The 114403-nt window shown below is 71.1% G+C and carries 109 protein-coding genes, 1 tRNA gene and 1 riboswitch (2 of these 111 cut by a window edge); of the genes, 42 read left to right on the top strand and 68 right to left on the bottom strand.

The window, feature by feature from the left end:
- Positions 1-362: the beginning of a 1-deoxy-D-xylulose-5-phosphate reductoisomerase gene (dxr, locus tag Microterr_RS04195; protein ID WP_263795957.1), read on the bottom strand. It extends 721 nt beyond the left edge of the window; 362 of the gene's 1083 nt are visible here — the first part of the coding sequence; it begins with the start codon at positions 360-362; the stop codon falls past the left edge of the window.
- A 46-nt stretch (positions 363-408) separates the two neighbouring features.
- Positions 409-1377 carry an FKBP-type peptidyl-prolyl cis-trans isomerase gene (locus tag Microterr_RS04190; protein WP_263795958.1) on the bottom strand — a complete coding sequence of 323 codons (969 nt, stop codon included), beginning with the start codon at positions 1375-1377 and terminating at the stop codon, positions 409-411.
- A 116-nt stretch (positions 1378-1493) separates the two neighbouring features.
- Between Microterr_RS04190 and Microterr_RS04185 the strand changes: the two genes are divergently transcribed.
- From Microterr_RS04185 to glpK, 3 genes are all read left to right on the top strand, one after another.
- Positions 1494-2318: a lysophospholipid acyltransferase family protein gene (locus Microterr_RS04185; RefSeq protein ID WP_404810165.1), complete on the top strand. Its 825-nt coding sequence runs from the start codon at positions 1494-1496 to the stop codon at positions 2316-2318.
- A 72-nt stretch (positions 2319-2390) separates the two neighbouring features.
- Positions 2391-4097 (top strand): glycerol-3-phosphate dehydrogenase/oxidase, encoded by a 1707-nt coding sequence (locus tag Microterr_RS04180; RefSeq protein WP_263795959.1) that lies wholly within the window; start codon positions 2391-2393, stop codon positions 4095-4097.
- The gene (gene glpK, locus Microterr_RS04175; RefSeq protein WP_263795960.1) at positions 4082-5596 is read left to right on the top strand and encodes a glycerol kinase GlpK; all 1515 of its coding nucleotides are present in this window, start codon (positions 4082-4084) and stop codon (positions 5594-5596) included. The genes Microterr_RS04180 and glpK overlap by 16 nt, the downstream gene beginning before the upstream one ends.
- A gap of 31 nt (positions 5597-5627) precedes the next feature.
- Here the strand turns inward: glpK and Microterr_RS04170 are convergent, their stop codons facing one another.
- Positions 5628-6101: an OsmC family protein gene (locus Microterr_RS04170; RefSeq protein ID WP_263795961.1), complete on the bottom strand. Its 474-nt coding sequence runs from the start codon at positions 6099-6101 to the stop codon at positions 5628-5630.
- A 55-nt stretch (positions 6102-6156) separates the two neighbouring features.
- Here Microterr_RS04170 and Microterr_RS04165 point away from each other — a divergent pair, with 55 nt between their 5' ends.
- A complete protein-coding gene (locus Microterr_RS04165; protein WP_263795962.1) occupies positions 6157-7146 on the top strand; it encodes an asparaginase in 990 nt (329 codons plus the stop codon).
- Positions 7147-7190: 44 nt separating this feature from the next.
- The gene (gene ald / locus Microterr_RS04160) at positions 7191-8306 is read left to right on the top strand and encodes an alanine dehydrogenase (RefSeq protein ID WP_263795964.1); all 1116 of its coding nucleotides are present in this window, start codon (positions 7191-7193) and stop codon (positions 8304-8306) included.
- Positions 8307-8405: 99 nt separating this feature from the next.
- On the opposite strand, the gene Microterr_RS04155 is transcribed toward ald, so the two are convergent.
- The 20 genes from Microterr_RS04155 to prmC form a co-directional block, all read right to left on the bottom strand.
- Positions 8406-9971, bottom strand: a complete 1566-nt coding sequence (locus Microterr_RS04155) for an APC family permease (protein WP_263795965.1) — start codon at positions 9969-9971, stop codon at positions 8406-8408.
- A 40-nt stretch (positions 9972-10011) separates the two neighbouring features.
- A complete protein-coding gene (locus Microterr_RS04150) occupies positions 10012-12819 on the bottom strand; it encodes an FtsK/SpoIIIE domain-containing protein (RefSeq protein ID WP_263795966.1) in 2808 nt (935 codons plus the stop codon).
- Between the two features lie 66 nt (positions 12820-12885).
- Positions 12886-13668 (bottom strand): PP2C family protein-serine/threonine phosphatase, encoded by a 783-nt coding sequence (locus tag Microterr_RS04145; RefSeq protein WP_263795967.1) that lies wholly within the window; start codon positions 13666-13668, stop codon positions 12886-12888.
- Positions 13669-13745: 77 nt separating this feature from the next.
- A complete protein-coding gene (locus tag Microterr_RS04140) occupies positions 13746-15731 on the bottom strand; it encodes an ABC transporter ATP-binding protein (RefSeq protein WP_281974255.1) in 1986 nt (661 codons plus the stop codon).
- Positions 15728-17461: an ABC transporter ATP-binding protein gene (locus Microterr_RS04135; protein ID WP_263795969.1), complete on the bottom strand. Its 1734-nt coding sequence runs from the start codon at positions 17459-17461 to the stop codon at positions 15728-15730. Before Microterr_RS04135 ends, Microterr_RS04140 begins: the two co-directional genes overlap by 4 nt.
- A gap of 128 nt (positions 17462-17589) precedes the next feature.
- Positions 17590-18579 (bottom strand): aldo/keto reductase, encoded by a 990-nt coding sequence (locus Microterr_RS04130; RefSeq protein WP_263795970.1) that lies wholly within the window; start codon positions 18577-18579, stop codon positions 17590-17592.
- A gap of 19 nt (positions 18580-18598) precedes the next feature.
- On the bottom strand, positions 18599-19480 hold the full coding sequence (locus Microterr_RS04125; protein WP_263795972.1) for a large exoprotein: 882 nt from the start codon (positions 19478-19480) through the stop codon (positions 18599-18601).
- Between the two features lie 90 nt (positions 19481-19570).
- Positions 19571-20320, bottom strand: coding sequence for a YaaA family protein (locus tag Microterr_RS04120; protein ID WP_263795973.1), 750 nt, complete (start codon positions 20318-20320; stop codon positions 19571-19573).
- Positions 20321-20410: 90 nt separating this feature from the next.
- Entirely contained in the window at positions 20411-20671 is a 261-nt protein-coding gene (locus Microterr_RS04115; protein WP_263795975.1) for a F0F1 ATP synthase subunit epsilon, read from the bottom strand.
- Between the two features lie 2 nt (positions 20672-20673).
- Positions 20674-22128: a F0F1 ATP synthase subunit beta gene (gene atpD, locus Microterr_RS04110; RefSeq protein ID WP_263795976.1), complete on the bottom strand. Its 1455-nt coding sequence runs from the start codon at positions 22126-22128 to the stop codon at positions 20674-20676.
- Positions 22129-22154: 26 nt separating this feature from the next.
- Complete coding sequence (locus Microterr_RS04105) at positions 22155-23051, bottom strand: F0F1 ATP synthase subunit gamma (protein WP_263795977.1); 897 nt, start codon at positions 23049-23051, stop codon at positions 22155-22157.
- Between the two features lie 21 nt (positions 23052-23072).
- Positions 23073-24710: a F0F1 ATP synthase subunit alpha gene (gene atpA, locus Microterr_RS04100; protein ID WP_263795978.1), complete on the bottom strand. Its 1638-nt coding sequence runs from the start codon at positions 24708-24710 to the stop codon at positions 23073-23075.
- Positions 24711-24787: 77 nt separating this feature from the next.
- Complete coding sequence (locus tag Microterr_RS04095; protein WP_263795979.1) at positions 24788-25576, bottom strand: F0F1 ATP synthase subunit delta; 789 nt, start codon at positions 25574-25576, stop codon at positions 24788-24790.
- The gene (locus Microterr_RS04090; RefSeq protein ID WP_263795980.1) at positions 25576-26133 is read right to left on the bottom strand and encodes a F0F1 ATP synthase subunit B; all 558 of its coding nucleotides are present in this window, start codon (positions 26131-26133) and stop codon (positions 25576-25578) included. The genes Microterr_RS04095 and Microterr_RS04090 overlap by 1 nt, the downstream gene beginning before the upstream one ends.
- A 28-nt stretch (positions 26134-26161) precedes the next feature.
- Complete coding sequence (gene atpE, locus Microterr_RS04085) at positions 26162-26395, bottom strand: ATP synthase F0 subunit C (RefSeq protein WP_281974253.1); 234 nt, start codon at positions 26393-26395, stop codon at positions 26162-26164.
- Positions 26396-26437: 42 nt separating this feature from the next.
- The gene (gene atpB / locus Microterr_RS04080; RefSeq protein WP_263795981.1) at positions 26438-27229 is read right to left on the bottom strand and encodes a F0F1 ATP synthase subunit A; all 792 of its coding nucleotides are present in this window, start codon (positions 27227-27229) and stop codon (positions 26438-26440) included.
- A 132-nt stretch (positions 27230-27361) separates the two neighbouring features.
- On the bottom strand, positions 27362-27856 hold the full coding sequence (locus tag Microterr_RS04075) for a Cg1360 family ATP-synthase-associated protein (protein ID WP_263795982.1): 495 nt from the start codon (positions 27854-27856) through the stop codon (positions 27362-27364).
- The gene (locus tag Microterr_RS04070; RefSeq protein WP_263795983.1) at positions 27853-29004 is read right to left on the bottom strand and encodes an MraY family glycosyltransferase; all 1152 of its coding nucleotides are present in this window, start codon (positions 29002-29004) and stop codon (positions 27853-27855) included. The genes Microterr_RS04075 and Microterr_RS04070 overlap by 4 nt, the downstream gene beginning before the upstream one ends.
- Entirely contained in the window at positions 29001-29678 is a 678-nt protein-coding gene (locus Microterr_RS04065; protein WP_263795984.1) for an L-threonylcarbamoyladenylate synthase, read from the bottom strand. Before Microterr_RS04065 ends, Microterr_RS04070 begins: the two co-directional genes overlap by 4 nt.
- Positions 29679-29718: 40 nt before the next feature.
- Entirely contained in the window at positions 29719-30597 is an 879-nt protein-coding gene (prmC, locus tag Microterr_RS04060; protein WP_263795986.1) for a peptide chain release factor N(5)-glutamine methyltransferase, read from the bottom strand.
- A 119-nt stretch (positions 30598-30716) separates the two neighbouring features.
- Between prmC and cysK the strand changes: the two genes are divergently transcribed.
- Together cysK and epsC are read left to right on the top strand one after the other, a co-directional pair.
- On the top strand, positions 30717-31655 hold the full coding sequence (gene cysK / locus Microterr_RS04055; protein WP_263795987.1) for a cysteine synthase A: 939 nt from the start codon (positions 30717-30719) through the stop codon (positions 31653-31655).
- A 1-nt stretch (position 31656) separates the two neighbouring features.
- On the top strand, positions 31657-32226 hold the full coding sequence (gene epsC, locus Microterr_RS04050; protein WP_263795988.1) for a serine O-acetyltransferase EpsC: 570 nt from the start codon (positions 31657-31659) through the stop codon (positions 32224-32226).
- A 32-nt stretch (positions 32227-32258) separates the two neighbouring features.
- Here the strand turns inward: epsC and Microterr_RS04045 are convergent, their stop codons facing one another.
- The 10 genes from Microterr_RS04045 to Microterr_RS04000 all read right to left on the bottom strand — a co-directional run bounded on the left by Microterr_RS04045 (position 32259) and on the right by Microterr_RS04000 (position 44384).
- Complete coding sequence (locus Microterr_RS04045; RefSeq protein ID WP_263795989.1) at positions 32259-32669, bottom strand: hypothetical protein; 411 nt, start codon at positions 32667-32669, stop codon at positions 32259-32261.
- Positions 32670-32731: 62 nt separating this feature from the next.
- On the bottom strand, positions 32732-33808 hold the full coding sequence (gene prfA, locus Microterr_RS04040; RefSeq protein WP_263798836.1) for a peptide chain release factor 1: 1077 nt from the start codon (positions 33806-33808) through the stop codon (positions 32732-32734).
- Between the two features lie 36 nt (positions 33809-33844).
- Positions 33845-35869, bottom strand: a complete 2025-nt coding sequence (gene rho, locus Microterr_RS04035) for a transcription termination factor Rho (RefSeq protein ID WP_281974252.1) — start codon at positions 35867-35869, stop codon at positions 33845-33847.
- A gap of 177 nt (positions 35870-36046) precedes the next feature.
- Positions 36047-37006: a homoserine kinase gene (thrB, locus tag Microterr_RS04030; RefSeq protein WP_263795991.1), complete on the bottom strand. Its 960-nt coding sequence runs from the start codon at positions 37004-37006 to the stop codon at positions 36047-36049.
- Complete coding sequence (gene thrC, locus Microterr_RS04025; RefSeq protein WP_263795992.1) at positions 37003-38091, bottom strand: threonine synthase; 1089 nt, start codon at positions 38089-38091, stop codon at positions 37003-37005. Before thrC ends, thrB begins: the two co-directional genes overlap by 4 nt.
- Positions 38092-38093: 2 nt before the next feature.
- Positions 38094-39410: a homoserine dehydrogenase gene (locus Microterr_RS04020; RefSeq protein ID WP_263795994.1), complete on the bottom strand. Its 1317-nt coding sequence runs from the start codon at positions 39408-39410 to the stop codon at positions 38094-38096.
- The gene (gene lysA, locus Microterr_RS04015; protein WP_263795995.1) at positions 39407-40822 is read right to left on the bottom strand and encodes a diaminopimelate decarboxylase; all 1416 of its coding nucleotides are present in this window, start codon (positions 40820-40822) and stop codon (positions 39407-39409) included. The genes Microterr_RS04020 and lysA overlap by 4 nt, the downstream gene beginning before the upstream one ends.
- Before the next feature lie 144 nt (positions 40823-40966).
- On the bottom strand, positions 40967-41737 hold the full coding sequence (locus Microterr_RS04010; protein ID WP_263795997.1) for an LmeA family phospholipid-binding protein: 771 nt from the start codon (positions 41735-41737) through the stop codon (positions 40967-40969).
- 2 nt (positions 41738-41739) lie between these two features.
- On the bottom strand, positions 41740-43407 hold the full coding sequence (locus Microterr_RS04005; protein ID WP_263795998.1) for an arginine--tRNA ligase: 1668 nt from the start codon (positions 43405-43407) through the stop codon (positions 41740-41742).
- Between the two features lie 152 nt (positions 43408-43559).
- Positions 43560-44384, bottom strand: a complete 825-nt coding sequence (locus Microterr_RS04000) for a transglutaminase-like domain-containing protein (RefSeq protein WP_263795999.1) — start codon at positions 44382-44384, stop codon at positions 43560-43562.
- A 101-nt stretch (positions 44385-44485) separates the two neighbouring features.
- Here Microterr_RS04000 and Microterr_RS03995 point away from each other — a divergent pair, with 101 nt between their 5' ends.
- Positions 44486-45277: an SGNH/GDSL hydrolase family protein gene (locus Microterr_RS03995; protein ID WP_263796000.1), complete on the top strand. Its 792-nt coding sequence runs from the start codon at positions 44486-44488 to the stop codon at positions 45275-45277.
- A gap of 43 nt (positions 45278-45320) precedes the next feature.
- Positions 45321-45393 (top strand) — tRNA-Arg (locus Microterr_RS03990).
- A gap of 62 nt (positions 45394-45455) precedes the next feature.
- Here Microterr_RS03990 and Microterr_RS03985 read toward each other — a convergent pair.
- Positions 45456-46124 carry a hypothetical protein gene (locus tag Microterr_RS03985; protein WP_263796001.1) on the bottom strand — a complete coding sequence of 223 codons (669 nt, stop codon included), beginning with the start codon at positions 46122-46124 and terminating at the stop codon, positions 45456-45458.
- Between the two features lie 89 nt (positions 46125-46213).
- On the opposite strand from Microterr_RS03985, the gene Microterr_RS03980 reads away from it, so the two are divergent.
- The 4 genes from Microterr_RS03980 to Microterr_RS03965 all read left to right on the top strand — a co-directional run bounded on the left by Microterr_RS03980 (position 46214) and on the right by Microterr_RS03965 (position 51200).
- A complete protein-coding gene (locus Microterr_RS03980) occupies positions 46214-47197 on the top strand; it encodes an FUSC family protein (RefSeq protein WP_263796003.1) in 984 nt (327 codons plus the stop codon).
- Between the two features lie 28 nt (positions 47198-47225).
- On the top strand, positions 47226-48479 hold the full coding sequence (locus Microterr_RS03975) for an MFS transporter (protein ID WP_263796005.1): 1254 nt from the start codon (positions 47226-47228) through the stop codon (positions 48477-48479).
- Positions 48480-48547: 68 nt separating this feature from the next.
- A complete protein-coding gene (gene guaD / locus Microterr_RS03970; RefSeq protein ID WP_263796006.1) occupies positions 48548-49882 on the top strand; it encodes a guanine deaminase in 1335 nt (444 codons plus the stop codon).
- A 31-nt stretch (positions 49883-49913) separates the two neighbouring features.
- The gene (locus Microterr_RS03965) at positions 49914-51200 is read left to right on the top strand and encodes an MFS transporter (RefSeq protein ID WP_263796007.1); all 1287 of its coding nucleotides are present in this window, start codon (positions 49914-49916) and stop codon (positions 51198-51200) included.
- 74 nt (positions 51201-51274) lie between these two features.
- Here the strand turns inward: Microterr_RS03965 and Microterr_RS03960 are convergent, their stop codons facing one another.
- The 5 genes from Microterr_RS03960 to Microterr_RS03940 form a co-directional block, all read right to left on the bottom strand.
- Positions 51275-52471: a sensor histidine kinase gene (locus Microterr_RS03960; RefSeq protein WP_263796008.1), complete on the bottom strand. Its 1197-nt coding sequence runs from the start codon at positions 52469-52471 to the stop codon at positions 51275-51277.
- A gap of 41 nt (positions 52472-52512) precedes the next feature.
- Complete coding sequence (locus tag Microterr_RS03955) at positions 52513-52833, bottom strand: DMT family transporter (RefSeq protein WP_263796009.1); 321 nt, start codon at positions 52831-52833, stop codon at positions 52513-52515.
- Between the two features lie 12 nt (positions 52834-52845).
- Positions 52846-52908: riboswitch (guanidine-III (ykkC-III) riboswitch) on the bottom strand.
- A gap of 53 nt (positions 52909-52961) precedes the next feature.
- Positions 52962-53813, bottom strand: a complete 852-nt coding sequence (locus Microterr_RS03950; protein ID WP_263796010.1) for a CPBP family intramembrane glutamic endopeptidase — start codon at positions 53811-53813, stop codon at positions 52962-52964.
- Position 53814: 1 nt separating this feature from the next.
- Complete coding sequence (trmB, locus tag Microterr_RS03945) at positions 53815-54480, bottom strand: tRNA (guanosine(46)-N7)-methyltransferase TrmB (protein ID WP_263798837.1); 666 nt, start codon at positions 54478-54480, stop codon at positions 53815-53817.
- Positions 54481-54578: 98 nt separating this feature from the next.
- A complete protein-coding gene (locus Microterr_RS03940; RefSeq protein ID WP_263798838.1) occupies positions 54579-55418 on the bottom strand; it encodes a DUF3097 domain-containing protein in 840 nt (279 codons plus the stop codon).
- 159 nt (positions 55419-55577) lie between these two features.
- On the opposite strand from Microterr_RS03940, the gene Microterr_RS03935 reads away from it, so the two are divergent.
- The 4 genes from Microterr_RS03935 (at position 55578) to Microterr_RS03920 (ending at position 59811) form a co-directional block, all read left to right on the top strand.
- Entirely contained in the window at positions 55578-57614 is a 2037-nt protein-coding gene (locus Microterr_RS03935; protein WP_263796011.1) for a TPM domain-containing protein, read from the top strand.
- A 68-nt stretch (positions 57615-57682) separates the two neighbouring features.
- Positions 57683-58420, top strand: a complete 738-nt coding sequence (locus tag Microterr_RS03930) for a PspA/IM30 family protein (protein ID WP_263796014.1) — start codon at positions 57683-57685, stop codon at positions 58418-58420.
- Between the two features lie 96 nt (positions 58421-58516).
- On the top strand, positions 58517-59335 hold the full coding sequence (locus Microterr_RS03925) for an arginase family protein (RefSeq protein ID WP_263796015.1): 819 nt from the start codon (positions 58517-58519) through the stop codon (positions 59333-59335).
- Complete coding sequence (locus Microterr_RS03920) at positions 59332-59811, top strand: Fe-S oxidoreductase (protein ID WP_263796017.1); 480 nt, start codon at positions 59332-59334, stop codon at positions 59809-59811. The genes Microterr_RS03925 and Microterr_RS03920 overlap by 4 nt, the downstream gene beginning before the upstream one ends.
- Here the strand turns inward: Microterr_RS03920 and Microterr_RS03915 are convergent.
- The 3 genes from Microterr_RS03915 to Microterr_RS03905 are packed head-to-tail and all read right to left on the bottom strand — an operon-like array spanning position 59795 to position 61501.
- A complete protein-coding gene (locus Microterr_RS03915; RefSeq protein WP_263796018.1) occupies positions 59795-60274 on the bottom strand; it encodes a siderophore-interacting protein in 480 nt (159 codons plus the stop codon). The genes Microterr_RS03920 and Microterr_RS03915 overlap by 17 nt on opposite strands.
- Before the next feature lie 40 nt (positions 60275-60314).
- Complete coding sequence (locus Microterr_RS03910; protein ID WP_263796020.1) at positions 60315-61040, bottom strand: tyrosine-protein phosphatase; 726 nt, start codon at positions 61038-61040, stop codon at positions 60315-60317.
- Entirely contained in the window at positions 61037-61501 is a 465-nt protein-coding gene (locus Microterr_RS03905) for a carboxymuconolactone decarboxylase family protein (protein WP_263796021.1), read from the bottom strand. The genes Microterr_RS03910 and Microterr_RS03905 overlap by 4 nt, the downstream gene beginning before the upstream one ends.
- Positions 61502-61556: 55 nt before the next feature.
- On the opposite strand from Microterr_RS03905, the gene Microterr_RS03900 reads away from it, so the two are divergent.
- The 8 genes from Microterr_RS03900 (at position 61557) to Microterr_RS03865 (ending at position 69064) form a co-directional block, all read left to right on the top strand.
- Entirely contained in the window at positions 61557-62549 is a 993-nt protein-coding gene (locus tag Microterr_RS03900) for an alpha/beta fold hydrolase (RefSeq protein WP_263796022.1), read from the top strand.
- A 135-nt stretch (positions 62550-62684) separates the two neighbouring features.
- The gene (locus tag Microterr_RS03895) at positions 62685-64196 is read left to right on the top strand and encodes an ABC transporter substrate-binding protein (protein WP_263796024.1); all 1512 of its coding nucleotides are present in this window, start codon (positions 62685-62687) and stop codon (positions 64194-64196) included.
- The gene (locus Microterr_RS03890) at positions 64193-65143 is read left to right on the top strand and encodes an ABC transporter permease (RefSeq protein ID WP_263796025.1); all 951 of its coding nucleotides are present in this window, start codon (positions 64193-64195) and stop codon (positions 65141-65143) included. Before Microterr_RS03895 ends, Microterr_RS03890 begins: the two co-directional genes overlap by 4 nt.
- Positions 65143-66018 (top strand): ABC transporter permease, encoded by an 876-nt coding sequence (locus tag Microterr_RS03885; protein ID WP_263796026.1) that lies wholly within the window; start codon positions 65143-65145, stop codon positions 66016-66018. Before Microterr_RS03890 ends, Microterr_RS03885 begins: the two co-directional genes overlap by 1 nt.
- Complete coding sequence (locus Microterr_RS03880; RefSeq protein WP_263796028.1) at positions 66015-66803, top strand: ATP-binding cassette domain-containing protein; 789 nt, start codon at positions 66015-66017, stop codon at positions 66801-66803. The genes Microterr_RS03885 and Microterr_RS03880 overlap by 4 nt, the downstream gene beginning before the upstream one ends.
- Positions 66800-67600 (top strand): ABC transporter ATP-binding protein, encoded by an 801-nt coding sequence (locus tag Microterr_RS03875; protein WP_263796029.1) that lies wholly within the window; start codon positions 66800-66802, stop codon positions 67598-67600. The genes Microterr_RS03880 and Microterr_RS03875 overlap by 4 nt, the downstream gene beginning before the upstream one ends.
- 61 nt (positions 67601-67661) lie before the next feature.
- Entirely contained in the window at positions 67662-68741 is a 1080-nt protein-coding gene (locus Microterr_RS03870; protein WP_263796030.1) for a M4 family metallopeptidase, read from the top strand.
- An 11-nt stretch (positions 68742-68752) separates the two neighbouring features.
- Entirely contained in the window at positions 68753-69064 is a 312-nt protein-coding gene (locus Microterr_RS03865; protein ID WP_263796031.1) for a protealysin inhibitor emfourin, read from the top strand.
- On the opposite strand, the gene Microterr_RS03860 is transcribed toward Microterr_RS03865, so the two are convergent.
- The 4 genes from Microterr_RS03860 to Microterr_RS03845 are packed head-to-tail and all read right to left on the bottom strand — an operon-like array spanning position 69056 to position 71653.
- Positions 69056-69673 (bottom strand): GNAT family N-acetyltransferase, encoded by a 618-nt coding sequence (locus Microterr_RS03860; protein ID WP_263796032.1) that lies wholly within the window; start codon positions 69671-69673, stop codon positions 69056-69058. The two genes, Microterr_RS03865 and Microterr_RS03860, sit on opposite strands and share 9 nt — an antisense overlap.
- A 9-nt stretch (positions 69674-69682) precedes the next feature.
- Positions 69683-70375, bottom strand: a complete 693-nt coding sequence (locus Microterr_RS03855; RefSeq protein WP_263798839.1) for a uracil-DNA glycosylase — start codon at positions 70373-70375, stop codon at positions 69683-69685.
- 2 nt (positions 70376-70377) lie between these two features.
- The gene (locus Microterr_RS03850; protein WP_263796034.1) at positions 70378-70863 is read right to left on the bottom strand and encodes a phosphoribosyltransferase; all 486 of its coding nucleotides are present in this window, start codon (positions 70861-70863) and stop codon (positions 70378-70380) included.
- 10 nt (positions 70864-70873) lie between these two features.
- On the bottom strand, positions 70874-71653 hold the full coding sequence (locus Microterr_RS03845) for an SDR family oxidoreductase (protein ID WP_263796036.1): 780 nt from the start codon (positions 71651-71653) through the stop codon (positions 70874-70876).
- Between the two features lie 132 nt (positions 71654-71785).
- On the opposite strand from Microterr_RS03845, the gene Microterr_RS03840 reads away from it, so the two are divergent.
- Entirely contained in the window at positions 71786-73108 is a 1323-nt protein-coding gene (locus Microterr_RS03840; protein ID WP_263796037.1) for a bifunctional o-acetylhomoserine/o-acetylserine sulfhydrylase, read from the top strand.
- A gap of 110 nt (positions 73109-73218) precedes the next feature.
- Positions 73219-74217 (top strand): DUF2332 domain-containing protein, encoded by a 999-nt coding sequence (locus tag Microterr_RS03835; protein ID WP_263796038.1) that lies wholly within the window; start codon positions 73219-73221, stop codon positions 74215-74217.
- A 13-nt stretch (positions 74218-74230) separates the two neighbouring features.
- Here the strand turns inward: Microterr_RS03835 and Microterr_RS03830 are convergent, their stop codons facing one another.
- Positions 74231-75175, bottom strand: a complete 945-nt coding sequence (locus Microterr_RS03830; RefSeq protein WP_263796040.1) for a hypothetical protein — start codon at positions 75173-75175, stop codon at positions 74231-74233.
- Positions 75176-75506: 331 nt separating this feature from the next.
- Between Microterr_RS03830 and metX the strand changes: the two genes are divergently transcribed.
- A complete protein-coding gene (gene metX, locus Microterr_RS03825; RefSeq protein ID WP_263796041.1) occupies positions 75507-76712 on the top strand; it encodes a homoserine O-acetyltransferase MetX in 1206 nt (401 codons plus the stop codon).
- Positions 76713-76739: 27 nt separating this feature from the next.
- On the opposite strand, the gene Microterr_RS03820 is transcribed toward metX, so the two are convergent.
- From Microterr_RS03820 to Microterr_RS03805, 4 genes are read right to left on the bottom strand one after another with little or no spacing between them, the layout of a single operon-like run.
- A complete protein-coding gene (locus Microterr_RS03820; RefSeq protein ID WP_263796043.1) occupies positions 76740-77963 on the bottom strand; it encodes an MFS transporter in 1224 nt (407 codons plus the stop codon).
- Positions 77964-78018: 55 nt separating this feature from the next.
- Entirely contained in the window at positions 78019-78336 is a 318-nt protein-coding gene (locus tag Microterr_RS03815) for a thiamine-binding protein (RefSeq protein ID WP_263796044.1), read from the bottom strand.
- 14 nt (positions 78337-78350) lie between these two features.
- Positions 78351-79571: a hypothetical protein gene (locus tag Microterr_RS03810; RefSeq protein WP_263796046.1), complete on the bottom strand. Its 1221-nt coding sequence runs from the start codon at positions 79569-79571 to the stop codon at positions 78351-78353.
- Positions 79572-79588: 17 nt separating this feature from the next.
- On the bottom strand, positions 79589-80431 hold the full coding sequence (locus Microterr_RS03805) for an ADP-dependent NAD(P)H-hydrate dehydratase (protein WP_263796048.1): 843 nt from the start codon (positions 80429-80431) through the stop codon (positions 79589-79591).
- Positions 80432-80473: 42 nt separating this feature from the next.
- On the opposite strand from Microterr_RS03805, the gene Microterr_RS03800 reads away from it, so the two are divergent.
- Positions 80474-81544 (top strand): NADH:flavin oxidoreductase/NADH oxidase, encoded by a 1071-nt coding sequence (locus Microterr_RS03800; protein ID WP_263796049.1) that lies wholly within the window; start codon positions 80474-80476, stop codon positions 81542-81544.
- 66 nt (positions 81545-81610) lie between these two features.
- On the opposite strand, the gene Microterr_RS03795 is transcribed toward Microterr_RS03800, so the two are convergent.
- A complete protein-coding gene (locus Microterr_RS03795; protein WP_263796051.1) occupies positions 81611-82666 on the bottom strand; it encodes a hemolysin family protein in 1056 nt (351 codons plus the stop codon).
- Positions 82663-83991, bottom strand: coding sequence for a hemolysin family protein (locus Microterr_RS03790; protein ID WP_263796052.1), 1329 nt, complete (start codon positions 83989-83991; stop codon positions 82663-82665). Before Microterr_RS03790 ends, Microterr_RS03795 begins: the two co-directional genes overlap by 4 nt.
- A gap of 393 nt (positions 83992-84384) precedes the next feature.
- Between Microterr_RS03790 and Microterr_RS03785 the strand changes: the two genes are divergently transcribed.
- Positions 84385-85350, top strand: a complete 966-nt coding sequence (locus tag Microterr_RS03785; RefSeq protein WP_263796053.1) for a hypothetical protein — start codon at positions 84385-84387, stop codon at positions 85348-85350.
- Positions 85351-85530: 180 nt separating this feature from the next.
- Here the strand turns inward: Microterr_RS03785 and guaB1 are convergent, their stop codons facing one another.
- The gene (guaB1, locus tag Microterr_RS03780) at positions 85531-86988 is read right to left on the bottom strand and encodes a GMP reductase (protein WP_263796054.1); all 1458 of its coding nucleotides are present in this window, start codon (positions 86986-86988) and stop codon (positions 85531-85533) included.
- A gap of 171 nt (positions 86989-87159) precedes the next feature.
- On the opposite strand from guaB1, the gene Microterr_RS03775 reads away from it, so the two are divergent.
- A complete protein-coding gene (locus Microterr_RS03775; protein ID WP_263796056.1) occupies positions 87160-90882 on the top strand; it encodes a multifunctional oxoglutarate decarboxylase/oxoglutarate dehydrogenase thiamine pyrophosphate-binding subunit/dihydrolipoyllysine-residue succinyltransferase subunit in 3723 nt (1240 codons plus the stop codon).
- A gap of 92 nt (positions 90883-90974) precedes the next feature.
- A complete protein-coding gene (locus Microterr_RS03770) occupies positions 90975-91862 on the top strand; it encodes a diacylglycerol kinase (RefSeq protein WP_263796058.1) in 888 nt (295 codons plus the stop codon).
- Positions 91863-91868: 6 nt separating this feature from the next.
- Here Microterr_RS03770 and Microterr_RS03765 read toward each other — a convergent pair whose 3' ends face one another.
- Positions 91869-92111, bottom strand: coding sequence for a zf-HC2 domain-containing protein (locus tag Microterr_RS03765; RefSeq protein WP_263796059.1), 243 nt, complete (start codon positions 92109-92111; stop codon positions 91869-91871).
- Positions 92108-92779 (bottom strand): sigma-70 family RNA polymerase sigma factor, encoded by a 672-nt coding sequence (locus Microterr_RS03760; RefSeq protein ID WP_404810166.1) that lies wholly within the window; start codon positions 92777-92779, stop codon positions 92108-92110. Before Microterr_RS03760 ends, Microterr_RS03765 begins: the two co-directional genes overlap by 4 nt.
- Before the next feature lie 36 nt (positions 92780-92815).
- On the opposite strand from Microterr_RS03760, the gene aroA reads away from it, so the two are divergent.
- From aroA to bcp, 3 genes are read left to right on the top strand one after another with little or no spacing between them, the layout of a single operon-like run.
- Complete coding sequence (gene aroA / locus Microterr_RS03755; protein ID WP_263796061.1) at positions 92816-94177, top strand: 3-phosphoshikimate 1-carboxyvinyltransferase; 1362 nt, start codon at positions 92816-92818, stop codon at positions 94175-94177.
- Between the two features lie 16 nt (positions 94178-94193).
- Positions 94194-95267: a ribosome small subunit-dependent GTPase A gene (gene rsgA, locus Microterr_RS03750; protein ID WP_263796062.1), complete on the top strand. Its 1074-nt coding sequence runs from the start codon at positions 94194-94196 to the stop codon at positions 95265-95267.
- 9 nt (positions 95268-95276) lie between these two features.
- Positions 95277-95747: a thioredoxin-dependent thiol peroxidase gene (bcp, locus tag Microterr_RS03745; RefSeq protein ID WP_263796065.1), complete on the top strand. Its 471-nt coding sequence runs from the start codon at positions 95277-95279 to the stop codon at positions 95745-95747.
- Positions 95748-95750: 3 nt separating this feature from the next.
- Here bcp and Microterr_RS03740 read toward each other — a convergent pair whose 3' ends face one another.
- A complete protein-coding gene (locus Microterr_RS03740) occupies positions 95751-96140 on the bottom strand; it encodes a histidine kinase (protein ID WP_263796066.1) in 390 nt (129 codons plus the stop codon).
- Positions 96141-96389: 249 nt separating this feature from the next.
- On the opposite strand from Microterr_RS03740, the gene Microterr_RS03735 reads away from it, so the two are divergent.
- Positions 96390-96638: a WhiB family transcriptional regulator gene (locus Microterr_RS03735; RefSeq protein ID WP_055967481.1), complete on the top strand. Its 249-nt coding sequence runs from the start codon at positions 96390-96392 to the stop codon at positions 96636-96638.
- Positions 96639-96746: 108 nt separating this feature from the next.
- Here Microterr_RS03735 and Microterr_RS03730 read toward each other — a convergent pair whose 3' ends face one another.
- The 3 genes from Microterr_RS03730 to Microterr_RS03720 are packed head-to-tail and all read right to left on the bottom strand — an operon-like array spanning position 96747 to position 100204.
- The gene (locus tag Microterr_RS03730) at positions 96747-98261 is read right to left on the bottom strand and encodes a sensor histidine kinase (RefSeq protein ID WP_263796067.1); all 1515 of its coding nucleotides are present in this window, start codon (positions 98259-98261) and stop codon (positions 96747-96749) included.
- A 27-nt stretch (positions 98262-98288) separates the two neighbouring features.
- Positions 98289-99578 carry a CpaE/TadZ family protein gene (locus Microterr_RS03725; protein WP_263796068.1) on the bottom strand — a complete coding sequence of 430 codons (1290 nt, stop codon included), beginning with the start codon at positions 99576-99578 and terminating at the stop codon, positions 98289-98291.
- Positions 99575-100204 (bottom strand): SAF domain-containing protein, encoded by a 630-nt coding sequence (locus Microterr_RS03720; RefSeq protein ID WP_263796069.1) that lies wholly within the window; start codon positions 100202-100204, stop codon positions 99575-99577. The genes Microterr_RS03725 and Microterr_RS03720 overlap by 4 nt, the downstream gene beginning before the upstream one ends.
- Before the next feature lie 98 nt (positions 100205-100302).
- Here Microterr_RS03720 and Microterr_RS03715 point away from each other — a divergent pair, with 98 nt between their 5' ends.
- Complete coding sequence (locus tag Microterr_RS03715; RefSeq protein WP_263796070.1) at positions 100303-100584, top strand: helix-turn-helix domain-containing protein; 282 nt, start codon at positions 100303-100305, stop codon at positions 100582-100584.
- A 4-nt stretch (positions 100585-100588) separates the two neighbouring features.
- On the opposite strand, the gene Microterr_RS03710 is transcribed toward Microterr_RS03715, so the two are convergent.
- The gene (locus tag Microterr_RS03710) at positions 100589-101194 is read right to left on the bottom strand and encodes a hypothetical protein (RefSeq protein ID WP_263796071.1); all 606 of its coding nucleotides are present in this window, start codon (positions 101192-101194) and stop codon (positions 100589-100591) included.
- 129 nt (positions 101195-101323) lie between these two features.
- Here Microterr_RS03710 and Microterr_RS03705 point away from each other — a divergent pair, with 129 nt between their 5' ends.
- Positions 101324-101761, top strand: a complete 438-nt coding sequence (locus tag Microterr_RS03705) for an Rv3235 family protein (RefSeq protein WP_263796072.1) — start codon at positions 101324-101326, stop codon at positions 101759-101761.
- Between the two features lie 51 nt (positions 101762-101812).
- Here the strand turns inward: Microterr_RS03705 and Microterr_RS03700 are convergent, their stop codons facing one another.
- From Microterr_RS03700 to Microterr_RS03675, 6 genes are read right to left on the bottom strand one after another with little or no spacing between them, the layout of a single operon-like run.
- The gene (locus tag Microterr_RS03700) at positions 101813-103039 is read right to left on the bottom strand and encodes a pyridoxal phosphate-dependent aminotransferase (RefSeq protein WP_263796073.1); all 1227 of its coding nucleotides are present in this window, start codon (positions 103037-103039) and stop codon (positions 101813-101815) included.
- A 52-nt stretch (positions 103040-103091) separates the two neighbouring features.
- Positions 103092-103694, bottom strand: a complete 603-nt coding sequence (locus tag Microterr_RS03695) for a PH domain-containing protein (protein ID WP_263796074.1) — start codon at positions 103692-103694, stop codon at positions 103092-103094.
- A 24-nt stretch (positions 103695-103718) separates the two neighbouring features.
- Positions 103719-104555: an ABC transporter permease gene (locus tag Microterr_RS03690; RefSeq protein ID WP_404810167.1), complete on the bottom strand. Its 837-nt coding sequence runs from the start codon at positions 104553-104555 to the stop codon at positions 103719-103721.
- Positions 104552-105472, bottom strand: coding sequence for an ABC transporter permease (locus tag Microterr_RS03685; protein WP_263796075.1), 921 nt, complete (start codon positions 105470-105472; stop codon positions 104552-104554). Before Microterr_RS03685 ends, Microterr_RS03690 begins: the two co-directional genes overlap by 4 nt.
- Positions 105473-105474: 2 nt before the next feature.
- Entirely contained in the window at positions 105475-106632 is a 1158-nt protein-coding gene (locus Microterr_RS03680; RefSeq protein ID WP_263796076.1) for an ABC transporter ATP-binding protein, read from the bottom strand.
- The gene (locus tag Microterr_RS03675; protein ID WP_263796077.1) at positions 106629-107864 is read right to left on the bottom strand and encodes an ABC transporter substrate-binding protein; all 1236 of its coding nucleotides are present in this window, start codon (positions 107862-107864) and stop codon (positions 106629-106631) included. The genes Microterr_RS03680 and Microterr_RS03675 overlap by 4 nt, the downstream gene beginning before the upstream one ends.
- Before the next feature lie 201 nt (positions 107865-108065).
- On the opposite strand from Microterr_RS03675, the gene Microterr_RS03670 reads away from it, so the two are divergent.
- Complete coding sequence (locus Microterr_RS03670) at positions 108066-108524, top strand: Lrp/AsnC family transcriptional regulator (protein ID WP_263796078.1); 459 nt, start codon at positions 108066-108068, stop codon at positions 108522-108524.
- Between the two features lie 3 nt (positions 108525-108527).
- Here Microterr_RS03670 and secA read toward each other — a convergent pair whose 3' ends face one another.
- Positions 108528-111332 carry a preprotein translocase subunit SecA gene (gene secA, locus Microterr_RS03665; RefSeq protein WP_263796079.1) on the bottom strand — a complete coding sequence of 935 codons (2805 nt, stop codon included), beginning with the start codon at positions 111330-111332 and terminating at the stop codon, positions 108528-108530.
- A 207-nt stretch (positions 111333-111539) separates the two neighbouring features.
- Between secA and Microterr_RS03660 the strand changes: the two genes are divergently transcribed.
- The 3 genes in view from Microterr_RS03660 to Microterr_RS03650 are tightly spaced (each overlapping or abutting the next) and all read left to right on the top strand, a layout consistent with a single transcriptional unit that may run on beyond the window.
- On the top strand, positions 111540-112178 hold the full coding sequence (locus Microterr_RS03660; RefSeq protein WP_263796080.1) for a PadR family transcriptional regulator: 639 nt from the start codon (positions 111540-111542) through the stop codon (positions 112176-112178).
- Positions 112175-112897, top strand: a complete 723-nt coding sequence (locus tag Microterr_RS03655; protein WP_263796081.1) for an ABC transporter ATP-binding protein — start codon at positions 112175-112177, stop codon at positions 112895-112897. Before Microterr_RS03660 ends, Microterr_RS03655 begins: the two co-directional genes overlap by 4 nt.
- Positions 112894-114403, top strand: the 5' portion of a protein-coding gene (locus tag Microterr_RS03650) for an FtsX-like permease family protein (protein ID WP_263796082.1). The gene runs 1334 nt beyond the window's last position; 1510 of the gene's 2844 nt are visible here — the first part of the coding sequence; it begins with the start codon at positions 112894-112896; its stop codon lies off the right edge, out of view. The genes Microterr_RS03655 and Microterr_RS03650 overlap by 4 nt, the downstream gene beginning before the upstream one ends.

Raw genomic sequence — 114403 nt, 5'->3', positions numbered from 1 at the left:
ACGATCTGGCCGGGGCCGGCGAGCGCCGTCACCAGGTCGCCGCCCACGATCAGCGACTCCTTGTTGGCCAGCGCGAGCGTCCGCCCCGCCGCGAGCGCGGCGAGCGTCGGCCCCAGGCCGACGGACCCGGTGATGCCGTTGAGCACGACATCGGCCTCGACGTCGTGCACGAGCTGTTCGGCCTCGGCCGCGCCGAGCGCCGTGTACTCGACGCCGAACTCCGCCGCCTGGGCGGCGAGGGCCTCCCGCTGCGAGCCGGCGGAGAGTCCGACCACCTCGAAGCGCTGCGGGTTGGCGCGGATCACATCCAGCGCCTGCGTGCCGATCGAGCCGGTGGAGCCGAGGATGAGGACGCGACGCATGGGCTCCAGCCTAGCCAGCGCCTGATCCCCGGCTCGGAGACGCGGGCTACTGGGTGACGGCCCGCTGCGTGCCGAGGATGTCGACGACGAAGACGAGGGTCTCGCCGACCAGGTCGTCCTCGTTGATCTCGCCCTCGCCGTAGCCGTCCGCCGGCGGGATCACCGCGATGACCTGCGAGCCGACGGCCTGACCCTCGAGGGCCTGCTTGAAGCCCGCGACCACGCCGGTGGTCGGGAAGGCCGTGGGGGCGCCGCGCTCCCACGAGGAGTCGAACACGGTGCCGTCCGACCACTTCACGCCGGTGTACTGCACGAAGACGGTGTCGCCCTCCTTGACGACCGCGCCGTCGCCCTTCTTCAGCTGGGCGACCTCGGTCTTGGTCGGGGCGTCGCCGCCCGGCAGCTCGATGGTGGGCGCGCCGTCCTCGGCGAGCGTCACCGTCGGCATGCCGTCCGTGGGAGCGACGTCCTCACCGGTGGCCTGCGTGGGCAGCTTCTCCACGCCCTGCGCGACGAGCGCCACCGAGCTGCCGCCCTCGCCGAAGGCGGAGCCGGGGATGGTGATGGCGGCGGTCGAGCCGAGCGGGGCGCACTCGAGCGCCGCGACGAACACCGAGTAGGCGCTGGCGTCCAGCAGGATCGGGACCAGCCCGGACTCGTCGGCCGACGTGTCGACGGAGGTCTCCAGGCGCTTGCCCGAGGCGCCGTCGTAGAACTCGTACGCGCCGGACACGAGGTCGCCCACGTGCAGCTCGTCGCCGTCGCCCTCGCTCACGATCGTGCGCTGGATGTCTTCGAAGCCGAGGTCGGCGGGAACCGTGGCGTCGAGCTCAGGAGCCTCGCCGGCCACCGTGATCGCGTCGGAGTCGGCGCCGGGCTGGGCGTCGAGCAGGCACTCGGAGTCGGTCGACGACGGCGTCGGCGACGCCTCGGGGTCGCCCGACGACGAGCAGCCGGCGAGGAGGAGCGCTGTGACGGCGACGGCGGACAGGGCGACAAGCGGACGAATGCGCACGAAGAAGACCTCAGAAGTGGGATGAAGGGATCCTCTATCTTCCCGCACATTTCCCCTGCCCGTGCTGAGAATGCCCTATGCCGACCGGGGCATGGATTCAGGAGTACCCTCAACGGGTGACATCCGAGGAGACGAGCGAGCCCGCAGAGGCCGATCACCCCGTCTCCCCCGCCCCCTCCGAGGTCTCCGCCGACATCGAGCAGGCAGCATCCCCGGTCCGGCGCGCGAGCCTCACGTACAAGCTCGGCCGCGGCGTCATCAACCCGCTCGCACGGCTGATCTACCGCCCGCGCATCGAGGGCAAGGACAACGTCCCGCGCACGGGACCGGTGATCTTCGCCAGCAACCACCTGTCGTTCATCGACTCGATCGCGATCCCGGTGGCCGCTCCGCGCCCCGTGCATTTCCTCGCGAAGGCCAGCTACTTCGACGGCACCGGCTTCTCGGGCTGGATCAGCCGCGAGTTCTTCACGTCCATCGGCGCGATCGCGGTGGAGCGCGGTGCGGGGCAGGCGGCACTGGACGCACTCGACCAGCAGCGTCAGCTGCTCGAGGAGGGCAGCGCCGTCGCGCTGTATCCCGAGGGCACCCGTTCGCTCGACGGCCGCCTCTACAAGGGCCGGACCGGCGTGGCGTTCCTCGCGCTGCAGACCGGTGCGCCGATCGTCCCCGTCGGCCTGATCGGCACGGACGCGGCCATGCCCGTCGGCGCCAAGCTCCCGTCGCTGCGCGCACGCATCACCGTCAAGTTCGGCGAGCCGATCGACGTCACCCGCCACGGCGCAGCCAACTCCGGTCGGGCGCGCCGGCTGGCCACCGACGAGATCATGGCCGCCATCCACGCCCTCTCCGGGCAGGAGCTCGCCGGCGCCTACAACGAGCCTCCCGCGCACACCCCGATCGAGCGCATCAAGCAGGTCCTTCCCCACGAACGTCTGTGACCTGGGCCTGTCGGCTTGCCTCCTGCCCTGCAATGGGTTTCGCTAGCAGACAGGACGACGCGGGGAGGCGACGTGGGGCAGGCCGAACGCGCAGAGGTCACGAGACTTCGTGAACGACCCCACGCCGATGTGCTGGTGATCGGCGGCGGGATCAACGGCATCGCGACGTTCCGCGATCTCGCGCTCCAGGGCGTGGACGTCGCCCTCGTCGAGCGCGGCGACTACGTGTCGGGGGCGTCGTCGGCGTCCAGCCACATGGTCCACGGCGGGATCCGCTATCTCGAGAACGGCGAGTTCCGTCTCGTGAAGGAGGCGGTGACCGAGCGGAACCGGATGCTGCGCACAGCGCCGCACTACGTGCAGCCGCTGGAGACCACCATCCCGATCTTCTCCACGTTCTCCGGCATCCTCTCCGCCCCGTTCCGCCTCCTGGTCACGCACGGCCGCGGCAAGCGGCGGGAGCGGGGCGCGCTCCTGATCAAGATCGGGCTGGTCATCTACGACCTGTTCTCACGCGACGGCGGCACCGTGCCGCGGCACCGCTTCCGCGGGCGCACCCGGTCGCTCGAGGAGCTTCCCGAGCTCAACCCCGGCATCCGCTACACCGCGACCTACTTCGACGCGTCGATGCGCGACCCGGAGCGCCTGGCGCTGGACGTCCTGCACGACGGGCTGGCGGACGGCGGCTCGCGGGCCCGCGCCGCGAACTACGTCGCAGCCGTCGGCCGGAACGGCGCCGCGGTGCGCCTGCGCGACGCGGAGACGGGGGCGGAGTTCGAGATGACGGCGCGGGTCGTCGTGAATGCGAGCGGCCCGTGGACCGACCTGACCGGTGGCGCGCTGGGCGCGCCGAGCCGGTACATGGGCGGCACGAAGGGGTCGCACATCGTGCTCGACTGCCCTGCCCTGCTGGAGGCGACGGGCGGCCGCGAGCTGTTCTTCGAGCATTCCGACGGCCGCATCGTGCTGATCTACCCGCTGCGCGGGAGAGTGCTGGTCGGGACAACCGACGTCGACGCCGATCCGGCCGCCCCCGTCGTCTGCACGGACGACGAGATCGCGTACTTCTTCGACCTGATCGGGCACGTCTTCCCGTCCATCCCGGTCGACGCCTCGCACATCGTGTACACGTTCGCGGGCATCCGCCCGCTCCCCCGGCACGACGACACCGCACCGGGGTTCGTGTCCCGCGACTACCGCATCGAGCAGTCGGCGGTCGCGGGGATCCCCCTCCTCAGCCTGGTGGGCGGCAAGTGGACGACGTTCCGGGCGGTCGCCGAGCACCTCAGCTCCCGCACCATGGCCGCGCTGGGCCGCGCACACGCGGTGAGCACCGCCCGTCTGCCGATCGGCGGCGGCAAGGGCTATCCGCGCACCGCGCGCGGCCGGCGCGACTGGGTCAGCGCCAACGCGCAGGGGCATGATCCGGCGATCGCCGCGGCCCTCCTCGAGCGGTACGGGACCCGCGCGAGCGACGTGCTCGCCGCGATCCCGGTCGGCGCCGCCGAGCTCGAACTCGTGCCGGGCTACTTCGCCGCCGAGATCGCGCACATCGCCCGCACCGAGCATGTCGTGCACCTCACCGACATCGTCCTGCGGCGCACCGGCATCGCGTTCGTCGGCGGCGTCACGGAGGGGATGCTGCGACAGCTCGCCGAGGCGGCGGGCGAGGCCGTCGAGTGGGATGCCGAACGGCAAGAGGCCGAGGTGGCCGACACGGTCGAGGTGCTGCGGCGCGACCACCGGGTGGAGATGGAGCATTCATGGCAGACCACGTGATCGCGATCGATCAGGGCACCACCTCGACGAGGGCGATCATCTTCGACCGGCGCGGTCGCGTGGTCTCGTCCGGCCAGAAGGAGCACGAGCAGATCCTGCCGCGGCCCGGCTGGGTCGAGCACGATCCGCAGGAGATCTGGCGCAATGTGCAGGAGGTCGTCGGCCTGGCCCTCGCGAGGGCGAACCTGACCAGGCACGACCTGGCGGCCGTCGGGATCACGAACCAGCGCGAGACGGCCGTGGTGTGGGATCGGCACACCGGCGAGCCGGTGCACAACGCCATCGTGTGGCAGGACACCCGGACCCAGCCGATCGTCGACCGCCTGGCTGCGGACGGCGGCGTCGACCGCTTCGCCGACGATGTCGGCCTGCCGCTGGCCACCTACTTCTCCGGCACCAAGGTCGCGTGGATCCTCGAGAACGTCGAAGGCGCACGCGAACGCGCGGAGGCGGGCGACCTGCTCTTCGGCACGCCCGACACCTGGGTGCTGTGGAATCTCACCGGCGGGCCCGACGGCGGCGTCCACGCGACCGACGTCACCAACGCGTCCCGGACCCTGTTCATGGACCTGCGCACCCTCGCCTGGCGCGACGACATCCTGGCAGCGTTCGGCGTGCCGCGCTCGATGATGCCCGAGATCCGCTCATCGAGCGAGGTGTACGGCGTCGCGAGGAGCTCGTCGCTGCTGCGCGAGACACCTGTCGCCGGCATCCTCGGCGACCAGCAGGCGGCGACGTTCGGGCAGGTGGCGTTCGACCAGGGCGAGAGCAAGAACACCTACGGCACCGGCAACTTCCTGATCTTCCAGACGGGCGAGGAGATCGTGCGCTCCCGCAACGGCCTGCTCACCACGGTCGGGTATCAGCTCGGCGAGGAGCCGGCCCGCTACGCCCTCGAGGGCTCGATCGCCGTCACCGGCTCGCTCATCCAGTGGCTGCGCGACCAGCTCGGCGTGATCAGGCGCTCGGAGGACGTCGAGCAGCTGGCCCTCAGTGTCGAAGACAACGGCGGCGTCTACTTCGTGCCGGCCTTCTCGGGACTGTTCGCGCCGTACTGGCGGCCGGACGCCCGCGGCGCGATCGTGGGCCTCACCCGGTTCGCGAACAAGGGCCACATCGCGCGGGCGGCCCTGGAGGCCACCGCGTTCCAGTCACGCGACGTGCTCGATGCGGTCGTGGCCGACGCCGGCGTCGAGCTCGCCGAGCTCAAGGTCGACGGCGGCATGACGGTGAACAGCGCGCTGATGCAGTTCCAGGCCGATGTGCTCGGCGTGCCGGTGGTGCGTCCGGTGGTCGCCGAGACCACGGCCCTCGGTGCCGCCTATGCCGCAGGCCTGGCGGTCGGCATGTGGTCTGGCCTGGACGAGCTGCGCGAGAACTGGCGCGAGGGCGCCCGCTGGGAGCCGACGATGGACGCGGCCGAGCGCGATCGGATGCTGCGCCTCTGGCGCAAGGCGGTCGACACCTCGATGGGCTGGGTCGACGCCGACGTGCGGTGACCGACCGGCGTCAGCCGGCGACCGCCAGTCGTCAGCCGGCGACCGCCACGGTCGGCTCGTGCCGGACCGGGAAGTTCACCGAGTTCGCGATGAAGCACCACTCCCGCGCCTGCGCGTGCGCGGCCTCGGCCGCGGGCACCATCGCCGGCTCGGCGACGGTGACGCGCGGCCGCAGCACGACCTCCTGGAACGCGCCACCCCCACGGCCGTCCTCGACCATCACTCCGGTCGCCTCGTCGCTGTAGTCGACGACCACCACGCCCGCCTGCACGCACGCGTGCAGGTACGACAGCAGGTGGCATTCGCTGAGCGACGCGAGGAGCAGGTCCTCGGGGTTCCATCGTGCGGGATCGCCGCGGAAGGGCTTGTCGGACGAGGCGAGCAGCTCCGGCTTGCCGGCGACCGCGATCGTGACCGAGCGGTCGTAGTCGCGGTAGCCGCTCGTGCCCGTCCCCCGGTTCCCGGTCCAGGTGGTCTGCAGTGCGTAGCGGTGCTGTCCCAGCATCCGACCAGTGTGGCATGACGCATGAACGGCGCACCCCCGGCGATAGGCTGGGTCCGTGTCGCAGACCTTCGCCGCCGCCGACGCCGTCGAGCTCGCCGTCGTCGAACGCAGCGGCTTCATCGAGTCCCGCCACGTCGGCTCCGCGATCGTGCTCGACCCTGAGGGCATCGCGGTCGCGCAGCTGGGCGACGTGCTCTCGCCGGTGCTCCCCCGCTCGAGCCTCAAGCCCGTCCAGGCGCTCGCCTGTGTGACCGCCGGCGCCGCCCTGGAGGGCGAGCGGCTGGGTCTCGCGACGGGCAGCCACGCCGGCACCGACCGCCACGTCGCAGTGGTACGCGACATCCTCGACTCCGCGGGACTCGACGAGAGCGCGCTGGCGTGCCCGCCGGCCTGGCCGGGCGATACCGCATCCCGCGACGCGATGGTGCGCGCCGGCGACGAGCCGCAGCGCATCCGGATGAACTGCTCCGGCAAGCACGCCGCCATGCTCGCCGCCTGCGTCGCCTCCGGCTGGGACACCACGGGCTACCTCGATTCCGCCCACCCGCTCCAGGCGCACATCCGTGAGGTCATCGAGCGGCTCATCGGCGAGAAGACCGGCCAGCCGGCGATCGACGGATGCGGTGCGCCCGTGTACGCGATGAGCCTGGCCGGCCTCGCGAAGGCGATCCAGCGGATCGGCACGTCGTCGGAGCGCTCGCCGTTCGCGCTGCACCGCAGCGCCGGCGTCCTCGTGCGCGCAGTCCGTGAGAACCCCTGGACCGTGGACGGCCCCGGCCGCGACGACACCGTCGTCATCGAGCGCCTCGGCGTCTTCGCCAAGGGCGGCGCCGAGGGCGTGCAGATCATGGTCGCCCCGAACGGCACGACCGTCGCACTCAAGATCCTCGACGGCGGGATGCGGGCACGCACCGTCGTCGCACTGCGCCTGCTCGAGCAGGCCGGCGCACTCGCCCCCGCCGACGTCGCCGCGGCTGTGCAGAGTCTTCCGCTGTCGGTCACCGGCGGCGGTCACGATGTCGGGGCGATCCGCCCCGCGTTCTGAACGGGTACACAAGCGCCCTCACGAGGGGCGGAAAGGAGCGATCGATGAGGATCAGCGTCCCCACCGAGATCAAGAACAACGAGTACCGCGTCGCCCTCACGCCTGCCGGCGTGCACGACCTGGTCGCCGCGGGGCACGAGGTGTTCGTGCAGCGCGGGGCGGGTACCGGCTCCTCGATGCCCGACGACGAGTACGCCGCTGCCGGAGGGACCCTGCTCGACGATGCCGCCGAGGTGTGGGCTCGAGCGGAGCTGCTGCTGAAGGTCAAGGAGCCCATCGAGAGCGAGTACGTGCACTTCCGCTCCGACCTCGTGCTGTTCACCTACCTGCACCTGGCCGCCGACCGCCCGCTCACCGACCGCCTCATCGCCGACGGCGTCACCGCGATCGCGTACGAGACCGTGCAGCTCGCCGGCGGCGGTCTGCCGCTGCTCGCGCCGATGAGCGAGGTCGCCGGACGCCTCGCACCCACGGTGGGAGCGGCGACGCTGATGCGCTCGGCCGGCGGGCTCGGCCTGCTCATGTCGGGCGTGCCTGGTACCCGGCCCGCACGGGTCACGGTGATCGGCGGCGGTGTCGCCGGGGCCAACGCCGCGATGATCGCGGCCGGTCTCGGATCGGACGTCACCATCTTCGACACCAACATCCAGCGCCTCCGGTTCCTCGACGACCACTTCCAGGGGCGCATCAAGACGGCTGCCTCCAACCCCCTCGACCTCGACCGCGCGGTCGTCGACTCCGACCTCGTCGTGGGGTCGGTGCTCATTCCCGGTGCGAAGGCGCCCAAGCTCGTCACGAACGACATGGTCGCCAGGATGCGGCCGGGCTCGGTGCTCGTCGACATCGCGGTCGATCAGGGCGGCTGCTTCGAGGACACCCGCCCGACGACCCACGCGGACCCGACGTTCCCGGTGCACGGCAGCGTCTTCTACTGCGTCGCGAACATGCCGGGCGCGGTGCCGAACACCTCGACCTCGGCCCTCACGAACGCGACGCTCCCCTACATCCGCCAGATCGTCCGGCACGGGTGGGCGGGCGCGCTGCGGGCCGATCCCGCGCTCGCGGCAGGTCTCAACACCGTGGGCGGCGCGGTGGTGAACGCCGGCGTGGCGGCGGCGCACGGCATCCCGCTCGCGCCGCTCGACGCCGCCCTGGCCTGAGCCCGCTTCGTTCGCCTGTCGCAATCTGCACCGAACCCCGCAGATCGCGACAGGTGAGCGGGAGAAGACGACGAGCCCGGGGGCTCCCGACGGTCCGCGTTACGCGCGGCCGCCGTCGACCGAGCGGTAGAACTCGCCGGGATCCTCCGGGACGAGGATCTGCGTCTCGCGGTTGAGGCTCTCCCCGCGGAAGAACCGCTTCGAGCGCGGGAACAGGAACCAGATCAGCATGAGCACGACCCCGAGCGCCAGCGCGCCGATGCCGAGCACGAACGTGCCGCCGATGCCGAGCAGCACCGTGTAGCCGTAGTCGACGTCGTACATGTCGATCGCGGACTGCACGAACGCGTACGTGAGCATCAGCGCGCCGAGCAGCGGCAGCAGCCCCTTGTAGAAGAAGTCCCGCGCCGACGTGAACAGGTCGCGGCGGAAGTACCAGACGCACGCGTACCCGGTGATCGCGTAGTAGAACGCGATCGCGAGGCCCAGCGACAGGATCGAGTCCTGCAGGATGTTGTCGCTGATGAGCGTCATCCCGACGTAGTAGACCGAGGCGACGATCCCCATCACGAGGGTCGAGAACGACGGCGTGCGATACCGCGGGTGCACGGTCTTGAACCGCGCAGGAAGGGCCCGGTACGCCGCCATCGCGAGGGTCCCCCGTGCCGTCGGCAGGATCGTGGTCTGCGTCGAGGAGATCGCCGAGATCATCACGGCGACCACCAGCACCCAGCCGAGCGGACCGAGCAGGCCGTCCTTGACGGCGAGGAAGAAGTCGTCGGCGTTGGCCTCGTTGCCGAGGCCGGTCCCGGTCTCGCCGAGCCCCGCGTACATCATCGCCGCGACGGTCACCGAGACGTAGGTGAAGAGCAGGATGATCGTCGTCAGCAGCGCTGCACGGCCGGGGATGCGAGTGGGATCCTTCGTCTCCTCGTTCAGGGCGAGGCAGGTGTCCCATCCCCAGTAGATGAACAGCGCCAGCAGGATCGCCTCGATGAAGCCGCTCCAGTCGGTGAAGGCGAACGGGTTGAACCACGACCAGTCGAACGGCGTCGGATCCGGCGCCGTCCCCGCGAAGAAGTGCCAGAGCGCGGCCACGACGAAGATCGCGAGGGCGAGGTACTGGATGCCGAGCAGGATGTTCTGGATGCGTTCGCCGATCTCCACGCCGCGCCAGCTCACCCAGGTCATCGCGGCGATGAACACGACGCCGGTGGCCGTGACGAGCGGCACGTTGTCGGCGAGCAGCGCGTCTTCGGGGGTGCGCGCGATGCCGTCGATGAGCGCCCAGAAGTAGATGCCGGCGATCTGCGCGAGGTTGGCGAGCACGACCATTCCGGCCACCGCGACGCCCCAGCCGCCGAGCCAGCCCACCCACGGTCCGAAGGCCTTGGTGCCCCACGTGAAGGTGGTGCCGCAGTCGGGCACGGCGTTGTTGAGCTCGCGGTACGCGAAGGCGATGAAGAGCATCGGGATGAACGCGATGACGAAGGCGATGGGCGCCTGGGCGCCGACCGCGAGGACGACGAACCCGAGGGTCGCGACGAGGGAGTAGACCGGCGCGGTGGAGGCGAGTCCGATGACGGTGGAGCCCCACAGCCCCAGCGTGCCGGCTGCCAGTCCCTTTCCGTCGGGTCGGGAGAGGATGATCGGCGTCGTTGCCATACCGCGACCGTAGAACCGCGGGACGGGCCGGTCAAGCCAGTCACTCGAGCGCCACCCGCACCGCGGAATCTCCCGGCACGTGCAGCCACGCCCGCGCACGCCCCGGCTCGCAGTACGGCGGCAGTGCACGCTCACCGGTGAGCATGCGGTAGTCGGCGAGGCAGCCGGCGTCGATGACGAGCTCGTGCTCGGCGCGCACCTCGGTCAGCAGCCGCCAGTGCCGCTGCCAGTCGTCCACGTCTCCGACGACCACCACCGGCGCGTCGTCGGCGTGCAGGTGGGCGCCGAACTCCGCGGGAGCCACGACGTGGGTGCCGTGGGATGCCCAGTCGGCCAGCACATCGCGGATCCCCGCGGGCGAGCGCACCACGACGCCGGCGAGAGGATGCTGCGGACGCCACGTCGCCGGAGTGCGCGTGCGCGGGGGACCCGCCTGCTCGGCCGTGCGGGCGACCTGCACGGCGGTGCCGTCCCAGCGGCCCCGCCCGGGCGGGCAGCGTGCGGCGAAGTGCTCAGGTTCGCCGCCGAGCGAGACGTGCTCGACCCGCGACACCGTCCCGAGGATCAGCCGCCTCGGCAGCAGGTCGGCGACCCGGGCGATCGCGCCGTTGAGTCGCTGCGCCGACGCCAGGACGAGCATGCCCGCGTCGCCGGCCAGACGTACGAGCCGCTCGATCCGGTCGTGCAGCTCGTGGGCGTAGTCGAGCGGGAGGCCGCCGCCGAGCGCGTCGAGATCGTCGATCACGATCACGGCACCGGCGCGGGGCGCCTCGACGAGCGACGTGACCGCATCCCATGCGCCCTCGCCGTGCCGCGGCACCCACACGACGGACGACGCCTGCGCCGCCAGGGTGTGCAGCGCCGTCGTCTTCCCCGCACCGGCCCTGCCCACCACGAGCACGCCGCGGTCGGCAGCCGAGATCACGAGAGGATGCTGGCGCTGCTGCTCCGGCTCATCGGCCAGCCCCAACGCGAGCCCGCCGGTCGGGACCTGCGCGGTGATCTCGGCCAGCGCCAGCTGCTCGGGAAGCGCAGGCAGCCACGGCCGGCGGAGTGGCGCACCCTGCCGCGCGGTGCGGGCGGCGGCGACGTCGGAGGGTGCCGAGAGCGCGACGCGGAAGCGCTGCGGCGCTCCGTCCGAGGCGCGCCGCAGCAGCGCGACGCCACGCCCGGCCTGGCCGCCGTCCAGGCGCGCGGCCTCGTCGCCGCCGATGACCGCGCGGCTGTCGGTCGCGTCGGTGACGCGCAGGCTGATCCGCAGCGGACAGTTGGCGAGCAGACCGTCGCGCACCACTCCCGTGATCCGCTGGGTGCCGAGGATCAGGTGGATGCCGAGCGCCCTCCCCCGTGCGGCGACGTCCGCGAACAGCGCGTGCAGCTCCGGCCGCTCGCCGAGCAGCGCGGCGAATTCGTCGACGACCACCACCAGCCGGCCGAGCCCGGCGGCCGGGTCGAGCACGTCTCGCGCACCGGCCGCCGCGAGCGCGGCCTCCCGCCGCCTGATCTCGGCCCGGAGGCTCTGGATCGCGCGCAGCGCGCCCGTTCCGTCGAGGTCGGTGATGACGCCGGCCACATGCGGCAGCCCGGCCAGCGGATCGAAGGCGGTGCCGCCCTTGAAGTCGGCGAGGAGGAAGGCGACCTCGTCCGTCGAGTGGGTCGCAGCGAGCGCGAGCACCCACGTGACGAGCAGCTCGCTCTTGCCGGCACCGGTCACGCCCGCCACCACCGCGTGCGGCCCGTCCGTGACCAGGTCGACCACGACCGGCTCCCCGCCGCGCGCACCGATGACGGCGGGGAGCCCTCCCCGCCGTGCGGGCGGTGCGTCGCGCAGCAGCGGCCCGAGCGCGACCGGCGGCTCGGCGGTCTGACCGATCCCGATCCGCGCGGCGCGGGCAGCGAGGCCGCCCGCGAGCGCCTCGGCCTGGTCGCGCCCGACCGCCTCGACGCTGATCTCGTGCGCGCTCCCGTCGTGGTCGAGCAGGGCACGCGCCGGCGAGAGCACCGTGAGCAGCGCACCGCAGCGGGGCGGGACGGGTGCGCCGGGGGCGAGATGCATGAGCACGATGTCGGCGTCGTCGGGTGCGGCGTCACCCGGACCCGTGATCGCGAGACGGACGGGCGCGGCGATCTCGCGGTGCGGCAGCATCCGCATCCAGGCACCGTCGTCGGCGGGACCCGCGACCACCCGCACCGCTCCAGGGGGCAGGGCGAGGCACAGCTGCAGGGCGAGCGCGCGGACGACGGCGGCAGCCAACGCCCCGCCGCCGCGCACGGCCAGCCCGGCGGACAGGGGGACGAGCACCGGAGCGCGGTCGAGCCGCCGCGCCCTGCGCCGCAAGTGCTCCGACTCCTCGTCGAGACCGCCCCCTGTGACCGACACGGTGCTGCCGACGGTTCCCGCCCCCACGACCCACACGCCCTCCCGGCCCGGGACGGCGCGCCACACCTCGTCGTCCCGTCGCACGTATCCGAGGACGTCGCGGTGGCGCGCCCAGAGGTCGGCCCGCTCAGCCGCCTGCCGACGATCGACCTGCGCCCCGACCCGCAGCCGCGCCGCGGCGGCGTCGGCCAGGGCACGGGCGCGTTCCCGACGCAGGGCGCGCGCCGCGTCGAGCACCGTGGCGCCGGCGATCAGCGGCCCCAGGGCGGCCAGCCAGAGCGCCGCGATCCATCCGGTCACGAGCCACAGCACCACGGCCCCGGCGATCGGGACGAGGGCGGCGATGATCGGGACCGGCGGCCGGGCGGGCGCGGTCCACGGCGGCGGGAGACTCAGCGGCTCCGCGCCGTCGACGAGCTCGTCGAACGCGGATGCGGACGCCACGGACGGCGCGGAGCGGGGAGCCATGCCCCCACCCCATCATCGGCGTGCGCGCCGGCGCCGGCCGGACGCTCGGTCGGTGGAGGGGTGCGGTCAGTCGGCTGCCGGGGAGGAGCCGGCGACGTCCAGCACGATGATCGTGATGTTGTCGCGGCCGCCGTTCTCCAGCGCCGCCTCGAGCATCGCCGAGACCGCGGCGGCGGGGTCGGCGTTCTCGGCGAGGAAGTGCTGGATGCCGTAGTCGGTGAGCTCCTTGGTGAGCCCGTCCGAGCAGACGACGAACCGGTCGCCGTCGACCACGTCGAGCCGCACGTAGTCCGGGGTGACGCCGTCGCTCGGGCCGACCGCGCGGGTGATCACGTTGCCGTAGGGGTGGTTCTCCGCCTCCTCCGGACTGAGCTTGCCCGAGGCGATGAGCTCCTGCACCACGGAGTGGTCGGTCGTGATCTGCACGATCGCGCCGTCGCGCACGAGGTACACGCGGGAGTCGCCGATGTTGAGCGTGACCCAGGTCGCCTCGTCGCCAGAGGTGTCCAGGAACACGCCGGTCACCGTCGTCCCCGTGCCGTCGTCGGTCGCCTCCGGATGGGAGGCGATGTCCTTGACGGCCTTGGCGAGGGCCTTCTCGATGGTCTTCGGCGAGACGGCGCCGGCGGCGACCACCGCCTGCAGCCGCTCGACGGTGCTGGTGCTGGCGATCTCGCCGCCGATGTGCCCGCCCATGCCGTCGGCGACGACGAAGAGCGGGTAGGTGGCGAGAACGGCGTCCTGATTGACCTCGCGGCGGCGCCCGGTGTGGGTGGCCTCCGCCCAGGACAGCGTGAGTGTGGTCCCGTGTGTGGAGACCGTGCGGGACTGGGTGGTCACCTGGGGCACGCCCTGTCCTCCCATGATTCGGCTGCCGCGTCGGGGGAGCGGACCGCACGGGGCGGATCCTGCGGCGTGTTCACATACTAGTGGACGGGCTCGGACTCCTCTTCGACCGGCGCCTCGAACTGTGCGTTGTAGAGACGCCAGTACGCTCCGCGCGCGGCGAGCAGCGCATCGTGGTCGCCCTGCTCGACGATCGCGCCGTTCTCCATCACCAGGATGAGGTCGGCGTCGCGGATCGTCGAGAGCCGGTGCGCGATCACGAACGCGGTGCGGTCCTCCCGCAGCCGCGACATGGCGCGCTGGATGAGCAGCTCGGTGCGGGTGTCGACCGAGCTGGTCGCCTCGTCGAGGATCAGGAGACGCGGGTCGGCCAGGAACGCCCTCGCGATGGTGACGAGCTGCCGCTCCCCCACGCTCAGGTTGGTGGCCTCGTCGTCGAGCATCGTGTCGTATCCGTCGGGCAGCGCGTGGACGAACCGGTCCACATAGGCGGCGGTGGCAGCGGCGAGGAGCTCCTCCTCCGTCGCGCCCGGCCGGCCGTAGGCGATGTTCTCCCTGATCGTGCCGGCGAACAGCCAGGTGTCCTGCAGCACCATGCCGGTGCGCGCGCGCAGGTCGCCCCGCGTCATCCCGCGGGTGTCGACCCCGTCCAGGGCGATGCGACCGGAGTCGACGTCGTAGAACCGCATGATGAGGTTCACGAGGGTCGTCTTGCCTGCGCCGGTCGGACCGACGATCGCGATGGTGCTGCCGGGCATGGCCTCCAGGGAGAGCCCCTCGATGAGCGGCTTGTCCGGCAGGTAGCGGAACGACACGTCGTCGAACTCGAGGTGACCCGCATCCGCCGGCGCGGTCTGCGCGTCGTCGGCATCGGGGGTCTGCTCCTCCTCGTCCAGCAGCTCGAACACGCGCTCGGCGCTGGCGATGCCCGACTGGAGCAGATTGGCCATCGATCCGAGCTGGCTCAGCGGCTGCGTGAACTGACGGGAGTACTGGATGAAGGCCTGCACGTCGCCGATCGACATCAGCCCGCCCGCCACCTGAAGGCCGCCGACCACGGCGATGGCGACGTACACCAGGTTCCCGATGAACATCATGGCCGGCATGATGATGCCGGAGATGAACTGGGCGCCGAAGCTGGCCTGGTAGACCGCGTCGTTCTCGGCGCGGAAGTCGGACTCGACCTCCCGCTGGTGCCCGAAGACCTTCACGACGGCGTGACCGGAGAAGGTCTCCTCCACACGGGCGTTGAGGACGCCGGTCGCCGCCCACTGGGCCACGAACAGCTTCTGCGACCGCTTGGCGACCACGACCGTGATGAGGATCGTGAGCGGGATCGTGACCAGCGCGATCATCGCCAGCAGCGGTGAGATCACGAACATCATGACCAGGACGCCGATCACGGTCAGCAGCGAGATGACCACCTGCGAGAGGGTCTGCTGCATGGTCTGGCCGATGTTGTCCACGTCGTTGGTGACGCGGCTGAGCAGCTCACCGCGCTGCACCTTGTCGAAGTAGGACAGCGGCAGGCGGTGGATCTTCTCCTCCACCTGGATGCGCAGCCGGTTCATAGCACGCTGCACGACGCCGTTGAGGATGCGGGCCTGCAGCCAGCCGAACAGGCTCGCGAGCAGGTAGATCACCAGCACGAGCCCGAGGATCCAGCTGAGCCGGGCGAAGTCGACGCCCGCACCCGGCGTGAAGTCCATCGCGGAGAGCATGTCGGCCTGCTGCTGGTTGCCCTGCGCGATGAGGCCGTCGATGACCTCCTGCCTGCTCATGCCCTCGGGGACCTGCAGCGAGACGAACCCGGCGAACACGATGTTCGTGCCCTCGCCGAGGATCTTCGGACCCGTCACGCTGAGCGCGACGCTCAGCACGCCGAACACGAGCACGGTGATGAGCTGCGGCATGTCGGTGCGCAGCGTGCCGAGCAGCCGCTTTGCGCTCGGGCCGAAGTTCTGCGCCTTGGCCCCGGGGGGAACCATGCCGCCCATCGGGCCGCGGGGGCCCGCGGGGCCGCGTGCGGGAGCCGCGACGGGACGGGATGCCTGCGAGCCGCTCATGCTGCCTCCTCCGCCGCGAGCTGCGAATCCACGATCTCTCGATATGTCTCGCAGGTCTCCACCAGCTCGTCGTGCGAGCCGAGGCCGACCATGCGGCCGTGGTCGAGGACGACGATCTGGTCGGCGTGTCGGATCGTCGACACCCGCTGCGCGACGACGATCCGCGTGGCATCCGGCAGGCTGCGGTCGAGCGCGCGGCGGAGCGCCGCGTCCGTGGTGAGGTCGAGCGCGGAGAACGAGTCGTCGAAGATGTACACCTCCGGCCGTTTCACCAGCGCCCTGGCGATGGCGAGCCGCTGCCGCTGGCCGCCCGAGACGTTCGTGCCGCCCTGCGCGATGGGCGCCTGCAGCTGCTCAGGCAGCGAACGGACGAAGCCGTCGGCCTGGGCGAGCCCCAGCGCGGTCCACAGCTCGTCGTCCGTGGCCTCCTCGTCGCCGTAGCGGAGGTTGGAGGCGACGGTGCCCGAGAAGAGGAAGGCGCGCTGCGGCACCAGGCCGATCCGCTCCCACAGCTCGTCGGGGTCGTAGTCGCGCACGTCCACGCCGTCGAGCGACACGGTGCCGGCCGTCACGTCGAACAGCCGGGCGACGAGCCCGATGAGCGTCGTCTTGCCCGCACCGGTCGATCCGATGATCGCGGTGGTCGTCCCCGGCTCCACCGAGAAGGTGAGATCGTGCAGCACGGCGTCGTCCGCACCGGGATAGGCGAAGTCGACGTGGTCGAAGGCGATGCGCCCCGCCGGTGCGGGCGCGTCGACCGGGGCGAGCGGCGCCTCGACCGACGGCGACGTCTCGAGCACCTCGCCGATGCGGTTCGCGCAGACCGCCGCACGCGGGATCATCACGAACATGAACGTCGCCATCATGACGCCCATGAGGATCTGCATCAGGTAGTTGAGGAACGCGAACAGGGTGCCGACCTCGACGCCGTTCTCCTGCACCTGGATGGCGCCGAACCAGATCACCGCGACCGACGACAGGTTCATGACCAGCATGACCGCGGGGAACATCAGCGCCATCAGGTTGCCGGCACGGAGGGCGGTCGACATCACGTCTTCGCTGGCCCCCGTGAACCGCGCCCGTTCCTCGCGCTCGCGGACGAAGGCCCGCACGACCCTGATGCCGGTGAGCTGCTCGCGCATGATCTGGTTGACCCGGTCGATGCGCGCCTGCATCTGCGTGAAGGCGGGGACCATCCGGACGACGATGAGCGAGACGATGACCAGCAGAACCGGCACGGCGACCGCCATCAGCCAGGACAGACCGGCATCCTGCCGCACGGCCATGATCACGCCGCCGATGGCGAGCATGGGCGCCGACACCATGACCGTCGCCGACATCTGCACGAGCATCTGCACCTGCTGCACGTCGTTGGTGTTGCGGGTGATGAGCGAGGGCGCCCCGAACTGACCCACTTCGCGCTGCGAGTAGGCGACGACCCGGTGGAAGAAGGCGGCGCGCAGGTCGCGGCCCATTCCCATCGCGAGTCGCGACCCGAAGTACACGGCGATGATCGAGCAGACGACCTGCACGAGGCTCACCAGCAGCATGACGCCGCCGGTCCGCCAGATGTAGTCGATGTCGCCCGTGACGACGCCTTCATCGATGATGTCGGCGTTCAGCGTGGGGAGCATCAGCGAGGCGACGGACTGCGCCAGCTGGAACACGATGACGGCGACGATGAGCGGCCAGGCGGGGCGAAGATATCGCACCAGGAGCTTGCCGAGCACGTTGTTCCCTTCCGGTGCGCCACCTCGTCCTGGGAGCGGACCGCGCACGAAGAATGACGCTACGCCCGGCTCGGGCCGAGGGCCAACCTCGACGCGTACGCCGTGGGCGAACCCCGCCCCGCGGCGCGTCAGACCTTCGCGCCTGGGTCCTCCGGGAGCGGCAGGAGCGCGTCGATGGCCGCCAGGTCATCGGCGTCGGGGGTCCAGGCGCTGCCCGCGGCGGCGTTGGCGCGCACCTGCTCCGGGGTCGTCGCGCCGGCGATGACGCTCGACAGGGCGGGGTGCGACAGCATCCATCCGTACGTGGCCTCGAGCATCGTGATGCCACGCGCGTCGCAGAACGACTGGAAGGCCTCGAGGGCGTCCCACGGGGCCTCCTGCCAGACGTGCTGACGCTGACGCATGATGCGCGAGTCCGCGGGTGCGTTGTCGCGGCTGAACTTGCCCGTGAGCAGCCCGTTGTGCAGCGGGAAGAACGGGAAGAAGCCGACGCCGAACCGCTCGGCGGCCGGCAGCACCTCCCGCTCGGCGGCACGGGCGAGCAGGCTGTAGTGGTTCTGCGCGGAGACGAAGCGGATGCTGTGCCGCTCGCGCGCGACGAGCTCGGCCTCGGCGATCTGCCACCCGGTGAAGTTCGAGTGCCCGACGTAGCGCACCTTGCCCTCGCGCACGAGCTCTCCGAGCGCGTCGAGCGTCTCGTCGATCGGCGTCTTCGGGTCGGGCGTGTGCAGCTGGTAGAGGTCGATCCAGTCGGTCTGCAGGCGCCGCAGCGACGCCTCGACGGCACGACGGATGTAAGTGCGCGATCCCTTCGAGGCCCCGGAGATGCCGGCGGGGAACGCCGAGTGCCCGAACTTCGTCGCCAGCACGACCTCGTCGCGGCGGCCCTTCAGCGCCTCCCCCATGAGGGTCTCGCTCAGCCCGGGCTCACGGCCGTAGATGTCGGCGGTGTCGAGGAACGTCACCCCGGCGTCGATGGCGGCGTCGAGCACCGCGCGGGTGCCGTCGAGCGTCTCGGTCTTCGTGCCGGCGCGGCCGAAGTTGTTGCAGCCGAGGCCGACGGAGGAGACGAGGAGCCCGGAGGCGCCGACGCGGCGCAGGGGAACGGCGGAGGTCATCCCCCCACGCTACCCGCGGTCAGGGGCGCGGGGCGTTCGGGTCGGCGGGCGGCTCCGGCGATGCGGGCGGGGCCGCAGGGGGCTCCGGTGCGTCGGGCGCTGCGGGAGGCTCGGGCGCTGCGGGAGGCTCGGGCGCTGCGGGCGGTGCCGGCGGCTCTGCTGCCGCGGGCGGAGCTGCGGGCGGCGGCGCGGCAGGCGATGCAGGAGGCTCGGTCGAGGCCGGCGGGGCGGCGGGCGGGGCAGCCGGCGCGGCCGGCGGCGGCGTGTACCCGGCGGGGGGAGCCGGCGGCTGGTACCCGGCGGGCGGGGCAGCCGGCGGCTGGTATCCGGCGCCCGGTGCGGGCGGCTGGGGGTAGGCCCCCGGCGTGGTCACCGGGTTCGGCGGGAAGCCGCCGGCGGGGACCTGTTCCGGGATGCCCGCCCACTGCGTCCGGTCGGCGAGGAAGCCGTTGCCGGCCCAGGGCGCGGCCGGGACGGCCGTGTTCCAGCGTGACCGGTCGAACGCGAGGATGCCGAGCCAGACGAACGGCAGGAAGAAGTACAGGATCAGCCACACGGCCTCCTTCTGCAGCTTCAGCCCGACGCGCCACGCGGCCAGCAGGGAGACGATCTGCACGAGGAGGAAGAGCACGCCGTTGAGGCCGGGCACCCACGAGAGCACGATCGCGACGCCCCAGGCGATCAGGATGAGCCACGGGCTCAGATCGCCGAGCTTGGAGAACACCATGTAGTTGTACACGGGCACCCATGCGCGCCAGCGCCCCTGCACACCGGCCTTGTCGAAGACCTTCATCAGGAACCAGGCCGACACGACGTACAGGGCGACGGCCAGCAGGAACGTGATGAATCCGAACACGGCCAGGAAGGCCAGAGCGCCGGTGTTGTCGTAGTAGCCATCCATGGCAGTCTCCTCGGGCGGGCGGTACGGGGTGCTCCCTCGTGCCGCCATGCTATCGACGGCGACGCACCGTGAACAGGGTGCGATCCTGCCTCAGGCGAACAACTCGATCTCGCCCCGTGCACCCGCACGCGCCTCGAGTCCGGCCGACGCCGCCCACCGCAGGAATCCGCGGGCGCTGCCGATCCGCGGACGATCGCTCGCGAGACGACGCACCAGCGCGCCCTTCGCGTGCTTGTTGAAGTGGTTGAGCGCGCGGACCGCGCCGTCCGCTCCCCCGCTCACGACGCGGACGTAGACGGAGGGCACGGTTCCGGCGACCGGGCCGAGGGCGACGTACGCCTCGCTGCGCAGGTCGAGCACGAACGACGGCTCGGCGCCGGCGATCGCGGTGGAGACCGCATCCGCCCAGACGGTCGTGAGTGCCGGAAGGCCGGGCAGGCGCGCTCCCGCCCCGAGGCGGTACGCCGGGATCGCGTCGAGGGCGCCGACCGGTCCGAGCGGCGCGGAGTGCACGAGGACGTGCCGCCCGAGCCAGCGCCGCGACGTCGGATCGAGGGATGCGGCGTCCAGCGCATCGAAGAGCACGCCCGTGTAGCGGTCGACGGCGGGCATGGTCGGCGCGGTGCGCAGTTCGCGGTTCACGGCGACCTGGTCGCGCTGCGTCGGGCCGAGCTTCAGCACGCGCGCGGCGAGCTCATCGTCGGCGGAGAGCGCGATGAGGGCGTCGAGCGTGGCGGCGCGCTGCGGTGCGAGTCCGGGCAGCGCGAGCGCGGAGACGTCGAGCGGTGCGCCGGAGCCGCCGGCGCGCTTCGTCTCGGACGGGGGAAGGAGGATCAGCATCTGCAACAGCGAGAAACCACATCCCGTTCGAGACACCGCGCCTGGCGGTGCGTCTCGGACGGAATGTGGTTTCTCGCGGAGTGGTGTGGCTCAGGCGACCAGCGCGGCGTTGCCGGCGACGATCATGACCTCATCGCCTTCGACGGAGAGGAACCCGTCCTGCGCGTTCGCGATGACCTTCCCGCCGGAGGTCTCGGTGATGCGCACCTGACCTTCGGCGAGGATCGCCAGCACGGGCTCGTGGCCGGGCATGAAGCCGATCTCGCCGAGGATCGTCTTGGCGACGACGAGCGACGCCTCTCCCGACCAGACCTCCGCATCCGCGGAGACGAGGCTCACTTTGAGCGGCATGATCAGCCGTTCTCCTTCTGGATCTTCGCCCACTGCTCTTCGACGTCCGAGATGCCGCCGACGTTGAAGAACGCCTGCTCGGCCACGTGGTCGAAGTCGCCCTTGACGATCGCGTCGAACGACTCGATGGTCTCCTTGATCGGGACCGTGGAGCCCTCGACGCCGGTGAACTTCTTCGCCATGTAGGTGTTCTGCGAGAGGAACTGCTGGATGCGGCGGGCGCGCGACACGACGACCTTGTCCTCTTCGGACAGCTCGTCGACACCGAGGATCGCGATGATCTCCTGCAGCTCCTTGTTCTTCTGGAGGATCTGCTTGACGGCCGTGGCCACACGGTAGTGGTCGGCGCCGATGTAGCGCGGGTCGAGGATGCGGCTGGTCGAGGTCAGCGGGTCGACGGCCGGGTAGAGGCCCTTGGACGCGATCTCGCGCGAGAGCTCCGTGGTGGCGTCGAGGTGCGCGAACGTGGTCGCCGGCGCCGGGTCGGTGTAGTCGTCGGCGGGGACGTAGATCGCCTGCAGCGAGGTGATCGAGTGACCGCGCGTGGACGTGATGCGCTCCTGGAGCACACCCATCTCGTCGGCGAGGTTGGGCTGGTAGCCCACGGCCGAGGGCATGCGGCCCAGCAGCGTGGAGACCTCGGAGCCCGCCTGCGTGAAGCGGAAGATGTTGTCGATGAACAGCAGCACGTCCTGGTTCTGCACGTCGCGGAAGTACTCCGCCATCGTGAGCGCCGAGAGGGCGACGCGCAGACGCGTCCCCGGCGGCTCGTCCATCTGGCCGAAGACGAGGGCGGTCTTGTCGAAGACGCCCGCCTCCTCCATCTCCTTGATGAGGTCGTTGCCCTCACGGGTGCGCTCGCCGACACCGGCGAACACGGACACGCCGCCGTGGTCCTGCGCGACGCGCTGGATCATCTCCTGGATGAGGACGGTCTTGCCGACACCGGCACCGCCGAACAGGCCGATCTTGCCACCCTGCACGTAGGGGGTGAGGAGGTCGATGACCTTGATGCCGGTCTCGAACATCTGGGTCTTCGACTCGAGCTGGTCGAAGGCGGGAGCCTTGCGGTGGATGCCCCAGCGCTCGGTGATCTCGACGGTCTCGCCCGGCTCCCCGTTGAGGATGTCGCCGGTGACGTTGAACACCTTGCCCTTGGTGATGTCGCCGACGGGCACCGTGATGGGGCCGCCGGTGTTGCGCACCTCCTGGCCACGGACGACGCCGTCGGTGGGCTTCAGCGAGATGGCGCGGACGAGGTCGTCACCCAGGTGCTGGGCGACCTCGAGCGTGATCTCGTGGGACTCGTCGTCGATCGTGATCGTCGTCTTGAGCGCGTTGTAGATGTCGGGGATCGCATCGTGCGGGAACTCGATGTCGACGACGGGTCCGGTGACGCGCGCGACGCGACCGACGACCGTGGTCTCCGTCTTCTCGACGCTGGCGGTGGGAGTCATTGTCTTCGTCTTCTCTTTCGTGTGGTCTACTTGCCCGACGCCAGAGCGTCGGCGCCGCCGACGATCTCGGCGATCTGCTGCGTGATCTCGGCCTGGCGCGCGTTGTTGCGCAGGCGGGTGTAGTCGGTGATGAGGTTGTCTGCGTTGTCGGAGGCGGACTTCATCGCCTTCTGCGTCGCGGCGTGCTTTGCTGCCGACGACTGCAGGAGGGCGTTGAAGACGCGGCTCTGGATGTACACAGGCAGGATCTGGTCGAGCACGACGCCCGCCTCTGGTTCGAACTCGTACAGCGGGTACACCTGGGCCGGCTCGCTCTCGTCGGCCTCCACGACCTCCAGCGGCAGCAGGCGGACCCGTTCGGGCGACTGCGTCATCATGCTGACGAAGCGGTTGTAGACGAGATTGATCTCGTCGACGCCGCCCTCGTCGCCGCCGCGGTCGTAGGCGTCGAGCAGGACGCCGGCGATCTCCTCCGCGGTGGAGAAGTGCGGGGTGTCGGTGTCGCCGACCCACTCGGCCGCGGACTCGATGCGACGGAACTGGAAGAAGCCGACGGCCTTGCGGCCGACCAGGTAGAACACCGGCTCCTTGCCCTGCTGCCGCAGCAGCTCGGCAAGCTCCAGTCCCTCACGCAGGATCTGCGAGTTGAACGCGCCGGCGAGGCCACGGTCGGACGCGAAGATCACGACCGCGGAGCGGCGGATCTGCGGACGCTCGTGCGTCAGCGGGTGCTCGATGTTCGAGTGCGTCGCCACGGCGGCGACGGCCCTGGTCACGGCTCGCGCGAAGGGGGACGACGCGCGCACACGCGCCATCGCCTTCTGGATGCGCGAAGCCGCGATGAGCTCCATCGCCTTCGTGATCTTCTTGGTCGTCTGAGCAGAGGTGATCTTCTGCTTGTAGACCCGTAGTTGTGCGCCCATTGTCGTAGTCTCGGCCCGCTGTTAGCGGCGGCCCTTGACGATCTTCTCCTGGTTGACGTCGCCCTCGGCCGCGGCAGCGACCTCTTCGTGACCGGGGTTGTCGATGGCCTGACCCTTGCCGGACTGGAACTCGAGGATGAAGGTGTCGGTGACCTTCTCGAGCTCCGCCGCGGTGTCGTCGTCCAGGACGTTCGTCTCGCGCAGCGTGTCGAGGATCGACGTGTTGCGACGGACGAAGTCCAGGAGCTCGCGCTCGAACGCGAGCACGTCCTCGACGGCGATCGAGTCGAGCTTGCCCTTGGTGCCGGCCCAGATCGAGACGACCTGCTCCTCCACCGGGTACGGCGAGTACTGCGGCTGCTTCAGCAGCTCGGTCAGACGTGCGCCGCGCGCCAGCTGGCGGCGGGACGCCGCATCCAGGTCGCTCGCGAACATCGCGAACGCCTCGAGCGAGCGGTACTGGGCGAGCTCGAGCTTGAGCGTGCCGGAGACCTTCTTGATCGACTTGACCTGGGCGTCGCCGCCGACGCGCGACACCGAGATGCCCACGTCGACCGCGGGACGCTGGTTGGCGTTGAACAGGTCGGACTGCAGGAAGATCTGGCCGTCGGTGATCGAGATCACGTTGGTCGGGATGTACGCCGAGACGTCGTTGGCCTTGGTCTCGATGATCGGCAGACCCGTCATCGAGCCGGCGCCGAGCTCGTCGGACAGCTTCGCGCAGCGCTCCAGCAGACGGGAGTGCAGGTAGAACACGTCGCCGGGGTACGCCTCGCGGCCCGGCGGGCGGCGGAGCAGCAGCGACACGGCACGGTAGGCCTCGGCCTGCTTCGACAGGTCGTCGAAGATGATCAGGACGTGCTTGCCGTCGTACATCCAGTGCTGGCCGATGGCCGAGCCGGTGTACGGGGCGAGGTACTTGAAGCCGGCCGGGTCGGATGCGGGGGCCGCGACGATGGTGGTGTACTCCATCGCGCCGGCGTCCTCGAGCGCGCCCTTCACCGAGGCGATGGTCGAGCCCTTCTGGCCGATGGCGACGTAGATGCAGCGGACCTGCTTCTCGGCGTCGCCCGACTCCCAGTTGGCCTTCTGGTTGATGATCGTGTCGATCGCGATCGCGGTCTTGCCGGTCTGGCGGTCGCCGATGATCAGCTGGCGCTGGCCGCGGCCGACCGGGATCATCGCGTCGATGGCCTTGATGCCCGTCTGCAGCGGCTCGTGCACGCTCTTGCGCTGCATGACGCCGGGCGCCTGCAGCTCGAGGGCGCGGCGGCCGTCGGTGACGATCTCGCCGAGGCCGTCGATCGGGGTGCCGAGCGGGTCGACGACGCGGCCGAGGTAGCCGTCGCCGACGGGGACCGAGAGGACCTCGCCGGTGCGGGTGACCTGCTGGCCGGCCTCGATGCCGGAGAATTCGCCGAGGACGACGACGCCGATCTCGTGCTCGTCGAGGTTCAGCGCGAGGCCGCGGGTGCCGTCGGCGAACAGGACGAGCTCGTTCGCCATGACGCCGGGCAGGCCCTCGACGTGCGCGATGCCGTCGGCCGCGTCGATGACGGTGCCGATCTCGGTCGCCGCTGCGCCGGTGGGCTCGTATGCGGCGACGAAGTCTTTCAGCGCGTCACGGATGACGTCGGGGCTGATGGACAGTTCTGCCATTGTCTTCCCTTTGTGTGTAGTACGTGTGGTGGGGCCTGAGCCCCGAAGCTTGTCCGCCGTCCGGCGGGAAGTCCAGGTCAGCCGGCCAGGCGCTGGCGCAGGTCGGCGAGACGCGAGGACACGCTCGCGTCGATGACGTCATCGGCGATCTGCACGCGCAGGCCCCCGACGACGCTCGGGTCGATGACCGGGTTGACGGCCACGGGCGAGTCGTAGCGCTTGGAGAGCGCAGCGCCCAGACGCTCGAGCTGCGCGTCGCTGAGCGCGGTCGCGGTGATCACCGTGGCGACCATGCGCCCGCGCTGATCTGCGACCAGCCCGGTCGCCCACGTCAGCAGGCGACGAGCACGGCGCCCGCGCGGCTGCTGCACGAGCGACGAGACGATGAGCGCCGTCGCCGCGCTGGCGCGGCCGTCCAGGAGCGTCGAGACCAGGACGCCCTTGGCCGCGGCGTCGCCGCCACGGCTGCCGAGCGCGAGCTCGAGCTCGGGGTTCTCGGCGATCGTGCGCGAGAACCGGAAGAGCTCGGCCTCGACGTCGGCCTCGGGTGCGGCCACGGCGGCCGCGCGGACCGCGGTCTCCTCGATCGCCTCGACGAGGTCGGCCGCGTTCGACCACCGCTGCGCGACGACCGTCTTCAGCAGCGAGACGGTCGTCGGCTGCAGCGAGCCGAACACGTCGGCGATGACCTTCTCCCGCAGGGCGGGAGCCGCTGCGGCGTCAGCCAGCGCGCCGCTCAGCTGCGACGAGCCGCCGACGACGCGAGAGGCCGCGAACAGCTCGCCGGCCACCCGGAGGTCGACGCCGGACGCATCGGCGAGTGCCGACGACGTCGTCGCGAGTGCCTGAGTGGTCGCGCTGCCCATTACTTCGCCGCCGTTTCGGACGCTTCGATCTCAGCGAGGAAGCGGTCGACGACGGCCTGAGCCTTCGCGTCGTCCGACAGGGTCTCGCCGATCACGCCGCCGGCCAGGTCGAGCGCCAGGGTGCCGACCTCGCTGCGCAGCGACACGAGCGCCGACTGGCGCTCCGCCTCGATCTGCGAGTGGGCGGATGCGGTCAGTCGCGCGGCCTCGGAGGTCGCAGCATCCTTCGCCTCGGCGACGATCTTCTTGCCGTCCTCGCGGGCGGCATCGCGGATCGCGCCTGCTTCCTTGCGGGCGTCGGCGAGCTGGGCGGTGTACTCCTCCAGCGCCGCTTCGGCCTTGCGCTGAGCCTCGTCGGCCTTCGCGATGTTGCCCTCGATCGCGGCGGAGCGCTCATCGAGCATCTTCTTGAAGCGCGGCAGAGCCACCTTCCAGAAGATGAAGAGGATGACGACGAAGCAGACCGCCGACCAGATGATGTCGTACCACGCGGGAATGAGAGGGTTGTGCGTTTCCGCACCCTCTTCCGCGGCGTACCGGACAAGAGCGTTCAGCATCCTGTCTCCTTAGGACTGGTGGTGGCGATCAGACGAAGATGTAGAAGGTGGCGATGCCGATGAAGGCGAGCGCCTCGGTGAAGGCGATACCGATCCACATGAGGACCTGCAGGCGGCCGGCCAGCTCGGGCTGACGGGCGACGCCCTCGATCGTCTTGCCGACGACGATGCCGACGCCGATGGCCGGGCCGATGGCTGCGAGGCCGTAGCCCATCGTCGCGACGTTGCCGCTGAGCTCGGCGAGAACCGTAGTTGCGTCCACGGATTTTTCCTTTCGGTTGAGGGCGGCTTCCGGCCGACCCGCTTAGTGCTCTTCCGCGACTGCGAGCTGGATGTAGACCGCGGTGAGGAGAGCGAAGACGTACGCCTGGAGGACGGCCACCAGGATCTCGAACAGGGTGAAGACGAACCCGAAGGCGAGGCTGCCTGCGGCGAGGATCGACCACCACCCGCCCAGCTCGAACAGGAAGAACTGCGTGGCCGAGAAGAACAGCACCAGCAGCAGGTGGCCGACGATCATGTTCATCAGCAGTCGCAGCGTGAGCGTGACGGGCCGGATGATGAAGGTCGAGATGAGCTCGATCGGCGTCACGATGATGTAGATCGGCCACGGCACGCCGGTCGGGAAGAGCGCGTTCTTGAAGAAGTTCTTCGGGCTCTTCTTGATGCCGGCGTAGATGAAGGTCACATAGCTGACGACGGCGAGCAGCAGAGGCACCGCGATGATGCTCGTGCCGGCGATGTTCAGGAACGGGATGATGCCCGTGATGTTCATGAACAGGACCATGAAGAAGATCGTCGTCAGGATCGGCAGGAAGCGATCGCCGTCCTTGCGGCCGAGCAGGTCGTGCGCGATGTTGTTGCGGGCGAAGCCGAGGCCCAGCTCGACGACGTTCTGGAAACGGCCGGGCACGATGCGCATGCGGCGGGTGCCGAGCCAGAAGATCAGCACGATCGCGATCGTCGCGATGAACTGGATCAGGTGGATCCGGGTGACCGGGATTCCCGCGATGTCGAAGAGGACGGCCGGGAAGAACTCATCGATCGACGGCCCGTGGAAAACGGGCGGTTCATCCACGGCAATGGGGGCGATCAAGGTCGCAGCTTGAGTAAACAGCGCTGGCTCCAGCTCGGCGGGCACCGGGGTGAGCCGGTGGACGTTGGTCGGTGAGCGTCATCCGCGATTCGCTCTGTTCGAGCGGGCGGGCGCGGATCAACCCTATCAAACTCAGCGGGGTGCTGAGTGCCCGCTGGGAGCCTCGTCGGGCCCGTCCTCCGGGTTGTGCGAGGGCAGCTCCACGTCGATCTGCGGAACGCGCATCCGCAGCAGGGTGACCACGTCGATCGCGAGCGAGGCCAGCACGCTGGTGACGAGCGAGAAGAAGAAGACGGTGTCGTTCACCCACTCCTGCCCGCGCAGCACGATCAGCACGACGATGAACACGACGAACTTGAGGATCCAGCCGCCGAGCACGATGCCGAAGAACAGCGGGACGTAGAGCGGATCGCCGTACCAGCGGTTGGCGATCAGGATGCTGAGGCCGGTGATGGCGAGGAAGACCGCGCCGACGAGCACGCCGATGAGCGCGCTCCACAGGCCGGGCGCCTGTCCGACGGCGTAGCCGATGAGCCCGCCGACCACGGCGAGCGCGGCGGTGACGATGCCCGACCAGATGAGCGTGGTCCGCAGGATCGGCGTGCTGGTGACGGGGTTCGGGGTCATCGGGTGCTCTCCGGTGCGGTGACGGCCGACCGCGTGCCGGCCGGGAGGAAGGTGACGGTGAGGCAGGCGGCGGCGCCGGCGATGCCGAAGCCGAGACCGAGGAGGTACTCCCCCGGCCAGTTCGCGGTGGTGCCGATGAACATCAGCAGGAACGACAGGCTGACCACGGAGGTCCACGCGTAGAAGATCAGCACGGCGGCACGGTCGCTGTGGCCCATGTCCAGCATCCGGTGGTGCAGGTGCTTGCGGTCGGGCGAGAAGGGCGATTTGCCCGCGCGCATGCGCCGCAGCACCGCAAGCCCGAAGTCGAGCAGCGGGAGCAGGACCACGACCACCGGCAGCAGGATCGGAATGAAGGCACCGAGCAGCTGGGACCGACCGAACTCGTCCGAGCCGAGGACGGACGGCGGCAGCAGCCCGGTGATCGCGATCGCCGAGCAGGCCATCAGCAGCCCGAGCATGAGTGCGCCCGAGTCCCCCATGAACAGCTTCGCCGGCTTCCAGTTCAACGGCAGGAACCCGGCGCACGCGCCGATGAGCGCCGCGGCCAGGAACGTCGCGAGCGAGAAGTTGCTCGTGGTGAACTCGCGCAGCAGCAGGTACGAGTACACGAAGAACACGCTGTTCGCGATGAGGCAGACGCCCGCCACGAGCCCGTCGAGACCGTCGATGAAGTTGACCGCGTTCATGACGATGACGATCGCGAAGACCGTCAGCACGATGCTGAGCGTGCTCGAGCCGACCGCGATGCCGCCGATCGGGAGCGAGAGGATCTGCAGCCCGCCGAACCAGGCGACGATCCACGCGGCCAGGAACTGGGCGGCCAGCTTGATCGTCCAGTCCAGGTCCCACAGGTCGTCGGCGACCCCGACGAGCACGATCAGGAACGTCGCCCCGAGGATCGCCCACGGGCGCTCCGGCTCGACCCAGAAGATCTGGAAGTTCTCCATCTGCGACGAGACGGCGAACGCGACCACGATGCCCAGGAACATCGCGATCCCGCCCAGACGCGGCGTCGGGGTCTTGTGCACGTCGCGCTCGCGGATGCCGGGATACAGCTTGTAGCGCATGCTGAGCCGCCACACCGCCCACGCCAGCACCAGGGTGAGCGCGGCGGTGAGCAGGATGATGAAGAGGTGGTTCCTCACTCGGAGCCGCCCGCGTACGGTTCGAGCAGGTCGCCGAGCACCTCGCCGAGGCGGTCGCGGCTGACGGCGCCCTCCCGGAGCACGCGGACGCGTCCGTCGCCGCCGACCAGGCCGGTGGCATCGATGATGGTCGAGGCGATACCCGTGTCGCTCGGGCCGTCGTCGAGGTAGACCGCGATGCTGTCGCCGAGCATGTCCTCCGCGTCGATCGCCATGATCGCGGCGGCCTTGCCCGTCAGGTTGGCGCTGGACACGGCGAGGGGGCCGGTGTCCTCGATGAGCTCGAGCACCAGCCGCTTGTCGGGCATGCGCACCGCCACCGTGCCGTGGGTCTCGCCGAGGTCCCAGGTCAACGAGGGCTGCGCGGGCAGCACGATCGTGAGGCCGCCTGGCCAGAACGCGGCGACGAGCCGCTCGACGGCCTCAGGCACCTCGGCGACCAGGGCACGCAGCATCCCCTCCCCCGACACCAGGACGGGCGGCGGCGCCTGGCGTCCGCGGCCCTTCGCGTCGAGGAGCCGCTGCACGGCGGCGGGGCTGAACGCATCGGCGGCCACCCCGTACACCGTGTCGGTGGGGACGACGATCAGCTCGCCGCGCGCGATCGCCTGGCGCGCCTGTCGCAGGCCGGGGAGCAGCTGCGCCTCATCCCGGCAGTCGAAGAGGGAGGACATGTCGGCTCCAGTCTAGGCGGGCGACCTGGGCGGCACCGGGTCAGGGATGCAGGGCGGTGGTCGCCCGGTCTCGCTGGGTCAGGTCGACGTGGGTCGCGGCAGCGCGCCAGCCGTCCGCGGTGAGGATCGCGCGGATCTGCTCACCCTGCCATTCGCCGTGCTCGATCACGATCATCCCGCCGGGGTGCGCGAGGCGCAGACCCACGCCGCTGAGCACGCGCACGACGTCGAGGCCGTCCGCCCCGCCGTACAGCGCCGCCGGCGGGTCGTACAGGCGCACCTCCGGGTCGCGCGGGATGGCCGCATCCGGGACGTAGGGCGGGTTGGACGCGACGACCGAGACGGTGCCGTCGAGCTCGGCGAACGCATGCTCGAGGTCGATGAAGTGCAGCTCGGCGTTCTCGGCACCCACCTCGGCGAAGTTCTCCTTCGTCCACACGAACGCGTCCACCGAGTTCTCTGCGGCGAACACCCGCGCATGCGGCACCTCGGTGGCCATCGCCAGTGCGATCGCGCCGCTCCCCGTCCCCAGGTCCACCGCGATCGGAGCGGGGGATGCTGCGGCCCGCAGCGCGTCGACGGCCAGCTGCGCGACCATCTCGGTCTCGGGCCGGGGCACGAAGACGCCCGGTCCGACGCGCAGGTCGAGGTGGCGGAACGGCGCACGGCCGGTGAGGTGCTGCAGCGGCTCACGGGCGGCACGGCGCTCGACCAGCTCGGCGAACGCGGCCGCCACGGCCCCGTCGAGCGCGTCGCCGCGGATCGCCGCGGCCTGGACGGCGCCGCGGCTCGTCGCGAGCGCGTGGGCGGCGAGCAGCTCCGCGTCGACCTGGGGATCGGGTACGCCGGCGCGCGCCAATGACTCGACGGCATCGCGGAGGGCGGCGGCGAGGGAGGAGTGCGGTGCGAGGTGTGCCATAGTGCGTCCTCCAGCCTAAGGTGCGACGCGGCGTCGCTCTGCGTCACAAATCGGGTGCGGGAATCGCCACCCCCGTAGTGTGGTTGCCTGTCAACGACCGACATCCCGAAAGGCCAGACATGCCCGGCATCCACTCCGACATCACGACCGCGTTCGGCAACACGCCGCTGGTCAAGCTCAACCGGATCGCGGAGGGCGTCGACGCCCAGATCCTCGCCAAGCTCGAGTTCTACAACCCCGCGTCCAGCGTGAAGGACCGTCTCGGCATCGCGATCGTGGACGCGGCGGAGGCGTCAGGCGAGCTCAAGCCGGGCGGCACCATCGTCGAGGCGACCAGCGGCAACACCGGCATCGCCCTGGCCATGGTCGGTGCGGCGCGCGGCTACAAGGTCATCCTGACGATGCCCGCGTCGATGTCGAAGGAGCGCCGCCTGCTGCTGAAGGCCTTCGGAGCCGAGCTCGTGCTGACCGACCCGACCAAGGGCATGGCTTTCGCCGTCGGCGAGGCGGAGGAGATCGCCGCGCGGACCCCGGGCGCCGTGCTGGCCAAGCAGTTCGCAAACGAGGCGAACCCCGCGATCCACCGCAAGACCACCGCCGAGGAGATCCTCCGCGACACGGACGGCAAGGTCGACTACTTCGTCGCCGGCATCGGCACCGGCGGGACGATCACCGGTGTCGGACAGGTGCTCAAGGAGCGCGTCCCCGGTGTGAAGGTCGTGGCCGTCGAGCCCAAGGATTCGCCGCTGCTGACCGAGGGCCACCCCGGGCCGCACAAGATCCAGGGCATCGGGCCGAACTTCGTCCCGTCCATCCTCGACCGGGACGTCATCGACGAGGTCATCGACGTCGAGTTCGATGACGCGATCCGCGTCGCGCGGGAGACCGCCACCTCGGACGGCATCCTCGTGGGCATGTCCAGCGGCGCGGCCATCTGGGCAGCGCTCGAGATCGCCAAGCGCCCGGAGGCGGCAGGCAAGAACATCGTCGTCATCATTCCCTCGTTCGGTGAGCGCTACCTCTCGACCGCGCTGTACGAGCACCTGCGCGAAGACTGACGTGGGCGCCTGGGCACGGATCAGAGAAGACCTCGCAGCCGCGAAGCTGCGCGACCCGGCGGCGCGCAGCGCCGTCGAGATCGCGCTGCTGTACCCGGGGCTGCACGCGATCTGGGCTCATCGCTGCACGCACTGGCTGTGGACGCACCGCCTGCGCCTCCTGGCGCGGGCGGGCTCCCAGCTGAGCCGGTGGCTCACCGGCGTCGAGATCCACCCCGGCGCCGTGATCGGGCGCCGGTTCTTCATCGACCACGGCATGGGCGTGGTCATCGGTGAGACCGCCGAGGTGGGTGACGACGTGATGCTCTATCACGGGGTCACCCTCGGCGGCCGGACGCGCGACGGCGGCAAGCGCCACCCCACGATCGGCGACGGCGTCGCGATCGGGGCGGGCGCGAAGGTGCTCGGTCCCATCACGATCGGCGCAGGCTCGGTCATCGGCGCGAACGCGGTCGTCACGAAGGACGCCCCCGCGGACAGCATCCTGGTCGGAGTGCCCGCGAAGCCCCGCGCACGGCGCGAAGGCATCGACACCCGGGCGCTGCTCACCGCGCCCGAGTACTTCATCTGACGTGCCGCCGCGCCGATCGGCAGCGGGTCTCGTCAGGCGCCGCTGCGGCGCTCGTCGACCTTCTTCTTGATGAAGATCATCGGCAGCAGCAGCGTCGCCAGCGCGGTCACCAGCCACACGATCACCGGCGCGAGGATCCAGGTGAGCAGGTACGGCTCGCCGATCGTGAGGCCCGCGCCCGGGATGAGCACGACGATCACCAGGGCGATCAGGGTCGAGAAGATGCCGATGCCGCCCAGCAGCGCCGGCGCGTTGCGCCTGGCCACGCTGGCGATCCACGGCGTCAGAACGCTCTGCAGCACGGCGAAGATCACGATGGCGAGGAGGAACCCCCACGCGTCGCTCCAGTCGATCCGGAAGCCGGGCAGGATCCAGTCGGCCACGATGAGTCCCACCGCTGCGGAGGCGAGGAAGATCAGTGCGCGGATGAGGAACATGATCATGGCGCGAGCCTAGCGGCGCCGAGTGCCGCCGCGGCCGCGCCGTGCGGGCGGCGTCCGGAACGTCAGTCGCCGGCGAGGGCGGCCAGTCGCTCCTCCTCGTCCGCGGCGATGCACGACTCGATCACGGGGGCGAGCGCCCCGTCCATCACCTGGTCGAGGTTGTAGGCCTTGTATCCGGTCCGGTGATCGGCGATGCGGTTCTCCGGGAAGTTGTACGTGCGGATCCGCTCCGAACGGTCCATCCCGCGGATCTGCGACCTGCGCGCGTCGCTGGCCGCAGCATCCCGCTCCTCCTGCTGCTTGGCGAGCAGGCGGGCGCGCAGCACGCGCATCCCGGCCTCGCGGTTCTGCAGCTGCGACTTCTCGTTCTGCATCGAGACGACGATGCCCGTGGGCACGTGGGTGATGCGCACGGCCGAGTCGGTCGTGTTCACCGACTGCCCGCCGGGCCCGGACGAGCGGAAGACGTCGATCTTCAGGTCGTTCTGATTGATCTCGACCTCGTCCGGCTCGTCGACCTCGGGGAAGACGAGGACGCCGGTGGTCGACGTGTGGATGCGCCCCTGCGACTCGGTCGCCGGCACCCGCTGGACGCGGTGCACGCCACCCTCGTACTTCAGGTGCGCCCAGACGCCCTGCGCGGGATCGGAGGACGAGCCCTTGATCGCCACCTGGACGTCCTTGTAGCCGCCCAGGTCGGACTCGGTGCGCTCGAGGAGCTCGGTCTTCCAGCCCTTGGAGGCGGCGTACTGCAGGTACATGCGCAGCAGGTCGGCGGCGAACAGCGCGCTCTCCGCACCGCCCTCACCCCCCTTGATCTCCATGATCACGTCGCGGGCGTCGTCCGGATCGCGCGGGATGAGCAGGCGCCGCAGGCGCTCCTGAGCGGAGGCGACCTTCTCCTCGAGGGCCGGCACCTCCTCGGCGAAGGCGTCGTCTTCACGGGCCAGTTCGCGCGCGGCGGCCAGGTCGTCGGATGCGGCCAGCCACCCGTCGTGCGCTGCCACGATCCGGCTGAGCTCGGCATAGCGGCGGTTGACCCGCTTGGCACGACCGGCGTCGGCGTGCACCGCGGGGTCGCTCAGCTCCTCCTGGACCGCCTTGTGCTCGTCGAGGAGCGCCTTGACGGACTCGAACATGGCGGGCTCAGACACGGTGCGGACTCCCCCGCCCGATCAGCGGATGCTGTTCTCGTGCCCGTGGCTGTGGCCGTTGCCGTCGCGCGCCGGCGCCGGGATCGACTTCTGCATCTGCACGAGGAACTCGACGTTGGACTGCGTCTCCTTGAGCTTGCCCAGCACGACCTCGAGAGCCTGCTGCTGGTCGAGGCCGGCAAGGGCGCGACGCAGCTTCCAGGTGATCTTCACCTCGTCGTTCGAGAGCAGCATCTCCTCGCGGCGGGTGCTCGACGCGTTGACGTCGACGGCCGGGAAGATGCGCTTGTCGGCGAGCGAGCGGCTCAGGCGCAGCTCGCTGTTGCCGGTGCCCTTGAACTCCTCGAAGATGACCTCGTCCATCTTGGAGCCGGTCTCGACGAGCGCGGTCGCGAGGATCGTGAGCGATCCGCCGTTCTCGATGTTGCGCGCGGCGCCGAAGAAGCGCTTCGGCGGGTACAGCGCGGAGGCGTCGACGCCGCCGGAGAGCACGCGACCGGAGGTGGGCGCCGAGATGTTGTAGGCGCGACCCAGGCGGGTGATCGAATCGAGCAGCACGACGACGTCGCGGCCGAGCTCGACGAGGCGCTTGGCGCGCTCGATGGCCAGCTCGGCGACCGTGGTGTGGTCTTCGGCCGGACGGTCGAAGGTCGAGGCGATGACCTCGCCCTTCACCGTGCGCTGCATGTCGGTGACCTCTTCCGGACGCTCGTCGACGAGCACGACCATGAGGTGGACCTCGGGGTTGTTCGTCGCGATCGCGTTGGCGATCTGCTGCAGCACGATCGTCTTGCCCGCCTTGGGCGGCGCGACGATGAGGCCGCGCTGGCCCTTGCCGATCGGGGCGACCAGGTCGATGATGCGCTGGGTCAGCTTCTCGGGCGCGGTCTCCAGGCGCAGGCGCTCCTGGGGGTACAGCGGCGTGAGCTTGCCGAATTCGACGCGGTTGGCGGCGTCCTCGACGGACAGGCCGTTGATGGCGTCGACCTTGACCAGCGCGTTGTACTTCTGACGGCTGGACTGCTCCCCCTCGCGGGGCTGCTTGATCGCGCCGACGACGGCGTCGCCCTTGCGCAGGTTGTACTTCTTCACCTGGCCGAGCGAGACGTAGACGTCGCTCGTGCCGGGGAGGTAGCCCGCCGTGCGGACGAAGGCGTAGTTGTCGAGGACGTCGAGGATGCCCGCGATCGGGATGAGGACGTCGTCCTCGCCGATCTCGGTCTCGAACTCGTCCGCGCCACCCTGGCCGCGGCGCTTGGTGTTGTTGCGCTGGTTGCGGGGATTGCGGCCGCCACGGCCCGACTCGTCGTCGTCGGCCGTCGCGGGCTGCTCCTGAGCGGCCTGACCGCCGGTGTTCTGGCCGCCGGCGTTCTGGCCGCCCTGAGCGGGCTGGCCGTTCTGGCCGCCCTGGGAGCCGTTGCGGTTGCGGTTGCGGCTCCGGCTGCGGCTGCGCGAGCGCGACGGGGTCTCGTCGCCGGCCTCGGCAGGAGCGTCGCCCTCGGCGGTCTGCTCTGCGGCCTCGGCGGCGGTGTCGCCGTCGGTCGCCTGCGCGGGCTGCTCGGCGGGAGCGGCGTCGGCGGGGGCGGTGTCGGCGGGCGCCTCGTCAGCGGGCGCGGCGGTCTCGGTCGCGTCGGCGTCGGCCGGAGCGGCGGTCTTGGCGCGGCGAGCGGGGCGCTTGGCGCGGGGCGCGGTGGCGGCGGGCGCCTCGTCCGCGGGGCCGGCCTCGGCCGCCGGCGCGGCGACGGCGGCGTCGACCTCGGCGGCGTCGATCAGCGCGGCGGGGTTCTCCGCGGCGTCGGTCTCGACCGGGGTCGCGGTGGCGGCGGTCGCGCTCTTGGCACGGCGCGGCGCGCGCTTGGCCTTCGCCGGCGCCTCGACAGGCGCGGCCTCGGCCGGAGTGTCGGTGCCGGGCGTCTCGGCGTCGGTCGCGGGGGCGACCTCGGCTGCAGCCTCGGTGGTGGTGGAAGCCGTGTTCTCGGCGACGGGCGCGTCGGTGCGCTCCTCGGCCGGGACGTCGGCGGTGTGGATCTCGGAGATGGACTCCACGAGTGCTCCCTCATGAAACGGAAATGGATGTACAGAACCGCAGATGCCGCGCAGGGCAGGAGACTGCCCTGGCCGCCTTTCGACGTGCTGCGCTGCCTGTCGGCTGCTCAGCGCTCGACGAGCGCGGGGGCTGTGCGGGGGTTTCGCAGATTTGCGACGGAGGCCAGATTCACGGGTTCACGTGGAATCCTCCGCGTACTCCTTCACTGTACCACCCTTGAAGTCGACGGCCGGCATGCGCGTCTCCCACGGGGTGTCTGTGGCGGTGTCCGCGATGGCGGCTGCTTCGAGGCGCCGACCGGGGCCGTCGGCGAGCACGAGGACGCTCGGTCCCGCCCCCGAAACGACCGCGGCGAAGCCCGCCGCGCGCAGCGCCCTGACCAGCTTGTCGGTCTCGGGCATGGCCTGTGCGCGGTAGTTCTGATGCAGCTTGTCTTCGGTGGCGGCCAGCAGCAGCTCCGGGCTCTGCGTCAGGGCCGCGATCAGCAGCGCCGATCGCGAGACGTTGAAGACGGCATCCTCCCGCGGCACCTGCAGGGGCTGCAGGCTGCGGGCCAGCGTGGTCGACATCGTGAAGCCCGGCACGAACACGAGGGGCGAGACGCCGCGGTGGACCAGCAGCTTCTTGTGCTGCGGGCCGTTCTCGTCGACCCACGCGATGGTGAGTCCGCCGAAGAGGGCGGGCGCGACGTTGTCGGGGTGCCCTTCCATCTCGGTCGCGAGGCGCAGCAGCGTGTCGTCGCCGATCTCGACGTCGCCGGCCAGCAGGCCCTTGGCGGCGAGGAGCCCCGAGACGACGGCGGCGCCGGACGAGCCGAGTCCTCGTCCGTGCGGGATGACGTTGTGCGCCTCGAGCCGGAGACCCGGCAGGGGGCGCGCCACGGCCTCGAAGGCGTAGGCGATGGCACGCACGACCAGGTTGGAGGCGTCGCGCGGCACGTCCGCGGCACCCTCGCCCTGCACGTCGACCTCGAGCTCGCCGGCCGGCAGCGCCGTCACGACGAGCTCGTCGTAGACGCTGAGGGCGAGGCCGAGCGTGTCGAAGCCCGGGCCGAGGTTGGCGCTGGTCGCCGGAACGCGCACGACCACGCGACGGCCGGCGGCCGTCGCGGAGCCGCGCGCGTCGAGTGGGCTCACGCGGTGGCCTCCACCGGCGCCAGGCCGAGCACGGAGGCCACGTCGGAGGTGGTCGCGTCGACGACCGTGGGCTCGACCTGCGAGCCGTCGGCGTTGCGCAGGGCCCACTGCGGGTCCTTCAGGCCGTGGCCGGTGACCGTGAGCACGACGCGCGCGCCCTGGGGCACGACGCCGGACTCCACACGGTCGAGCAGGCCGGCGACGCTGATCGCCGACGCGGGCTCGACGAAGATGCCGACCTCGGCGGCGAGCAGCTTCTGCGCGGCGAGGATGCGGGCGTCGTCGATCGCGCCGAACCAGCCGTCCGTGGCCGCGCGCGCCTCCAGGGCGAGCTCCCACGACGCGGGGTTGCCGATGCGGATGGCGCTGGCCACCGTCTCGGGGTTCTTCACGACCTCGCCGCGGACGAGCGGCGCAGAGCCCTCGGCCTGGAACCCGAACATGCGCGGCACGCGGGTGGCGACGCCGCGGTCGGCCTCCTCGCGGTAGCCGCGGGAGTAGGCGGTGTAGTTGCCCGCGTTGCCGACGGGGATGAAGTGGAAGTCGGGCGCGTCGCCGAGCACCTCGACGACCTCGTAGGCCGCCGTCTTCTGACCCTCGATGCGGTCGGGGTTCACGGAGTTGACCAGGTGCACCGGGTAGTGGTCGGCGAGCTCACGGGCGATCTCGAGGCAGTCGTCGAAGTTGCCGCGGATCTGGATCAGCTGACCGTTGTGCGCGACCGCCTGGCTGAGCTTGCCCATCGCGATCTTGCCCTCGGGCACGAGCACGGCGGCGGTGATGCCCGCGTGGGCCGCATAGGCGGCCGCGGATGCCGACGTGTTGCCGGTCGACGCGCAGATCACGGCCTTGGCGCCGTGCTCGACGGCGCGCGAGAGCGCGACCGTCATGCCGCGGTCCTTGAACGATCCGGTGGGGTTCATCCCCTCGAACTTGACCCAGACGTCGGTGCCGGTGCGCCGCGAGAGCGACGGGGCCGGCAGCAGCGGAGTGCCGCCCTCACCGAGGGTCACCACGGTCGAGGTGTCGGTCACACCGAGTCGATCGGCGTATTCGCGGAGGACTCCCCGCCAGACATGTGCCATTTTCATTCCCCTTCTACACGCAGCACGGAGACGACGCGCTCGACGACGCCGCTCGCCGCGAGACGGTCGACCGTCTCGCTGAGATCCTTTTCCAGGGCCCGGTGGGTCCCGATGACCAGGCGGGCGACGCCCGGCTGGCCGTTGGCTTCCGTCACGACGGTCTGCTCGACCGTGGCGATCGAGACGCGCCCCTCACTGAGGATGCCGGCGACGGTGGCGAGCACGCCCGGCTCGTCGTCGACCTCGAGGATGACCTGGTACCGGGTGGTGACCCGCCCGATCTCGACCACGGGCAGGTTCGCGCGGGTGGACTCCCCCACGCCGACGCCGCCGGCGATGTGGCGGCGGGCGGCAGAGACGACGTCGCCGAGGACGGCGGACGCGGTCTGCACCCCGCCTGCGCCCGCCCCGTAGAACATCAGGCTGCCCGCGGCCTCGGCCTCGACGAACACGGCGTTGTTCGCGCCGTGCACGCTGGCCAGGGGATGTGCGCGGGGCACGAGTGCCGGGTACACCCGCACCGAGATCGACTCCGCCCCGTCCTCGCCCGCGAGTCGTTCGCAGACGGCGAGGAGCTTGACCACGTAGCCCGCGTGGCGGGCAGCATCCATGATCGCCTTGTCGATCCGCGTGATGCCCTCGCGGTGAACCGCCTCGAGGGGCACGGAGGTGTGGAACGCGAGGCTCGCGAGGATCGCCGCCTTCTGCGCGGCGTCGTAGCCTTCGACGTCGGCGGTGGGGTCGGACTCGGCGTAGCCGAGCGCCTGCGCGTCGGCGAGCACGTCGTCGAACTCCGCACCCTCGCCGTCCATCCGGTCGAGGATGTAGTTGGTGGTGCCGTTGACGATGCCCATGATGCGCACCACACGGTCGCCGGCGAGCGAGTCGCGCAGCGGGCGGATGATCGGGATCGCACCGGCGGCGGCGGCCTCGTAGTAGACGGAGGCGCCGACCTGGTCGGCCGCGTCGAAGATCTCGGTGCCGTGGGTGGCCAGCAGCGCCTTGTTGCCCGTCACCACGTCCGCTCCGGAGTTGAGCGCCTGCAGGATGTGCGTGCGCGCCGGCTCGATGCCGCCGATCAGCTCGATCACGATGTCGGCGCCGACGATCAGGCTCTCGGCATCGGTCGTCAGCAGCTCGCGGGGAAGGTCGGTGTCGCGAGGCGCGTCGATGTCGCGCACGGCGATGCCGACCAGTTCCAGCCGGGCTTCGGCCCGATCGGCCAGTTCATCTGCGTGCTGCCGCATCAGCCCGGCGACCTGGGAGCCCACGGCTCCGGCCCCGAGCAGCGCGACGCGCAGGCGGCGATAGTCGGTCACTTGTTTCCTTCCGTCTCGGCGGCTCCGAGGTCGCGCGCGAGCAGATCGTCGATCGACTCGCCGCGCACGATGAGGCGCGCCTGTCCCCCGCGCACCGCCACGACGGGCGGCCGCGGGACGTAGTTGTAGTTCGAGGCCAGAGAGAAGCAGTACGCGCCCGTCGCGGGCACGGCGAGCAGGTCGCCGGGGGCGACGTCGCCCGGCAGGTACTCGTGGTCGACGACGATGTCGCCCGACTCGCAATGGCGCCCGACGACCCGCACGAGTGCCGGCTCCGCGTCGGAGGTGCGTGAGGCGATGCGGGCGGAGAACTGCGCGCCGTACAGCGCAGGGCGGGCATTGTCGCTCATGCCTCCGTCGACGCTCACGTAGAGCCGGGTGGCTTCCTCGCCGACGTGCACCTCCTTGGTGGTGCCCACCTCGTACAGGGTGACGCCGGCCTGGCCGACGATGGCCCGACCGGGTTCGAACGCGAGATGGGGAAGTCCGATGCCGCGCACCTCGCACTCGCGCGCGACCGCGTCGACGATGCCCGCGGCGAGGTCTTCGATCGGCGTGGGGTCGTCGGCGTTCGTGTAGGCGATCCCGAAGCCGCCCCCGAGGTTGAGCACCGGCACGTCGCCGCCCTCGAGCAGTTCGGCGTGCAGTTCGACCAGCCGCGCGGCGGACTCCTGGAAACCGGCGGTGCCGAAGATCTGCGATCCGATGTGGCAGTGCAGTCCGACGAAGCGCAGGCCGGGGAGCGAGCGGATGCGGGCGACCGCGTCGGGGGCGTCCTGCAGCGTGAAGCCGAACTTCTGGTCTTCGTGCGCGGTCGCGAGGAAGTCATGGGTCTCGGCGTGCACGCCGCTGTTGACCCGCACGAGGACGTCCTGCACCCCACCGCGTCGTGCCACGATGGCGGCGAGCCGCTCGAGCTCGATCGGGCTGTCGAGGACGATCGAGCCGATGCCCACCTCGACGGCGCGCTCGAGCTCGCGGACCGACTTGTTGCTGCCGTGGAACCCGAGGCGGGACGGGTCGGCGCCCGCGGCGATCGCGACGGCGAGCTCACCCTCGGTGCAGACGTCCACCGCCAGCCCCTCATCGGTCACCCAGCGCACCACCTCGGTGCACAGGAACGCCTTGCCCGCGTAGTACACGCGGACGTCGGCGCCGTGGGGCGCGATGGCCGTGCGGAAGGCGGCGAGGGTGCGGCGGGCGTGCGCGCGCACGTCATCTTCGTCGAGGACGTACAGCGGGGTGCCGAACTGCTCCTGGAGACGGGCGGCGGAGATGCCGCTGAGGCGCAGCATCCCGTGCTCGTCGCGGTCGGTCGATGCCGGCCAGATCTGCGGCGCCAGCTCGTTCGCGTCCGCGGGCAGGTCGAGCCACGCCGGGGCCAGAGCCTGGTCGGGTGTGGGGGCGGACACGGGTGGAACCAATCGGTGGATGCTTCGGCGCGTCGCCGGCCGGGACGGGCCCTGGTCCGGCGGATGCCGCGGCCGGTGGACCCACGCGCCGGGCAGTGGTAGCAGTCTAGGGCACCCGACGCGGGCGTCCCGTCTCGATGACGCTCACGCGCACGTGCCGTTCTCCTGCAGCGCGGGGTCGGTGATGATCGCGCCGTCGATGTCGACCAGGGCGATGATCTCGTCCCCGATGACCGACACCTCGGTGAGCGTGACACCCGCCGGAAGACTGTCCGCGATGCAGACGTGCCAGTCCTTCAGGAGGCGGTCGGCCACGCTGCCGAAGCGGCTCTCCAGATCGGCCGCGCTGATCTCGGCGGAGCCCAGGGTGAGCGACGCCGGCGTGAGCACGAGGTCTCCCTCTGCCGCGCTCGGCGTCAGCGCGATACCGAGCGGCACGGTCGCGCCGAAGAAGGTCAGCTCGGTCGCGGCGGTCACATTCGGCTCGTCGAGGCCGACGCTCTCGGCGGGGAAGCCGTCGATCGTGGAGAGCAGCGACTGCAGCTGGTCGACGTCCAGCGCGAGCGTGCCGTGGGCCTCGTCGGCGGGCGCGTCGCCGCGGATCGGGACGCCGCTCGCCTCGACGCTGATGTCGCCGGTGACCTGCCCGAGCGGCACGTCGTCCGAGACGATCGAGACCTCCGTGAGGGTCCCCGCGATGAGCTGCGGCAGCACCATCCCCTCGACCGTCACGTCGATCTGCTGGTCCTCGGGCAGCGACAGCTGCGTGATCACCTGGTCGCGGATCGTCTTCACGACGAGGTCGTGCGCGATCCGCTCGCCGATGAACCAGGCGGCGATGGCGAGCCCCACGACGATCACGACGCCGATGAGCCAGGCCCAGCCTGCCCGTGATCGGGACGTCGCCGCGTTCACCGCTACATCCGCTCCGGCGCGCTCACGCCCAGCAGGTCGAGCCCGTTGCGCAGCACCTGGCCGGTGGCGTCGTTCAGCCACAGGCGGGTGCGGTGCACCGGCTCGACGGGCGCGTCGCCGAGCGGGATGACCCGGCAGTTGTCGTACCAGCGGTGGTAGAGGCCCGCGAGCTCTTCGAGGTAGCGCGCGACCCGGTGCGGCTCGCGCACCTCGGCGGCGAAGCCGACGATGCGGGGGAACTCCTGCAGCGCACCCAGCAGCGCGGACTCGGTCTCGTGGTCGAGCAGCTCGGGCGCGAACTCCGACCGGTCGACGCCGGAGGCCTCGGCGTTGCGCGCCACGTTGTGCGTGCGCGCGTGGGCGTACTGCACATAGAAGACCGGGTTGTCGTTGGTGCGCTTGCGCAGGATCTCGGGGTCGAGCGTCAGGGGCGAGTCGGCGGGGTACCGCGCCAGCGAGTAGCGCAGGGCGTCGGTGCCGAGCCATTCGCGCAGGTCGTCGAGCTCGATGATGTTGCCCGCGCGCTTGCTCAGCCGCGCGCCGTTGATCGACACGAGCTGGCCGATCAGCACCTCGACGTCCTTCTCCGGGTCGTCGCCCGCCGCGCCGGCAAGCGCCTTCAGCCGGTGCACGTAGCCGTGGTGGTCGGCGCCGAGCAGATAGATCTTGTGCGCGAAGCCGCGGTCGCCCTTGTTCAAGTAGTACGCGGCGTCGGCGGCGAAGTACGTGTACTCGCCGTTGGAGCGGCGGATCACGCGGTCCTTGTCGTCGCCGAAGTCGGTGGTGCGCACCCAGACGGCGCCGTCGTCGTCGAAGACGTGGCCCTGGAGGCGCAGGCGGTCGACCGCCTCGTCGACCAGACTGGGCTCGCCGTTCTCGCCCTTCGCGTGCAGGATCCGCTCGCTGAAGAACACGTCGAAGTGCACGTTGAACTTCTCCAGCGAGTTCTGCAGCTCGCCGAGCTGGAACGCGTACGCCCTGTCGCGCGCCGCGACGAGCTGCGCGTCGTCGTCGAGGTCGAGCAGACCGGGCTCCGCGGCGATCACGCGCTGCGCGAGATCTCCGATGTACGCGCCGGCGTATCCGCCCTCCGGCGTCGGCTCGCCCTTGATGGCGGCGAGGATCGACCGCCCGAAGCGGTCCATCTGCGCACCGGCGTCGTTGATGTAGAACTCGCGCACGAGCGTGGCGCCGCTGGCGAGCAGCAGACGCGCCAGCGCATCGCCGAGCGCTGCCCAGCGGGTGTGTCCGATGTGCATCGGCCCGGTCGGGTTGGCGCTGACGAACTCGAGGTTGATCGTGTTGCCGCGCTGCGAGTCGTTCGTGCCGAACGCGGCGCCCGCGTCGACGATGGTCTTCGCGAGCGCACCGGCGGCGGCAGCATCCAGTCGGATGTTGATGAACCCGGGGCCGGCGACCTCGACGCTCGCGATGCCGTCGACCTCGGCGAGCGCCGTGGCGATCTCGGCCGCGAACTCACGCGGGTTCGCCCCGACCGCCTTGGCGAGCTTCAGCGCGGCGTTGGAGGCCCAGTCGCCGTGGTCCCGGTTCTTCGGACGATCCAGCGGCAGATCGGATGCGGTCAGCCCGTCCGTCGAGCCGGCGCGTCGCGCCTCAGCCAGAGGCGTGATGGCGGCGAGCAGGGCGTGGGCGAGGGCATCCGGATTCATAGCCCGTCAAGTCTACGGGCGGGTGGCTGTGCGCGAGATCGACGCGAGATGGCATCCCGACTCGCGGAGACTCCTGGCGATAAGGACGGGTCGGACCGCAGACCCTCCTGTCCTTATCCCCAGGAGTGCGGCCGAGGTGACCGACCGAGTCTTCAGGCGATCTGCACCAGCGCCAGGGGGTCGTCGGCATCGCTCGCGGCGTCGGCGAGGTCGGATGCCGCGTCCGGCATGACCCACGCATCCACGCGCATGCGCTGCAGACCGACGTGCCCGCCGTGGTAGCTCAGGAAGGCGCAGTCCGCGGCGTCGCGGCCGGTGGCGATGCGCACCAGCGAGCGCCGGTCGGCGAGGCGGGTCGCGTCGATCACGTACCAGGCCCCGTCGAAGTAGGCCTCCGCGACGGCGTGGAAGTCCATCGGCTGGAGCCCGGGCGCGTAGCAGGCGGCGTAGCGCGCCGGCATGTCCATGGCGCGCAGCAGCGCGATCACGACGTGCGCGTAGTCGCGGCAGACGCCTTGGCCGGTCATGAGTGTGGTGACGGCGCTGTCGGTGCCCTGGCTGAGACCGGGGGTATAGGTGGTGCTCGTGGCCACGAAGTCCGAGACCGCGGCGATGAGCTCGATGCCCGACAGTCCGCGGAACTGGCGGCGCGCCTGGCTGAACACCTCGTCGGACTGGCAGTACCGGCTCGGGCGCAGGTAGGTGATCGCCTCGAGGTCGCTCGTGCGGGTAGCCGGGGTCACGCCCTCGATGGTCGCCTCGTACCGCATCTGCACGCGACCGGCCTCGCCCGTGAGGCGGTGCAGGCGGGTGCCGGACTGGTCGACGATCTCGGTCGGGGTGTACACGCGGTCGCCCTGCGTGAAGGTCAGCGTCTCCGCGGAGACGGGCACATGCTGCGCTGTCGCGATCTGGAAGATGAGGTCGACGGAGGCCCCCAGTTCGAGGTCCAGTTCTGCGGTCACCACGCGTTGCACCGAAGTATCCTCGCATGCCGGAAGCCCCCGTTCTCACACCCCAGGATCAGGCTTCGCGCCGCCGGTTCGGCGGCGGCCGGATCGTGACGTACCCTCGTCGCATGACGACGCCCGATCGCCCCCGCACCGCGCGCCTGCGCTGGGTGTTCGCGGGGCTCGCGGTCGCCGTCATCGCGGTCGCCGTCGTGGCCGTCCAGCGACCGTGGGCCGTGCCCACCGAGCCGCTCGCGAACGCCGAGGATCGGGTGATCGCGGCCGCGCCGCTGTCGCTGCCCGAGGACGCGACGGTGCTCGTGTTCGGGGACTCGTGGACATACGGCTCGGCCGCCACCGTCCCGACGCTCGGGTACGCGTACCGCCTCGGCGGACTGCTCGGCTGGACCACCCTCGTCGACGGCGTCCGCGGCAGCGGATACCTCAAGCCGGGGATCGACGGTCCCGCCTTCGGCGAGCGCATCGCCGATCTCGATCCCACGCTCGACCCCGACCTCGTCATCGTGCAGGGGTCGATCAACGACCGCGTACGCTACCCCTCCGGATACGAGGATGCGGTGAACGCCGCGTGGGACGCGCTCGCGGACGTCTACCCCGCAGCATCCGTCGTCATCCTCGGCCCCGCTCCCCAGGTGCTGCCCGTCGAGGCGAACACCGCACGCATGGACAGCGACCTCGCCGCGCTCGCCGCCGCGCGCGGGTGGGCGTACATCTCCCCCATCCACGAGGAGTGGATCACGGCCGCGAACTACGCCGACGTCATCGACACGTCGGACTTCGGTCGCGACCATCCCTCCGACGCCGGGCACGCGTATCTGGCGGAGCGCCTGGCCGCCTCCCTCACCGCGCTCGTGGAGGTCGCGCCCGTCAGCGCCGGGGCGCCCGCCGACGCTCCCTGAGCGACAGGAACGCCCTCCGGGCGGTGATAACCTCGATCGGTACGCCTCCGTAGCTCAGGGGATAGAGCGTTGGTTTCCGGTACCAAAGGTCGCAGGTTCGATTCCTGTCGGGGGCACAGCAGGTACGACAAGAGATCGCGGGTCACCCGACCCGCGATCTCTTTTCGTCTCGCCGACCTCAGAGGTCGGAGAAGTCGTTCCCCGGGGTGGAGATGGCGGCGACCGCATCCGCCTCCATCTGCAGGACGATGAACAGGATCCCCACCTCGCCCGGGTTGACGAGCGACTCCGTGTCCGGCACCTCCTGGCGGCCGATCTGGAGGTACTCGGGGTCGTCGAACGGGTCGTCTGCGCCCGCGGCGAGTGCGTCCTCTCGACTGGACCCGACGGTGATCCCCTCCGGCGTGCGCACCGGGACGCCGCCGACCGTGGGGGCGACCACTCGGATCGAGGCGATGCTCTCGCTTTCCGTTCCGGCACCCCAGACGGTGACCGTCACCCCTGCCCAGTCGTACCTCGTGTCGTCGAAGACATAGCCGTCGGGGTCCTCGGGCTCGTACCCTTCCGGCATCGTGCCGGTGAGCTCCTCGAACACCGCGAGGACGCCGTCGACATCGTCGAAGTCGACGGTCCGCGTCTCGCCCTCGGCGACGAACGTCAGGTCGTCCATCGTCAGCACCACCTCGGACAGCGGGGTCGGCGTCGGGGTCGGAGTCGGTGTGGCGCTCGGCGTCTCGGCCGGCGGGGATGCAGACGTCGATGGCGCGGCACTGCCTGGGCTGCTCATGCACCCCGTGAGCAGGAGGGCGGCGACGATCGCCACCGGAGCGAGCCTTCGTGACCTCATGAGCGTGACACTATCGCGCGTCGACGCAGCAGGGCGGGACTCCTCCATCGCGGTGCGGTGGCACCGCGCGATGCGGCAGGGTGGAAGGCATGAGCCCGCGCCCGCCGATCGCCTGGTCCTGGCGGAACGCCGCGTACGGCGCAGTGCTCGCCCTCCCCGCCGCGGTGGTCTCACTCGCCGCGCCCTCCGCCGGGGTGGCACTCGCGGTCGGCGTGCTGCCCGCTGCCGCACTCGGCCTCCGCAGCACGCGTGCCGAGCGCCGTCTCGTGGTGCTCATCGGCGGTGTGGCGGGGCTCTCCCTGTTCATCGGGTCGCTCGTCGCGCCGTGGCCGGCGCTGGCCGTGCTCACGGTGTTCGCGCTGTGCGTCGGGGTCGCGCTCCTCACCGCGGACCCGGCGCGGCGCCTCGCACCGCTCGTGCTGATGCTCGGGCTCCCGCTGTTCGGCGCCGGGCTCTCCTCCTCGTCCTGGACCGGCGCGCTGTCCGGCGGACTCCTGATCCTCGCGGGCAGCGTCTACGCGTGGCTCGTCTCTCTCGCGTGGCCTCCGGCAGCATCCGTCGCCCGCCCGCCGCGGAGCGCGGCGCCACGCTCCGCGATGCTCGCCTACGGCGTGCAGATCGGTCTCGCCGGCGCCGTCGCTGCGGCCTGCGGCTTCGCCCTCGGCGTCGACCACCCAGGGTGGGCCTGCACCGCCGCGCTGCTGGTGAGCCGACCCGACCGCCGACAGCTCGACGCCCGCGGATGGGGACGCGCGTTCTCGGTCATCGGCGGCGCACTCGTGGCCTGCCTCATCGCCCTCGCGAATCCGAGCAATGCGGCCATCGCCGTGCTCGCCTTCGCCGTCATCGCGATCGGCACCGGCACCTCCGGCAGCCGCTGGTACGTCTTCCCGTTCTTCTCGACCGTGCTGGTGCTCTCGCTGCTGCTGCTCGACGACACCGAACCGGCGGCGCACTGGTTCCTCGAGCGGGTCGGGATGACGCTGCTCGGCATCGCGCTGGCGCTGCTCGCCGCGTGGGCGGTGCCCGCGGTCGCCCGGCGACACGCGGCCCGACCCGTTCCGCCTTCCTGAGCGCCACAGGGGGTGTTGGATTGCCCTCATGAGCGGATACTTCACGCCCGAGCGGCACGCCGCGACCCGCAGCCGGATCGGCGGGCCCGAGGCCTGGCTGGTCTGGGTGCTCGCGACGACCTTCGTGGTGTGGCTGTTCGCCATCCAGACCGGCTACGCCGTCGTGTCCCCGGAGATCCAGGACACGGCGGGGCTGACACTGGCTCAGATCGGGTTGGCCGCGTCGATCTACACCTGGGTGTTCGCGCTGGTGCAGTTCTTCTCCGGATCGCTCCTGGACCGCTTCGGCAGCCGTCCGCTGCTCGCGATCGCGGTCGCGATGGTGACGGTGGGTGCGTTCCTGTACGCCGGCACCACGACGTTCGCGACCCTCGCGCTCGCGCAGACCGTACTCGCCCTCGGCGCGTCGTTCGGCTTCGTGGGGGCCGGGTACATTGGCGGAAAGTGGTTCCCCGCGGCGCGGTACGGGCTGATGTTCGGGCTCGTGCAGGCAGCGGCGAGCCTCGGCTCCGCGATCGGGCAGCCGGTGATCCTCACCCTGCTCGATTCGCTGAGCTGGCAGCAGCTGCTGCTCGCCTTCGGCACGTTCGGCGTGATCCTCGCCGTGCTGTTCGTCGCCATCGTCCGCGATCCGACACTGCCCGACGCCGCGCCCCCGCCCCGCGGCAACGTCCTCGGCGAGATCCTCCGCGACCTGGGCGCCTGCTTCGCCAACCGCGACGTCGTGCTGTCGGCTGTCTTCGCCGGTGCCGCGTTCGGCACGATGCTCGCCGTCGGAACGCTCTGGGGGCCGCGGATCATGGAGGCCCGCGGTGCCTCGACCGACTTCGCGACGCTGCTCACCGCCCTCGCCTGGCTTGGCCTCGCCGTCGGCGCGCCTCTGGTGAACGTCGTCAGCGACCGCTGGCGCAGCCGGAAGGTGCCCGCTGTGGTGTGGCTCGCGCTGGAGGCAGCCGCCATCAGCCTGGTCATCTACCTGCCGACGGAGTCCAACGGCATCGCTGTGGCGCTCATGTTCGCAGTCGGGCTCTTCTCCGGCGTCCAGATGCTCGGATTCACCGTCGCGGGCGAGGCGATCGATGGCTCGCTGATCGGCAGCGCGTCGGCGGTCGTGAACGGTTTCTGCTTCCTCATCGGCGGCCTGCTCACCTCGATCCCCTCGAGCCTGATGCCCGCCGACCCCGCACTCGCGGACTATCAGGCGGCGCTGTGGCTGATGCCGGTCGTGCTCGTCATCGGCATCGTCGCGGCCTCCCTCCTGCGCCCCGCCGCCCGGTCGTGAATTGATTGCCCGGGCACCCCTCGGCCGATAGCCTCCGAACAGGAGAGAGATCGAGGAGCCCACGTCTGATGCCGTACTACCCCACTCCCGCCCACTCAGGAACGCATGCGATCCGGGGGCACATCGTCACCCTGACCGGCGACCCGTTCTTCCGCTCGGACGCCCTCGTCGAACACACCGACGGACTGATCGTGGTCGAGGGCGGGGTGGTCACCGCGGTGGGGCCGTACGCCGACCTCGCGCACACCCTCGCCGACGATGCGCACGTCGACCACTACCCCGACGGGATCATCACCTCGGGGTTCATCGACACGCACGTCCACTACGTGCAGACGGGCATCATCGCGGCGTTCGGTGCTCAGCTGATCGACTGGCTCAACACGTACACGTTCGTCGCAGAGCAGCGGTTCGCCGACAAGACGCATGCGGCGGCCGTCGCCTCCGTCTTCTTCGACCAGCTCCTCGCGAACGGCACGACCACGGCGCTCACCTTCTGCGCGGTCTACCCGGAGTCGGTCGACGCGTTCTTCGAGGAGGCGTCACGGCGCAACATGCGGATGGCGGGGGGCAAGGTCCTGATGGACCGCAACGCCCCCGACCACCTGCTGGACACCGCGCAGACCGGCTACGACGACTCGAAGGCGCTCATCGAGAAGTGGCACAGCGTCGGGCGGAACCACTACGCCGTCACCCCGCGGTTCGCGCCGACGAGCACGCAGGGACAGCTGGATGCTGCGGCCACCCTCCTCGCGGAGCACCCCACGACCCTGATGCACACGCACGTCAGCGAGAACCTCGGCGAGATCGCCTGGGTGCGCTCGCTGTTCCCCGAAGCCGACGGCTACCTGGACGTCTACGACCGCGCAGGGCTGCTGCGCCCGGGCGCCGTGCTCGCGCACGGCGTGCACCTGACCTCGCACGAGCGGCTGCGGGTGCATGAGACCGGGTCGGCGATCTCGCACTGCCCGACCTCGAACCTGTTCCTCGGCAGCGGGCTGTTCCACGTGCATCAGGCGAAGAACCACACCCACCCCGTGAAGGTGGGACTGGGCACGGACATCGGCGCAGGCACGAGCTTCTCGCTGCTGTCGACGATGAACGAGGCGTACAAGGTCGCGCAGCTCACGCAGTACCCGCTGGATGCGGTCAAGATGCTCTACCTCGCCACGCTCGCCGGCGCCGAGGCCCTCGGCCTGGAAGACCGGCTCGGGTCGATCGAGGTGGGCAAGGAGGCCGACTTCGTCGTGCTCGACACGAAGGCGACGCCGCTGCTGGAGTACCGCAGCGCGCAGGTCACCTCGCTCGAGGAGCAGCTGTTCGTCCTCGCCGTGATGGGCGACGACCGCGTCATCGAGACCACCTACATCGCCGGCGACGTCGCGTACTCCCGCGACGGCCACTGACCAGCGCTCCCCCCACAGGAAAGGCACTTCCATGTCGACAGGACACGCGGCGTACCACCACGGCGCACACAGATGGTTCACCGGCGAGCGCAAGCTCGGCGGCCCGGAGGCCTGGCTCATCTGGGTGCTCGCGACGATCTTCGTGGTCTGGCTGTTCGCCATCCAGACCGGCTACGCGGTCGTCTCGCCCGACATCCAGCAGACGGCCAGCCTCACGATCGCGCAGGTCGGGCTCGCCGCATCCATCTACACTTGGGTGTTCGCCCTGGTGCAGTTCTTCTCCGGCGCGCTGCTCGACCGCTTCGGGTCGCGGCCGCTCATGGCGATCGCCGTCGCCTTCGTCGCCGTCGGCGCGTTCCTCTACGCGGGGACGACGACCTTCGCGACCCTCGCGATCGCGCAGACGGTGCTCGCCATCGGGTCCTCCTTCGGCTTCGTCGGCGCGGGCTACCTCGGCGGCAAGTGGTTCGACGCCGCCAAGTACGGCCTGATGTTCGGACTCGTGCAGACGTTCGCGTCGCTCGGATCCGCCGTCGGGCAGCCGCTCATCCTCGCGGCGCTCGACCACATGTCGTGGCAGCAGCTGCTGGTCGCGTTCGGCGCGTTCGGCGTGCTGCTCGTCGTGCTGTTCGTCTTCTTCGTGCGCAACCCCGCACCCGAGGCCGGCCTGCCGGCGACCAAGCCGGAGGGCAACGTCTTCGGCGGCATCTTCCGCGACCTCGGCAAGTCGTTCGCGAACATCAAGGTCGTGCTCTCGTCACTGCTGGCCGGCGCCTCGTTCGGGGCGATGCTGGCGGTCGGCACCCTGTGGGGTCCGCGCATCATGGAGGCACGGGGCGCGGAGACCGACTTCGCGACGATCCTCACCGCCCTGGCGTGGCTCGGCCTGGCCGTCGGCGCACCGCTCGTCAACGTCGTCTCCGATCGCTGGCGCAGCCGGAAGTGGCCCGCCGTCGTCGGCCTGCTCCTGCAGGCGCTGGCGATCGCCCTGGTGATCTATCTGCCCGCGGAGGGCCAGGGCGCGGCCCTCGTGCTCATGTTCGCGATCGGGTTCTTCGCCGGCGCGCACATGCTCGGCTTCACCATCGCCGGCGAAGCCGTGCCGGGCAGCCTCATCGGCAGCGCGTCGGCGATCGTCAACGGCGTCTGCTTCATCATCGGCGGACTGCTCACCTCGATCCCGAGCGCACTGCTGCCGGACGACCCGGCCCTCGCCGACTTCCAGGCTGCGCTGTGGCTGCTGCCGGCCGTGGTGGTGGCGGGCGCCGTCGCTGCGGTGCTCATCCCGGAGAAGCGGACGGTCACGGCAACGGCCTAGCCCGCTGGTCACGAGCGCCCCTGGCGACGGCGAACGCCGGCCTCCAGGGGCGCTCGTCCGCTCGTAGGCCCGACTCAGGACGTGGCGGGCAGCACGACCCAGACGCGCGTCCCCCCGAGGGGCGAGTCCTCGATGCCGATCAGACCCCGGTGTGCCTCGACGATCCGCCGGCAGGTCGACAGGCCGATGCCGAGGCCGGGGACGCCGCCGGTCTGGCCGCGCTCCATCAGCTCGAACACCCGCTCCCGGTCGGCTGCGGGGATGCCTGGCCCGTTGTCGTCGACCGTCACCCGCCATCCGCCCGCGAGCTCGACCGCACCGATCGCGACACGGGGCACCACGCCGGCGGCCGAGCTGAACTTCACCGCGTTGGCGACGAGGTTCTGCAGCAGCACCCGCAGCAGGGTCGCATCCGCCGACACCTGGATCCCGGCGTCGACGTCGACCTCGGTGCCGCTCTGCACGAGCGCGGCGTCGAGGTCCTCCAGCACGGTGCGTGCGAGCTCGTCGAGCTGCACAGGCGTGTGGCGGACCTGCCCGCCGATGCGCGCGTAGTCGAGCAGGTCCGAGATCATCGAGTCCATCCGCGACGCCGCGGACTCGGCGCGCGCCAGGGCACGGGTCGCCTGGGGTGCGTCGGCGAGCTCCGGGCTGTCGGCGGCGAGCTCGATGAACCCGGTGAGCGCCGTGAGCGGATTGCGCAGGTCGTGGCTGATCTGGCCGGCGAAGGTGCGCAGCTGGTCGTTCGACTGGCCGAGTTCGCGGGTGATGCGTCGCAGCTCGAGCACGTCGACCACCTGGTGGGCGAGCAGATCGAGACCTCGGCTGTGCTGGGGGGTGAGATCGCCGGTCTCCTCGTCGAACACGCACAGGGTGCCGATGGCGACACCGGCGGGCGTGATCAGCGGACTCGAGGCGTAGAAGCGGACGTTGCCGATCTCACCGGTCACGAACGGGTTGTCGGCGAACCTCGCATCGGTGCGCGCATCGGAGACCACCACACGACGAGGGTCATCGAGCACCGCGGCGCACATGGAGTCCTCGCGTGCGCAGACCGACGGCTGGAACCCGACCGCGGCGACCTGATGCTGGGCGTGGTCGTCGATGATGTTGATGACCGCGGTCGGCACGTCGCACAGCGTTGCGGCGAGCTGCACCAGGCCCTCCAGGTCGGGCTCCGGCGGCCGGCCGATCAGTCCGTACTCCGCGATCGCGTCGCGGCGGGTGACGTCCTGCGCGGTGACGGCGCGCGGCTCTGCGGTGGGGGGCACGTCGTCAGGATAGCGATCAGGGCTGTCGGGAGCCTGCACGCTCATTCGTGTCCCACGAGCTTCAGTCCGACGACGCAGCCGACGAGACCGAGGATGAGCAGCATCCGCACGATCGAGAACGGCTCCTCTCCCGTGACCATCGCGTATCCGACGGTGAGGGCGGCGCCGATGCCGACCCACACCGCGTACGCGGTGCCGGTCGAGATGTCGCGCATGGCGAGCGCCAGCCCGCCCATGCTCAGCACCAGTGCGACGCCGAAAGTCACCGTCGGCCAGAGGCGGGTGAAACCGTCGGACTTGCCGAGCGCGGTCGCCCAGACGGCTTCGAGGATTCCGGACACGACCAGGATGACCCACGACATCAGACTCAGCTCCTTGGCCAGTCTTGTCGCTCACCGGGTACTGATCCGTCGTCCGGGGCCCTTCATCGGGTCCGCTGTCCACGGTACCCGCTTCACCTGGTCACCCCCTGTGCAGCGGCGTCTCGGGGTCAGACCAGGAAGAGGCCGTCGAGCAGCCCGGGGTTGTGGGCGTGCACCAGCACCAGGAACACCACGGCGTCGAAGAGCAGGTGCACCGTCACGACGTACGCCAGCGAACGGGTGCGCACGAAGATGTAGCCCTGGAGCAGGGCGAACGGGATGGTCAGCAGCGGCCCCCATGCCTGATAGCCCAGCTCCCACAGGAACGAGACGAAGACCACCGCCTGCAGCACGTTCGCCTGCCACATCGGGAAGTGCCGCCGCAGCAGCGCGAAGACGGTGCAGATGAAGAACAGCTCATCCCAGATGCCGACCGCCCCCACGCCGACGAACAGCCGCGCGATCAGCTCGGGGGTGTCGACGACGGGCCAGTTCAGGTACACGCCCGAGGTGATGAAGTAGAAGGGCAGGATGAGCCACCCGAGGACGAGGACCGCCACGAGCCACGCCCACTGGAAGCGGGTCCACCGTCCGCCCCCACGCCACGGGAATCGCGTCGCGTGGTCACGGTAGACATACCGCGAGATCAGGTACGGCACGGCCACGGCCCCGCCGAGTGCCGCCGCGAAGCGGACCATCGCCAGGTTGTCGAGCTCGGCCTTGAGCGGGATCGCGCTGACGATCAGCAGCCCCACGGCGATGAGCGACAGATCGCGGACCAGGCTCGGGGTCGCCGGCCGACGACGCTCGATGAGCCAGGCCAGGACCAGGGCTGCGGCTAGCAGCAGCCAGCCCACCCACGCCACCCGCAGCACGAAGAACGCCGGGGCGGCGAGGCACGCCAGCGCGGCGGGCAGGAGCGCGGCCGACCATGCAGGGAGGGTGACGGATTCTGGCGTCGACAGCCGGGCGCCGGGCATCTCAGCCCCGCGGCACGCGGCGGTACGCGAGGTCGCGGATCGCGCGGCCCTTCGCGATGCCCTTGCGCTCGAACGCCGTCATGGTGCGCCCCTCGAACCGGAGCGCCCAGTCGCCCTCGAATGCCCGCTCGAAGCCGTCGGCGGCATCGAGCACGTCGCGCATCTGCAGCGCGTAGTCCTCCCAGTCGGTCGCGAGGCGCAGCATCCCGCCGTCCGCCAGCGCCGCGGCCGCGATCGGCGGGAACTCGGGGGCCACGAGCCGCCGCTTCGTGTGCTTCTTCTTGTGCCACGGGTCGGGGAAGAACACCCACACCTCGGCGGCAGCGCCGGCGGGCAGCAGATGCTGCAGCACCTCGGGCGCGTTCGCCTCGACGAGCCGCAGATTCGTCGCGCCTGCCTTCTCCGCATCGAGCATGGTGCGGGCCAGGCCCGCGCGGAACACCTCGATCGCCAGGAAGTCCACGTCGGGACTCGTCGCGGCGGCGTGCACGATCGCGTGACCCTGGCCGGAGCCGATCTCCGCGATGAGCGGCGCGACGCGCCCCCAGACGGTGAGGGGATCGATCGCGGAGCCGGGGAGGATGCTGGTGGCCGCCGCATCCCTCGGCACGTCGATGACGTATCGCGGTGCGAGCTCGGCCCACGCCCGCTCCTGGCCATCGGACATCCGCCCGCTGCGGCGGACGAACGAGACGGGGCGGTCGCGGAAGCGACGCTCGGGCGTGGAGGCTTCGGTCACCGTCCCAGCGTACGCGGGGAGGTCGGCTACCCCTCGACCGTCACGAAGTCGATGAGCTCCTCGACCCGGCCGAGCAGCGACGGCTCCAGATCGCGATACGAGGTGACCCGCGCGAGGATCCGCTGCCATGCCCTGGCGAGGTCCGCCTGGGTGTCGGCGGGCCAGCCGAAGGCGCGGCACGTGCCCACCTTGATGTCGGTGCCGCGCGGCACGTGCGGCCACGCCTCGATGCCCATCGCCCGGGGTGTGACGCACTGCCACACGTCGATGTACGGATGCCCGACGATCTTGAGGTGACGGCCGTGGCGGCCGCGCAGGATCTGGTCGGCGATGCGCGACTCCTTCGAGCCCGCGACGAGGTGGTCGACGAGCACGCCGTCGCGACGCTCGGCCGACGGCGGCTCCTCGTCGAGCGCGGCCTCGAGCAGGTCGACGCCCTGCAGGTACTCCACGACGACGCCCTCCGCGCGCAGGTCGGCGCCCCAGACCTTCTCGACGAGCTCGGCGTCGTGCCGGCCCTCCACGAAGATGCGGCTGGCGCGGGCGACGCGGGCACGGGTGTCGGGTGCGGCGAACGAGCCGGAGGCGGTCCGCCGCGGGGATGCGGGCGCCGTCGGGGCCGGCGGGGTGAGCACGACGGCCTTCCCGTCGATCAGGAAGCCCCCGCCGAGCGGGAACAGGCGTCGGCGGCCCAGCCGGTCTTCGAGCTCGACCCGTCCTGAGGCCACGTCGACCACGGCGCCGCAGTAGCCGTCCTCGGCCACTTCCACCACGAGATCGCGGGATGCTGCCACGTGCGGCACCGCCGTGCGCGCGCGGTCGCGCCACCCGGCCGCCAGCACGTCGCCGCCGTATCGATCGTCCATCTGCACCCGGCCACCCTAGTCACCCGGCCGGCGTGCGCAGCGAAGCGACCCGCGTCCCGCGCCTCACGGGGTTCACTCAGGCGGCGCACTGTCCCCGCATGCGGCTACCTGCATAGACTCGGATCCTGGGCTGCGACCGAGCCCGTCCAAGGGGGTTCGATGCGCGCGCGATGGGCACTGGCGCTCGCTGCGGTCGCCGTGGCGCTCTCGGCGGGAACCGCCTCCGCGGCCTGGGCGACAGACCCGGTGCCCCTGGGCAGCGCGTACGTCACCGACGACGTCGATGTGATGTCCCCTGCGGAGGAGGCGACGGCGAACGATCGCCTCGGGCAGCTCTTCTCCGACACCGGCATCGACCTGTTCGTCGTCTTCGTCGACGATTTCACGAACCCGGCCGACCGTCAGCAGTGGGCTGACGCCGTGGCGCAGGAGAACGGACTCGGCCAGACCCAGTACCTCCTCGCCGTCGCGACCGACGGCCGGCAGTTCTACATCTCGGCGGATTCGACCGGTCCGCTGAGCGAGTCGGAGCTCACGGAGATCGAAGCCGACGTCAAGCCGCTGCTGAGCGAGAACGATTGGGCCGGCGCGATCGACGCGGCCGCCTACGGTTTCGAGAGTGCCGCGGACGGCGCGAGCGGGGTCACCGGCATCGTCGTGACCGTCGTGATCGTCGCGGCTGCGGCTGTCGTCATCTGGCTGTTCGTCCGCCGGCGGCGGCGCGCGGCGGGCGGCCCCGGCCCTGCGGCACAGCCGACCGGCATCGACGCCGTCGACACGAGGGAGCTCGCGCGGCGCGCGGCCACGGCCCTCGTCGAGACCGATGACGCGGTCAAGACCAGCGAGCAGGAGCTCGGCTTCGCGCGCGCCCAGTTCGGCGATGCCGCGACCGTCGAGTTCGAGGCCGCCCTCGCCGCCGCGAAGGAGAACCTGCAGCAGGCGTTCGGCATCCAGCAGCAGCTCGACGACGGCACGCCGGACACCGATCAGCAGGAACGCGCCTGGTACGCCGACATCCTCGATCTGCTGGATGCGGCCAACCGCGGCCTCGATGAGAAGGCCGCCGACTTCGACGAGCTGCGCAAGCTCGAGCAGGATGCGCCTGCGGCCCTCTCCCGGATCCGCGCGGAGCGCGACACTGCTGCCGGCGGCATCGACGCGGCCGCCGCCGCGCTGGCAGGGCTCACCGCCGCCTACGCGCCGGAGGCGCTGGCGACGGTGGCCGACAACCCGCAGCAGGCCCGCGACCGCATCGCCTTCGCCGATCAGCAGCTGGCCGCGGCCCAGGCCGCCATCGCGGCGGACAAGGGCGGCGAGGCCGCCGTCAGCATCCGCGCGGCTGAGGACGCCGTCGACCAGGCCGCCCTCCTCCAGCAGGCGATCTCGACACTGGGCGCCGATCTGGCCGAGGGCGAGCGCGCCGCGGCGGCACTCGTCGCGGAGCTCGAGGGCGACATCGCGACCGCCTCTGCCCTCCCCGATGGCGACGGGCGCATCGCGGGCGTCATCGCCGCGACCCGCCAGCGCATCGACGCTGCGACGGCCGATCTCGCCACACCGCGCAAGCGTCCGCTGGCCACGCTCCAGGCACTCCAGGCCGCCAACCAGCAGATCGACGCCGTCGTCGCCGGCGTGCGTGACGCGCAGGCGCAGGCAGAGCGCGACCGCCAGCGGATCGCCCAGCTCATGCTGCAGGCCCAGGGGCAGGTCTCCGCGGCCGAGGACTTCATCACCTCGCGGCGTGGGGCGGTCGGTGCGGAGGCCCGCACCCGCCTCGCCGAGGCCGGCGCATCGCTCGTGCGGGCGCAGCAGCTGCAGGACACCGATCCGGCGCAGGCTCTGCAGCACGCGCAGCGCGCCGACCAGCTCGCCGGCCAGGCGATCGAGTACGCGCAGCGCGACGTGGGCGCCTTCCAGAGCGGGGCGCCCGCCACGCAGGGCGGCGGCGGGATGCTGGGAGCAGTGCTCGGCGGCATCGTCATCAACTCGCTGCTCAGCGGCGGCGGCTCGCGCGGCTCCTCGGGCGGCATGGGCGGCCTGTTCGGCGGCGGCGGCTCCTTCGGCGGCGGCTCGCTCGGCGGCGGCGGCTCCTTCGGCGGCGGTGGACGCAGCAGCAGCAGCAGCAGCGGCGGCTTCCGTCCGGGCAGCTTCGGCGGCGGCGGGACACGCGGACGCCGAGGAGGTGGCCGCTTCTGATCGCCGTCCCGTCATCCCCACCCGAGCCCACGATCCACCCACGCACTCTCCGATAGGAAGGAAATCCGATGGCAAAGCAGTCCATCTTCGGTCGCATCTCCACCCTCATGAAGGCGAACATCAACGCCCTCCTCGACTCCGCCGAGGACCCGCAGAAGATGCTCGACCAGCTCGTGCGCGACTTCTCGAACTCGATCGCCGAGGCCGAGTCCGCGATCGCCGAGACGATCGGCAACCTGCGCCTGCTCGAGCGCGACCACCAGGAGGACATCCAGGCGGCCGCCGAGTGGGGCAACAAGGCCCTCGCAGCGAGCCGCAAGGCCGACGAGCTGCGCGCGGTCGGCAACACCGTCGACGCCGACAAGTTCGACAACCTCGCCAAGATCGCCCTGCAGCGCCAGATCGGCGAGGAGAACGAGGCCCGCGCGATCGCACCGTCGATCGCCGCCCAGAACGAGGTCGTCGGCAAGCTCAAGGACGGCCTGAACGGCATGAAGCAGCGTCTCGAGCAGCTGAAGTCGAAGCGCTCCGAGCTGCTCGCCCGCGCCAAGACCGCCGAGGCGCAGAACAAGGTCCACGACGCGATCAAGTCGATCGACGTGATGGACCCGACCAGCGAGCTCGGCCGCTTCGAAGACAAGGTGCGCCGCCAGGAGGCGCTCGCCGCCGGCAAGGAGGAGCTGGCCGCGTCGAGCCTCGACGCGCAGTTCGAGTCGCTCGAGGACATCGGCCAGCTCACCGAGGTCGAGGCACGCCTGGCCGCACTGAAGTCGGGCGGCACGCCGCAGGCGGCGATCGACCAGTAGCAGCCCGCCCGTGCGGGCGCCGTCCCTCCGGGCGGCGCCCGCATCTCGATGAGCGCGGCGGATGCGGCCGGTCCGCCGCCGCGAGAGGATGACGTCATGACCCGGTTCCTCGTCGTGCCGCAGTGGCAGGGCTCCCCCGCCGCGCGCGCCATGCTCCTCGTCGACGGCGCGGAGGCGATCGCCGGCGATCTGCCCCGCTCGGCCTGCACCCTGGTGGAGGTGCCGCTCGAGGCCGGCGAGGCGCTCGAGACCGGCGTGCAGCGCCTGAGCGCGGTGGCGCGCATCCGCTCGATCGTCGAGGAGCACCTCGCCCCGCTGACGGAGCATGTCGTCGTGGTCGGCGGCGACTGCGGCGTCGCGGTGCCGGCGATCGCCCACGCCGCGGCGCAGCATCCTGCGCTCGCCGTCGTCTGGTGCGACGCGCACGGCGACCTCAACGACCCAGAGTCATCGCCGTCCGGCGCGTTCTCCGGCATGGCGCTGCGCGCGGTGCTGGGCGAAGGCGAGGGAACACTGCGGCTGGACGGCGCCATCGCGGCGGACCGCGTCGTGCTCGTCGGTGCACGCGACCTGGACGACCCCGAGGAGGAGGCAGCGGAGCGGTTCGGCCTGCGGCGCCTGAGTGCCGACGATCTGGCCGACCCCGATGCCCTCGCCGCGGCGGTCGCCTCGACCGGGGCGGACGCCGTCTACGTGCACGTCGACCTGGATGTGCTCGACCCCGCGGTGCTCGGCGGCGTCTCCATCCCCGTGCCGTTCGGCGCGGAGGTCCCTCAGCTGGTCGCGGCCATCGGCCGCCTCCGTGAGCGCGTGCCGCTCGTCGGCGCGTCCATCGCCGGGTTCGCCCCGGCGTCGCCGGCAGCGGCAGTCGACGATCTCGGCGCGATCCTGCGCGTGATCGGCGCCCTCGCGTGAGCCCGATCCCGACGCCCCCTGCCGGCTGGCGCGACACGGCCGACGCGGCTGTCGCCCGAGGGCAGGCGCTCGACCGGCGCATCCCGGCGGTGCTGCTCGACTCGCCGATCAGCCGGGTCGGGTACTGGTACGGGACGACGGTCGGGTGGCTGTGGGGGTCGCTGTGGAGCACAGGCCGCGTGGAGCGGCGCGAGGGGCTCTGGGTGTTCCGCGGCCTGCCGGGCTGGGCCTTCCGTCGTGGCGGCGTCTGCGTGGGCGGCTGCTTCCTCACCGGCGACGCGGGCGTGACCGACCGGGTGCTGCGGCATGAGGCCGTCCACAAGCGGCAGTGGCAGCGCTACGGGCTGCTCATGCCGCTGCTCTACCTGCTCGCTGGTCGCGATCCGCTGCGCAACCGGTTCGAGATCGAGGCGGGCCTCGAAGACGGCAACTACGTCCCCCGCGGGAGCGACAGGGCGGTCAGCGCGAGGCGGTGAGGCCGAAGCGCTCGGGAGTGTGGATGCCCGCCGCGTCGATGCCGAGGCGCCCGGTGAGGTGGTCGACGATGTCGGCCGTGCCGAGGTAGCCGCCGAGCAGGAACACGCGGGTGTGATCGTCGTCGGCGCAGAGCATCTCGTCCGCCCACGCGGTCACCGCGCGCGCGAGCGCCTGACCGGGCGCGCAGCTGCGGCCGGTGCCCGGATCGCCCGAGCGACGCGAGCGGTCGAGCCAGGTGAGGACCATGCGGGCGGGCACGACGATGTCGTTCTGCCAGGTCGCGTCGGGCACCTCGATGAACACGCGTCCGGTCGAGCAGATCGGCAGCGTCGCCAGCAGCGCCTCGAGCTCGGCGAGCGACGACTCGTCGGCCGTGATGAGGTGCTGCACCCGGGTGTGCCGTGAGGAACGGCAGGCGACCGGGTCGTGCGCCGTGGCGCTGTGCTCGAGGGAGTGGGACATGACTCCTCCACTATACCCCCGAGTGAAGGGTTGCCTTACCTCACTCCGGTTCGACGAGGATGCGGGCGAGCTCCGCCAGCTCGTCGTCGGACAGTCCGTGGGCGCGCAGATAGTCCCCCACGGAGCCGTACCGCGCGGCGAGGTCCGCCAGGAGCGTCCGCATGGCCGCGGCCGGGGACCGCGTGGCGAGATCCTCCAGGTGCACGGCATCGGGATGCTGTGCCCGCAGGTACGCGAGCACCGCACGGTTGCGGCGCTCGGGGAGCAGCGCCTCGGTGCGCGCGTAGTCGGCGACGACGGCCTCGCTGTCGACCCCGGCGGCGGCGAGCGCCACCGCCACGGTCACGCCCGTGCGGTCCTTGCCCACCGTGCAGTGGACCAGGACGGGCTGCTCGACGAGGAGGCCGCGCACCACCTCGACGACGCCCGCGGCCGAGTCGTCGACGATGCGGCGGTACATCTCCTCCAGGGAGAGGTCCTGCTCGAAGAAGGAGGTCGCCGAGCCGAGGAACAGCGGCACGCGCTGCATCCGGATCTCGAGGCCGTCGGTCCGGCTCGGCTGCAGTCGCACCTCGTCGTCTGCGCGCAGGTCGATCACACGGCGGATGCCGAGGATGCCCAGCGCAGCGACGCCGTCCTCATCGAGGGTCGCGAGGTGGCCGGAGCGGTACAGGACTCCCCGGCGCGTGCGGGACGCGCCGGCGGGGAGGCCACCGACGTCGCGCAGATTGACGGCGCCGGGGACCAGGGGATCCTGGTCGGTCATGCCTTCGGGGGCACCGGGTAGCGGCCGGCCACCGCGATGCGGTTGAACGCGTTGATCGAGACGAGGATCCAGCTCAGTGCGACGTACTCCGCCTCGCTGAGGATGCCGCCGACGTGGTCGTAGACGTCGTCGGGGATGCCGTCCTCGTGGATGAAGGTGAACGACTCGGTGAGCTCGAGGGCCGCCCGCTCCCGCTCGCTGAACACCCCCGACTCGCGCCAGACCGGGATCTGGGCGATCGTGTCGGCCTCGAGCCCGGCCTCCGTGCCGCGCTCGACGTGCACCCGGACGCAGTACGCGCAGCCGTTGAGCTGCGAGGCGTGCAGCTGGACGATCTCGCGGAGCCGGTCGTCGATGCCGGCGTCGGCGGCGGCGGCGATCACCGTCTTGGAGAAGGCGGCGAGCGCGTCGTAGGAGGGACGGGCGGAGCGGGCGAGGTGGACGCGACGTTCTTCGCTCATGTCCTCACACTACCGACGCCCCGGTGAGGGCGGCCCGGTGAGTGAGAATGGGCGGGTGACCGACCTCGCAGACGAGTTCTCCTTCCTTCCCGCCCAGGCCGCCGATGCCGGCATCGACGGCCCGCTCCCCCGCGGTGAGCGCCTCTCGCTGGTCCTGCCCGACGGCCGGACGCTCAGCGCCCTGCGGTATCTCCCGCTCGACGAGCACACCGACCCTTCGACGGGCTCAGGGAGCGGGAACCCCTCACCGCCCGTGGGGGTCACGTTCCTGCACGGGGCTGGACTCAACGCCCACACCTGGGACACCACGATCCTCGCCCTCGGGCTGCCTGCTCTGGCGATCGACCTGCCCGGCCACGGCGACTCGTCGTGGCGCGACGACGCGGCGTACGTCGCCCGGGTGCTCGCGCCCGACGTCATCGCCGGCATCGAGGCGTGGGCCGACGGTCCGCAGCTGCTCGTCGGCCAGTCGCTCGGCGGTCTGACGGCCGCGGCCGTCGCCGCGACCGCCCCCGAGCTCGTCCGCGAGCTCGTCGTGATCGACATCACCCCGGGGATCGACCAGAACGGCGGGGCCGCGCAGCTGCGCGAGTTCTTCGCCGGCCCGACCGACTGGGCGAGCCGCGACGAGCTCGTCGACCGCGCGCTCGCCTTCGGCCTGGGCGGGCAGCGGGCGGCCGCCGAGCGCGGCGTGTTCCACAATTCGCGCGTCCGTGACGACGGCCGCGTGGAGTGGAAGCATCACTTCGCCCGCCTCGCGAACGCCGCCGCCGCCTCCTCCCCCACCGCCGCCGCAGCGGCAGGGGCGCAGCAGGACGCCCTCGCGGCGGTGCTCGGCCAGGCCGGCTGGGACGACCTCGCCGCCGTGACCGCGCCCCTCACCCTGATCCGGGGCGAGCGCGGCTACGTCACCACGGCCGATGCCGACGCCTACCGCGAACGGGTGCCCGCCGCATCCGTCGTCGACGTCCCCTCCGGCCACAACGTGCAGGAGGAGATCCCGGTCGAGCTCGGCGCACGACTGCGACAGCTCGCCGGGAAGGGCTAACGCTTGTATTTCGTTCTGAGTAGGAACACCAATAGCCTCGTCTGCGGCTCTCTAGGCTGGTTCCCGGCTCGGGACCCGAAGCCGAGGCCATCCACAGCATCCCCCTGACAGCGGGTGTCCCCCGAAAGGACCACCATGTTCCGCCGCACCGCCCTCGCCGCAGCAGCGCTGCTGGCCGCAGGCGCCCTGACGCTCAGCGCCTGCACCGCAGATCCCTCGACCACGCCGACCGCGACCGGCACCCCCGATCCGAACGCCGAGATCACCGTCGGCCTCGTGCTCGAGCCGACCAACCTCGACATCCGCCACACCAGCGGCGCCGCGCTCGAGCAGGTCCTGATCGACAACATCTACCAGGGCCTGGTCACCCGCACGCAGGACAACGAGATCGTCGACGCGCTGGCGACGGGCCACACTGTCTCGGACGACGGCCTCACCTACACGTTCACGCTCGCTTCCGGCGTCACCTTCCACAACGGCGAGGACCTCACCGTCGACGACGTCGTGGACTCGCTCACGGCGGTCAAGGACGACGACACGATCATCGGCCACGCCGACTTCGCCGGCGTCGACTCGATCGCCGCCGACGGCGACGACACCGTCGTGATCACGCTCACCGAGCCGAACCAGAACTTCCTGTTCACGCTCACCGGGCCCGCCGGTCTCGTGTTCAAGTCGGGCGACAAGACCGACCTGCAGACGGCCGCCAACGGCACGGGGCCGTTCACCCTCGTCAACTGGACGCAGGGCGACAGCATCGAGTTCGCACGCAACGACGAGTACTGGGGCGACAAGGCCGGCGTGGCCGGAGTCGTCCTGCAGTACATCCCCGACTTCACGGCCGGCGTCAACGCCGCACTCGACGGCACCCTCGACGTGCTCACCGCCGTCGACCCGACCCTCGCGCCCCAGCTCGACGAGGCGGGCGGGTTCACCCTGACCAACGGCAAGACCACCGACAAGGGCACCCTGGCGTTCAACAACAAGAAGGCGCCGCTGGACGACGCCCGCGTCCGCGAGGCGCTGCGGCTGGCGATCGACCACCAGGCGCTCGTCGACACCGTCGGCGCCGGAACGACCCTCTTCGGCCCGATCCCCGAGCTCGACCCCGGCTACGAGGACCTGTCCGACGTCGCCCCCTACGACCCCGCCAAGGCCAAGGAGCTCCTCGCCGACGCCGGTGTCGAGGACCTCGAGCTGACCCTCACGATCCCGTCCTTCTACGGCACGACGATCCCGACGGTCCTCGTTTCGGACTTCAACGAGATCGGCGTCACCCTGACCGTGCAGTCGGTCGAGTTCGCCACGTGGCTCGAGGACGTGTACACGAACCACGACTACGACCTCAGCTACGTGCTGCACGTCGAGCCGCGCGACTTCGGCAACTTCGCGAACCCCGACTACTACTTCGGCTACGACAACCCCGAGGTGCAGTCGCTGTACGCCGAGGCCCTGGCGACCGTCGACCCCGACGCGTCGGCCGACCTCCTGGCCGAGGCGGCCAGGATCGTCGCCGAGGACGACGCCGCCGACTGGCTCTACAACGGCCAGACGATCACCGCGGTCGGCGACGGCATCTCGGGCTTCCCGCAGGACTCGATCAACTCGCGCCTGAACCTCGCGGGTGTGGCAGTCTCTTCGGAGTGATCCGCTATGCGCTGACGAGGGTGGCCCTGCTGCTGCTGGGCCTCCTCGTCGCCAGCGTGCTGATCTTCCTCACGCTCAGGGTGCTGCCGGGCGACGTCGCTCAGATGATCGCCGGCACCAACGGCAGCCCTGAGCAGGTCGAGGCGCTGCGCGAGGAGATGGGGCTGAACGAGCCCCTCCTCACGCAGTACCTCGACTGGATCTCGGGAGTCCTCACCGGCGACCTCGGCACGTCCCTCGTCACCGGCTCGTCGGTCGCCGCCGAACTCGCCGAGAAGGCGCAGGTGACGGTGCCGCTCGGGCTGATGTCGCTGACGGTCGCCCTGGTCATCAGCATCCCGCTCGGCGTCCTCTCGGCGATGCGCCGCGGGCGTGCCGACGGCACGGCGCTGAGCGTCGGCGCGCAGGCGCTCGCGGCAGTCCCGGTGATCTGGGCGGGCATGATGCTCGTCGTCGTGTTCGCGGTCTGGCTGGGCTGGCTGCCCGCGCAGGGCTTCCCCCGCTCTGGCTGGGACACCCCGTGGCTCGCCGTCCGCTCGCTGCTGCTGCCCGCGCTCACGATCGGCGTGGTCGAGGGCGCGATGCTGCTGCGGTTCGTGCGCAGCGCGACCCTGCAGGCCGTCGGCCAGGACTTCGTGCGCACCGCCGCCGCCAAGGGCCTCACCCGCGACACGGCGCTCATCCGGCACGGGCTGCCCACCGTGGGGCTGTCCGTGATCACGGTGCTCGGGCTGCAGGTCGCCGGCATCATCGTCGGCGCGGTCGTCATCGAGCAGCTGTTCACCCTCCCCGGGATCGGGCGGATGCTGGTGGCCGATGTCGGCGCCCGCGATCTGCCGAAGGTGCAGGGAGAGCTCCTCGTGCTCACCGGGTTCGTGCTCGTGGTCGGCTTCCTCGTCGACCTGACGCACCGCATCCTCGACCCGCGACAGCGGGAGGCCGCCTGATGCGCGCGACGTGGCTGCGCCGGCTGTGGTCCCTGTCGACGGGGCGGTTCGGCATCATCGTCTTCGCCGTCGTGGGCGTGACGGCTCTGATCTCGCTGGTGTGGACGCCGTTCGATCCGCAGCAGGTCGACCTCGCCGACCGGTGGGCGCCGCCCGGCTGGCCGCACCTGCTCGGCACCGACGCGACCGGCCGCGACATCCTCAGCCTGCTGATGGCGGGCGCCCGTACGACCGTGTTCGTCGCGCTGGGCGCCGGGATCGTGGCCACGGTGGTCGGCATCGCGCTCGCCGCACTCGGGGCGCTGACGGCGCGGTGGGTGCGCGAGTCGGTCGCGGTCTTCGTCGACATCCTGATCGCCTTCCCCGTGCTGCTGATCGCGATGATGATCTCGTCGGTGTGGGGCGGATCCCTGTGGGTCGTGATCTGGTCGGTCGGGATCGGCTTCGGCGTGAACGTGGCCCGCGTGACCCGCCCGGAGCTGCGGCGGGTGCTGCACAGCGACTTCGTGCTGGCCGGTCGCGCGGCAGGCCTCACGCCCGCGCAGAACATGCAGCGGCACCTGATGCCCAACGTCGCGCCCGTGTTCATCGTGCAGCTGTCGTGGGGCATGGCGGTCGCGGTGCTCGCCGAGGCGGGCCTGTCGTATCTCGGCTTCGGCGCGCCGGTGACCGAGCCCTCCTGGGGGCTGCTGCTGGCCGAGGTGCAGCGCTACATCTCGATCCACCCGCTCACGGTGATCTGGCCGGGCCTCGCGATCACGGTGACCGTCCTGGGTCTCAACCTGCTCGGCGACGGACTGCGCGAGGCCACCGACCCCACCCTCTCCCACCGGCCGAGCGCTGCCCGCACCCACCTTCCCGAGGTGGTCGCATGAGTCTGCAGGTGCAGGACCTCGTCATCGAGATCGGCGACCGCCGCGTGGTCGACGGCGTCTCGTTCTCCGTGCCCGACGGCGCGCGGGTCGGCCTCATCGGCGAATCCGGGTCGGGCAAGTCGCTGACCGCGCTCGCCATCCTGGGGCTGCTCCCCGACGGCGCGACGGCGACCGGCAGCATCCGCTGGAACGGGCGGGAGCTGATCGGCCTCCCCGATCGCGACCTCGCCCGACTGCGCGGCGACGAGATCGGCATCGTGTTCCAGGAGCCGCGCACAGCGCTCAACCCGATCCGCACGGTGGGCCGCCAGATCGCCGAGTCGATCCGGATCCACGAGAATGCCTCGAAGAAGGATGCGGCGGCCCGCGCGATCGCGGAGGCCGCCCGTGTCGCCCTCCCCGACCCAGAGCGGATCGTGGCACGGTACCCGCACCAGCTGTCCGGCGGGCAGCGCCAGCGCGTCGCGATCGCGATGGCCCTGGCCTGCCGGCCGCGTCTGCTCATCGCCGACGAGCCCACCACCGCGCTGGACGTGACGATCCAGGCCGAGATCCTCGAGCTGATGCACTCGCTCGCCGACGACGACGGCATGTCGCTCATCTTCATCACGCACGATCTCGCGGTGCTGTCGCAGATCGCGACGCACGGGATCGTGCTCGAGCACGGGCGCGTCGTCGAGGACGCACCGGTCGCGACGCTGCTGAGCGCACCGGCGTCGCCCGTCACACAGGGCCTGCTGCGCGACGCGACCGCGACCCTGTGGCGACCGGAGGGACGCGCATGAGCGGCGACGACGTCCTGCTGAGAGGTCGCGGGCTCACCCGTCGCCACCGCGTGCCCGCCGCCACCCCGTTCGGCCGATCAGGGTCGACCACGGCCCTCGCGGACACCGACATCGACGTGCGCGCCGGCTCGGCGGTCGGCGTCATCGGCGAGTCCGGTTCGGGCAAGACGACCCTCGTGCGCCTCCTCCTCGGCCTCGACATCCCCACCGCCGGCACCGTCGAATTCGACGGACGGGCGGTGGACGCCGCCGCCCGCGCCCGCGAGCTGCACTGGCTGCGCCGGGCGACCGGCATCGTCTTCCAGGACCCGTACGCGTCGCTGGACCCGCGGATGAGCGTCGGGCGGATCGTCGGCGAACCGCTCTGGGCGCTCGGCATCGACGGCGACCGCCGCGCCCGCGTGCGCGAGGTCCTCGGCGAGGTGGGCCTCGAGGCCGACATGGCCGACCGGTTCCCGCACGAGTTCTCGGGCGGACAGCGGCAGCGCATCGCGCTGGCCAGGGCCATCGTGCACCGCCCACGGCTCCTCGTCGGCGACGAGCCCCTGTCGGCGCTCGACGTGACGGTGAGGGCGCAGATCCTCGAGCTGATCGGCGCGCTCCGCGCGCAGCAGGGCCTGACGCTGCTGATGGTCTCGCACGACATCGGCGTGGTGCAGAGCCTCTGCGACGAGGTGGTCGTCATGAAGGACGGCCGCATCGTCGAGGAGGGCCCGACCGAGAAGGTGCTGCTGCAGCCGCAGGTCGCCTACACCCGGCGCCTCCTGGCGTCGATCCCGGTGATCGACCGCGGCTGAACCGAGGGCGGGCACGACCGTGTCCCCCTGAGCTGTCGGGAGCGTGGGCTAGCCTCGGCGCATGCGCCCCTCCACCTTCCACGCGATCGTCCCGCCGTACCTGCTCGCCCGCATCGCGACCGCGGGCGACCCGCAGTTCGCGCGCGCCGCCGAGGCGGCGAGGTCCACCCTGGCCGCCTCGCGCGGCTTCCGCCCGGTGCGCTCGCAGCTGCGCCTGTCGATCGACGAGACGGGCGCGCTCATCGCCGAGACGGCGCCCGCGCCCGACCGCACGATCTCCGACGCGCACAACGAGGAAAAGCTGCCGGGCGACATCGTGCGCACCGAGGACGACCCTGCCACCGGCGACGCGGCCGTCGATGAGGCGTTCGACGGGCTCGGGGCCACGTTCGAATTCTTCTGGGACGCGTACGCGCTCAACTCGGTCGACGGGGACGGCGAGCCGCTGCTGGCGACCGTGCACTACGGCGACGACTACGACAACGCGTTCTGGAACGGCGAGCGCATGGTCTTCGGCGACGGCGACGGCGAGGTGTTCAGCGGCTTCACCCGGTCGCTCACCGTCATCGCGCACGAGCTGACCCACGCCGTCACCGAGCACGCGGGCGGTCTGGTGTACCACGGGCAGTCGGGCGCCCTCAACGAATCGGTATCCGACGTGTTCGGCGCGCTGGCCGAGCAGCACCACCTCGGTCAGACCGCCGACGCCGCCACCTGGCTCATCGGCGAGGGCGTCTTCACCCCCGCGGTCCAGGGTGTGGCGCTGCGCTCGATGAAGGCGCCTGGCACGGCGTACGACGACGACGTGCTGGGCCGCGACCCGCAGCCGGCGCACATGGACGACTTCGTGCACACGATCGACGACAACGGCGGCGTGCACATCAACTCCGGCATCCCGAACCACGCGTTCTACCTCGCCGCGACCGCCCTCGGCGGCAGCGCATGGGAGCGCGCGGGGCTCATCTGGTATCGCACCGTCACCGGCGGCACGCTGTCGTCGACGGCGTCGTTCGCCCAGTTCGCCGTGGCCACTGTGACCGCCGCTGCGGCGCAGTTCGGCGACGACAGCGCCGAGGCGGCCGCGGTGCGTGACGCCTGGCGCGCGGTCGGCGTGCTCGCGGCGGAGTCGCCGAGCGCGTAGCATCCGTCAGCGTGGACCCCGACACGCCGCACACGACCGTCATCGTGGTGACCGTGGTGCGCTCGGGCGGGTTCGCCGGGCTCACCCGCGAGTGGACCGCCGAGCCTGCGCCCGACGAGGCGCCGCGCTGGATCGCCCTCATCGACGAATGCCCGTGGGGCGAATGCGCGGCTCCGCCGAGCGGCGCCGACCGGTTCCAGTGGCGCATCGAGGCCGTCCGCGACGACGACGGACGGGCTGCGCAGCTCGACGACGGGCAGCTCACCGGCCCGTGGCGCGAGCTGGTCGACGCGGTGCGGGCGTTCGCGTCGGCGTCAGCGTAGGCGACCGAACAGGCCGCGCTTCTTGGCCGGCTTGAGGTGCTTCTGCAGGTAGATCGTGCCCAGCCAGCGACCGAACTTGAAGCCGACCCTGCCCATCCGGCCGACCTCTTCGAACCCGAGCTTCTCGTGCAGCGCGATCGATGCCTCCGCACCCTTGTCGCTGATCACGGCGACCATCTCGCGGATCCCGACCTCTTCGCACGCGGCGATGAGCGCTTCCAGCATCGCCCGGCCCAGGCCCTTGCCGGCCGCCGCCTGACCCAGGTAGATCGAGTTCTCGACGCTGAACCGGTAGGCCGACTTCGACGACATCGGCTGCACGAGCGCGTAGCCGAGGATCTGACCGGACGGCGACTGGGCGACGAGGAACGGCATCTCCAGCTTCTCGAGGTGCGCCAGCTTCTCGCGCCACTGGGCGATCGTCCACCGCTTCTCATCGAAGGTCACGACGGAGTTGGTGACGTAGTAGTTGTAGATCTCGCGGATGTCGGGCAGGTCCTCCGGCCGGACGGGGCGGATCTCATACGTGAAGGGACGCTCAGGCTCCGATCGCCGGCGCAGGTGCGGCGGAACGACCCTCCGCGTCTTCTCGTATTCCTCCTCGAGCATCTGACCAGCCTACGCCGGGAGCCGCCAGTCGACCGGCGCGGCGCCCTGCTCTGCGAGCAGCTCGTTCACCCGGGAGAAGGGCCGGGACCCGAAGAATCCGCGCCTGGCCGACAGCGGCGACGGATGCGCGGACGACACGATCGGCGTCGACCCCAGCAGCGGTGTCAGACCGGCTGCATCCCGGCCCCACAGGATCGCGACGAGCGGCGCGTCGCGGGCGACGAGGGTGCGGATGGCGTGCTCGGTGACCTTCTCCCATCCCCACCCGCGGTGGGATGCGGGAGCCCCCGGGGTGACGGTGAGCACGCGGTTCAGCAGCATGACCCCCTGATCACTCCATGCCGACAGGTCGCCGTGTGCCGCGCGCGGCACGCCGAGGTCGGCCTCGAGCTCCTGATAGATGTTCGACAGGCTGCGCGGCAGCGGCCGCACGTGGCGCTCGACCGCGAACGACAGCCCGATCGGATGCCCCGGCGTCGGGTAGGGGTCCTGCCCGACGATCAGCACCTTGACCTGACCGAGCGGCCGCTGGAACGCCCGCAGCACGTGGTCGCCCGCGGGGAGGTAGCCGCGGCCGGCGGCGACCTCGGCGCGCAGCCGGTCGCCCATGGCCGCGATGTCGGCGGAGACGGGGTCGAGGGCCTGCGCCCAGCCCGCGTCGACGAGGCCGTCGGCGGCGAGCTCGTGCAGCGACCTGGCCACCGTCAGGACGCCTCCGCGCCCGTCACCGTGCCCTGCCACGACCAGGGGAAGTCGATCCACAGCGGGGTCTCCTTCCACGCGTAGTCCGGCAGCGCGATCGAGCCGGGCTTCGTGTAGATCGTCGCGGAGCGCATGTCGGCGCCGCGGTCGCGGAGCAGCTGCACCGCGAGCGCGAGGGTCCGCCCGCTGTCGGCGACGTCGTCGACCAGCAGCACACGGCGCCCCGCGAGGAAGTCGATGTCGAGCGCCGGAGGGAGCACCTCGGGCGCGTCGAGCACGGTGCCGATGCCGGTGTAGAACTCGACGTTGAGCGCACCGCAGCTCTTCACCCCCAGCGCGTAGGCGATGGCGCCCGCCGGCAGCAGGCCGCCGCGGGCGATCGCGACCACGACCTCCGGCACGAATCCGTCCGCCACGATGGCGCGCGACAGCTCCCGCGCCGCCTCGCCGAAGCCGTCCCAGGTGAGCTTCTCGCGCTCCTGCGTCATGATGCTCCCCTCACGCCTGACGCACGCGCAGCGGGCCGCGCGCGAGCAGGTACTGGGCGGACTGCGCGACCGGACGCATCGTGATGAGGTCGAGGTTCACGTGGCCGGGGGCGTTCAGCGCGTACGCGATGACGTCGGCGACGTCGTCCGCGACGAGCGGCTGCTCGATCCCGTCGTACACGGCGGCCGCCGCATCCGCGTTCCCGCCGAGCCGGTTGAGGGCGAACTCGGGCGTCTGCACCATGCCCGGCGCGACCTCGACGATGCGGATCGGCTCGCCGTTCAGTTCGAGTCGGAGCGCGTGCGCGATCATCGACTCCCCCGCCTTCGCGGCGTTGTACCCCGCACCGCCCGCGTAGGCGTTCTGCGCGGCGGTGGAGGTGACGAAGAGGATGTCGGCGTGACCGTCGGATGCGGCGCCCTGACGCAGCTGCGGGAGCAGCGCCGCGACCAGCCGCTGGCCCGACAGCACGTTGACCTCGAACATCCACTGCCAGTCGTCCGCTCTGCCGTCCTCGACACGGTCGGCCCCGCGGGCGCCGCCGGCGACGTGGACCAGCGCGTGCACGGCACCGGTCGAGGCGAGCCACTCGGCGAGCGCATCGACGTCGGCCTGGCGGGTGAGGTCCGCAGCGTACGCGACGGCGCCGGTGTCGCCCTCGAGCTCGGCGAGACGGTCGGCGCGGCGCGCCACCGCGACCACGTCCCATCCGCTCGCTCGCAGCGCGCGCGTCGCTGCCTCTCCGATCCCGGAACTCGCTCCGGTCACCACCGCACGTCTCGTCGTCATGCCTCAACGCTACCCGGCCGAGGTTACGTAACATTTCCCGGCCTTTGTCGACCATGGGGCCTCGAACCTACCCTCGGACCAGGCCCGCGCAGTCCGCGCAGCGCCACCTTCCACACCCGCAGGAGCACTCCCATGTCGGCACCCGAGAACTGGCGTTTCGAGACCAAGCAGATCCACACCGGCGCCCAGCCCGACCCGGTGACGAAGGCCCGCGCCACGCCGATCTACCAGACCACCTCGTACGTGTTCGACAACACCGACCACGCCGCGAACCTGTTCGCGCTGGCCGAGTTCGGCAACATCTACACCCGCATCCAGAACCCGACCCAGGATGTCGTCGAGCAGCGCGTCGCGGCGCTTGAGGGCGGCACCGGCGCCCTGCTCGTCGCGAGCGGGCAGGCGGCCGAGACCTTCGCGGTCCTCAACATCGCCGAGGCCGGCGACCACATCGTCTCGTCGAGCTCGATCTACGGCGGCACCTACAACCTGTTCAAGTACACGCTCAAGAAGCTCGGCATCGACGTGACGTTCGTCGAGAACCAGGACGACGCCGAAGAGTGGCGCGCGGCCGTGCGGCCCAACACGAAGCTGTTCTTCGCCGAGACGATCGGCAATCCGAAGATCAACATCCTCGACATCCGCCTCGTGGCCGACGTCGCGCACGAGAGCGGCATCCCGCTGATCGTCGACAACACGATCGCGACGCCGTACCTGATCAAGCCGTTCGAGCACGGCGCCGACATCGTGGTCCACTCGGCGACGAAGTTCCTCGGCGGCCACGGCACGGTCATCGGCGGCGTCCTCGTCGACGGCGGCACCTTCGAGTGGTCGAAGCACGTCGACAAGTTCCCCGGCCTCACCGAGCCCGACCCGTCGTACCACGGCGCCTCGTACACGGCCGCGGTCGGCGACCCGCTCGCGTACATCATCAAGGCGCGCGTGCAGCTGCTCCGCGACCTCGGCTCGGCCATCTCGCCGCAGAGCGCGTGGCTGCTCATCCAGGGCATCGAGACCCTGTCGCTGCGCGTCGAGCGGCACGTGCAGAACGCGCAGGAGATCGCCGAGTGGCTCGAGAACCTCGACGACGTCGCCTCGGTGAACTACTCCGGTCTGCCGACGTCGCCCTGGTACGCCGCGGCGAACCGCTACGCCCCGAAGGGCGTCGGCGCCGTGCTGTCCTTCGAGCTGAAGGGCGGTGTCGAGGCGGGCCGCGAGTTCGTCAACACGCTCTCGCTGTTCAGCCACCTCGCCAACATCGGCGATGTGCGCTCGCTCGTGATCCACCCCGCGTCGACCACCCACTCGCAGCTCACGCCCGAGCAGCAGCTCACCGCCGGTGTGACGCCCGGGCTGGTGCGCCTGTCGGTCGGCCTGGAGAACATCGACGACCTGAAGGCCGACCTCGAGCAGGCTCTCGCCGCCGCCCGTCGCGTCGCGGAGGCCGCTCGCGCCTGACCCCTGCAAGGGATCCCGGATGCCCCGGCACCGCCACAAGCGGCGGCCGGGGCATCCGCCGTTCCCGGCCCTTCCCGGCCGATCCCCGGCGGCGGACGTACGCTGAGCCCGTGGCCAGAAGCGTCTCCGCGACCTACGACGAGTTCGGGCGCCGGTGGGCGCACGGCACCTCACCCCTGTACGAGCAGTGGGCGACCGGGATCGCGCAGGATGCTGCCGTCCTCCGCCTCATCGAGGCCCTGCCCGAGGCCACCAGGCAGCCCAACCGCATCTTCGCCTCGGCCCGCTGGGCCGGCTGCCCGCTCGCGCCGTACGCGCAGTGGCGGGAGTGGCTGCTCGCGGAGTGGGATGCCGTAGCTGCGACCGCCCTGACCCGCACGACACAGACCAACGAGCCGGCCCGCTGCGCCACGCTGCTCCCGCAGCTCGCCCGCATCGACGGTCCGGTGGCGCTGCTGGAGGCGGGCACCGCCGCCGGGCTCTGCCTGCTGCCCGATCGCTATGGCTACGCGTACACGACGCCGACCGGGATGCGCACGCTCGGCGATCGCACCGCCGTCACCCTCCCCTGCACACTCGACGACGATGCGGCCGCACCGGCGAGGATGCCGGAGGTCGTGTGGCGCCGTGGCATCGACCTCGCCCCCATCGACGCCGCCGACGCCGAGGCCGTCGACTGGCTCGCGACGCTGATCTGGCCGGGCCCCGACCACGACGGGAGGGTCGCGCGGCTGCGCGCCGCCGCCGCGGTCGCCGCGAGCGATCCGCCGGAGATCGTGCGCGGCGATCTGCTCGACCTGCTCCCCGATGTGGCCGCCGCCGCGCCACCCGATGCCACCCTGGTCGTCTTCCACAGCGCGGTGCTGCTCTACCTCGACGACGCGCAGCGGCGGCGGTTCGCGGACCTCGTCGCGGGGCTCGGCCGCGCGGTCGGCCGCAGGGTCGTGTGGCTCTCGAACGAGACCGTGGGAACCCTCCCGGAGATCGACGCGCAGGTCCCGGCCGAACTCGACACCGCGCAGCGGTTCGTGCAGACCGTCGACGGGGTGGCCGTCGCCCTCGCCGGGCAGCACGGGGCGTCGTACGAGACGACACCGTTCCGGCGCTGACCGGCCGGAGCGCTCAGGCCGCGGCGTCCCACCATCGCAGCACCCTCAGCGCGCGCAGTGTGACCCACCTGCTCGGAAAGCCCTCGCCCTCCTGCTCCATCTCGAACGGGCGGGGACCCTCGTGGTGGTTCTCGTACCGGAACATCCCGTGCGCGTCGGCCTTGCCCCGGAGGATCTCCACGGCGTCGGCCAGTCGCTCGTCTCGACGGTCGGCGGCACGGAAGTGCTCCAGCCCGCGCAGGATGTCGTGGAACCAGCGCACCGGGTACGACAGCATCAGCATCCGGGGATCGGCGGGCTCGCCCGTCGACCTGCGCCGGTAGAGCCCGCGCTCGAGGAGGTACTCCTCGCCGGCGGCCCGGGCCGCGCGCGATGCGTCCGTCCCGCCGGTCGCCGCCTCCCACTCGCGCAGCCCTTCGAGCACGCAGATCGTGGAGTGGAACGACGAGACCGCCGCCCCGCCGTCGGCCCAGCAGTTCCAGCCCCCGTCGGCAAGACTGCCCGCCACGATGGTCTCGACGATCGGGTCGACCTGCTCGCCGAAGTACGCGCCGATCCCCAGCGCGATGCCGTTGATGCACGGCTCGACCTCGCCCGCGAAGTACGGCTCGCCGTCATGCTCCCACCGGACGTTCTCGCGCACGAGGGCGACCGCCCGCTGCGCCTGCGCGCCGGCGGGGTCGAGCCCGAACTCCCACAGCGACTGCAGGGAGAAGTGCGTCGCGGTCCAGGCGTCGAAGAACGGCAGGCTCTCGTCGACCCAGCCCGGACGGTACGTGCCACCGTCCCAGAGCCCGTCGTCGCCCTGCGCGGCGAGGAGCCGTGCGCCCCAGCCCTCGGTGGCCACGCGAGCACGCTCGGCCGCGACCTCGTCGGGCGCGGCGTCGGTCAGGTCGCGCAGCACCTGCCAGCGGATCGCGGGGTCGCCCTGCAGCAGATAGTCGATGACGGCGTCCATGTCCCGAGGCTACGACCGCCCGGGGACACCGCGCACCCGCATCCGATCGCGTCACCGTCCATGGCCGCAACCTGTGGTCATGGCCGCAGCCTCTGGTCGTGGCCGCAGCCCCTGGTCGTCGCGCGCCGCGCGCCAGAACAGGTGTTCCGGCGGAGGGAGGACGTCGGATGCTGCAACGCACCTGTCCTCGCCAGAACACCTGTTCTGGGCGCGTGCGCCGGACGGCGAGCAACCAGGCGTGACGCGAGGGCGCCCGCGCCGCTGCCGGCGCCCCCGCATCCGACCGCGTAACAGTGATCGTGCGCGGTGCGCGACCGGACAGAATGAGGGGATGGACTGGCAGACCTCCGAGGACACGGTGCCGAGCGCGCCCGTGACCGAGGCCGACGCCCGTCTGCTGCTCGGGCGCCCGCCGGTCACCGGCGCCTGGCGTGACGGCGACCCGCGCGGCGAGCGGCAGTTCGCGGCGTTCGGCGCCTTCCGCACGGAGGGCGGCCGCGAGCTGCCCGGCTACCGCCTCGCCTTCGAGAGCTGGGGCGAGCTGAACGCCGCGCGCGACAACGCCGTGCTCGTGCTGCACGCCCTCACCGGCGACAGCCACGTGCGCGGCTCCGCGCAGCCTGGCCACCCCACCGCCGGCTGGTGGGACGAGATCGTCGGGCCGGGCGCGCCGATCGACACCGACCGCTGGTTCGTGGTCGCGCCGAACATGCTCGGCGGCTGCCAGGGCTCCACCGGCCCCGCGAGCATCGCCCCGGACGGCTACGAGTGGGCCTCCCGCTTCCCGTACCTGACGATCCGCGACCAGGTGGCCGCGCAGGCGCAGCTGGCCGACGCCCTCGGCATCGATGTCTGGGCCGCGGTGATCGGCGGGTCGATGGGCGGCATGCACGCCCTGGAGTGGGCCGTCGGCATGCCCGATCGGATGCGTCGCGTCGGCGTCCTGTCCGCGCCCCCTGTCAACACCGCCGACCAGATCGCGCTGAACTCGGTGCAGCTGGAGGCGATCCAGATCGATCCGCGGTTCCAGGGCGGCGAGTACTACGACTCGGGCGACGGCGACGGACCGCACCGAGGGCTCGCGCTGGCGCGACGGATGGCGCTGCTGAACTACCGCTCACCGACCGAGCTGAACCAGCGCTTCCAGCGCACCTGGCAGTCCGGAGTGAGCCCGCTCGGGCACGGCGGCCGGTTCGCGGTGGCCTCCTACCTCGACTTCCACGGCAATAAGTTCACCCGCCGGTTCGACGCGAACAGCTACATCGCCCTCGTCGAGGCCATGAACTCCCACGACGTCGGACGCGACCGCGGCGGCGTCGAGGACGCGCTGCGCCGGGTCACCGCGACGACCCTCGTGCTCGGCATCGACAGCGACAGGCTCTTCCCGATCGACGGCCAGCACCGGATCGCACGCGGGATCGACACGACCCTCGACGGCGACGAGGCCGTCGTGCTCTCGAGCGACTTCGGCCACGACGGGTTCCTCATCGAGACCGCGGCCGTCGGCGCCCACCTGCGGCGCCTGCTCGCGTCCTGAACGCGGCCCACGAGACTCCGCAGATCGTCAGGCCGGTACCGGCACCGCGGCCGCTCGCCGCTCGAACGCGAAGCTGCCCACGGCGATCGCGAGGCCGCCGAGCGCGAGCGCGACACCGACCCACGCGGGCGCGACGAAGCCCCAGCCCACGGCGATCACCGTGCCGCCGAGGAACGCGCCGACGCTGTTGCCGATGTTCAGGGCGGAGTGGTTGAGGGCCGCCGCGATCGACTGGTTGTCGCCGGCCACATCCATCAGCCGCGTCTGGATGGCCGGACTCAGCGCCGCCGAGACGAATCCGGTCGCGAACACGAAGAAGGCCAGCGCGATCACCCACGGCGCCGTCACCGCGAGCAGCGCGAGCACGGCGGCGAGCGCGGTGAGCCCGATCAGCAGCGTGCGCTTCAGGTCGACGTCGGCGAGATGCCCGCCGACGAGGTTGCCGACGGTCATGCCGAGCCCCATCACCACGAGCACGATCGGCACCGCCCATTCGGGCGACCCGGCGATCTCTGTGACGAGAGGGGCGATGTAGCTGTACACGGCGAAGAACCCGCCGAACCCGATCGCCCCCATGCCGAGCGCCGCCCACACCTGGCCGACCCGGAACACCGACAGCTCCGCCCGGAGCGTGCGTCCTGGCTCGCCGGGATGGGCGGGCACGAAGAACGCAATGGCGACGGTCGCGAGCGCGAAGATCGCGGTGACGACGGCGAAGGCGGCCCGCCAGCCGGCCTGCTGGCCGAGGAACGTGCCGAGCGGCACGCCCACGACGTTGGCGATGGTGAGGCCGGTGAGCACGAACGCCACGCCCTTGGCGCGCTTGCCGGGGCCGAGCACGTCGGCGGCCACGAGGGCGCCGATCCCGAAGTACGCCCCGTGGGGCAGCCCGGCCAGCAGACGGGAGGCCGCGACCAGCCCGAAGGTCGGCATGATCAGGGTGAGCGCGTTGAAGGCGGTGAGCGCGACGGCGAGACCGATCATCACGCGGTGCCGCGGGAAGCGGGCGACGGATCCGGCGATCGTCGGCGCGCCGATCACGACGCCGAGCGCATAGAGGCTGATCAGCCAGCCGGCCTGCGCGATGGCGTGCTCGGGGTTCTGCGCCCACAGATCCGGCAGCAGGTCCTGCGCGATGTCCGGCAGCAGGCCCATCACCACGAACTCGGTCATGCCGATGCCGAAGCTGCCGATGGCGAGGGAGAGGAGCGCCCACATCGCCGCCCCCCTCGAGAGATTCGAGGAGGTCATCGCGTCAGATTAGCGCGCGGCGCAGCATCCTGTCGAATCGATTCGAACGACCGGGTCACGCCTCGTCGGCCTGGTCGGCGAGCGCCTGCTCCAGCCGGTCGACCTTGGCGTCGATCTCGCCGGTGAAGCCGGGCCGGATGTCGGCCTTCAGCACCAGCGACACCCGCGAGCCGAACGGCAGCACGGCCTCGGTGGCGCGCTTGACGACGTCGAAGACGGCATCCCACTCCCCCTCGATCTCGGTGAACATCGAGGTGGTCCGGTGCGGCAGGCCGGAGGCGCGGACGACCTGCACCGCTGCGGCGACGGCGTCGTGCACCGACCCGTCGGCGCGGCCGGTGCCGCTGGGGGCGACGGAGAAGGCGACGAGCATGGGAGACCTCCGGTTCAGGCGGACGGGGCAGGGGCGGACACGGGGATGCTGCGCCGTGCGGGCACGCGGGCGAGGTCGACGAGCGTCCACACGAGGAACACCACGACGAGCCCGTTGCGCGCGGTCAGCAGCAGCACGGGGAGCGGCTCGACCATGAGCAGCCCCAGGTACGTGAACGGGTAGATGAGCTGCGTCAGCCCGGCAGCGAGCAGGCCCAGCACGGCGGGGCGGGTCCAGCGCCGCCGGTCGATGACGAGTCCGACCGCGATGGGCGCGATCAGCCAGGTCATGAACTGCGGGGATCCGACCTTGTTGAACACGATCAGGGTCAGCACGAACGCCAGCGCCAGCGTCGGGAAGAGGCGCGCGAAGCTCGCGCCCCGCCAGGCGCGCCACGCACCGAGCCCGGCGACGACGGCCACCGCGAGCACCAGCAGCGGCGTCATGGCGGCGATGACCAGGTCGACCTGGGGCCCGGCCACCTGGTAGGTGAGCATGTCGTCGGAGTAGTAGACGAAGGAGCCCTCGACGCCCGCGACGGCGCGCCAGAGGTAGAACATGCTCACCGGCGCCTCGAGCTGGAGCCCGCGGCCGGTCTGGCCGGAGATGAAGCCGAGGACGTGCGGGCCGCCCCCGGCCACGACGACCGCGCCCACGGTGACGGCAGTCACCAGGAGCGCACCGCCCACGACGGTTAGGCGTCGACGCACCGCCACGACGGCGGCGGCGAGAAGTGCGGCGGGCCACACCTTGATCCAGGTGGCGACGGCGAGCAGGATCGAGCCGAGCATCGGCCGGCCGACCAGCCACAGGCAGCCGGCGAGCGCAAGCGGCACGGTGATCGCGTCGATGCGGTACATCGCCACGGGGCCCAGCAGGGCGATGAACGCCAGCCAGAACCACGCCGCTGTGATGCGCCCACGGGAGCGCGGGCGCGACACGAGCAGGGAGAACGTCAGAGCGTTGCAGAGCGTGACGAGGATGGCCCAGCCCGCCTCGTAGCCGGCGATCCACGCGAAGCCGCGGGCGAGCACCATCGGGATCAGCGCGAGCTGCGGGTACACCCACTGCTCCGTGACGCCGACGAGGCCGGTGCCGGCGACCGCCGCGCGCGACCAGGGGTCGTAGACGTTGGTGACGTCGCCCATCGGCAGGAACGGGGCGACGAAGCCCAGGACGGCCACACCGAGGTGCACGATCGCGAACGCGACCCACAGCACCGCTCGCCTCGACACCTGCCTATCCTGCCAGGTCAGCGAGCGGCGAGCGTCTCCGCGACGACCGCGGGCAGCGCCGCTGCGACGTCGAGGGCCGTGATCGGCCCGCCCTGCCGGCCCAGGGCGGACGCGGCCCGCGCGGCGGCGCGGCCGTGCAGCCACGCGCCGGAGGCGGCGAGCGCGGCGAGGTCGCCGGCGGTGCTCGGCCCGGCCGCGGCGACGAGGGCCCCGATCGTGCCGGCCAGCACATCTCCGGTGCCGGCGGTGGCGAGCCAGGGTGTGGCGGCCGTGACGCGGATCGTCCTGCCCGCGGCGTCCGCGACGATCGTGGTGGAGCCCTTCAGGAGCACCGTCGCACCGAGTGCCGCGGCGGTCTCCGCGGCGGATGCGGCGCGTGCGTCGACGCCTGACCGGTCAGCACGGTCGAGTCCGAGGAGCTCGCGCAGCCGGTCGTGCTCACCGGCGTGCGGGGTGACCAGCAGCGGAGCCGTGGCCGTGCGGACGAGGTCGAGCGCGCCCGCGTCGGCGACGACCGGGACATCGCCGTCCAGCACCTCCCGCAGTGCGGCGGTGTCCGCATCCGTCCGCTTCTCCTGGTCGATGCCCGACCCGATGACCCACGCCTGCACCCGACCGTCGGCCGTGACCGTCTCGGGCCGACGCTGCAGCACCAACGCCGTGGGACGATCGGGCCCGAGGTAGCGCACCATGCCGACGCCGGTCCGCCACGCGGCCTCCACGCCGAGCACCGCAGCGCCCGGGTACGCGGTCGATCCGGTGCGGAGCCCGACGACGCCTCGGGAATACTTGTCGTCGGACCCGGTTGGCACTCGCAGATGCTGCGCCGTCTCGTCCCGATCCCAGTCGCGCGCATCCATGGCGCCACGATACGCCTCGCCCCCTCATCCCCCGGAGCTCCCATGTCCTTGCTGTTCACCCCGTACACGGTCCGCGATCTCACCCTGCGCAATCGACTGTGGGTCTCGCCGATGTGCCAGTACAGCGCGGTCGACGGCGTGCCGCAGGAGTGGCATCACACCCACCTGGTGCAGTTCGCCAGCGGCGGCGCCGGGCTCGTGATGGCGGAGGCCGCGGCGGTCTCGCCCGATGGCCGGATCTCGCCGGAGGACGCCGGCATCTGGAACGACGCGCAGCGCGACGCCTGGGCGCCGATCACCGCAGCGATCCGCGCGCGCGGATCCGTCGCCGGTGTGCAGCTCGCGCACGCCGGGCGCAAGGCCTCGACCTACTCGCCGTTCGCCGGCGGACACGGCACGGTGCCGGCAGAGGATGGCGGCTGGCAGACGGTCGCCCCCTCGCCTGTCGCGTACGAGGGCTATGCGACGCCGGTGGAGCTCGACCTCGCCGACATCGACCGCGTCGCCGCCGACTTCGGCGCGGCCGCCGCCCGAGCCGTCGCCGCGGGGTTCGAGGTGCTCGAGGTGCACGCGGCGCACGGGTACCTGCTGCACCAGTTCCTCTCACCGCTGTCCAACCTGCGCACCGACGAGTACGGCGGGTCGCTGGAGAACCGCGCCCGCCTGCTGCTGCGCGTGATCGACGCGGTGCGCGCCGCGGCGCCCGCCGCCCCGCTGTTCGTGCGGTTCTCGGGCACCGACGCGGCCGAGGGCGGGTGGGATGTCGACGAGACGGCCGTCGTCGCCCGCTGGGCCGCCGAGCACGGCGCCGACTTCTTCGACATCTCCAGCGGCGGCCTCGTCGCCCACCAGAGCATCACCCCGGCACCCGGCTACCAGGTCGAGCTCGCCGCGCAGGTCCGGCGCGAAGCCGGTGTCGCGGTGAACGCGGTGGGGATGCTGGACACCGCTGCGATCGCCGAGCAGGTGCTGCAGGACGGTGCAGCCGACGCGGTCATGTCGGGCCGCGAGTGGCTGCGCGACCCGCACTTCGCGCTGCGCGCGTCGGTCGAGCTGGGCGTCGAGCTGGACTACTGGCCCGTGCAGTACCTGCGCGCACGCCGCCGCCGCTGACGCGGCAGGCGGCGGCCGCAGCTCACGCTGCGCCGCCGCCCCGCACCGCCGGTGCCGCAGCGGGCCTCAGCGCCTGCGGCGCGTCGCGTCCTCGATCTCGCCGATCAGCTCCTCGATGATGTCCTCGAGGAACAGGACCGCCGTCGTCTCGCCGCGCTCGTCGCGCACCTGCGCCAGGTGGCGTCCCGCGCGGCGCATGAGCGCGAGCGCGTCCTCGAGGTCGGTCGTCGCCGTCACGGGCACCATGTGGTGGATGCGCTTCGGCGCGAGCGTCCTGGTCACGTCGGTGGCAGCATCCGCCCCCTCCGCGGCGCGCAGCACGTCCTTCAGGTGCACGTACCCGACCGGCACGCCCGCGTCGTCGACGATCACGTAGCGCGAGAAGCCGTGCTGAGCGACCGCCCGCTCGATCTCGGCCGGCGTCGTCTGCTCGGGGAGCGTCACCAGGTCGGCCAGCGGCACCGCGATGTCGGCGGCCTTCTTGTCGGTGAACTCGACCGCCGCGGCGACCGTCCCCGACGCGTCGGTGAGCACGCCCTCGATGCGGGACTGGTTGACGATCGTCGCGACCTCGTCGAGCGTGAAGGTCGAGGCCGCCTCGTTCTTCGGCTCGACCCGGAACAGGCGCACGATGTGGTTCGCGATCCAGTTCAGCGTGACGATCACCGGGTGGAAGAGCTTCGACACCCACACGAGCGGGGTGGCGAGCATCAGCACAGCCCGGTCGGGCACCGAGAACGCGAGGTTCTTCGGCACCATCTCGCCGAAGACGACGTGCAGGTATGACACCAGCAGCAGGGTGACGACGAACGCGACGACGTCGACGGTCGCCTCGGTCCAGCCCGTCAGGCCCAGCGGCGCGGCGAGGAGGTGGTGGATCGCCGGCTCGGAGACGTTCAGGATCAGCAGCGAGCAGATCGTGATGCCGAGCTGACTGGTCGCGAGCATGAGCGTCGCGTGCTCCATGGCGTACAGGGCGGTCTTGGCCGAGCGGGAGCCCCGCTCCGCGAGCGGCTCGATCTGCGACCGGCGGGCGGAGATGACGGCGAACTCGGCGCCGACGAAGAAGGCGTTGCCGAGGAGCAGCACGACGAGCCACGCGAGTCCTGCCCAGTCGCTCATCGCTGCTCACCCCCTTCGGTCTCGGCGCCTTCGGGCATGGGCGTCGGGAGGAACCTCACCCGGTCGACACGGCGGCCGTCCATCCGCACGACCTCGAGCGTGCCGTCCTCGATCTCGATGGTGTCGCCGACCACGGGGATGCGCTCCAGCTCGCTCATGATGTAGCCGCCGACGGTGTCGTAGACCTCGCCCTCCGGGATCCGGATGCCCGCGCGGTCGAGCACCTCATCCGGCCGCAGCTCGCCGGGAAGGATGACCGCGTCGACCGTGCGGACGATGCCCGCGCGGCGACGGTCGTGCTCGTCCAGCACCTCGCCGACGATCTCCTCGACGAGGTCCTCGAGGGTGACGATGCCTGCGGTGCCGCCGTACTCGTCGACCACGATCGCGGCCTGGTAGCCGCGGCCGCGCAGTTCCGACACGAGCGCGTCGAGGTGGACGGCCTCCGGCACGCGCAGCGGCTCGGAGGCGAGGGCGCCCGCCGGCACCTCGCCGCGGCGCTCGCGCGGCACCCCCACGGCGGCCTTCAGGTGCACCATGCCGGTGATGTCGTCCATCGACTCGGCGTACACCGGGAAGCGGCTGTGCCCGGTGCGCCGGGCGAGCTGGATGACATCCTCAGCGGTGTCCTCCGCGGCGAGCGCGTGGATACTGGGGCGCGGCGTCATCACGTCGGCCGCCGTGAGCCGGGCGAAGGTGAGGCTGCGGTCGAGGAGCGACGCCGTGTCCATCTCGAGCACGCCCGCGCTCGCGGAGCGGCGCACGAGGCTGGACAGCTCCTCCGCGGTGCGGGCACCGGAGAGCTCCTCCTTGGGCTCGATGCCCATCGATCGCAGCACGCCGTTGGCGCTGCCGTTGAGCACGACGATCGCGGGGCGGAACACGGTGGTGAACCCGACCTGGAACGGCATGACGAGCTTGGCCGTCTGCCGCGGGACGGCGAGCGCGAAGTTCTTCGGCACGAGCTCGCCGAGGATCATCGAGAAGACCGTCGCGACGACCACGCCGATGATCGACGCGAGCGGGACGACGAGCGCGCTCGGCCACCCCCACGCCTCGAAGACGGGGCGCAGCAGGTTCGAGATCGCCGGCTCCATCGTGTAGCCCGTGAGCAGCGTGGTCAGGGTGATCCCGAGCTGCGCGCTGGAGAGGTGCGTCGAGGTGATGCGCAGCGCGCTGATGGTGAGCGAGAGCCTGGATTCGCCCGCATCACGGCGTGCTTCCAGGTCGGCCCGGTCGAGATTGACGAGGGCGAACTCGCTGGCGACGAACAGTCCTGTTCCGACTGTGAGCAGAAGCCCCACGCCCAGCATGACGTAGTCCATCAGGCATCACCCCCCTGGTGGGAGGCGGGTCGGTGGGGCTCGCGTCTACAACTGGGGGGGTCGTCCATCGTGCGCCACAGTCTACGGCAGGGCGGCTCGCGGGCGCCCGCCCGCATCCGCTCGCATTCGGCGCAGTTCGCGGTGGTTCGCCGCTTCCGCGTCAGTCCGCCGCATCCGCTGCAACCCGCCCCACTCGCCAGGCCCCCTCCCCCGTTTGCGCGCCAGTTCGCCGCATCCGCTCCGCAAATCGAAGACGCGGATGCTGTGAGCCGGCGCGGATGTGTGATGGCTGCCGCCGGGAATCATGTCCTCCCCACGCATCGGCGTGCATCGACAGTCCACGGGTCCACGACTCACCAGACCTCGGTGCGCGATCGGTAGCACCGTGGGTGCATGGCGACACCTCTGCACGCTCATGCCGACGCTGAGATCCGCGTCGTCCGTCGGCGCGAACGCGAGGGCATCGACGACCGCCGACTGCGACGTCAACTCGAATCGGGCAGCGTGGTGCGGGTGTGGCCGGGCGCTTTCGTCTCGGGGCCGGACTGGCGTCGACTCTCCCCGATGGACCAGCATCGCGTGCGGGTGGAGGAAGCCATCCGGCGCGCACGCGGCGCCGTCGTGTCCTCGCACTTCGCAGCGGCCGCCCACCACCGCATCGACATCCTGGGCGGATGGCCCTCCCGTGTGGATGTGTCGAGGTCGCCTGCATCCGGCGGGCGGTCGAGCGGACTCATCCGCCGGCATGCGCGAGAAATCGAGAGACTCTCGCTCGAACCGCTGTGGGGCGACCATCAGATCACCACTGCGACCCAGACGGCGCTCGATCTCGCGCGGATTCTCCCCTTCACGAACGGTGTGGCGGTGATCGACCAGGCGATCTGGATCGACCGCCCGGGCGGCGCGCTCACGACGCGCGACGAGATTCTCCAGCTCCTCGATTCCGGCCCGCCCCACCGAGGGGACGCACGCGCACGGCGGGCGATCGCCTTCGCGCAGCCGTTGGCAGCGAACGTTCGCGAGTCGCAGAGCCGGGTGCTCATCGCGCAGCTCGGCTTCCCCGCGCCTCGACTGCAGGAGCATCGCGTCCTCCGCTCAGGCCGCGTCGTCTACGGCGACTTCTACTTTCCTGCGCACGATCATTGGGCGGAGCTCGACGGGCGCGGCAAGTATCGCAGTCCGGAGTTCGGCCACCATCGGGACCCCGCCGAGATCGTCATCGACGAGAAGAATCGCGAGAACGAGATCCGCCGAGAGGTCCGCGGGTTCTCGCGGTGGGAGCCGTCCGATCTGACGGCTCGGCGACTCTACGACATCCTGACGGGCGACGGACTGCCGAGCCGATTGCCTCGGCCATGAAGCCCCGCGACCGTTCGCGGCCGCGCCGTCACGGCACCGGCACAATCGCGCCAGTTCACAGCATCCGCTCCGCCGAGCGATGGAGCGGATACAGGAAACTGGCGCGGACGCGGAGATTGGTGCGTCGCAGCCTCAGCTGATGCCGGAAAGTGCGCCGAACGCCCGGGCGCGCGGCCCGCCTCACCAGCTGACCGGCAGCGCCTTGCCCTCTTCGTAGCCCGCGGCGGACTGCAGGCCGACCGTGGCGCGCTCGTGGAACTCGGCGACCGTCGCGGCGCCCGCGTAGGTGAACGACGAGCGCACGCCGGAGGTGATCATGTCGAGCAGGTCCTCGAGGCCGGGGCGCAGCGGGTCGAGGTAGATCTTCGACGACGAGATGCCCTCGGCGAACAGCTCCTTGCGGGCGAGCTCGTACGGGTCGAGGCGGCCGAAGCGCTCGTGCACGGCCTTGGTCGAGGCCATGCCCCACGACTCCTTGTACTGCCGCCCCGAGCTGTCGACCTGCAGCTCGCCGGGCGCCTCGATGGTGCCGGCGAACCACGAGCCGATCATGACGGATGCGGCGCCCGCCGCCAGCGCGAGCGCCACGTCGCGGGGGTACCGCACGCCGCCGTCGGCCCACACGTGCGCACCGCGGGCGCGCGCCGCCTCTGCCGTCTCCAGCACCGCGGAGAACTGCGGCCGCCCCACGGCGGTCATCATGCGGGTCGTGCACATCGCGCCAGGTCCCACGCCGACCTTCAGGATCGTGGCCCCTGCATCGACGAGGTCGCCGACGCCGTCCGCGGTGACGATGTTGCCCGCGACGATCGGGATGCCCAGGCCCAGCTCAGACACCGCGGCCAGGGCGCGCAGCATCCCCTCCTGGTGACCGTGCGCCGTGTCGACGACGAGCACGTCCACACCGGCGGCGGCGAGCGCCTGCGCCTTCGCGGCGACGTCGCCGTTGATGCCGACGGCGGCGGCGACGCCCAGCCGGCCGTCCGCGTCGACCGCCGGGCGGTAGAGCGTCGACCGCAGGGCGCTGCGGCGCGAGAGCGTGCCGACCACGAAGCCGTGGTGGAGCACGCACACGGTCTCGGCGGCGGCATCGACGATGAGGTCGAAGGCGTGCCGCGCGGTCTCGACGTCGTCTGCGTCGATCGAGGCGACCCTGCCGCGGGCGAGGTCGCCCAGGCGGGCGTCCGGCAGCGCCGTGCCCAGCCGCGTCGCCGGGACCACGCCGAGCACGTCCTCGATCTTCAGATGAGCGGCGGATGCCGACGCCACCACGATCCCGTAGCCCTCCGTCGAGGGCAGCAGCCGTGCGGCGTCGGCCACGGTCGCCTCGGGCGGCAGCACGATGGGCGTGTCCCACAGGACGGGCTGACCCTTGACCCAGCGGATGGCGGCATCCAACTCCTGCAGCGGCATGTCCTGCGGCAGGACGCCGAGGCCGCCCCGACGGGCGAGCGTGGCCGCGAGGCGCGCCCCCGTCACCGAGTTCATGTTGGCCGACACGAGCGGGATCGTGGCCGGCGTGCCGTCGCCCGGAGCCAGGTCCACGGCCAGTCGACTGCTGATGGCCGAGCGACGAGGGACGAGGAACACGTCCGAATACGTCAGGTCGACCGCGGGCTGCTGTCCGTAGAACTCCATATCCAGCAAGGTTAGTGATCTTTTCCTGTGCGGATAATGATGACGAATCGTTCGCATCCGAGCCGGTTTTCGCCGGAACCGCCCGGGAAGACTGGGTTACTCTTGATAGTCGTGCGTGTGGGCGTCAGCCCCGCACCTTCCCACAGTCTTCAGGAAAGCAGGCGATCGAGCGTGTCGAGCCAGATGACGGGCGTCGGGGTAACGAACGAGGGTGAGTTCGGTGCCAACGAATGGCTCGTCGACGAGCTGTACGAGCAGTACAAAGTCGACAAGAACTCCGTGGACAAGGCGTGGTGGCCGGTCCTGGAGGCCTACCACCCCGTGGAGGGTAACGGCGCGAAGCCCGCCGCCCCTGCCGCGCCCGCTCCTGCGGCGCCGGCCACGGCGCAGACCGCTGCGAGCGAATCGCGTCCGATGACGGCGCCGATCCCTGTGCTCGGCGCACAGCCCGTGGCCCGCACCACCGCCCGTCCGGCCTCGCCGCAGCCGATCCCGGCTCAGGCGCCCAAGGCGCAGCCGTCGGCCGGCGAGGAGAGCACCGAGGAGGACAAGGTCACGCCGCTGCGCGGAATGACCAAGACCCTCGCGGCCAACATGGACGAGTCGCTGACCGTCCCGACCGCGACCAGCGTGCGCACCGTCCCCGCCAAGCTCATGATCGACAACCGCATCGTGATCAACAACCACATGGCGCGGACCCGCGGCGGCAAGGTGAGCTTCACCCACCTCATCGGCTGGGCGATCATCCAGGCGCTGAAGGCCTTCCCCAGCCAGAACGTCTTCTACACCGAGATCGACGGCAAGCCCGCCGTCGTCTCCCCCGCGCACATCAACCTGGGCATCGCGATCGACCTGCCCAAGCCGGACGGCACCCGCGCGCTCATGGTGCCCAGCATCAAGCGCGCCGACACGCTCAGCTTCGGCGAGTACCTCGCCTCCTACGAGGACCTCGTCACCCGCGCCCGCGGCAACAAGCTCACGGCGGCCGACTTCCAGGGCACCACGATCTCGCTGACCAACCCCGGCGGCATCGGCACGGTGCACTCGGTGCCCCGTCTGATGAAGGGCCAGGGCTGCATCGTCGGCGCCGGCGCGCTGGAGTACCCGGCCGAGTTCCAGGGCTCGAGCGAGAAGACGCTGGTCGAGCTCGGCATCGGCAAGACCATCACCCTCACCAGCACCTACGACCACCGCGTCATCCAGGGCGCCGGCTCGGGCGAGTTCCTCAAGGTCGTGCACGAGCTGCTGACCGGCGGCCGCGGCTTCTACGAGTCGATCTTCGCCGCGCTGCGCATCCCGTACGCGCCCATCCACTGGGCCAGCGACATCAACGTCGACATCGCCGAGCGCGTCGACAAGACCGCCCGCGTGCAGGAGCTCATCAACTCCTTCCGCGTCCGCGGCCACCTGATGGCCGACGTCGACCCGCTGGAGTACGTCCAGCGCACCCACCCCGACCTCGAGATCGAGCAGCACGGCCTCACGTTCTGGGATCTCGACCGCGAGTTCGTCACCGGCGGCTTCGGCGGCAAGCGCACGATGAAGCTGCGCGAGATCCTCGGTGTGCTGCGCGACTCGTACTGCCGCACGATCGGCATCGAGTACATGCACATCCAGGACCCGGCGCAGCGCGCCTGGTTCCAGGAGCACGTCGAGATCAAGTACCAGAAGCCCGGGCACGACGAGCAGATGCGCGTGCTCGACAAGCTGAACCAGGCCGAGGCGTTCGAGACCTTCCTGCAGACCAAGTACGTCGGCCAGAAGCGCTTCAGCCTCGAGGGCGGCGAGTCGCTGATCCCGATGCTCGACGAGCTGCTGCAGGGCGGCGCGTCCGCCGGTCTCGACGGCGCCGGCATCGCGATGGCCCACCGCGGCCGCCTGAACGTCCTCACGAACATCGCCGGCAAGACCTACGGCCAGGTGTTCCGCGAGTTCGAGGGCTCCGTCGCCATCGGCAGCAAGCGCGGGTCGGGCGACGTGAAGTACCACCTCGGCACCGAGGGCACCTTCGTCGACGACCAGGGCACCGAGCTGCCCGTGTACCTCGCCGCCAACCCGTCGCACCTCGAGACCGTCGACGGCGTCATCGAGGGCATCATCCGCGCCAAGCAGGACCGCAAGCCGATCGGCACGTTCTCGTGGCTGCCCGTCATCGTGCACGGCGACGCCGCGTTCGCCGGCCAGGGCGTCGTGGTCGAGACCCTGCAGATGTCGCAGCTGCGCGGCTACCGCACCGGCGGCACCATCCACATCGTCGTGAACAACCAGGTGGGCTTCACCACCCTCCCCCAGGACGGCCGCAGCTCGGTGTACTCCACCGACGTCGCCAAGACCATCCAGGCTCCGGTGTTCCATGTCAACGGCGATGACCCCGAAGCCGTCGTGCGCGTCTCGCGCCTGGCCTTCGCCTACCGCGAGCGCTTCCACCGCGACGTCGTGATCGACCTGGTCTGCTACCGCCGTCGCGGTCACAACGAGGGCGACGACCCGTCGATGACGCAGCCGCTGATGACGAACCTCGTCGAGGCGAAGCGCTCCGTGCGCCGCCTGTACACCGAGTCGCTCGTCGGCCGCGGTGACATCACCGAGGAGGAGTACGAGCAGGCCAAGGCCGACTTCCAGTCGCGCCTGGAGATCGCCTTCACCGAGACCCACGCCGCCGAGACGGGCACCTCGAAGATCGTCGCGACGCCGGAGGGCGAGGCGGAGGCTGTCGCCCCCGCCGTCGGCGAGCCCGAGACCACGGGCGTCGCGCAGGAGATCGTGCAGCTCATCGGCGACGCGTTCGTGAACAAGCCCGAGGGCTTCACGGTGCACACCAAGCTCCAGCAGCTGCTCGACAAGCGCCTCGACATGAGCCGCAACGGCGGCATCGACTGGGCGTTCGGCGAGCTGCTCGCGTTCGGGTCGCTGCTGGTCGAGGGCACCGCGGTCCGCCTGGCCGGCCAGGACTCGCGCCGCGGCACGTTCGTGCAGCGTCACGCCGTCTTCCACGACCGCGCGAACGGCCAGGAGTGGTTCCCGCTGGCGAACCTGTCGGAGAACCAGGGCCGCTTCTGGGCGTACGACTCGCTGCTCAGCGAGTACGCCACGATGGCGTTCGAGTACGGCTACTCCGTCGAGCGGGCAGATGCGCTCGTGCTGTGGGAGGCCCAGTTCGGCGACTTCGCCGACGGCGCCCAGTCGGTCATCGACACGTTCATCTCCTCGGCCGACCAGAAGTGGGGGCAGCAGTCGAGCGTCGTGCTGCTGCTGCCGCACGGCTTCGAGGGCCAGGGCCCCGACCACTCCTCCGCGCGCATTGAGCGCTACCTGCAGCTGTGCGCACAGGACAACATGACCGTGGCACGTCCCTCGACGCCCGCGTCGTACTTCCACCTGCTGCGCCGTCAGGCCTACGCCCGCCCGCGCCGGCCCATGGTGGTCTTCACGCCGAAGGCGATGCTGCGCCTGCGCGGTGCGACGAGCCCGGTCGAGGACTTCACCCAGGGCAAGTTCGAGCCGGTGCTCGACGACAACCGCGGCATCGACAAGGCGGCCGTCAAGCGCGTGCTGCTGCACTCGGGCAAGATCCACTGGGATCTGCGCGCCGAGCTGGAGAAGAACCCGAACCCGGAGATCGCCCTCGTGCGCCTCGAGCAGTTCTACCCGGCTCCCGTCAAGGAGCTGAACGCGGTCATCGACAGCTACCCCGACGCCGAGCTCGTCTGGGTGCAGGACGAGCCCGAGAACCAGGGCGCGTGGCCGTTCATCGCGCTCGAGGTCGTCAAGCATCTCCACGGCCGGACCATCCGCCGCGTCTCGCGGCCGTCCGCCGCGTCGACCGCGACCGGTTCCTCGAAGGTGCACGCCGTCGAGCAGGCGGCCATCATGCAGAAGGCCCTCACGATCTAGCCCGCGCACCCGCGGAACCGCGCGCCGACCTCCCACCGGGGGTCGGCGCGCGCGTGTCAGAGGCGGGCTCCTGCGGCTGGCAGACTTCTCTGGTGGATGTCACCGTCGTCATCAATCCCGCAGCCCGCAACGGAGCGCACACGCACGCCGCGGTGCGCGCCGCCGACCGGCTGCGCGCCCTCGGCCACACCGCGACACTCGTCAGCGGCGGGAGCGCGGCCGAGTCGTCGGAGCTGATCCGCGCGGCCGTCGGGCACGCGGACGCCGTCGCGGTCGCCGGCGGCGACGGCATCGTGAATCTGGCGCTGCAGGAGCTCGCCGGCACCGGGGTGCCGCTCGGGATCATCCCCGCGGGCACCGGAAACGATCTCGCCGCCGGGCTCGGCATCCCCACGCTCGAACCGGAGGTCGCCGCCGACGTGATCGCCGCCGGGCACGCCAGCGTGCTCGACCTCGCGCGCCTCACTCGCGCCGACGGCTCGACGCAGCTGTACGCCACGGTGCTCGCCAGCGGCTTCGACTCGTACGTCAACGACCGGGCGAACCGGATGCGCTGGCCGCGCGGGCATCAGCGCTACAACATCGCGATCCTGATCGAGTTCCTGTTCCTGAAGGGAACGCCGTACACGATCGAGGTCGACGGGCAGCGCGTGGGCGGGCCCTTCGTGATGGTCAGCGTCGGCAACGGCCGCACGTACGGCGGCGGCATCCCGATCTGCCCCGCGGCCGACCTGCGGGACGGGATGCTGGACGTCACCGTCGTTCGACCGTCGGGGCGGCTGCGCCTCCTGCGCCTGCTGCCCACCCTCTACCGCGGCACCCACGTCGCGTACCCCGAGGTGGAGACGTTCCGCGGCCGCACCGTGCGCCTGGAGGCGACCGGCCTCACCGCATATGCAGACGGCGACCCGATCGCGACCCTTCCGGTCACGGTCGAGGCGGTGCCCGGCGCGATCAGCGTGTTCGCGCCGGTGCCGTGAGAGGGGTCAGTGCGTCGCCTGGACGGCGCGCAGGCGGCTGAGCACCTGGTCGCGCAGCTCCTCGGGCGCCGCCTCCTTGCACGCCCTGGCGAGGACGTCGGTCAGGGTGCGCGCCACCAGAGCCTCGTCCCGGCAGTCCGGGCAGCTCTCCAGGTGGTCCTTGATGTCGGCGTGCTGGGTCTTGCACACCTCGTTGCGCAGATACTCCTCGAGATCGCGTCGCGCCTTCTCGCAGCCGCAGTCCGTCATTTCGTGCTCCTCGTCGCGGCAGTGATGCCGCGCTCCTTTGCGTAGTCGGCGAGCAGGTCACGCAGCATCCGCCTGCCACGGTGCAGGCGGCTCATGACCGTGCCGATGGGGGTTTTCATGATGTCGGCGATCTCCTGGTAGGCGAACCCCTCGACGTCGGCGAGGTACACCGCCAGCCGGAAGTCCTCCGGGATGGCCTGCAGCGCGTCCTTCACGACCGACGCGGGCATCCGGTCGATCGCCTCGGCTTCCGCCGATCGGCTCGAGGTCGCGGTGGTCGACTCGGCGCCGCCGAGCTGCCAGTCCTCGAGCTCGTCGATCGTGCCCTGGTAGGGCTCGCGCTGCTTCTTGCGGTAGGTGTTGATGTAGGTGTTCGTGAGGATCCGGTAGAGCCACGCCTTGAGGTTCGTGCCCTGCGTGAAGGTCTTCCACGAGGCGAACGCCTTGACGAAGGTCTCCTGCACGAGGTCGGCGGCGTCGGCCGGATTGCGGGTCATCCGCATCGCGGCGGCATAGAGCTGGTCCATGAAGGGCAGCGCCTGCTCTTCGAACTGGGTGCGCGCGTCGACCGCAGCGGGTGCCTCGTCAGTCATCACGCGCCAGTCTACGTCGGCGTCCTCAGTCCCATCGGGCTCGACCAGACCGATAGGTGACAGCGTCGCGATCATCCGGCTCCTCTCACGGGTTCAGTAGGGTAGAACTCGATGAGCACCGACGGGTATTCCCCCAGCGCCGCACCTCAGTCGCGCGGCCGGTGGGTCGCGCCGGTCGCGACGGCCCCGCTGCAGTCCCGTTTGACGGTGCCTGGGTCGAAGTCGCTCACCAATCGCGAGCTCATCCTCGCCGCGCTCGCCGACTCCCCCAGCCGGCTCACCGCGCCCCTGCACTCCGACGACTCCGCCCGCATGATCGAGGCGCTGCGCGCCCTCGGAGTGGGGATCGACTTCGAGCACGGACAGGGCGTCTTCGGCGATGACGTCATCGTCACGCCGGTCTGGCCGCTGCAGGGCGACGCGCTGGTGGACTGCGGGCAGGCGGGCACCGTGATGCGCTTCGTCGCACCCCTGGCCGGCTTCGCCCGCGGCGAGGTCACGCTGACCGCGCACGAGAGCGCACTGCACCGCCCGATGGGCGCCATGATCAAGGGCCTGCGCGACGCCGGCGTCGACATCGACGACGGCGGACGATGGATGCTGCCGTTCAGCGTCCGCGGGCACGGGCGCGTCCGCGGCGGCGAGGTCGTGATCGACGCGAGCGCATCCAGTCAGTTCGTCTCCGGCCTCCTGCTGGCCGCTCCGCGGTTCGATGTGGGGCTGCGCCTCATCCACTCCGGTGGCCGCCTGCCGAGCATGCCGCACATCGACATGACGGTGGAGTCCCTCGCCCACCGCGGCGTGCACGTGGAGCGCCCCGCCCCCGGCGAGTGGGTGGTCCCGGCCGGACCGGTGCGGGGCAAGGACGTCGCGATCGAGCCCGACCTGTCCAACGCCGCGCCGTTCCTCGCCGCAGCCATGATCGCCGGCGGCTCGGTCACGATCACCGGCTGGCCGGCGCACTCCACGCAGCCGGGGCACATGCTCTCCGACATCCTCTCCGTGATGGGGGCGCGCGTCTCGCGCCGCGGCGGTGCGCTGACGGTCACCGCCGGCTCGCACATCTCGGGGGTCGACCTCGACCTCTCCGCCGCGGGAGAGCTGACGCCGACGCTGGTCGCCCTGGCGGCCTTCGCCGACGCGCCGAGCGAGTTCTACGGCATCGGCCACATCCGCGGTCACGAGACCGACCGCATCGCCGCGCTCGTCGGCGAGCTGCGCCGGCTCGGAGGCGAGGCGCACGAGCTGGACGACGGCATCCGCATCGTCCCGACCCCGCTGCACGGCGCCACCTGGCACGCGCACCACGACCATCGCCTCGCCACGACGGGTGCGCTCATCGGACTCCGCGTGCCCGAGGTCGTCATCGACGACATCGGCACCACCGCGAAGACCATGCCGCAGTTCCCGCAGCTCTGGCAGCAGATGCTCGACGGCATCGACGTCCCCGACGCGCAGACGCTGGTCCCGTGAGCGCAGGCGACGCACCGTGAGCTGGCTGGAGCCCGACGACGATGACGACGACCTCGGGTTCGACGAGGCCGACATCCGCATGCGGCCCAACCCGAAGGCGAACCGGCCGCGCACGAAGCGCCGGCCCGCGCACGCCGACGCCCGGATCGCCCGTGTGCTGGGCGTCGACCGCGGCCGCTACAGCATCCTGATCGACGAGGACACGCCCGAGGAGCACGAGGTCGTCGCGATGCGCGCCCGCGAGCTGCGCAAGCAGGCGATCGTGACCGGCGACCGCGCCCGCGTGGTCGGCGACACCACCGGAGACGAGGGGACGCTCGCCCGCATCATCGGGATCGAGGAGCGCACCTCGCTGCTGCGGCGCAGCGCCGACGACACCGATCAGGTCGAACGGGTGATCGTCGCCAACGCCGATCAGATGCTGGTGGTCGTCGCGGCCGCCGACCCGGAGCCCCGCGCCCGGCTCGTCGACCGGTACCTCATCGCGGCGCTGGATGCCGGCATCCGTCCCCTCCTGGTGGTGACCAAGACCGACATCGCCGACCCGACCGACTTCCTCGCCCACTTCGAGGGCATCGACCTGGAGGTGTTCACCTCGGCGCGCTCGGAGATGCCGCTCGCGCGTATCGGCGCCGCCCTGGTCGGCCACTCGACCGTCTTCGTCGGGCATTCCGGCGTCGGCAAGTCCACGCTCGTGAACGCGCTGGTGCCCAGCGCCCACCGCGCCACCGGACACGTCAACGAGGTGACCGGGCGCGGCAGGCACACCTCGAGCTCGACCGTCTCGCTGCGCTATCACGGGCGGGGTGGCAGCGGCTGGGTCATCGACACCCCCGGCGTGCGGTCGTTCGGCCTGGGGCACATCGATCCGGCCAACATCCTGGCCGCCTTCACCGATCTCGCCGAGGTGGGCGAGGAGTGCCCGCGGGGCTGCACCCACCTGCCGGACGCACCCGACTGCGCGATCGTGGAGGCCGTCGCGGAGGGCCGCCTCGGCCCCGGGGGTCCTGCGCGACTCGACTCGCTGCAGCGGCTGCTGCTCACCTTCGCGGACAAGGCCGACCGTGAGGCGCGCAGCGGCGGCGCGTAGGCTGGTCGGGTGACCTCCCCTCGCCTCGAACCCGGCACGCTCGCCCCCGCTTTCACCCTCCCCGATCAGAACGGGGATGCGGTGGCCCTGCGCGAGCTGCGCGGCGGCAAGGTGATCCTGTTCTTCTACCCGGAGGCGATGACGCCCGGCTGCACACTCGAGGCGTGCGACTTCCGCGACAGCCTCGAGCCGTTCCGCGCAGCGGGGTACACGATCCTCGGCGTCTCACGCGACGAGCCGGAGAAGCTGCGCACGTTCCGCGAGCGCGACGGTCTGACCTACGACCTGCTCAGCGACCCCGACCACAAGGTGCACGCCCGCTACGGCGTGTGGGGCGACAAGCTGAACTACGGCAAGGTCGTGCAGGGCGTGACCCGGTCGACCTTCGTGCTCGACGAGAAGAACCGCGTGCAGCACGCGCTGTACAACATCAAGGCCACCGGCCATGTGGGCCGGCTCCGGACGCTGCTGGACGTCTGACGCCTACTCGCCGGCAGCGGGCTCCCGGCCGGCTGCCCGCACGCCGAGGATGAGCAGCACGAGCGTCACCACGGCGGGCGCGGCGATCGCGAGCGCGACCACCGGCTCGGCGTACGCGCCGGTCGCGGCACCTCCGGCGACGGCGAGGATGAGCAGCTGGGTCACGATGCCGCCGGAGCGCCCCCACGAGCGCCCACGCCAGATCGCCGCCGCGAACGCGGCGACCGCGACCGTGCCGACCACGCTCAGGACGACCAGCGCGATCGCGCTCTCGAGCGACTCGGTGTCGCCGGTCAGGAGCGCCATGACCTGCCTCGCGACGAGCACGAACAGCGCCGCCGCCTCGAGCCCGACCAGCACTCCGGCGACGCGATCCCAGGCGTTTGTTCGCAAGGCGGACGATCTCCTCGTTCGGTGGGGTGGGGCTTGTGCGAAACCTCCATGCCGTGGAGCGAATGCTCAGGCTGGACGGCAGTTTGCCGCCGTTTACCCTTGATTCACATCCGTGTGCATGGGACGATTGACCAAGCAGTGTGCTCCCACAGCGCCGTGGGGCGAGCGATGCTCGCACTCCCCACCAGGGTATCGGATCCGAACCGGACCCCCACACACCTCACCTCTTACGCAACAAGGAGCACCACCATGGATTGGCGCGACAAGTCCGCCTGCCTCACCGTCGACCCGGAGCTGTTCTTCCCGGTCGGCAACACCGGCCCCGCGGTCGACCAGATCGAGAAGGCCAAGTCGGTCTGCGCCCGTTGCACGGTGACCGAGGTCTGCCTGCAGTACGCCCTCGAGACCGGTCAGGACTCGGGCGTGTGGGGTGGCCTCTCCGAGGACGAGCGCCGCGCGCTCAAGCGCCGCGCCGCCCGCGCGCGCCGCGCTTCCTGAGCCCCAAGGCTCGCCTACTCCGCGTCGACCGCTGTTCCCGGCATCCGACGCGGTAATCGCACCGGCGAACGCCGGAAACTGCGTCGAACGTCGCGCGCGTCTGCGCGCTCAGCGCACCACCGAGATCTGCTCGGTGCGCGGTGAGCGGTCGATGTAGCGCAGCGGGATGTCGATCGTGACCTCGGTGCCGCTGCCCATCACGGTGTGCCAGTCGATCGTGCCGCCGAGCTCGCCCTGGATGAGCGTCCGGACGATCTGCGTGCCGAGGCCGCGACCGACCTGACCCTCGGGGAGGCCGGACCCGCTGTCGCGCACGCGCACCTCGAGCCGGTCGTCGCCGCGCTCCGCGATGATCTCGACGTCGCCCTCCTTGCCGGCGAGGCCGTGCTCGACCGCGTTGGTGACGAGCTCGGTCAGCGCCAGGGCGAGGGGGGTCGCGTACTCGCTCGGCAGGGTGCCGAACGTGCCCGTCGTGTGCGTCCGCGCTCGGGTGCTCGGCGCCGACGCCACTTCGGCGACGAGCTTGAGCACCCGGTGGAACACGTCGTCGAACTCGACGTTCTGCGCGAGCCCCTCCGACAGCGTGTCGTGCACGACCGCGATCGACGACACCCGGCGCATCGCCTGGGTCAGCGCCTCGCGCGCCTCGTCGGTGTGCGAGCGGCGCGCCTGGATCCGCAGCAGCGAGGCCACCGTCTGCAGGTTGTTCTTCACCCGGTGGTGGATCTCGCGGATGGTCGCGTCCTTGGTGATGAGCTCCTGCTCCTGGTGGCGGATCTCGGTCACGTCGCGGCACAGCACGATCGCGCCGATGCGGGTGCCGTGATCGCGCAGCGGGATGGTGCGCAGCGACACCGTCACCCCGCGGGACTCGAGGTCGGCACGCCACGGGGCCCGCCCGGTGACGACGACCGGCAGCGACTCGTCGAACTGCCGCTTGTCGGGGAGGATGCCGGTGACCACCTCGACCAGCGACTCCCCCTCCAGCTCGTCGTCGAAGCCGAGGCGGTTGAACGCCGACAGCGCGTTCGGGCTCGCGAAGGTGGTGACCCCGTCGACGTCGAGGCGGATGAGCCCGTCGGACGCGCGCGGTGCACCCCGGCGCGGCGACGTGGGCGCCGTCAGGTCGGGGAAGTCACCCGAGGCCACCATGCCGAAGACCTCGTCGGCGCAGTCGTTGAACGTGATCTGCTGCCGCGACGGGGTGCGCGCCTCGCCCAGGTTGGTGTGACGGGTGAGCACGCCGATGATCTGCGGCACCCCGCCCGCCTCGACGGTGCGCCCGATCGGCACGGCCCGCACGCGGGTGGGGGTCTCCTCGAACCAGTCGGGCGAGGCGGAGTCGACGATCCGGCCGGCGGCGAAGGCGTCCTTGACCTGGGTGCGCCACTGCGGGCGGACCAGATCGCCGACGATGTCGCGGTAGAACAGGGTGGCGGCGCCAGAGGGGCGGGTGTGCGCGACGGCGATGAACGAGTCGTCGGCGGTCGGCACCCAGATCACGATGTCGGCGAAGGCGAGGTCGGCGAGCAGCTGTCCGTCGCCGGCCAGACGGTGCAGCCACTCGATGTCGGCCTGTGAGGACCGGCCCTGGGCACTGACGAGATCGCTGAGCGTCGACATGAGTCCAGCCTAGAGTTGCCCGGCGCGTCAGCGCGCGACGGCGGTGGCCGGCACCCGCCGCGACCGGCGCACCGCCCGCCTGCGCAGGTCTGCGGCCTCCGGCGCCGCGACCGGCACGACGACGTCGCCGACGAATCTGCGCATCGCCGCCGTGAAGGGCGACTTCGGCGCGACCGAGGCGATCGGCTGCGCCTGCAGCAGCGCGGCGTCCGCCGACCGCGGATCGGTCGGCAGGAACCACACGTCGCCGATGCCGCCGAACCGATCGAGCGTGCGGCGGATCTGACCGCGCGCGTCGATGCCCAGCGTGCCGGGCCGCAGCCGATTGGCGACCACCGCGACCGGCGTGGCGCCGATCGTCGCCCGCAGCTCGGCGTGGGCACGGAGGAAGCGGGACACCCCGACCGGGTCGGCGCCGGCGACGGCGATCACCAGGTCGGCGGCGCGCAGCGCCGCGATCGTGGCGGCGTTGCGCCGAGGGCCGTCGAGGTCGCTGACGATCTCCTCGTCGCGCTCGAGGGAAGCGGCGACGTCGACCACCGTGAAGTCGGCCCAGTCGCGGCAGGTCTCGAGGGCGGCCGCGACGCGCACGGCGCTCAGCTCGGGCCACCGCGACGGGCGGTTGATGCCGGTGAGCACGTCGACCCCCGTCCCCGCAAGGGCGACGGCGATGCGCGTCAGCTCGCGCGCATCGAGCTCGCCCTGCTCGGCCTGGCGACACGCGGCCGCGAAGCCGGGGCCCTCATCCGCGAGCCCGAGCGCCAGCGCGAGCGACGGCGCATGCGTGTCGGCGTCGACGAGCGCGACATGCCGCCCTCCCCTGGCGAGCTCCACGGCCAGCTCGATCGCGATCGTGGAGCGACCGGGCGACCCGGCGGCGCCCCACACCGCGATCACCGTCCGCGGTCCGGCCGCCGGTGTCGGCGCGACCTCGACCTCGGCCGCGCGCAGCGCGTCGGCGATGCGCCACGGCTCGGCATCCGTCGGCCAAGGCTGCGCCAGCCCGTACAGTCCCACCATCCGCGCGTCCGCGCCGGGGGCGGCGACCGGCACGATGCGCAGCCCGCGGCGATCGCACAGATGGACGGCCGCGGGGGTCAGACTGGCACGTCCGACCTCGAGCACGACAGCGTCGGCGCCGGCGAGGGCCTCCGCGCAGATCCGCGCGTCGTCGCCGCGCAGCGCGTCTTCGGCCACCAGCGCGATCGCGTCAGCGGGCACCACCGCCCGCACGATCACCCCCTCGCGCTCGAGCCCGGCGGCGAGCACGTGGCCCGCCGGCGCGTCGACCGCGACGACGACGCTGAGCCCGGTCACGGCGCGCCTCCGACGGCGGGCACCACTGAGAGCGCCGCTTCATCGGCCACGGCGGCGAGCACCGCCGCCACCTCCGCCCGAGGGATCACAAGTTCGAGCGACGCCGCCCCGCCGCCCAGCATCGAATCGTCGCGGGTCACCGACACGACCGTGACGTCGGCGACGAGGATGCGCGGCGCCTCGTACTCCCCGTCCTCCCCCGCCGGCGCGGCCCACACCTCGACAGTCGAGCCCTCGCCGACCGACGCGGGGACGTCGACCGCGCTGCGGATCACCACGCTCGTCGTGGTGGCGGCCTGCGCGGCGCCGACCGCGCTCTGCGGCACGAGTTCGCCGCTCTCGATCGTCCGGGTCGCGACCGCCCCCTCCTGGAAGCCGTCCGGCGACAGGTACGACTCGCCCACCTGCCCGAGCGCGACCTCGACGACCCGCAGATCGGCCGTCGACACCGACTCGCCCGGCACGATCGTGCGCGCCGCGGCGTACACCGGGGCGGTCTGCCTGGCGGCGCTGACCACCAGCCACACACCCGCGATCGACACGATGATCAGCACGATGCCGAGCACGAACCGGATGTCGCCCCAGAACGCCCGCGATCGCGCGGGAACGGGCTCGACGGCGCTCATGTGCCCATGGTGGCGCAGACCCGTCCGCGGGCTCCGCGGTTATCCACAGGTGCGCCGCGCCGGGCCGCCTCGGTGGAGACCGCCGCGATAATGGGGCCATGCCCGAGGAGTCGAACGATGACGTGCGCCTGCTGGCGCCCGCACAGGTCGCCGAGCTGCTGGGCGTGAGCGTCGACGAGGTGCTGGAGCTGGTGCAGCAGCGGCGACTGCGGGGCGCCCGCGTCGGGTCTCCCGCGCGCTGGCGGGTTGAGGAGGCGAGCATCGCCGAGTACCTCGACGAGCAGGCCGAAGAGGCGCGGCGCATCGCGCTCTGGCGTCAGTCGAACGCCGCCAGCTTCCCCGAGCTGTGGGGCACCGGCCGCATCGACCAGCCGGACTGACCCATCACGCGAGGACGGATGCGGCTGCCACCCTGATCCAGGAGACCGCCGCGAAGGGCACCATCCTGTGCCCGGTGACGTCGTTGGAGCGTCGCGCAGCGCCCTCGTCGTGCAGGGCGATGTCGAGATGATCGGCGCCGGCGCGGTCGATCGTGCCGGTGAGCACCCGCCCGTGCGCGAGATGGAGCACGACGCCCGTCCGGCGACGCACCAGGTCGCGCAGCACGAAGCCGAACGTCATCCGGTCGCTCAGCGTGCTCGCCTCCTCCCCTGGCCGCGCGCTGCGGAGCAGATCCGGATGCGGGACGCCCACGCATCCGATCCCGTGCAGCGGCGCCACCACCGCCGCAGCTCTCCGCTCGAGCGGCTGGAGGGCCGCCCAGTCCGCGCCGACGCCGCTCACCTCGGCCGCCAGGATCGTGCCGTCCGTGAACTCGAACGTCGGCGCCGACGAGGCCGGATCGCGGCGCGCGAGCGCCTGCAGCCGCTCCCGCAGCGCCACGCGCGACAGGCGCAGCCGTTCCGCCTCGGTGTCGAGTGCGGCGCGCTCCGCCTCCCACTCCGAGGCGAGCTGGTCCTCGAGGTCGTCGAAGAAGCGATCCCACCGCACGCGATGAGGCTAGGCGATGGATGAGGGGTCGATGAGAAGTTATCCACAGTGGGGCATCCGCAGGGTACGTATGGATCACCCCGGTGGTAGACCCGGTGTCACGACGCAGCCTGCCGAGATTGGCATCCCATGAACGCGAAGAACGAACGCTCGCCCCGCTCCCACCCCCACGCGTCCGCCGAGGCCGTCTCGGAGTTCTTCGCGCCGCAGCACACCTCGACGGCCGCGCTGCCCGACCCGGAGCCGCTGCTGCGCAACCTCACCCTCGGCGTGCTCGAGGTGCTCGCCGGCGCGCGTGAGGCCGATCAGCTGGCCAGATGGCTGTCCGAGGAGCCGTTCCGCAAGCTGGTCGTCCGGGCCAACCTGGCCGCCCGCGCCCGCAGCGCACGCGGCACCCCCGTGATCCGCCCGGCCCACGCGATCCTCTCCGTGCATCACGCCTCCCCCGCCGACGGGGTGGTGGAGGGCACGGTCATCGTCCGCGGGCACGCGCGAACCAGGGCGATCGCCGTGCGCCTCGAGGGCATCGACGGTCGGTGGCGCGCGACGAGCCTCGCCCTGCTCTGACCGGAGTCGCCAGGATCCGAAACTCCGCGGAGCCGGTCCGCGGCTGGCGAGCTACTGCCGGTACGACGCCAGGAAGTTGCCGAGCCGCTCGATCGCCTCGGTGAGCACCCTCGCCTCCGGCAGGGTGACGATCCGCAGATGGTCGGGCGTCGCCCAGTTGAACCCGGTGCCCGGCACCAGGAGGACGTGCTCGGCGACGAGGAAGTCGTAGACCAGCCGGCTGTCGTCGTGGATCTCGTGCACCTCGGGGTCGAGCCGGGGGAAGGCGTAGAGGGCGCCCTGCGGCTTGTGGCACGACACCCCGGGGATCGCCTCGAGCGCCGCCCACGCGGCATCCCGCTGCTCGTGCAGGCGCCCGGTGGGCGCGATGAGCGCATCGATCGACTGCACGCCCGACAGTGCCGCCTGCACCGCGTGCTGTGCGGGCACGTTGGGGCACAGCCTGGTCGAGGCGAGCAGCTGGATGCCCTCGAGGAACCCGCGCGCGTGCTGCTTCGGTCCGGTGATGACCATCCAGCCGGAGCGGTAGCCGGCGACCCGGTACGTCTTGGAGAGCCCGTTGAAGGTCAGGCAGAGCAGGTCGGGTGCGAGCGTGGCCAGCGGAACGTGCCGCGCGTCGTCGAAGAGGATGCGGTCGTAGATCTCGTCGCTCAGCAGCAGCAGTGAGTGCTCCCGCGCGATCTCGACGATGCCCTGCAGCACCTCGCGGCTGTACACGGCGCCGGTCGGGTTGTTCGGGTTGATCACCACGATCGCCTTGGTGCGCGGCGTGATCTTCGCGCGGATGTCCTCGAGGTCGGGCTGCCAGCCGTCCTCGCTGTCGCACACGTAGTGCACCGGCGTCCCGTCGGCGAGGCTCGTCATCGCCGTCCACAGCGGATAGTCCGGCGCCGGGATCAGCACCTCGTCGCCCTCGTCGAGCAGGGCTTGCATGGTCATCGTGATCAGCTCGGACACGCCGTTGCCGAGGTACACGTCGTCTGGGTCGAACTGCGGGAAGCCCGGCTCCTGCTCGTAGCGCGACACGACGGCACGGCGGGCGGGGAGGATGCCGCGGCTGTCGCTGTAGCCGTGCGCGTAGGGCACCGACTCGATCATGTCGCGCACGATCTGGAACGGCGCCTCGAAGCCGAAGATCGCCGGGTTGCCCGTGTTGAGCTTGAGGATCGTGTGCCCCTCGGCCTCGAGCTCGTCGGCGGCTGCGAGCGCCTGTCCACGGATCTCGTAGAGGACGTTCTTCAGCTTGCTCGACTGATCGAGGGTGCGCAGCGGGCTCATCGGTTCAGAATATCCCCGGTGCGACCCGGCCAATGGACGGCGGGTGGCCCGCTCAGGTGAGCGCGATCGCGATCGGCACGAGCGCCGTCACGACGACGGATGCTGCCGCCACCGCGACATTGAGGCGCCGCGAGACCTCTGACACGGGCACCGGCGCGGCCTCGCGCAGCAGCACCTCGATGCGCCGTGCCCACGCGGCCGTCTCCCCCGCGCCGATGCCACGTGCGGAGGGGGAGACGTCCGAGGCGTTCCGCACGAAGTGCCCGCCCTCGGTGTAGGCCTCGACGTTGCGCATGCTCTCCACGACGATGTCGCTGCCGGTGACGGCGGTCACCGGCACCTTCGTCGCGTCCCGCAGGATCAGGGTAAGGCCCCGTCCGGACTGCACACCGGCGATCGCGCCCAACGGCAGTCGCCACGTCCACAGCGCGTTGCGCACCCGCACCGTCTCCGCCTCGATCTCCAGCAGCGGCCAGGCCCAGAGCAGCCACGCGTACCAGGAGAACGCGGCCACGAACGCGGCCATGCGCCACGCGCCCCACTCGGGCGGCGACACCGCCGCGACCACCACCACGGCGAGCACCAGCACGGGCAGACCGATCGACAGCAGCGGCGCGAAGCGCGGACGCGACGAGAGAGCGGATGGGGGCGGCACGGCGCCCATGCTAGCCAGCGGCCGTCACCGTCTGCGCTGTGCGCGCCGCGCCGCGCCGACCTGGAACACCAGCGTCGCCGCGATCGCGAGGAGGAACACCGCCGAGGCGATCACGTTCGCCTGCGGCGGGATGCCGCGCTGCGCGGCCACATAGATGTACACGGGGAAGGTCTGGACCGTGCCGGCGTTGAAGTACGTGATGATGAAGTCGTCGAAGCTGAGGCTGAACGACAGCAGCGCGGCCGCGATGATGCCCGGCAGCAGCAGCGGGAACGTCACCCGCCAGAAGACCGCGGTCGGCGAGCCGTACAGGTCGCGGCCGGCCTCCTCGAGCGCAGGGTCGAGCGAGAGCACGCGTGCGCGCACCGTCACGACCACGAAACTGAGGCAGAACATCGTGTGCGCGACGATGATGGTGCCGAGCCCCTTGCTGACGCCCATCGTGAGGAACTGAGAGGCCAGGCCCGCGCCCATCACGATCTCCGGCGTCGCCATGGGCAGGAACAGCAGCAGGCTGATCACGGTGCGGGCGCGAAACCGGTAGCGCACGAGTGCGATCGCGATCGCGGTGCCGAGCGTCGTGGCCAGCAGGGTGGACACGGCGCCGACGAGCAGGCTGTTGCCGAAGGCGATGCACACGTCCGGCTGGGCGCAGACGTTCTGCCAGTTGTCGAGCGTGAAGCCGTTCCAGGAGATGTTGGAGCGGTTGGCGTCGTTGAACGAGAAGACCAGCGTGTAGACGATGGGGATCAGCAGCACGATGAACGCAGCCGTCACGTACAGCGGCAGCAGCCAGGACCCGACGGAGCGACGCCGCACGGGCCCGTTCGCGGCGCGCAGGGTGGTGGTGTTCACGCTCACAGCAGGTCCTCCGTCCCCGCCCTGCGCACATAGGTGCCGACGATGACGAGGATCACGGCCATCAGGAGGATCGACAGCGCCGCCGCCTGCGGGTAGTTCACCGTGATGAGGAACTTGGACTGGATGACATTGCCGACCATCGCCGTCGACGGCCCGCCGAGGAACGACTGGCTCGCGTTGACGTAGTCGCCCGCCGCCGGAATGAAGGTGAGGAGCGTGCCCGAGATCACCCCGGGCAGCGAGAGCGGGAAGGTGATCTTGACGAAGGTCGTCGCCGGGCCGGCGTAGAGGTCGCTGCCCGCCTCGAGCAGGCGCTTGTCCAGCCGGTCCAGCGAGGCGAACAGCGGCAGGGTCATGAACGGGATGAAGTTGTAGGTGAGGCCGAAGACGACAGCGGCGGCCGTGCCCGTGATGTGGTCCTGCGGGCCCATCAGGCCGACCGCCTGCAGGAAGCCGACCACCGGTCCCTCGTCGGAGAGGATCTGCTTCCATGCCAGGGTGCGCAGCAGGAACGAGATGAAGAACGGTGCGATCACCAGCACCAGGAGCAGATTGCGCAGCAGCGTCCGCTCCCGCAGCCGGACGCCGATGAAATACGCGATCGGGTAGCTGATCAGCAGCGCGAAGATCGTGGCGAGCAGCGCGTACCAGAACGAGCGCACGAACTGCGGCCAGTACTCCGCGAGCACGTCGACGTAGTTCTGCCAGTAGAACCCGTAGCTGAACGCCCCGTACTCGACCGGGTCGTTGATGCCGAACGAGGTGATGAGCAGCGACACGAACGGAACGAGGAAGAACAGCGCGAGGTACGCCAGCCCCGGGGCGAGCAGCGCGAACGCGATCAGCCCGGGCCGCCGGCGCGGCGGCTCGGCCGCCGCCGTCGCCGTCGTCGTCGGCGCGAGCGCGGTCATCGCCATCGTCAGAGCACCTCGGCGTCGAGCTCTTCCGCGGCCGCCGCGGAGGCACGGGCCTGCGCATCGAGGCCAAAGGTGTACTCGCGTCGCCAGGTCACCCAGGCTTCCGCTCCCTCGGCGAGCGTCGCGCCGAAGACCATGTTCTGCGCGAACACCGCGATCCGCCCCACGCCGGGCACCTCGAGGATGTACTGGGTGCTCGCACCGGTGAACGACACGTCGATGATCCGGCCTGGGCCGAGCACGTTCTCGAGCCCGTCGCGCGGCGGCTCCTCCGCGCGCAGCTGCAGCTTCTCCGGGCGGACGCCGACGGTGATCTCGCCCCGCGTGACGACCGCGCGCTCCTCGGGGAGCGCCACGACGCCGCCGGGCGTCCGGGCGGTGATGAGGCCGCCGGCGACCGACTCGACCGTGGCCGGCAGCAGGTTGGACTGGCCGAGGAAGCCGGCGACGAAGCCCGTGCGGGGCAGCTCGTACAGCTCCTCGGGCGACCCCAGCTGCTCGATGCGCCCCTGGTTCATGACGGCGACGGTGTCGGCCATCGTCATGGCCTCCTCCTGGTCGTGGGTCACGTGCAGGAAGGTGAGGCCCACCTCGTTCTGGATCGACTTGAGCTCCAGCTGCATCTGCCGGCGCAGCTTCAGGTCGAGGGCGCCGAGCGGCTCGTCGAGGAGCAGCAGCGCGGGCCGGTTCACGACCGCGCGGGCGAGGGCGACCCGCTGCTGCTGGCCGCCGGAGAGCTGGCTGGGACGGCGACCGGCGACGTGGTCGAGCTCGACGAGCGCGAGCGCCTCGTGCGCGCGGGCGACAGCATCCGTCACCTTGCGGCGCTTGAGCCCGAACGCGACGTTCTCGAGCACGGTCATGTGCGGGAAGAGGGCGTAGCTCTGGAACACCGTGTTGACGGGACGCTGATGCGGCCGGACCGCCGTCACGTCCTTGCCGCCGATGACGATGCGGCCCGCCGTCGGATCCTCGAGCCCGGCGACCAGCCGCAGCGTGGTCGTCTTGCCGCACCCCGACGGGCCGAGGAGCGCGAAGAACGAGCCGGCCGGGATCACGAGGTCGAGCTCCTCGATGGCGGTGAAGCCGGGGAACTCCTTCCGGATGCCCTGCAGCTCGAGATCGGCGCCGGCTTCGCCGAAGGATGCGGTGGCGCTCACGCGCCGAGTCCGACGGCCTCGAAGGCGGAGCTGTACTTCTGCTGCTCGGCGTTGGTGAGCGTGCGGAAGATGTGCGCCTGCGAGAGCGTGTCCTCGTCGGGGAAGATCAGCTGGTTGTCGGCCAGAGCCGGATCGATCGCCGTGATCGCGTCGCGCGCGCCGTTCACCGGGGTGATGTAGTTCACCCATGCGGCCACCTGGGCGGCGACCTCCGGCTCGTAGTAGTAGTCGATGAGCTTCTCGGCGTTCGCCTTCTGCGACGACCCGACCGGGATCATGAAGTTGTCGCTCCAGAGGGTGCCGCCGGAGTCCGGCAGTGCGAAGCCGAACTTGTCGCCCACCTCGGCGTTGATCGCGGTGATGTCGCCCGACCAGACGATCGCGGCCAGCGTGTCCTCGTTCTTGAGGTCGTCTGCGTACGAGTTGCCCTTGATGTTGCGGATCTGGCCGCTCTTGACCTGCTCGTCGAACACGGCCAGCGCGTTGTCGAACTCGGTGTCGCCCCAGCCATCGCCGGAGATGTCGACGCCCTGGCTGAGCATGATGAGCCCCATGGTGTCGCGCATCTCGCTGAGCACGCCCACGCGGCCCTTGAGGTCGGACGCCCACAGGTCGTCGATGCTCGCCAGCCCGTTCGGGAGCTTCTCCTTGTTCCACGCCAGCCCCGCGAAGCCCGACTGCCAGGGCAGCGAGTTCGCCCTCCCCTTGTCGAAGTCCGGGTTCTGCAGGCTCGCGGTGAGGTTGGCCGACGCGTTCGGCAGGTTCGCCTTGTCGAAGGCCTGCGCGTAGCCCTGCTGGATCCAGATGGAGGCCATCCAGTCGGTGAGGCAGACGACGTCGGCGCCGATGTCCTGGCCGAGGGCGAGCTGGTCGCGCACCTTCGCGAAGTAGGTGTTGTTGTCGTCGATGGCGACGTCGTAGGAGACGTCGATGCCCGTGCTGTCGATGAACGACTGCAGCGACGGATAATTGCCGTCGTCGTCCTCGTCGAGGTAGAACGACCAGTTCGCCCAGGTCAGCGCCTTCGTGCTGCCCGACAGGTCGGCCGCTGCAGTGGGCGCGCTGGACGCGGCGGTCGAGCCGCCCACCTTGCCCGAGCAGGCCGCCAGGAAGGCGGCGAGCGAGAGCGCGCCTGCGCCTGCCACGAACCCGCGGCGGCTGAGCTGTGCGGCGCGCGCCTGCTGGATCAGCGCGCGGACGGCGGGGTCTTCGGGCAGGGGTCCTCGGGGCATGGACGCTCCTCCAGATCGGCGGGGTCGGGTTCCCGCGGCGGCGACAGGTGATCCGATGATGCCAGACGCCCGTGCTCGCAGACAACGGAATCCGTGGCGCGAAACAAACAATTCACACGCATCCACATCCGGATTGCCGATCATCCGCGTAATCCGCAGTGCGCGCTTGCCGCTCTGCGTACGCGATGCCAAGATGCCCCCATGTCGTCACACGGCCGGCTCGACGAGACCTCCGAGCGGATCATCGAGCAGCTGCAGCGCAACGGGCGCCTGTCGTACGCCGATCTCGCCAAGGTCGTCGGTCTGAGCGAGGCCGCCGTCCGTCAGCGTGTGCAGCGGCTGACGGAGAGCGGCGTGATCCAGGTGGTCGCCGTCACCGACCCCATGCAGGTCGGCTTCCACCGCCAGGCGATGATCGGCCTGCGCGTGTCGGGCGATGCCCGCGAGGTCGTCGACGCGCTGGAGAAGATCCCCGCGGTCATCTACCTGGTGCTGACCGCAGGGAGCTTCGACATCCTCGCCGAGGTCGTCTGCGAGTCCGACGCCGACCTCATGCAGGTGCTCAACGGACAGATCCGCACCCTGCCGGGTGTGACCTCGTCCGAGACGTTCGTCTACCTGGAGCTGCGCAAGCAGTCCTACGACTGGGGCGTGCGCTGAGGGTCAGCGCTTCTTGTCGGCCGCCCGGCGCTGCGCGCGGTTCTGCGGCGACGCCTGTGCGGGCGCACCGTCGGTCTTCTGGCCGAACGCGCCGCGGGGCGCCTCCTCGGCCGCGGGCTGCGCGGCGGAGGCCGCGGCCTGACGCAGCTTGCTCGTCGCAGCCTGCTGCACCTGCCCGCGCTCGTTGCGCACCTCGACCTCGCCGGCGTCGTTGGCTGCCGTGTATTGCAGCCGCTGCGGCTCGACGGATCCGGCGGCGAGCCCCTTGGCCTCGACCTGCGCGACCTGCTCGGCACCCTCGGCGCGACGCACCTCGACCTCGAGGTTGTAGAGGTAGCCGACCGACTCCTCCTTGATCTGCCCCATCATCGACTGGAACATCTGGTACCCCTCGCGCTGGTACTCGATGAGCGGGTCGCGCTGGGCCATCGCACGCAGGCCGATGCCGTCCTTCAGGTAGTCCATCTCGTAGAGGTGATCGCGCCAGCGGCGGTCGAGCACCTGCAGAACGACGCGACGCTCGAGCTCGCGGGTCGCCGCCTCGCCCAGGGTGTCCTCGCGGGCCTGGTAGGCGATGCGGGCATCGGACAGCAGCTCGCGCTTGAGTCCCTCCGGCGTGATCCGGCCCTTCGAGCCGCCCGCCTCTGCGACGACCTCGTCGATCGTGACGCTCACCGGGTACAGCGTCTTCAGCTCGGTCCAGAGCGCGTCGAAGTCCCAGCTCTCGGTGTGACCCGAGCCGGTGTGGTCCTCGATGACGGCGGCCACAGCATCCTCGATGAAGTGCTGCACGCGGTCGGCGATGTCGTCGCCCTGCAGGATGTGGCGGCGGTCCGAGTAGATCGCCTCACGCTGCCGGTTGAGGACGTCGTCGTACTTGAGGACGTTCTTGCGGATCTCGGCGTTGCGGCCCTCGACCTGCGACTGCGCGCTCTTGATCGCGCGCGAGACCATGCCCGATTCGATCGCGACGTCGTCGGGGAAGTTGGTGCGCGCGAGGATCGCCTCGGCTGCACCGGACTGGAACAGGCGCATCAGGTCGTCGGTCAGCGAGAGGTAGAAGCGGCTCTCGCCCGGGTCACCCTGGCGGCCGGAGCGACCGCGGAGCTGGTTGTCGATGCGGCGGGATTCGTGGCGCTCGGTGCCGAGGACGTACAGACCGCCGGCCTCCACGACCTTCGTCGCCTCCTCGGCGACCACGTCGCGGGTGGAGGTGTAGACCGAGTCCCACTCGGACTCGTACTCCTCGGGCGTCTCGACGGGGTCGAGGCCCTTCGCGCGCATCTCCTGCACGGCGAGGAACTCGGCGTTGCCGCCGAGCATGATGTCGGTGCCACGACCGGCCATGTTGGTGGCGACGGTGACCGCGCCGAGGCGCCCCGCGCGGGCGACGATCTCCGCCTCGCGCGCGTGGTTCTTGGCGTTCAGGACCTCGTGCTTGATGCCCTTCTTGGCGAGCAGGCGCGACAGGTACTCGCTCTTCTCCACGCTGACGGTGCCGACGAGCACCGGCTGGCCGGTCTCGTGGCGGCCGGCGATGTCCTCGACGACCTGCGCGAACTTGGCCTGCTCGTTCTTGTAGACGAGGTCGGACTGGTCCTTGCGGATCATCGGCTTGTTCGTCGGGATGGGCACGACGCCGAGCTTGTACGTCGACATGAACTCGGCGGCCTCGGTCTCGGCGGTTCCGGTCATGCCCGCGAGCTTCTCGTACAGGCGGAAGTAGTTCTGCAGCGTGACGGTGGCGAGGGTCTGGTTCTCGGCCTTGACCGGCACCGCCTCCTTCGCCTCGATGGCCTGGTGGATGCCCTCGTTGTAGCGCCGGCCGACCAGGATGCGCCCGGTGTGCTCGTCGACGATCATGACCTCGTCGTTCATGACGACGTAGTCGGCGTCGCGCTTGAACAGCGCGAGAGCCTTGATCGAGTTGTTCAGGAACGAGATCAGGGGGGTGTTGGCCGACTCGTAGAGGTTGTCGATGCCGAGGTAGTCCTCGACCTTCTCGATGCCTGGTTCGAGCACGCCGATGGTGCGCTTCTTCTCGTCGACCTCGTAGTCGACGCCCGCCTCGAGCGACTTGGCGATCTTCGCGAACTCGACGAACCAGCGGTTCGCCTCGCCCGACGAGGGGCCGGAGATGATGAGCGGCGTGCGGGCCTCGTCGATGAGGATCGAGTCGACCTCGTCGACGATCGCGAAGAAGTGACCGCGCTGGACGAGGTCCTCCTTGCGCCAGGCCATGTTGTCGCGCAGGTAGTCGAAGCCGAACTCGTTGTTCGTGCCGTACGTGATGTCGGCGTTGTACTGCTCGCGGCGGACCTCGGGGGTCTGGCCGGAGACGATGGTCCCCGTCGACATGCCGAGGGCGCGGTAGACGCGGCCCATCAGCTCGGCCTGGTACGAGGCCAGGAAGTCGTTGACGGTGATGACGTGCACGCCTTCGCCGGCGATGGCGTTGAGGTAGACGGCGAAGGTCGCGGTGAGCGTCTTGCCCTCACCGGTCTTCATCTCGGCGATGTTGCCGAGGTGGAGCGCGGCGCCGCCCATGATCTGCACGTCGTAGGGACGCTGGCCGAGGGTGCGCTTGGCGGCCTCGCGGACGGCGGCGAACGCCTCGGGCATCAGCCGGTCGAGGGTCTCGCCTGCCTCGTGGCGGGCCCTCAGCTCGGCGGTCTCGCCGCGCAGCTCCTCGTCGGTGAGCTGCGCGTAGTCCTCTTCGAGGGCGTTGACGGCCTTCACGACCTGCTGGAGCCGGCGGAGGATGCGTCCTTCTCCGGCACGGAGCAGTTTCTCGAGAGCGTTGGCCACGGAGGATCTCCATACTGTCGGGCTGTGGTCGGCTGGTTCGCCGATGCCGCGCACGCCGTCGGGCGCCCCGCGGGCATACGTGCCTATGTTATCCGCCCGTGACCTTGGCGTGCGCTGGGTGCAGGAGCGTCATCGGCATTCCTTCGGGTTGCCGGGTATGTATATACTCGGCAACTACATACTCGGTATGCATTCGAAGGAGTTCTCATGTCGGTACGACAGAGCCTGCTGGCGATCCTCGACCAGGCGCCCTGCTATGGCTACCAGCTGCGGGCGGAGTTCGACCGCCGCACCGGCTCGACCTGGCCGCTCAACGTCGGGCAGATCTACAACACCCTCGAGCGCCTCGAGCGCGACGGTCTCGTCGAGAAGGGCGAGACCGACGACCAGGGCCACGTCTACTGGCAGATCACCGACGCAGGCTCGGACGAGGTGGCGTCATGGCTCTCCTCCCCCGTCGAGCGCAGCGGCGGGACCCGCGACGAGCTCGCGATCAAGCTCGCCGTCGCGGCGACCCTCCCCGGCGTCGACGTCGCCGGGGTCATCCAGACGCAGCGACGCGCCTCGCTCGCGCAGCTGCAGGCGCTCAACCGCGCCAAGTACGCCGGCGCGAATCCGGACGGACCCGAGGAGCTCGCCTGGTCCCTCGTCGTGGATTCGATGATCTTCGCGGCAGAGGCCGAGGTGCGCTGGCTCGACCACACCGAGCAGCGGCTGGCGCTGCACCCGCAGCACGCGATGGCGCTCGAGCTGTCGACCGAACGACCCAAGCGCGGCCGGCCTGCGGCAGGCGCCGCGGTCGTCGAAGGAGCCGAGCGGAACGACGCGCAGGGAGCGCGCGCATGACCGACGCGATCCTGCGCCTCATCGGCGTCACGCAGCAGTACGGCGTCGGCGAGACCGCGGTCTCGGCACTGTCCGGTGTCGACCTCGACGTCGCCCGGGGCGAGCTGGTCGCGATCATGGGCGCGTCCGGCTCGGGGAAATCGACACTGCTGTCCATCGCCGGCGGGCTCGCGACGCCGACCACCGGGGAGGTGGTCATCGAAGGCGCCCACCTGAGCACCCAGTCGCCGAAGCAGCTCGCGCAGCTGCGCCGGCGATCGCTCGGCTTCGTGTTCCAGGACTTCAACCTCATCCCGACCCTGACCGCGCTGGAGAACGTGACGCTGCCGCTCGAGCTCGACGGCTTCCGCGCCAGGGTGGCGCGTCGTGCGGGCCGGGATGCTCTCGCCTCGGTCGGTCTCGACGACAAGCTGGACTCGTACCCCGACGATCTGTCCGGTGGACAGCAGCAGCGGGTCGCGATCGCGCGTGCCGTGGTCGGCGGCAGGCGCCTCATCCTCGCCGACGAGCCGACCGGCGCGCTCGATTCGGTGACCGGCGAGATGGTGCTGAAGGTGCTGCGCGCACGCGTGGATGCGGGTGCCGCCGCCATCCTGGTCACGCACGAGGCCCGCCACGCCGCATGGGCCGATCGGATCGTCTTCCTGCGCGACGGTCGCATCGTCGATGAATCCCGCCGCGACGGCGCCGAGGCGCTGCTGGCGGGTGGCCGCCGATGACGGCGACGCTGGAGACCACGACGGCGTCGCCTCCCGATCATCAGATGGATGGCGCGCGCCCGCGCAGCAGCCGGTGGCCCCGCCTGCGGGCGGACCTGCGTCTGGCACGCCGCCAGGTAGCGCGGGCGAAGGGATCCAGCGCGCTCGTGGCGCTCCTGGTCGCCCTGCCGGTCGCAGGGCTCAGCGGCGCTGCGGTGTTCTGGCAGAGTCATGTGCCGGCGCCCGAGCAGCGGGTGACCCTCGAGCTCGGCGAGAACCAGGCGTGGATCGAGGTCGTCGGCGGGCCGGATCCGAGTCGATGGCAGGCCGTGGACCAGCCGTGGAACAACGAGATCGCCCGCGACGCGGAGACGGGTCTGCCGGAGAATCCGGAGCTTCCCACCGCCACCGGCATCCCGCAGACCATCCCCTCCGGCACGACGGTGTTCGAGACGATGCCGTACGCGTCGGCAGGCGTCGAGACCGAGCGGGGGATCGGCTGGCTGTCCGCGACCGTGGGAGACGTCTGGGATCCCGCGTTCTCCGGTCTGTACGTGCTCATCGACGGCGCACCGCCCACCTCGGCGGATCAGATGCTCGTCTCCCCCGGCGCTCTCGATCGGCTGGGTGCGCGGATCGGCGACGACGTGGTCTTCAGCGACACCGGACGCGCGCTGACGATCACCGGCACCATGCGCGCCGCCAACGCGCAGGAGACGGTCGAGCAGCTCTTCGTGCCGCTCGCCTCAGCCGAACTCGTCGGCGACGGCGCCGCGGTCCGCTGGTACACCGCCGACTGGCAGCCTGACGTCGACGAGCTCGCGGACCTCAACCACGCCGGGTACGTCTCCTACGCACGCGATCTGGTCCTGGATCCCCCTGCCGATGCGCGCGTATCGGAATGGGGCAACGGGGAGACGCCCCTGTGGACCGTGCTGCTGGTCGGCGGGATCATCGCCGCGATCTGCGGCTACATCGTCGTGATGCTCGCGGGAGCCGCGTTCTCGGTGGCGGCGCGTCGCCAGCAGCGGGCGCTCGCCGTGGCGGCGAGCGTCGGCGCCTCCCGCTCGGATGTCTTCCGCGTGGTGCTGCTGCAGGGCACCGTGCTCGGGTCGATCGGCGGTGCCATCGGCGCCGTGCTCGGGGTCGCGGGGGCCTGGCTGCTGATGCTCCTCACCGACCGCGGAGCCGTCGGGACGTTCTGGGGCAACTTCGGACTCCAGATCCCGTGGGCGCTGGTGCTTCCGATCCTCGTGTTCGCCGTGCTCGTCGGCACGATCGCCGCGATCGCTCCGGCACGCGCGGCCACGAAGGGCGACACGCTCTCCGCGCTCCGCGGCGCACGCCGTCCCGCTCGCCTCCGCGCGAACCGTCCGCTCTGGGGACTGCTCGTCATGCTCACCGGGCTGGGCGCCCTGATCGCCGGCGCGCTCATCATCGCCGGCACGCTCGCCCTCGGCGATGAGGGCGACCAGCGCAGTCCGCTGTTCACCGCTGCCCTGTACGGCGTGATCCTCGGTCCGCTCC

Source organism: Microbacterium terricola, assembly GCF_027943945.1.
Lineage (GTDB): Bacteria > Actinomycetota > Actinomycetes > Actinomycetales > Microbacteriaceae > Microbacterium > Microbacterium terricola.
This window is presented reverse-complemented; position numbering and strand designations above follow the sequence as displayed.

Bases quoted from the DNA above. Each gene is read 5' to 3' on its own strand.
- glpK (WP_263795960.1), top strand. From the start codon at position 4,082: ATGGCAGACCACGTGATCGCGATCGATCAGGGCACCACCTCGACGAGG.
- Microterr_RS04170 (WP_263795961.1), bottom strand. From the start codon at position 6,101: ATGCTGGGACAGCACCGCTACGCACTGCAGACCACCTGGACCGGGAAC.
- ald (WP_263795964.1), top strand. From the start codon at position 7,191: ATGAGGATCAGCGTCCCCACCGAGATCAAGAACAACGAGTACCGCGTC.
- Microterr_RS04155 (WP_263795965.1), bottom strand. From the start codon at position 9,971: ATGGCAACGACGCCGATCATCCTCTCCCGACCCGACGGAAAGGGACTG.
- Microterr_RS04150 (WP_263795966.1), bottom strand. From the start codon at position 12,819: ATGGCTCCCCGCTCCGCGCCGTCCGTGGCGTCCGCATCCGCGTTCGAC.
- Microterr_RS04140 (WP_281974255.1), bottom strand. From the start codon at position 15,731: ATGAGCGGCTCGCAGGCATCCCGTCCCGTCGCGGCTCCCGCACGCGGC.
- Microterr_RS04130 (WP_263795970.1), bottom strand. From the start codon at position 18,579: ATGACCTCCGCCGTTCCCCTGCGCCGCGTCGGCGCCTCCGGGCTCCTC.
- Microterr_RS04125 (WP_263795972.1), bottom strand. From the start codon at position 19,480: ATGGATGGCTACTACGACAACACCGGCGCTCTGGCCTTCCTGGCCGTG.
- Microterr_RS04120 (WP_263795973.1), bottom strand. From the start codon at position 20,320: ATGCTGATCCTCCTTCCCCCGTCCGAGACGAAGCGCGCCGGCGGCTCC.
- Microterr_RS04115 (WP_263795975.1), bottom strand. From the start codon at position 20,671: ATGCCGCTCAAAGTGAGCCTCGTCTCCGCGGATGCGGAGGTCTGGTCG.
- atpD (WP_263795976.1), bottom strand. From the start codon at position 22,128: ATGACTCCCACCGCCAGCGTCGAGAAGACGGAGACCACGGTCGTCGGT.
- Microterr_RS04105 (WP_263795977.1), bottom strand. From the start codon at position 23,051: ATGGGCGCACAACTACGGGTCTACAAGCAGAAGATCACCTCTGCTCAG.
- atpA (WP_263795978.1), bottom strand. From the start codon at position 24,710: ATGGCAGAACTGTCCATCAGCCCCGACGTCATCCGTGACGCGCTGAAA.
- Microterr_RS04095 (WP_263795979.1), bottom strand. From the start codon at position 25,576: ATGGGCAGCGCGACCACTCAGGCACTCGCGACGACGTCGTCGGCACTC.
- Microterr_RS04090 (WP_263795980.1), bottom strand. From the start codon at position 26,133: ATGCTGAACGCTCTTGTCCGGTACGCCGCGGAAGAGGGTGCGGAAACG.
- Microterr_RS04075 (WP_263795982.1), bottom strand. From the start codon at position 27,856: ATGACCCCGAACCCCGTCACCAGCACGCCGATCCTGCGGACCACGCTC.
- Microterr_RS04065 (WP_263795984.1), bottom strand. From the start codon at position 29,678: ATGTCCTCCCTCTTCGACTGCCGGGATGAGGCGCAGCTGCTCCCCGGC.
- prmC (WP_263795986.1), bottom strand. From the start codon at position 30,597: ATGGCACACCTCGCACCGCACTCCTCCCTCGCCGCCGCCCTCCGCGAT.
- cysK (WP_263795987.1), top strand. From the start codon at position 30,717: ATGCCCGGCATCCACTCCGACATCACGACCGCGTTCGGCAACACGCCG.
- Microterr_RS04045 (WP_263795989.1), bottom strand. From the start codon at position 32,669: ATGATCATGTTCCTCATCCGCGCACTGATCTTCCTCGCCTCCGCAGCG.
- prfA (WP_263798836.1), bottom strand. From the start codon at position 33,808: ATGTTCGAGTCCGTCAAGGCGCTCCTCGACGAGCACAAGGCGGTCCAG.
- thrC (WP_263795992.1), bottom strand. From the start codon at position 38,091: ATGGCACATGTCTGGCGGGGAGTCCTCCGCGAATACGCCGATCGACTC.
- Microterr_RS04005 (WP_263795998.1), bottom strand. From the start codon at position 43,407: ATGAATCCGGATGCCCTCGCCCACGCCCTGCTCGCCGCCATCACGCCT.
- Microterr_RS03995 (WP_263796000.1), top strand. From the start codon at position 44,486: ATGACGACGCCCGATCGCCCCCGCACCGCGCGCCTGCGCTGGGTGTTC.
- Microterr_RS03985 (WP_263796001.1), bottom strand. From the start codon at position 46,124: ATGAGGTCACGAAGGCTCGCTCCGGTGGCGATCGTCGCCGCCCTCCTG.
- Microterr_RS03980 (WP_263796003.1), top strand. From the start codon at position 46,214: ATGAGCCCGCGCCCGCCGATCGCCTGGTCCTGGCGGAACGCCGCGTAC.
- Microterr_RS03975 (WP_263796005.1), top strand. From the start codon at position 47,226: ATGAGCGGATACTTCACGCCCGAGCGGCACGCCGCGACCCGCAGCCGG.
- guaD (WP_263796006.1), top strand. From the start codon at position 48,548: ATGCCGTACTACCCCACTCCCGCCCACTCAGGAACGCATGCGATCCGG.
- Microterr_RS03965 (WP_263796007.1), top strand. From the start codon at position 49,914: ATGTCGACAGGACACGCGGCGTACCACCACGGCGCACACAGATGGTTC.
- Microterr_RS03955 (WP_263796009.1), bottom strand. From the start codon at position 52,833: ATGTCGTGGGTCATCCTGGTCGTGTCCGGAATCCTCGAAGCCGTCTGG.
- Microterr_RS03950 (WP_263796010.1), bottom strand. From the start codon at position 53,813: ATGCCCGGCGCCCGGCTGTCGACGCCAGAATCCGTCACCCTCCCTGCA.
- trmB (WP_263798837.1), bottom strand. From the start codon at position 54,480: ATGTCCGATGGCCAGGAGCGGGCGTGGGCCGAGCTCGCACCGCGATAC.
- Microterr_RS03940 (WP_263798838.1), bottom strand. From the start codon at position 55,418: ATGGACGATCGATACGGCGGCGACGTGCTGGCGGCCGGGTGGCGCGAC.
- Microterr_RS03935 (WP_263796011.1), top strand. From the start codon at position 55,578: ATGCGCGCGCGATGGGCACTGGCGCTCGCTGCGGTCGCCGTGGCGCTC.
- Microterr_RS03930 (WP_263796014.1), top strand. From the start codon at position 57,683: ATGGCAAAGCAGTCCATCTTCGGTCGCATCTCCACCCTCATGAAGGCG.
- Microterr_RS03925 (WP_263796015.1), top strand. From the start codon at position 58,517: ATGACCCGGTTCCTCGTCGTGCCGCAGTGGCAGGGCTCCCCCGCCGCG.
- Microterr_RS03915 (WP_263796018.1), bottom strand. From the start codon at position 60,274: ATGTCCCACTCCCTCGAGCACAGCGCCACGGCGCACGACCCGGTCGCC.
- Microterr_RS03910 (WP_263796020.1), bottom strand. From the start codon at position 61,040: ATGACCGACCAGGATCCCCTGGTCCCCGGCGCCGTCAATCTGCGCGAC.
- Microterr_RS03905 (WP_263796021.1), bottom strand. From the start codon at position 61,501: ATGAGCGAAGAACGTCGCGTCCACCTCGCCCGCTCCGCCCGTCCCTCC.
- Microterr_RS03895 (WP_263796024.1), top strand. From the start codon at position 62,685: ATGTTCCGCCGCACCGCCCTCGCCGCAGCAGCGCTGCTGGCCGCAGGC.
- Microterr_RS03885 (WP_263796026.1), top strand. From the start codon at position 65,143: ATGCGCGCGACGTGGCTGCGCCGGCTGTGGTCCCTGTCGACGGGGCGG.
- Microterr_RS03880 (WP_263796028.1), top strand. From the start codon at position 66,015: ATGAGTCTGCAGGTGCAGGACCTCGTCATCGAGATCGGCGACCGCCGC.
- Microterr_RS03875 (WP_263796029.1), top strand. From the start codon at position 66,800: ATGAGCGGCGACGACGTCCTGCTGAGAGGTCGCGGGCTCACCCGTCGC.
- Microterr_RS03870 (WP_263796030.1), top strand. From the start codon at position 67,662: ATGCGCCCCTCCACCTTCCACGCGATCGTCCCGCCGTACCTGCTCGCC.
- Microterr_RS03860 (WP_263796032.1), bottom strand. From the start codon at position 69,673: ATGCTCGAGGAGGAATACGAGAAGACGCGGAGGGTCGTTCCGCCGCAC.
- Microterr_RS03850 (WP_263796034.1), bottom strand. From the start codon at position 70,863: ATGACGCAGGAGCGCGAGAAGCTCACCTGGGACGGCTTCGGCGAGGCG.
- Microterr_RS03845 (WP_263796036.1), bottom strand. From the start codon at position 71,653: ATGACGACGAGACGTGCGGTGGTGACCGGAGCGAGTTCCGGGATCGGA.
- Microterr_RS03840 (WP_263796037.1), top strand. From the start codon at position 71,786: ATGTCGGCACCCGAGAACTGGCGTTTCGAGACCAAGCAGATCCACACC.
- Microterr_RS03830 (WP_263796040.1), bottom strand. From the start codon at position 75,175: ATGGACGCCGTCATCGACTATCTGCTGCAGGGCGACCCCGCGATCCGC.
- metX (WP_263796041.1), top strand. From the start codon at position 75,507: ATGGACTGGCAGACCTCCGAGGACACGGTGCCGAGCGCGCCCGTGACC.
- Microterr_RS03820 (WP_263796043.1), bottom strand. From the start codon at position 77,963: ATGACCTCCTCGAATCTCTCGAGGGGGGCGGCGATGTGGGCGCTCCTC.
- Microterr_RS03815 (WP_263796044.1), bottom strand. From the start codon at position 78,336: ATGCTCGTCGCCTTCTCCGTCGCCCCCAGCGGCACCGGCCGCGCCGAC.
- Microterr_RS03805 (WP_263796048.1), bottom strand. From the start codon at position 80,431: ATGGATGCGCGCGACTGGGATCGGGACGAGACGGCGCAGCATCTGCGA.
- Microterr_RS03800 (WP_263796049.1), top strand. From the start codon at position 80,474: ATGTCCTTGCTGTTCACCCCGTACACGGTCCGCGATCTCACCCTGCGC.
- Microterr_RS03795 (WP_263796051.1), bottom strand. From the start codon at position 82,666: ATGAGCGACTGGGCAGGACTCGCGTGGCTCGTCGTGCTGCTCCTCGGC.
- Microterr_RS03790 (WP_263796052.1), bottom strand. From the start codon at position 83,991: ATGGACTACGTCATGCTGGGCGTGGGGCTTCTGCTCACAGTCGGAACA.
- Microterr_RS03785 (WP_263796053.1), top strand. From the start codon at position 84,385: ATGGCGACACCTCTGCACGCTCATGCCGACGCTGAGATCCGCGTCGTC.
- guaB1 (WP_263796054.1), bottom strand. From the start codon at position 86,988: ATGGAGTTCTACGGACAGCAGCCCGCGGTCGACCTGACGTATTCGGAC.
- Microterr_RS03765 (WP_263796059.1), bottom strand. From the start codon at position 92,111: ATGACGGACTGCGGCTGCGAGAAGGCGCGACGCGATCTCGAGGAGTAT.
- Microterr_RS03760 (WP_404810166.1), bottom strand. From the start codon at position 92,779: ATGATCGCGACGCTGTCACCTATCGGTCTGGTCGAGCCCGATGGGACT.
- aroA (WP_263796061.1), top strand. From the start codon at position 92,816: ATGAGCACCGACGGGTATTCCCCCAGCGCCGCACCTCAGTCGCGCGGC.
- Microterr_RS03735 (WP_055967481.1), top strand. From the start codon at position 96,390: ATGGATTGGCGCGACAAGTCCGCCTGCCTCACCGTCGACCCGGAGCTG.
- Microterr_RS03730 (WP_263796067.1), bottom strand. From the start codon at position 98,261: ATGTCGACGCTCAGCGATCTCGTCAGTGCCCAGGGCCGGTCCTCACAG.
- Microterr_RS03720 (WP_263796069.1), bottom strand. From the start codon at position 100,204: ATGAGCGCCGTCGAGCCCGTTCCCGCGCGATCGCGGGCGTTCTGGGGC.
- Microterr_RS03715 (WP_263796070.1), top strand. From the start codon at position 100,303: ATGCCCGAGGAGTCGAACGATGACGTGCGCCTGCTGGCGCCCGCACAG.
- Microterr_RS03705 (WP_263796072.1), top strand. From the start codon at position 101,324: ATGAACGCGAAGAACGAACGCTCGCCCCGCTCCCACCCCCACGCGTCC.
- Microterr_RS03700 (WP_263796073.1), bottom strand. From the start codon at position 103,039: ATGAGCCCGCTGCGCACCCTCGATCAGTCGAGCAAGCTGAAGAACGTC.
- Microterr_RS03685 (WP_263796075.1), bottom strand. From the start codon at position 105,472: ATGGCGATGACCGCGCTCGCGCCGACGACGACGGCGACGGCGGCGGCC.
- Microterr_RS03675 (WP_263796077.1), bottom strand. From the start codon at position 107,864: ATGCCCCGAGGACCCCTGCCCGAAGACCCCGCCGTCCGCGCGCTGATC.
- Microterr_RS03670 (WP_263796078.1), top strand. From the start codon at position 108,066: ATGTCGTCACACGGCCGGCTCGACGAGACCTCCGAGCGGATCATCGAG.
- Microterr_RS03660 (WP_263796080.1), top strand. From the start codon at position 111,540: ATGTCGGTACGACAGAGCCTGCTGGCGATCCTCGACCAGGCGCCCTGC.
- Microterr_RS03655 (WP_263796081.1), top strand. From the start codon at position 112,175: ATGACCGACGCGATCCTGCGCCTCATCGGCGTCACGCAGCAGTACGGC.